The 115,343-nt window shown below is 71.9% G+C and carries 94 protein-coding genes, 2 tRNA genes and 1 riboswitch (1 of these 97 running past the window's edge); of the genes, 58 read left to right on the top strand and 38 right to left on the bottom strand.

Translation table 11 applies throughout. From position 1 onward, the window contains the following. Window positions 1-2,119: the 3' portion of an ATP-dependent Clp protease ATP-binding subunit gene (locus H576_RS0100490; protein ID WP_029149288.1), read on the top strand. It extends 398 nt beyond the left edge of the window; only the last 2,119 of its 2,517 coding nucleotides appear in the window; its start codon lies beyond the left edge, outside the window; it ends in the stop codon at window positions 2,117-2,119. A gap of 13 nt (window positions 2,120-2,132) precedes the next feature. Here H576_RS0100490 and H576_RS0100485 read toward each other — a convergent pair whose 3' ends face one another. The 3 genes from H576_RS0100485 to xylA are packed head-to-tail and all read right to left on the bottom strand — an operon-like array spanning window position 2,133 to window position 6,095. Further along, window positions 2,133-3,452, bottom strand: a complete 1,320-nt coding sequence (locus tag H576_RS0100485; protein ID WP_029149287.1) for an O-acetylhomoserine aminocarboxypropyltransferase/cysteine synthase family protein — start codon at window positions 3,450-3,452, stop codon at window positions 2,133-2,135. Window positions 3,453-3,511: 59 nt separating this feature from the next. Next, window positions 3,512-4,897, bottom strand: a complete 1,386-nt coding sequence (gene xylB / locus H576_RS0100480) for a xylulokinase (protein WP_029149286.1) — start codon at window positions 4,895-4,897, stop codon at window positions 3,512-3,514. Between the two features lie 4 nt (window positions 4,898-4,901). Further along, window positions 4,902-6,095: a xylose isomerase gene (gene xylA, locus H576_RS0100475; RefSeq protein ID WP_029149285.1), complete on the bottom strand. Its 1,194-nt coding sequence runs from the start codon at window positions 6,093-6,095 to the stop codon at window positions 4,902-4,904. Window positions 6,096-6,241: 146 nt separating this feature from the next. On the opposite strand from xylA, the gene H576_RS0100470 reads away from it, so the two are divergent. The 5 genes from H576_RS0100470 (at window position 6,242) to yicI (ending at window position 12,775) form a co-directional block, all read left to right on the top strand. After that, window positions 6,242-7,249 (top strand): LacI family DNA-binding transcriptional regulator, encoded by a 1,008-nt coding sequence (locus H576_RS0100470; RefSeq protein ID WP_029149284.1) that lies wholly within the window; start codon window positions 6,242-6,244, stop codon window positions 7,247-7,249. Window positions 7,250-7,343: 94 nt separating this feature from the next. Further along, the gene (locus tag H576_RS0100465; RefSeq protein WP_029149283.1) at window positions 7,344-8,627 is read left to right on the top strand and encodes an ABC transporter substrate-binding protein; all 1,284 of its coding nucleotides are present in this window, start codon (window positions 7,344-7,346) and stop codon (window positions 8,625-8,627) included. Between the two features lie 4 nt (window positions 8,628-8,631). Beyond that, complete coding sequence (locus H576_RS13725) at window positions 8,632-9,537, top strand: carbohydrate ABC transporter permease (RefSeq protein ID WP_036318547.1); 906 nt, start codon at window positions 8,632-8,634, stop codon at window positions 9,535-9,537. Then, on the top strand, window positions 9,537-10,412 hold the full coding sequence (locus tag H576_RS0100455) for a carbohydrate ABC transporter permease (RefSeq protein WP_029149282.1): 876 nt from the start codon (window positions 9,537-9,539) through the stop codon (window positions 10,410-10,412). The genes H576_RS13725 and H576_RS0100455 overlap by 1 nt, the downstream gene beginning before the upstream one ends. Then, window positions 10,412-12,775, top strand: coding sequence for an alpha-xylosidase (gene yicI / locus H576_RS0100450; protein WP_029149281.1), 2,364 nt, complete (start codon window positions 10,412-10,414; stop codon window positions 12,773-12,775). The genes H576_RS0100455 and yicI overlap by 1 nt, the downstream gene beginning before the upstream one ends. On the opposite strand, the gene H576_RS0100445 is transcribed toward yicI, so the two are convergent. Next, a complete protein-coding gene (locus H576_RS0100445; RefSeq protein WP_029149280.1) occupies window positions 12,747-13,487 on the bottom strand; it encodes a sulfite exporter TauE/SafE family protein in 741 nt (246 codons plus the stop codon). The two genes, yicI and H576_RS0100445, sit on opposite strands and share 29 nt — an antisense overlap. Window positions 13,488-13,530: 43 nt before the next feature. Here H576_RS0100445 and H576_RS0100440 point away from each other — a divergent pair, with 43 nt between their 5' ends. Together H576_RS0100440 and H576_RS0100435 are read left to right on the top strand one after the other, a co-directional pair. Next, a complete protein-coding gene (locus H576_RS0100440) occupies window positions 13,531-14,256 on the top strand; it encodes a YggS family pyridoxal phosphate-dependent enzyme (protein ID WP_029149279.1) in 726 nt (241 codons plus the stop codon). A 65-nt stretch (window positions 14,257-14,321) separates the two neighbouring features. After that, window positions 14,322-15,413 (top strand): ROK family transcriptional regulator, encoded by a 1,092-nt coding sequence (locus H576_RS0100435; RefSeq protein WP_029149278.1) that lies wholly within the window; start codon window positions 14,322-14,324, stop codon window positions 15,411-15,413. On the opposite strand, the gene H576_RS0100430 is transcribed toward H576_RS0100435, so the two are convergent. Continuing rightward, window positions 15,410-16,417, bottom strand: coding sequence for a LacI family DNA-binding transcriptional regulator (locus H576_RS0100430; RefSeq protein ID WP_029149277.1), 1,008 nt, complete (start codon window positions 16,415-16,417; stop codon window positions 15,410-15,412). The genes H576_RS0100435 and H576_RS0100430 overlap by 4 nt on opposite strands. Window positions 16,418-16,569: 152 nt before the next feature. Here H576_RS0100430 and H576_RS16530 point away from each other — a divergent pair, with 152 nt between their 5' ends. The 4 genes from H576_RS16530 to H576_RS13715 are packed head-to-tail and all read left to right on the top strand — an operon-like array spanning window position 16,570 to window position 22,039. Beyond that, the gene (locus H576_RS16530; protein WP_051171942.1) at window positions 16,570-17,853 is read left to right on the top strand and encodes an extracellular solute-binding protein; all 1,284 of its coding nucleotides are present in this window, start codon (window positions 16,570-16,572) and stop codon (window positions 17,851-17,853) included. Window positions 17,854-17,856: 3 nt separating this feature from the next. Further along, window positions 17,857-18,864: a carbohydrate ABC transporter permease gene (locus H576_RS16525; RefSeq protein ID WP_051171940.1), complete on the top strand. Its 1,008-nt coding sequence runs from the start codon at window positions 17,857-17,859 to the stop codon at window positions 18,862-18,864. Continuing rightward, complete coding sequence (locus tag H576_RS0100415; protein WP_051171938.1) at window positions 18,861-19,739, top strand: carbohydrate ABC transporter permease; 879 nt, start codon at window positions 18,861-18,863, stop codon at window positions 19,737-19,739. The genes H576_RS16525 and H576_RS0100415 overlap by 4 nt, the downstream gene beginning before the upstream one ends. Beyond that, window positions 19,736-22,039 carry a beta-xylosidase/alpha-l-arabinosidase gene (locus tag H576_RS13715; protein ID WP_036318544.1) on the top strand — a complete coding sequence of 768 codons (2,304 nt, stop codon included), beginning with the start codon at window positions 19,736-19,738 and terminating at the stop codon, window positions 22,037-22,039. Before H576_RS0100415 ends, H576_RS13715 begins: the two co-directional genes overlap by 4 nt. Before the next feature lie 16 nt (window positions 22,040-22,055). Here the strand turns inward: H576_RS13715 and H576_RS0100405 are convergent, their stop codons facing one another. Genes H576_RS0100405 through H576_RS0100390 form a run of 4 tightly spaced genes read right to left on the bottom strand, consistent with a single transcriptional unit; the run spans window position 22,056 to window position 25,204 of the window. Beyond that, window positions 22,056-22,997, bottom strand: coding sequence for a quinone oxidoreductase family protein (locus H576_RS0100405; RefSeq protein ID WP_029149274.1), 942 nt, complete (start codon window positions 22,995-22,997; stop codon window positions 22,056-22,058). 19 nt (window positions 22,998-23,016) lie between these two features. Continuing rightward, complete coding sequence (locus H576_RS16520; RefSeq protein ID WP_156888045.1) at window positions 23,017-23,217, bottom strand: hypothetical protein; 201 nt, start codon at window positions 23,215-23,217, stop codon at window positions 23,017-23,019. Window positions 23,218-23,235: 18 nt separating this feature from the next. Continuing rightward, a complete protein-coding gene (locus H576_RS0100395; protein ID WP_029149273.1) occupies window positions 23,236-24,210 on the bottom strand; it encodes an NYN domain-containing protein in 975 nt (324 codons plus the stop codon). Between the two features lie 10 nt (window positions 24,211-24,220). Further along, a complete protein-coding gene (locus tag H576_RS0100390) occupies window positions 24,221-25,204 on the bottom strand; it encodes a Gfo/Idh/MocA family protein (protein ID WP_036318541.1) in 984 nt (327 codons plus the stop codon). Window positions 25,205-25,276: 72 nt separating this feature from the next. Between H576_RS0100390 and H576_RS0100385 the strand changes: the two genes are divergently transcribed. Next, the gene (locus H576_RS0100385) at window positions 25,277-26,170 is read left to right on the top strand and encodes a cation diffusion facilitator family transporter (RefSeq protein WP_029149271.1); all 894 of its coding nucleotides are present in this window, start codon (window positions 25,277-25,279) and stop codon (window positions 26,168-26,170) included. On the opposite strand, the gene H576_RS13705 is transcribed toward H576_RS0100385, so the two are convergent. From H576_RS13705 to hrpA, 4 genes are all read right to left on the bottom strand, one after another. Beyond that, entirely contained in the window at window positions 26,161-26,454 is a 294-nt protein-coding gene (locus H576_RS13705; RefSeq protein ID WP_084502285.1) for an ArsR/SmtB family transcription factor, read from the bottom strand. The genes H576_RS0100385 and H576_RS13705 overlap by 10 nt on opposite strands. Before the next feature lie 49 nt (window positions 26,455-26,503). Then, a complete protein-coding gene (locus tag H576_RS0100375; RefSeq protein WP_029149270.1) occupies window positions 26,504-28,714 on the bottom strand; it encodes an NADP-dependent isocitrate dehydrogenase in 2,211 nt (736 codons plus the stop codon). A 71-nt stretch (window positions 28,715-28,785) separates the two neighbouring features. Further along, window positions 28,786-30,810 (bottom strand): acyltransferase family protein, encoded by a 2,025-nt coding sequence (locus tag H576_RS13700; protein WP_036318539.1) that lies wholly within the window; start codon window positions 30,808-30,810, stop codon window positions 28,786-28,788. A gap of 83 nt (window positions 30,811-30,893) precedes the next feature. Next, window positions 30,894-34,739: an ATP-dependent RNA helicase HrpA gene (hrpA, locus tag H576_RS0100365; protein WP_036318536.1), complete on the bottom strand. Its 3,846-nt coding sequence runs from the start codon at window positions 34,737-34,739 to the stop codon at window positions 30,894-30,896. A gap of 83 nt (window positions 34,740-34,822) precedes the next feature. Between hrpA and H576_RS0100360 the strand changes: the two genes are divergently transcribed. Continuing rightward, on the top strand, window positions 34,823-37,054 hold the full coding sequence (locus H576_RS0100360; RefSeq protein WP_036318534.1) for a glycoside hydrolase domain-containing protein: 2,232 nt from the start codon (window positions 34,823-34,825) through the stop codon (window positions 37,052-37,054). A 124-nt stretch (window positions 37,055-37,178) separates the two neighbouring features. After that, window positions 37,179-38,441 carry a glycosyltransferase gene (locus tag H576_RS0100355; RefSeq protein WP_029149267.1) on the top strand — a complete coding sequence of 421 codons (1,263 nt, stop codon included), beginning with the start codon at window positions 37,179-37,181 and terminating at the stop codon, window positions 38,439-38,441. A gap of 6 nt (window positions 38,442-38,447) precedes the next feature. On the opposite strand, the gene H576_RS13695 is transcribed toward H576_RS0100355, so the two are convergent. Next, the gene (locus tag H576_RS13695; RefSeq protein ID WP_051171937.1) at window positions 38,448-39,632 is read right to left on the bottom strand and encodes a hypothetical protein; all 1,185 of its coding nucleotides are present in this window, start codon (window positions 39,630-39,632) and stop codon (window positions 38,448-38,450) included. A 71-nt stretch (window positions 39,633-39,703) separates the two neighbouring features. Between H576_RS13695 and H576_RS0100345 the strand changes: the two genes are divergently transcribed. Next, window positions 39,704-40,540 (top strand): aldo/keto reductase, encoded by an 837-nt coding sequence (locus H576_RS0100345; RefSeq protein WP_029149266.1) that lies wholly within the window; start codon window positions 39,704-39,706, stop codon window positions 40,538-40,540. A 12-nt stretch (window positions 40,541-40,552) separates the two neighbouring features. Here the strand turns inward: H576_RS0100345 and H576_RS13690 are convergent, their stop codons facing one another. Then, on the bottom strand, window positions 40,553-42,073 hold the full coding sequence (locus H576_RS13690) for a dolichyl-phosphate-mannose--protein mannosyltransferase (RefSeq protein ID WP_051171935.1): 1,521 nt from the start codon (window positions 42,071-42,073) through the stop codon (window positions 40,553-40,555). 23 nt (window positions 42,074-42,096) lie between these two features. Between H576_RS13690 and rsmI the strand changes: the two genes are divergently transcribed. After that, complete coding sequence (gene rsmI / locus H576_RS0100335) at window positions 42,097-42,912, top strand: 16S rRNA (cytidine(1402)-2'-O)-methyltransferase (protein ID WP_029149265.1); 816 nt, start codon at window positions 42,097-42,099, stop codon at window positions 42,910-42,912. Between the two features lies 1 nt (window position 42,913). On the opposite strand, the gene H576_RS0100330 is transcribed toward rsmI, so the two are convergent. Beyond that, the gene (locus tag H576_RS0100330) at window positions 42,914-43,615 is read right to left on the bottom strand and encodes a FadR/GntR family transcriptional regulator (RefSeq protein WP_029149264.1); all 702 of its coding nucleotides are present in this window, start codon (window positions 43,613-43,615) and stop codon (window positions 42,914-42,916) included. A 106-nt stretch (window positions 43,616-43,721) separates the two neighbouring features. Between H576_RS0100330 and H576_RS0100325 the strand changes: the two genes are divergently transcribed. Genes H576_RS0100325 through H576_RS0100305 form a run of 5 tightly spaced genes read left to right on the top strand, consistent with a single transcriptional unit; the run spans window position 43,722 to window position 50,350 of the window. Then, window positions 43,722-45,107, top strand: coding sequence for a GntP family permease (locus H576_RS0100325; RefSeq protein ID WP_029149263.1), 1,386 nt, complete (start codon window positions 43,722-43,724; stop codon window positions 45,105-45,107). An 11-nt stretch (window positions 45,108-45,118) separates the two neighbouring features. Beyond that, window positions 45,119-45,889, top strand: coding sequence for an SDR family oxidoreductase (locus tag H576_RS0100320; protein WP_029149262.1), 771 nt, complete (start codon window positions 45,119-45,121; stop codon window positions 45,887-45,889). Between the two features lie 45 nt (window positions 45,890-45,934). Beyond that, complete coding sequence (locus H576_RS0100315) at window positions 45,935-46,948, top strand: L-idonate 5-dehydrogenase (RefSeq protein WP_029149261.1); 1,014 nt, start codon at window positions 45,935-45,937, stop codon at window positions 46,946-46,948. Between the two features lie 5 nt (window positions 46,949-46,953). Further along, complete coding sequence (locus H576_RS0100310) at window positions 46,954-48,480, top strand: gluconokinase (RefSeq protein ID WP_029149260.1); 1,527 nt, start codon at window positions 46,954-46,956, stop codon at window positions 48,478-48,480. Window positions 48,481-48,508: 28 nt separating this feature from the next. Continuing rightward, window positions 48,509-50,350 carry a penicillin-binding transpeptidase domain-containing protein gene (locus tag H576_RS0100305; protein ID WP_036318531.1) on the top strand — a complete coding sequence of 614 codons (1,842 nt, stop codon included), beginning with the start codon at window positions 48,509-48,511 and terminating at the stop codon, window positions 50,348-50,350. Window positions 50,351-50,380: 30 nt separating this feature from the next. On the opposite strand, the gene H576_RS13685 is transcribed toward H576_RS0100305, so the two are convergent. Continuing rightward, a complete protein-coding gene (locus H576_RS13685) occupies window positions 50,381-51,736 on the bottom strand; it encodes an HNH endonuclease signature motif containing protein (protein WP_051171933.1) in 1,356 nt (451 codons plus the stop codon). 130 nt (window positions 51,737-51,866) lie between these two features. Here H576_RS13685 and metG point away from each other — a divergent pair, with 130 nt between their 5' ends. The 3 genes from metG to rsmA are packed head-to-tail and all read left to right on the top strand — an operon-like array spanning window position 51,867 to window position 55,167. Further along, window positions 51,867-53,441: a methionine--tRNA ligase gene (gene metG / locus H576_RS0100295; RefSeq protein WP_029149258.1), complete on the top strand. Its 1,575-nt coding sequence runs from the start codon at window positions 51,867-51,869 to the stop codon at window positions 53,439-53,441. After that, window positions 53,441-54,328 carry a TatD family hydrolase gene (locus H576_RS0100290; RefSeq protein WP_029149257.1) on the top strand — a complete coding sequence of 296 codons (888 nt, stop codon included), beginning with the start codon at window positions 53,441-53,443 and terminating at the stop codon, window positions 54,326-54,328. The genes metG and H576_RS0100290 overlap by 1 nt, the downstream gene beginning before the upstream one ends. Then, on the top strand, window positions 54,325-55,167 hold the full coding sequence (gene rsmA / locus H576_RS0100285) for a 16S rRNA (adenine(1518)-N(6)/adenine(1519)-N(6))-dimethyltransferase RsmA (protein WP_029149256.1): 843 nt from the start codon (window positions 54,325-54,327) through the stop codon (window positions 55,165-55,167). Before H576_RS0100290 ends, rsmA begins: the two co-directional genes overlap by 4 nt. Here the strand turns inward: rsmA and H576_RS0100280 are convergent, their stop codons facing one another. The 3 genes from H576_RS0100280 to H576_RS13680 are packed head-to-tail and all read right to left on the bottom strand — an operon-like array spanning window position 55,168 to window position 57,611. Then, window positions 55,168-55,710: a hypothetical protein gene (locus tag H576_RS0100280; protein WP_029149255.1), complete on the bottom strand. Its 543-nt coding sequence runs from the start codon at window positions 55,708-55,710 to the stop codon at window positions 55,168-55,170. A gap of 57 nt (window positions 55,711-55,767) precedes the next feature. After that, window positions 55,768-56,904 carry a glutamate--cysteine ligase gene (locus H576_RS0100275; protein WP_029149254.1) on the bottom strand — a complete coding sequence of 379 codons (1,137 nt, stop codon included), beginning with the start codon at window positions 56,902-56,904 and terminating at the stop codon, window positions 55,768-55,770. Then, a complete protein-coding gene (locus H576_RS13680; protein WP_051171932.1) occupies window positions 56,901-57,611 on the bottom strand; it encodes a gamma-glutamyl-gamma-aminobutyrate hydrolase family protein in 711 nt (236 codons plus the stop codon). The genes H576_RS0100275 and H576_RS13680 overlap by 4 nt, the downstream gene beginning before the upstream one ends. A 93-nt stretch (window positions 57,612-57,704) precedes the next feature. Here H576_RS13680 and H576_RS0100265 point away from each other — a divergent pair, with 93 nt between their 5' ends. Both H576_RS0100265 and H576_RS0100260 read left to right on the top strand, forming a co-directional pair. Next, complete coding sequence (locus H576_RS0100265; RefSeq protein ID WP_036318527.1) at window positions 57,705-58,763, top strand: aldo/keto reductase; 1,059 nt, start codon at window positions 57,705-57,707, stop codon at window positions 58,761-58,763. A 19-nt stretch (window positions 58,764-58,782) separates the two neighbouring features. Further along, a complete protein-coding gene (locus H576_RS0100260) occupies window positions 58,783-59,712 on the top strand; it encodes a 4-(cytidine 5'-diphospho)-2-C-methyl-D-erythritol kinase (RefSeq protein WP_029149252.1) in 930 nt (309 codons plus the stop codon). Here the strand turns inward: H576_RS0100260 and H576_RS0100255 are convergent. After that, window positions 59,709-61,487 carry an ABC-F family ATP-binding cassette domain-containing protein gene (locus H576_RS0100255; protein ID WP_029149251.1) on the bottom strand — a complete coding sequence of 593 codons (1,779 nt, stop codon included), beginning with the start codon at window positions 61,485-61,487 and terminating at the stop codon, window positions 59,709-59,711. The genes H576_RS0100260 and H576_RS0100255 overlap by 4 nt on opposite strands. Before the next feature lie 56 nt (window positions 61,488-61,543). After that, window positions 61,544-62,047: a MarR family winged helix-turn-helix transcriptional regulator gene (locus H576_RS0100250; RefSeq protein WP_029149250.1), complete on the bottom strand. Its 504-nt coding sequence runs from the start codon at window positions 62,045-62,047 to the stop codon at window positions 61,544-61,546. A gap of 59 nt (window positions 62,048-62,106) precedes the next feature. Here H576_RS0100250 and H576_RS0100245 point away from each other — a divergent pair. The 4 genes from H576_RS0100245 to H576_RS0100230 all read left to right on the top strand — a co-directional run bounded on the left by H576_RS0100245 (window position 62,107) and on the right by H576_RS0100230 (window position 66,113). Continuing rightward, window positions 62,107-62,178, top strand: a tRNA-Gln gene (locus H576_RS0100245). Between the two features lies 1 nt (window position 62,179). Then, window positions 62,180-63,631, top strand: coding sequence for a bifunctional UDP-N-acetylglucosamine diphosphorylase/glucosamine-1-phosphate N-acetyltransferase GlmU (gene glmU, locus H576_RS0100240; protein ID WP_029149249.1), 1,452 nt, complete (start codon window positions 62,180-62,182; stop codon window positions 63,629-63,631). Then, complete coding sequence (locus H576_RS0100235) at window positions 63,615-64,652, top strand: ribose-phosphate diphosphokinase (protein WP_029149248.1); 1,038 nt, start codon at window positions 63,615-63,617, stop codon at window positions 64,650-64,652. The genes glmU and H576_RS0100235 overlap by 17 nt, the downstream gene beginning before the upstream one ends. Before the next feature lie 630 nt (window positions 64,653-65,282). Beyond that, window positions 65,283-66,113 (top strand): type IV toxin-antitoxin system AbiEi family antitoxin domain-containing protein, encoded by an 831-nt coding sequence (locus tag H576_RS0100230; protein ID WP_029149247.1) that lies wholly within the window; start codon window positions 65,283-65,285, stop codon window positions 66,111-66,113. Window positions 66,114-66,315: 202 nt separating this feature from the next. Here the strand turns inward: H576_RS0100230 and H576_RS0100225 are convergent, their stop codons facing one another. Both H576_RS0100225 and H576_RS0100220 read right to left on the bottom strand, forming a co-directional pair. Then, a complete protein-coding gene (locus H576_RS0100225) occupies window positions 66,316-67,002 on the bottom strand; it encodes an ABC transporter ATP-binding protein (protein ID WP_211215751.1) in 687 nt (228 codons plus the stop codon). Window positions 67,003-67,019: 17 nt separating this feature from the next. Continuing rightward, window positions 67,020-68,519: an ABC transporter permease gene (locus H576_RS0100220; RefSeq protein WP_029149245.1), complete on the bottom strand. Its 1,500-nt coding sequence runs from the start codon at window positions 68,517-68,519 to the stop codon at window positions 67,020-67,022. Window positions 68,520-68,702: 183 nt separating this feature from the next. On the opposite strand from H576_RS0100220, the gene H576_RS0100215 reads away from it, so the two are divergent. The 3 genes from H576_RS0100215 to H576_RS0100205 are packed head-to-tail and all read left to right on the top strand — an operon-like array spanning window position 68,703 to window position 73,598. After that, window positions 68,703-69,440, top strand: a complete 738-nt coding sequence (locus H576_RS0100215) for a response regulator transcription factor (protein WP_029149244.1) — start codon at window positions 68,703-68,705, stop codon at window positions 69,438-69,440. Window positions 69,441-69,451: 11 nt separating this feature from the next. After that, window positions 69,452-70,927, top strand: coding sequence for a sensor histidine kinase (locus tag H576_RS0100210; protein ID WP_245559087.1), 1,476 nt, complete (start codon window positions 69,452-69,454; stop codon window positions 70,925-70,927). Between the two features lie 4 nt (window positions 70,928-70,931). Next, window positions 70,932-73,598 carry a phosphoenolpyruvate carboxylase gene (locus tag H576_RS0100205; protein WP_029149242.1) on the top strand — a complete coding sequence of 889 codons (2,667 nt, stop codon included), beginning with the start codon at window positions 70,932-70,934 and terminating at the stop codon, window positions 73,596-73,598. Window positions 73,599-73,699: 101 nt separating this feature from the next. On the opposite strand, the gene gndA is transcribed toward H576_RS0100205, so the two are convergent. Continuing rightward, complete coding sequence (gene gndA / locus H576_RS0100200) at window positions 73,700-75,142, bottom strand: NADP-dependent phosphogluconate dehydrogenase (RefSeq protein WP_029149241.1); 1,443 nt, start codon at window positions 75,140-75,142, stop codon at window positions 73,700-73,702. Window positions 75,143-75,508: 366 nt separating this feature from the next. Here gndA and H576_RS0100190 point away from each other — a divergent pair, with 366 nt between their 5' ends. Next, window positions 75,509-76,105 (top strand): 50S ribosomal protein L25/general stress protein Ctc, encoded by a 597-nt coding sequence (locus H576_RS0100190; RefSeq protein ID WP_029149240.1) that lies wholly within the window; start codon window positions 75,509-75,511, stop codon window positions 76,103-76,105. 68 nt (window positions 76,106-76,173) lie between these two features. After that, the gene (gene pth, locus H576_RS0100185) at window positions 76,174-76,755 is read left to right on the top strand and encodes an aminoacyl-tRNA hydrolase (RefSeq protein WP_029149239.1); all 582 of its coding nucleotides are present in this window, start codon (window positions 76,174-76,176) and stop codon (window positions 76,753-76,755) included. Between the two features lie 6 nt (window positions 76,756-76,761). Here the strand turns inward: pth and H576_RS13675 are convergent, their stop codons facing one another. Then, window positions 76,762-77,181, bottom strand: coding sequence for a hypothetical protein (locus H576_RS13675; RefSeq protein ID WP_051171930.1), 420 nt, complete (start codon window positions 77,179-77,181; stop codon window positions 76,762-76,764). A 49-nt stretch (window positions 77,182-77,230) separates the two neighbouring features. On the opposite strand from H576_RS13675, the gene mfd reads away from it, so the two are divergent. The 3 genes from mfd (at window position 77,231) to H576_RS0100165 (ending at window position 82,758) form a co-directional block, all read left to right on the top strand. Next, the gene (mfd, locus tag H576_RS0100175) at window positions 77,231-80,857 is read left to right on the top strand and encodes a transcription-repair coupling factor (protein WP_029149238.1); all 3,627 of its coding nucleotides are present in this window, start codon (window positions 77,231-77,233) and stop codon (window positions 80,855-80,857) included. 66 nt (window positions 80,858-80,923) lie between these two features. Then, entirely contained in the window at window positions 80,924-82,099 is a 1,176-nt protein-coding gene (locus H576_RS0100170; RefSeq protein WP_029149237.1) for a Na+/H+ antiporter NhaA, read from the top strand. Window positions 82,100-82,134: 35 nt separating this feature from the next. Then, complete coding sequence (locus H576_RS0100165; RefSeq protein WP_051172064.1) at window positions 82,135-82,758, top strand: nucleoside triphosphate pyrophosphohydrolase; 624 nt, start codon at window positions 82,135-82,137, stop codon at window positions 82,756-82,758. Window positions 82,759-82,821: 63 nt separating this feature from the next. Here the strand turns inward: H576_RS0100165 and thiD are convergent, their stop codons facing one another. From thiD to thiM, 3 genes are all read right to left on the bottom strand, one after another. Beyond that, a complete protein-coding gene (gene thiD / locus H576_RS16845; protein ID WP_036318524.1) occupies window positions 82,822-84,255 on the bottom strand; it encodes a bifunctional hydroxymethylpyrimidine kinase/phosphomethylpyrimidine kinase in 1,434 nt (477 codons plus the stop codon). Next, window positions 84,252-84,917, bottom strand: a complete 666-nt coding sequence (gene thiE / locus H576_RS17050; RefSeq protein WP_029149235.1) for a thiamine phosphate synthase — start codon at window positions 84,915-84,917, stop codon at window positions 84,252-84,254. Before thiE ends, thiD begins: the two co-directional genes overlap by 4 nt. Then, window positions 84,914-85,738: a hydroxyethylthiazole kinase gene (thiM, locus tag H576_RS16835; RefSeq protein ID WP_051171929.1), complete on the bottom strand. Its 825-nt coding sequence runs from the start codon at window positions 85,736-85,738 to the stop codon at window positions 84,914-84,916. The genes thiE and thiM overlap by 4 nt, the downstream gene beginning before the upstream one ends. Further along, window positions 85,728-85,820, bottom strand: a riboswitch (TPP riboswitch). (Overlaps the previous gene by 11 nt.) A 47-nt stretch (window positions 85,821-85,867) precedes the next feature. Here thiM and hisS point away from each other — a divergent pair. Beyond that, window positions 85,868-87,136 (top strand): histidine--tRNA ligase, encoded by a 1,269-nt coding sequence (gene hisS, locus H576_RS0100145; RefSeq protein ID WP_029149233.1) that lies wholly within the window; start codon window positions 85,868-85,870, stop codon window positions 87,134-87,136. On the opposite strand, the gene H576_RS0100140 is transcribed toward hisS, so the two are convergent. Continuing rightward, entirely contained in the window at window positions 87,137-88,393 is a 1,257-nt protein-coding gene (locus H576_RS0100140) for an APC family permease (RefSeq protein WP_029149232.1), read from the bottom strand. Between the two features lie 169 nt (window positions 88,394-88,562). On the opposite strand from H576_RS0100140, the gene eno reads away from it, so the two are divergent. The 6 genes from eno to H576_RS0100110 all read left to right on the top strand — a co-directional run bounded on the left by eno (window position 88,563) and on the right by H576_RS0100110 (window position 93,847). After that, the gene (gene eno / locus H576_RS0100135; RefSeq protein WP_029149231.1) at window positions 88,563-89,843 is read left to right on the top strand and encodes a phosphopyruvate hydratase; all 1,281 of its coding nucleotides are present in this window, start codon (window positions 88,563-88,565) and stop codon (window positions 89,841-89,843) included. Between the two features lie 33 nt (window positions 89,844-89,876). After that, a complete protein-coding gene (locus H576_RS0100130; RefSeq protein WP_051171927.1) occupies window positions 89,877-90,407 on the top strand; it encodes an FtsB family cell division protein in 531 nt (176 codons plus the stop codon). Between the two features lie 79 nt (window positions 90,408-90,486). Further along, the gene (locus H576_RS0100125) at window positions 90,487-91,029 is read left to right on the top strand and encodes a DUF501 domain-containing protein (protein ID WP_029149229.1); all 543 of its coding nucleotides are present in this window, start codon (window positions 90,487-90,489) and stop codon (window positions 91,027-91,029) included. Continuing rightward, entirely contained in the window at window positions 91,026-92,363 is a 1,338-nt protein-coding gene (locus tag H576_RS0100120) for a S8 family serine peptidase (RefSeq protein WP_029149228.1), read from the top strand. The genes H576_RS0100125 and H576_RS0100120 overlap by 4 nt, the downstream gene beginning before the upstream one ends. A 15-nt stretch (window positions 92,364-92,378) precedes the next feature. Beyond that, window positions 92,379-93,719: an NAD(P)/FAD-dependent oxidoreductase gene (locus tag H576_RS13665; protein ID WP_051171925.1), complete on the top strand. Its 1,341-nt coding sequence runs from the start codon at window positions 92,379-92,381 to the stop codon at window positions 93,717-93,719. A gap of 54 nt (window positions 93,720-93,773) precedes the next feature. Beyond that, window positions 93,774-93,847: transfer RNA gene (locus H576_RS0100110), tRNA-Leu, on the top strand. Window positions 93,848-93,853: 6 nt separating this feature from the next. On the opposite strand, the gene H576_RS13660 is transcribed toward H576_RS0100110, so the two are convergent. Then, entirely contained in the window at window positions 93,854-94,753 is a 900-nt protein-coding gene (locus tag H576_RS13660; RefSeq protein ID WP_051171923.1) for an EamA family transporter, read from the bottom strand. Window positions 94,754-94,822: 69 nt separating this feature from the next. On the opposite strand from H576_RS13660, the gene H576_RS0100100 reads away from it, so the two are divergent. After that, on the top strand, window positions 94,823-95,698 hold the full coding sequence (locus H576_RS0100100) for a LysR family transcriptional regulator (RefSeq protein ID WP_029149227.1): 876 nt from the start codon (window positions 94,823-94,825) through the stop codon (window positions 95,696-95,698). A gap of 24 nt (window positions 95,699-95,722) precedes the next feature. Here the strand turns inward: H576_RS0100100 and H576_RS0100095 are convergent, their stop codons facing one another. Further along, a complete protein-coding gene (locus tag H576_RS0100095; RefSeq protein WP_029149226.1) occupies window positions 95,723-96,778 on the bottom strand; it encodes a DUF2207 family protein in 1,056 nt (351 codons plus the stop codon). Between the two features lie 78 nt (window positions 96,779-96,856). On the opposite strand from H576_RS0100095, the gene H576_RS0100090 reads away from it, so the two are divergent. Further along, window positions 96,857-97,876, top strand: coding sequence for a pseudouridine synthase (locus H576_RS0100090; RefSeq protein WP_029149225.1), 1,020 nt, complete (start codon window positions 96,857-96,859; stop codon window positions 97,874-97,876). A 45-nt stretch (window positions 97,877-97,921) separates the two neighbouring features. Here H576_RS0100090 and H576_RS0100085 read toward each other — a convergent pair whose 3' ends face one another. Further along, on the bottom strand, window positions 97,922-99,331 hold the full coding sequence (locus H576_RS0100085) for an MDR family MFS transporter (RefSeq protein WP_084502354.1): 1,410 nt from the start codon (window positions 99,329-99,331) through the stop codon (window positions 97,922-97,924). A gap of 250 nt (window positions 99,332-99,581) precedes the next feature. Here H576_RS0100085 and H576_RS0100080 point away from each other — a divergent pair, with 250 nt between their 5' ends. Beyond that, window positions 99,582-101,489: an ABC transporter ATP-binding protein gene (locus tag H576_RS0100080; protein WP_036318703.1), complete on the top strand. Its 1,908-nt coding sequence runs from the start codon at window positions 99,582-99,584 to the stop codon at window positions 101,487-101,489. Here the strand turns inward: H576_RS0100080 and H576_RS0100075 are convergent. The 5 genes from H576_RS0100075 to H576_RS0100055 all read right to left on the bottom strand — a co-directional run bounded on the left by H576_RS0100075 (window position 101,441) and on the right by H576_RS0100055 (window position 104,949). Beyond that, window positions 101,441-102,106 carry an NUDIX hydrolase gene (locus H576_RS0100075; protein WP_029149222.1) on the bottom strand — a complete coding sequence of 222 codons (666 nt, stop codon included), beginning with the start codon at window positions 102,104-102,106 and terminating at the stop codon, window positions 101,441-101,443. The two genes, H576_RS0100080 and H576_RS0100075, sit on opposite strands and share 49 nt — an antisense overlap. Beyond that, window positions 102,103-102,522: an NUDIX hydrolase gene (locus tag H576_RS0100070; protein WP_029149221.1), complete on the bottom strand. Its 420-nt coding sequence runs from the start codon at window positions 102,520-102,522 to the stop codon at window positions 102,103-102,105. Before H576_RS0100070 ends, H576_RS0100075 begins: the two co-directional genes overlap by 4 nt. Further along, window positions 102,519-102,986, bottom strand: coding sequence for an NUDIX hydrolase (locus tag H576_RS0100065; RefSeq protein WP_029149220.1), 468 nt, complete (start codon window positions 102,984-102,986; stop codon window positions 102,519-102,521). The genes H576_RS0100070 and H576_RS0100065 overlap by 4 nt, the downstream gene beginning before the upstream one ends. Before the next feature lie 93 nt (window positions 102,987-103,079). Then, window positions 103,080-104,027 (bottom strand): hypothetical protein, encoded by a 948-nt coding sequence (locus tag H576_RS13655; protein ID WP_051171921.1) that lies wholly within the window; start codon window positions 104,025-104,027, stop codon window positions 103,080-103,082. Window positions 104,028-104,181: 154 nt separating this feature from the next. After that, window positions 104,182-104,949, bottom strand: coding sequence for a CPBP family intramembrane glutamic endopeptidase (locus tag H576_RS0100055; protein WP_029149219.1), 768 nt, complete (start codon window positions 104,947-104,949; stop codon window positions 104,182-104,184). A gap of 258 nt (window positions 104,950-105,207) precedes the next feature. Here H576_RS0100055 and H576_RS0100050 point away from each other — a divergent pair, with 258 nt between their 5' ends. From H576_RS0100050 to dapC, 9 genes are all read left to right on the top strand, one after another. Next, on the top strand, window positions 105,208-106,857 hold the full coding sequence (locus tag H576_RS0100050) for a peptide ABC transporter substrate-binding protein (protein ID WP_029149218.1): 1,650 nt from the start codon (window positions 105,208-105,210) through the stop codon (window positions 106,855-106,857). 193 nt (window positions 106,858-107,050) lie between these two features. Next, complete coding sequence (locus tag H576_RS0100045) at window positions 107,051-107,980, top strand: ABC transporter permease (protein ID WP_029149217.1); 930 nt, start codon at window positions 107,051-107,053, stop codon at window positions 107,978-107,980. Further along, a complete protein-coding gene (locus tag H576_RS0100040) occupies window positions 107,970-108,914 on the top strand; it encodes an ABC transporter permease (protein WP_029149216.1) in 945 nt (314 codons plus the stop codon). Before H576_RS0100045 ends, H576_RS0100040 begins: the two co-directional genes overlap by 11 nt. Further along, window positions 108,911-110,581, top strand: a complete 1,671-nt coding sequence (locus H576_RS0100035; RefSeq protein WP_029149215.1) for an ABC transporter ATP-binding protein — start codon at window positions 108,911-108,913, stop codon at window positions 110,579-110,581. The genes H576_RS0100040 and H576_RS0100035 overlap by 4 nt, the downstream gene beginning before the upstream one ends. A gap of 73 nt (window positions 110,582-110,654) precedes the next feature. After that, window positions 110,655-111,197 carry a PH domain-containing protein gene (locus H576_RS0100030; RefSeq protein ID WP_029149214.1) on the top strand — a complete coding sequence of 181 codons (543 nt, stop codon included), beginning with the start codon at window positions 110,655-110,657 and terminating at the stop codon, window positions 111,195-111,197. 83 nt (window positions 111,198-111,280) lie between these two features. After that, complete coding sequence (gene typA / locus H576_RS0100025) at window positions 111,281-113,185, top strand: translational GTPase TypA (RefSeq protein ID WP_029149213.1); 1,905 nt, start codon at window positions 111,281-111,283, stop codon at window positions 113,183-113,185. Between the two features lie 10 nt (window positions 113,186-113,195). After that, on the top strand, window positions 113,196-113,603 hold the full coding sequence (locus tag H576_RS0100020) for a hypothetical protein (protein ID WP_029149212.1): 408 nt from the start codon (window positions 113,196-113,198) through the stop codon (window positions 113,601-113,603). A 48-nt stretch (window positions 113,604-113,651) separates the two neighbouring features. Next, window positions 113,652-113,972 (top strand): ferredoxin, encoded by a 321-nt coding sequence (gene fdxA, locus H576_RS0100015; RefSeq protein ID WP_029149211.1) that lies wholly within the window; start codon window positions 113,652-113,654, stop codon window positions 113,970-113,972. 39 nt (window positions 113,973-114,011) lie between these two features. Then, window positions 114,012-115,121, top strand: a complete 1,110-nt coding sequence (gene dapC, locus H576_RS0100010; RefSeq protein ID WP_029149210.1) for a succinyldiaminopimelate transaminase — start codon at window positions 114,012-114,014, stop codon at window positions 115,119-115,121. The last annotated feature ends 222 nt before the right edge of the window (window positions 115,122-115,343 follow it).

Below are 115,343 nucleotides of genomic sequence, written 5' to 3'. Positions count from 1 at the left end.
CTACGTCGACCCCGAGCACGTCCTCTTCACCTTCGCGCTCGGCCCCGACACTCCGGCCGGCCGCATCCTCGCGGCCCGCGGCGTGACCCCCGAGACGCTCATGCAGGGCGTGCGCGAGCAGGTGCAGACGCCTGAGGGCGCCGCCGCGCAGAAGCAGGACGAGTCGATGCTCGAGAAGTACGGCGTGGACCTCACCGCGCGCGCGACGGCGGGAGAACTCGACCCCGTGATCGGCCGCGCCGACGAGATCGAGCAGACGATCGAGATCCTCTCGCGCCGCACCAAGAACAACCCCGTCCTCGTGGGTGAGGCGGGCGTCGGGAAGACCGCGATCGTCGAGGGGCTCGCGCAGGCGATCGTCGATGGAAGCGTTCCCCAGCAGCTCGCGGGCAAGCGCGTCGTCAGCATCGACATGGCCGGCATGCTCGCCGGCGCGCGCTTCCGGGGCGACTTCGAGGAGCGCCTGACGAAGACGATGGACGAGGTCGCCGCCGAGAAGGGCGGGGTGATCCTCTTCATCGACGAGATCCACACGATCGTCGGCGCCGGGGGCGGCGGCGAGGGCGGCGCGATGGACGCGGGCAACATCCTGAAGCCCCGCCTCGCGCGCGGCGAGCTGCGCCTCGTGGGTGCGACGACGCTCGACGAGTACCGGAAGATCGAGAAGGACGCGGCGCTCGAGCGGCGCTTCCAACCGGTCCGGGTCGGCGAGCCGAGCGTCGACGACGCCGTGCGGATCCTCGAGGGCCTGCGCCCGGCGTACGAGAAGCACCACCAGGTCCGCTACACCGACGCGGCCCTCGCCGCGGCGGTGCACCTGAGCGACCGGTACCTGAACGACCGCGTCCTCCCCGACAAGGCGATCGACCTCGTCGACCAGGCCGGCGCGCGTCTGCGCCTGCGCGTGGGCGTCGCGGTCGACGTGACCGAGCTCATGGAGCGGATCGCGACGCTCGAGGCCGACAAGAACCAGGCCGTCGAGTCCGAGCACTACGAGGAGGCGTCGCGGATCCGCGACGAGATCGGGCGGGTGCAGGAGCGCATCGACGCGGCGACGCGCGGAGGATCGCCGTCGGGCGAGCTCCCCGTCGTGGACGAGGAGCAGATCGCCGCCGTCGTGAGCCGCGCCACCGGGATCCCCGCGAGCCGCCTGACCGAGACCGAGCGGGCGCGCCTCGCCGACCTCGAGGGCGACCTCCACGCCCGCGTGATCGGGCAGGACGACGCCGTGACCGCCGTGGCGAAGGCCGTGCGCCGCAGCCGCACGGGCATGGGCGACCCGCACCGTCCCGTCGGCTCGTTCCTGTTCCTCGGCCCGACGGGCGTGGGCAAGACCGAGCTCGCGAAGTCGCTCGCGCAGAGCCTGTTCGACGACGACGGCGCGGTGATCCGGTTCGACATGTCGGAGTACGGCGAGCGCCACACCGTGAGCCGTCTCGTCGGCGCCCCTCCCGGGTACGTCGGCTACGACGAGGCCGGTCAGCTGACCGAGCGCGTGCGCCGCAACCCGTACTCGATCGTGCTCTTCGACGAGATCGAGAAGGCGCACCCCGACGTCTTCAACATCCTGCTGCAGGTGCTCGACGACGGCCGCCTGACCGACGGCCAGGGGCGCACGGTCGACTTCCGCAACACCGTGATCATCATGACGTCGAACCTCGGCAGCGAGTTCCTCGCGTCGCGTTCGGGCGCCATCGGGTTCACGAACACGGGGCGCGAGTTCGACGAGAAGGACCTGCGCGACCGCGTGATGGGCCGGCTCCGCGAGGCGATGCGGCCCGAGTTCCTCAACCGCATCGACGAGATCGTGCTCTTCCGCAAGCTCGACCGCGCGCAGCTGGGTGAGATCGTCGGCCTGCTCCTCGGGGCGACGCGCACCCGCCTCGCGGGGCGCGACGTGACGCTCGACGTCACGCCGGCCGCCGCCTCGTGGCTCGCCGACAACGGCTACGAGCCCGAGTACGGCGCGCGCCCGCTGCGTCGCGTGATCCAGCGCGAGGTCGACGACCGCATCGCCGACCTGTTCGTCTCGGGGGAGCTGACAGACGGCGGGTCCGTCGTCGTCGACGCGCGGGACGGCGCGCTCGAGGTGTCGGCGCGCGTTCTCGCGGCGGCCTGATCCCGGCCGGGCGTCAGACGAGCTGGTCGAGCGCCTGGCCGAGGTCGGCGAGGATGTCGCCCGCCGCCTCGAGCCCGACCGAGAGCCGGATCGTCGACCACGACATGCCGGCGGCGCGCAGCTGCTCGGGCGTCATGTGGTTGTGCGTCATCGACGCGGGGTGGCACACGAGCGTGCGCGCGTCGCCGATGTTGGCGACGAGCTTCACGATGCGCAGCGCGTCGGTCAGGCGCGCTGCGCGCGCGAACGACTCCTCGTCGCTCGATCCCTCGGGTTCGACGAGCTCGAAGGAGAACACCGAGGGCAGCGTCTTCCCGTAGAGGGTGCGGCCGATCCCGTACCAGGGATTGTCCTTGAGGCCCGGGTGATTGACGACGCGCACGGCGGGGTGCTGCCGCAGGAACTCGGCGACCGCGAGGCCGTTGCGCGAGTGGCGCTCCATGCGCAGGTCGAGCGTCTCGAGGCCCTCGATCAGCTGGAAGGCGTTGAAGGGGCTGAGGGCGGGGCCGAGGTCGGAGACGTACTTGCTCTTGATGAGCGTCGTGAACGCGCCCTCGCGCCCGAACGCGTCCCACAGCGCGACGCCTCCGTAGCGCCAGTGCGCCTCGAAGAGGCCGGGCCACTTCTCGGGCTCGGCCGCGAAGTCGAAGGTCCCGAGGTCGACGACGACGCCGCCGAGCGTCGTGCCGTGGCCCGCGATGAACTTCGTCGCCGAGTGGACGACGATGTCGGCCCCGTGGTCCTTCACGCGGATGAGCGCGGGGGTCGCGACGGTGTTGTCGATGACGAGGGGGACGCCGGCCGCGTGGGCGATCTCGGCGACGGCGTCGACGTCGAGCACCTGTGCGACGGGGTTCGCGACGGTCTCGGCGAAGAACAGTCGCGTCTCGGGGCGCACGGCGTCGCGCCACGCGTCGACGTCGTCCTGGTCGACGAAGGTCACGGTGATGCCGAAGTCGGCGAAGGTGTCGTCGAAGAGGTCGATCGTGCCGCCGTAGAGCGAGCTCGAGGCGACGATGTGCCCGCCGCGGCCGGCGAGCGCGAGCGTCGCGACGGTCGTCGCCGCCTGGCCGGATCCCGTCGCGGCCGCCGCGACGCCGCCCTCGAGAGCGGCGATGCGCTTCTCGAAGACCGACTGCGTCGGCGTCGAGTTGCGGCTGTAGATGCTGCCCTTGCGGCGCAGCGCGAAGAGCTCGCGCGCCTCCTCGAGCGACGTGAACTGGTACGCCGAGGTCTGGTAGATCGGGGGAGCGACGGTGTTGTGCGGTGTCCCCGGCGTGTGCCCCTCGTGCAGCTGGATCGTCGCGGGAGAGAGCTCGTCGGGTGTCGCCATCTCACCATTGTGGGGGGAGAGGGCGGCACCCGACGAATGCTGTTTCCCTGCGTGACGGATCAGACCCGCGCGGTGTACTGCGCGAGGACCTCCGGGCGGGGATCCGCGGGGATCTCGGCGAGGAGATCGAGCGTCCAGTCCGGCCGCTCGCCGGCGAGGGCCCACGCGGCCTGGATGGCGGCTCCGCGGGCGACGTATTCGCCCGGATCCGGGACCGCGACGGGCACGCCGAACAGCTGCCCGGCCACCTGCTGCACGGCCTCGCTGCGCGCGGCGCCGCCCGTGAGCAGCACCCGCTTCGCCTCGACGCCGTGCTCGCGGATCGCGTCGAGCCCGCCCGCGAGCCCCGCGATGACGCCCTCGATCGCGGTGCGCGCGAGGTTCGCCCGCGTCGTCGACGCGAGGGTCATCCCGAAGAGCGTGGCGGTCGCGTCGGGGCGGTTGGGGGTCCGCTCGCCCTCGAACCAGGGCTGCAGCACGAGGCCGCCGGAACCCGGCTCGGTCTCGAGCGCGAGGCGCGACAGCTCGGCGTGGTCGACGCCGAGAAGGGCCGCCGTCGTGTCGAGGACGCGCGCCGCGTTGAGCGTCGTGACGATCGGCAGGAAGCCGCCCGCCGCGTCGGCGAAGCCCGCGACGGTCCCGGATTCGTCCCGCACGGGCGTCGCCGACACCGCGAAGACCGTGCCCGAGGTGCCGATCGACACCCCGATGTCGCCCGTGCGGGCGCCGATCCCGAGGGCGGCCGCCGCGTTGTCTCCCGCGCCGGGGGCGACCCGGAAGCCCGGGCCCGCGACGCTCTCGTGCGGTGCGAGGACGCGCGGCAGCACGATGCCCGAGGCGTCGTCGCGCCGCAGCGCGCGGGCCAGCAGATCGCGGTCGTACGCGTTCCGGTCGGGGTCGAAGTACCCCGTCCCGCTCGCGTCGGACCGGTCGGTCACGAGCTCCTCGAGCACGGGGTTCTCGGGCCCGAAGCCGCGCAGCCGCCACGTCAGCCAGTCGTGCGGGAGCGCGACCGCCGCGACGCGTGCGGCGTTCTCGGGCTCGGCGTCGGCGAGCCAGCGCAGCTTCGTGATCGTGAACGACGCGACGGGGACGAGGCCCGTGCGCCGGGCGAAGTCGCCCGCGCCGATCTCGGAGGTGAGGTCGGCCGCCGCCTGCGCGGAGCGGGTGTCGTTCCACAGCAGGGCCGGGCGGATGACCTCGCCGGCGGCGTCGAGCGCGACGAGGCCGTGCTGCTGGCCGCCGATCGACACGGCGTCGACGTCGCCGAGGCCGCCGGCGGCCGCGAGCGCCTCCTCGAGCGCCCGCAGCCACGCGGCCGGATCGACCTCGGTGCCGTCGGGGTGCGACGCGCGGCCCTCGCGCACGACGGCGCCGGTCGCGGCGTCGACGACGACGACCTTGCAGCTCTGCGTCGACGAGTCGACGCCCGCAACCCGCGTCATCGGATCAGCGGCGCTCGCCGAGCAGGTGCTCGGTCGCGAGCTGCTGCAGGCGGACGAAGCCGAAGCCCTTCCCGCCGAGGTACTGCTGCGCGTCGAAGTCCTCGTAGGAGGCGCGGTCGGCGAGCAGGTCGGCGTAGGTCTCGCCCTCGCCGAGCGTCGGGACGGAGAGCTCCGCGACCTTGGCGGCCTCGAGGGCCTCCTGCACCTCGGGGTCGGCGCGGAACGCGTCGGCGCGTTCCTTGAGCATGAGGTAGTTCGCCATGTTCGCCTTGACCGAGTCCCAGATGCCGTCCTCCGACTCGGTGCGGCTGGGCTTGTAGTCGAAGTGGCGGGGGCCGTCGTACGCGGGGCCGCCCTGCGGGCCGCCGTGCTCGAGGAGGTCGACGAGGGAGAACGCGTTGTGCAGGTCGCCGTGCGCGAACACGAGGTCCTGGTCGTACTTGATGCCGCGCTGGCCGTTGAGGTCGATGTGGAAGAGCTTGCCGTGGTACAGCGCCTGCGCGATGCCCGCCGTGTAGTTGAGGCCCGCCATCTGCTCGTGGCCCGTCTCGGGGTTGATGCCGACCATCTCGGGGTGCTCGAGCGAGTCGATGAACGCGATCGCGTGGCCGAGCGTCGGGAGGAGGATGTCGCCGCGGGGCTCGTTGGGCTTGGGCTCGATCGCGAAGCGCAGGTCGTAGCCCTTGTCGAGCACGTACTGGCTCAGGAGGTCGACAGCCTCCTTGTAGCGCGTGAGCGCGGCCTGGACGTCCTTGGCCGAGTCGTACTCGGCGCCCTCGCGCCCGCCCCACATGACGAAGGTCTTCGCACCGAGCTCGGCGGCGAGGTCGATGTTGCGGAGCACCTTGCGGAGCGCGAAGCGGCGCACGTCGCGGTCGTTCGATGTGAAGCCGCCGTCCTTGAAGACGGGCGCGCTGAAGAGGTTGGTGGTCACCATCGGGACGATGATGCCGGTGTCGGCCATCGCGCCCTTGAGGCGGTCGATCTGCTTCTGGCGCTCGGCGTCGGTCGAGCCGAAGGCGAAGAGGTCGTCGTCGTGGAAGGTCAGGCCGTACGCGCCGAGCTCGGCGAGCTTCTCGACGCCGTGGACGACGTCGAGCGGCGGACGGGTGGGGCCGCCGAACGGGTCGGTGCCGTTGTATCCGATGGTCCAGAGTCCGAACGAGAAGCGATCGGCCTTGGTGGGGGTCACAGACATGGGGTCTCCAGCGTCGTCGATGAATTGTTGCGATTCAGAACATATCACCGGAACCGGGCGTTGACAACGGGCTCGACGTACCCATATGGTCGTCGAAGCGCATCGACGTCGAAGCGCTTCGAGTCCGGGACCGCGAGGAGGCGAGAGTGGCGACGATCAGCGATGTGGCGCGGGCCGCGGGCGTGTCGATCAGCACGGTGTCGTACGCGCTCTCCGGCAAGAGGGCGATCTCGTCCGACACGAAGGCGCGGATCGAGGACGCCATCCGCTCGCTCGGCTACCGGCCCCATGCGGCTGCGCGCATGCTCGCCGGATCGCGCACGAACATCCTCGCTCTCAGCGCGCCGCTGCACGAGGACGGCCACATGCCGACGCACATGCGCTTCGTGCAGGCCGTCGTGCAGGCGGCGCGGGATCACGACTACGACGTCCTGCTGCTCGCGACCGACGACGAGGTGAGCGGCATCCAGCGCGTCGCGTCGACGGCTCTCGTCGACGGCGTCGTCGCGATGGGCATCGCCGAGGTCGACGAGCGCGTCGACCTCGTCCGCGAGATCGGCGTGCCGACCTCGCTCATCGGGTATCCGCAGGGCGCCGACGGCCTTCCGCGGGCCGACCTCGACTTCGAGGCCACGGGGCGCATCGCGCTCGAGCGGCTCGCCGACGCGGGCCACGACACCGTCGGGGTCGTCGGGCACCCGCACGGATACGTCGATCGCCGGCAGGGCTTCATCGCGCGCTTCGAGGCGGGGCTCACGGCCGCGGCCGAGGAGCGCGGCGTGCGGATCGTGCGCCGGTGGGCCGAGCTCGCTCGGGGATCCGGGGCGCGCGCGATCGACGCGCTCCTCGACGATCCCGCCGGCGTCACGGGCGTCATCTTCCACTCGAACGAGCCCGTCGTCGAGGAGGCCGAGCGCCGCCTCGTCGAGCGCGGCGTGTCGATCCCGGGCGACCTCTCGCTCGTCGCCGCGGGCGCGAGCTACGACCCCGGCGCGCTCGAGACGCCGCTGAGCGGGATCGTCCACCCCATCGAGCGCCTGTGCCGCGTCGCCGTCGAATCGGTCGTCGCCGCGATCGAGGGCGCGCCGGCGGGGGACCCGCTGCTCATCGAGCCCGAGTACGTCGATCGCGGGTCGGTGATGCCGAGGGACTGATCCGCAGAGCGGCTATCGCGCCGCACAATCGAAGCGCTTCGACAATGACGACGAATCGACCGGGCGAGGCCCGGCTACAAGGAGGTAGCAGGACATGAGGATGCGACGGATCACGGCTGCGGTGGGCGCGAGTGCGCTCGCGATCGCGGCGCTCGCGGGCTGCGGCTCGCAGGCACAGGAATCGGACGGCGTGCTGACGCTCTGGCACTACGAGGGCGACAACTCAGCGATGGGCATCGCCTGGAACAGGGCGATCGAGATCTTCGAGGAGGAGACGGGCGCGACCGTCGAGTTCGAGGAGCGGAGCTTCGAGCAGATCCGCCAGACGGCGAGCCAGGTGCTCAACTCGGACGAGGCCCCCGACCTGCTCGAGTACAACAAGGGCAACGCGACGGCGGGCCTCCTCGCGAGCCAGGGCCTCCTCGCCCCGCTCGACGACTACGTCGACGAGTACGGGTGGGACGACACCCTCGCGCCGTCGATCCAGACGACGGCGCGCTACGACGAGGACGGGGTCATGGGATCCGGATCCTGGTACGGGGTCCCGACCTACGGCGAGTACGTGCAGGTGTACTACAACACCGACATGTTCGACGAGTACGGGCTCGAGGTCCCGACGACCGTCGACGAGCTCGAGGACGTCATGCAGGCGTTCGCCGACCAGGGCGTCACGCCGCTCGCGGAGGCGGCGTCGGAGTACCCCCTCGGCCAGCTCTGGTACCAGCTCGCGCTGAGCCAGGCCGACCGCCAGTGGGTCGACGACTACCAGCTCTACGAGAACCCCGTCGACTTCCAGGGCCCCGAGATCAGCTACGCGACCGAGACCCTCGCCGACTGGGTCGACGCGGGTTACGTCTCGCCCGACGCGACGGGCCTGCTCGCGGAGGACGCGGGAACCGGCTTCATCAACGGGACGTACCCGATGTTCGTCTCGGGCAGCTGGTGGTACGGCCGCTTCCTCGACGAGACCGACCACGGGTGGGGCACGTTCCTCTTCCCGGGCTCCGACATGGCGCCGGGCTCGTCGGGCAACATCTGGGTCATCCCCGAGCGCTCGGGCGACAAGGACCTCGCCGCCCAGTTCATCGACATCACGCTGCGCCCCGAGATCCAGGCGATCCTCGCGGACAACGGCGGCGTCCCCGTGAACGCCGACGAGGCCGATCTCACGAACGAGGACGTCGCGTCGCTGACCGAGAACTTCAACACGCTGCTCGACCGTGACGGCCTGGGCTTCTACCCCGACTGGCCGACGCCGACGTTCTACGACGAGCTCAACGCGGGGCTCCAGGGGCTGCTCAACGGCACCCTGACGCCCGAGCAGATGCAGGAGCAGGTCGGATCCGACTACGCCGCGGGCATCCCCGCCCAGGGCTGACCGCATGAAGCCCGTCCTCGCCGGCCGCAGCTACTGGTGGTACCTGCTGCCCGGACTGTTCCTCCTGACGGTGATCATCATCGTGCCGCTCGTGTGGAACGTGTACCTGAGCTTCACCGACTACCGGGGCGTCGTGGCGCCCCGGTGGTCGGGGCTCGACAACTGGATCGCCCTCTTCCAGGACCAGCGCTTCTGGCTGTCGTTCCGCAACTCGATCGCGATGATCCTCGCGATGGTGATCGCGCCGACGATCCTCGGGCTCGTGCTCGCGGCCGCGATGTTCGACGTCGTCGGCCGGAAGTTCGGCGGCCGCCTCGCGAGCTTCTTCCGCGCGACGTACTACCTTCCGCAGATCCTGCCCTCGGTCATCGCGGCGATCGTGATCGGGTGGATCCTCCGCCCCGAGAACGGCGCGCTCAACACGATCCTCGAGGCGATCGGGCTCGGCTCGCTCGCGGGCAACTGGCTCGGCGACCCGTCGACCGCCCTCGGGAGCATCATGGTCGTGCTCGTGTGGGTGCAGATCGGCTACCCCATCGTGATCTTCATGGCGGCGCTCGAGCGCGTGGACCCCGAGCTGTACGAGGCCGCCGAGATCGACGGCGCGGGCTGGTTCCGCCGCTTCGGCGCGATCACGCTGCCCATGATCCGGCCCGAGGTGTTCGTCGTCGCGCTGACCTGCACGATCGCGGCGTTGAAGGTCTTCGGGCCGGTGTACGCGCTGACGGGCGGCGGGCCGAACTTCGCGACGACCGTGCCGAGCTACTACGCCTACAGCCAGTTCTTCCAGAGCCAGCAGGTGGGCTACGGCGCCGCGATCGCGACGGCGCTGACCATCGTGATCGTCGCCGTGTCGATCGTGTTCGTCTGGGCGCAGAACCGCGCCGAGCGGAAGGAGAGTGAGCGCTGATGAGCGCGACAGCAACCCTCGTCTCGCCGGGGCGCGCGCCCCGCAACCGCAGGAGGCGCACGCCGGGCGACTGGATAGTCCTCGCCCTCGTCGCGGTCGGCGCGCTCGTCGTCGTCTTCCCGTTCCTCGTGATCCTCATCAACTCGTTCAAGTCGCCGGCCGACTACGCGTCGGGCGGCCCGCTCGACCTGCCGAGCGGCCTGTACTTCGACGGGATCGTGAGCTTCTGGAACCGGGTCGCGTTCGGGCAGAAGCTCTGGAACAGCTTCTTCATCGCGGGCGTCGTCGCGGTCATCGCGGTGATCGTCTCGGTGCTCAACGCGTTCGCGATCGGGATCGGGCGCGTCAAGGGGCGGGTCCCGCTGATCCTCGTGTTCCTGCTCGCGAACATGCTCCCGCAGGAGGTCCTGCTCTACCCCCTCTACTCGATCTTCCGGGCGGTCGGCCTGTACGACAACGTGTGGTCGGTGATCGTCACCTTCGTCGTGATCCAGAGCGCCTTCGGCACCTACCTGCTCGCGAGCGTGTTCGGCACCTTCCCGAAGGAGATCCTCGAGGCGGCGTCGCTCGACGGCGCGGGGCGGTGGCGCGCGCTGTGGCAGGTCGTGTTCCCGATCAGCCGCCCGACGCTCGGCGTCCTCATGGTGTTCTTCTTCATCTGGACGTGGAACGAGTTCCTCATCCCGCTGACGTTCCTCATCTCGAACGACAACCAGACGGTCCCCGTCGCGGTCAGCGTGCTCCAGGGCGACAGGCTCATGGACGTCACGACGACGAGCGCCTCGGCGCTCCTCGGCCTCATCCCGACGCTCGTCTTCTTCCTCATCTTCCAGCGCACGCTCTCACGCGGCATCACAGCAGGGGCAGTCAAGTAATGAAGTTCACCGACGGATTCTGGAAGCTGCGGCCGGGCGTCGACGCGCTCTACGGGCGCGAGGCGTACGACGCGTGGAGCGAGGGCGGCGTGCTGTACGCCACCGTCCCGACGTCCGTGATCTCGCGGCGCGGCGACACCCTCAACCGCCCCGTCCTGACGGTCGCGCTCTCGTCGCCTCTCCCGGGCGTGATCGGCGTCCGGATCGTGCACCACGACGGAGCCAGGCGGCGCACGAGCTTCGAGCTGCCCGGCGCGGAGGAGGGCCACGGGCGCATCGCGATCGGCGACGAGGAGGCGACGCTCACGAGCGGCGGCGTCACGGCGACCATCCGGCGCGGCGCGCCGTGGAGCCTCGTGTTCCGCGACGCCGAGACGGGCCGCATCCTGACGTCGAGCGGCGAGAAGTCGATCGGCTACGTCCGCACGGATCCGTCCGCCGTCCTCGACGGCGGCGTCACGGCACAGGCGGGGGCCGAGACCTCGCGCCCCGCCTCAGGCACCTTCGTGCACGAGCAGCTCGACCTCGGCGTCGGCGAGGTCGTCTACGGGCTCGGCGAACGCTTCGGCCCGCTCGTGAAGAACGGGCAGACGGTCGACATCTGGAACGCCGACGGCGGGACGTCGAGCGAGCAGGCCTACAAGAGCGTGCCGTTCTACCTCACGAACCGCGGATACGGCGTGCTCGTCGACGACCCGGGCCACGTGTCGTTCGAGATCGGATCCGAGGTCGTCGAGCGCGTGCAGTTCTCGGTCTCGGGGGAGCAGCTCTCGTACTTCGTGATCGGAGGCGGGACGCCGGCCGGCGTGCTCGAGCGGTACACGGCGCTGACGGGCCGCCCCGCCGCCGTCCCCGCGTGGTCGTACGGGCTGTGGCTCTCCACGAGCTTCACGACCGACTACGACGAGGCGACCGTGAACGCCTTCATCGACGGCATGCGCGACCGCGACATCCCCCTCGACGTCTTCCACTTCGACTGCTTCTGGATGCGCGAGTTCAACTGGAGCGACTTCACCTGGGATCCGCGGGTCTTCCCGGACCCGGACGGGATGCTCGCCCGGCTGCACGACAAGGGGCAGCGCGTGTGCGTGTGGATCAACCCGTACATCGGACAGCGCTCGCCGCTGTTCGCCGAGGGCCGCGAGCGGGGCTACTTCCTCACGCGGCCCGACGGATCGGTGTGGCAGTGGGACATGTGGCAGGCGGGCATGGCGATCGTCGACTTCACGAACCCCGACGCGACCCGCTGGTACCAGGATCACCTGCGCCGCCTCGTGCGGCAGGGGGTCGACGCGTTCAAGACCGACTTTGGCGAGCGGATCCCCGTCGACGTCGTCTACGCCGACGGCTCCGACCCCGAGCGCATGCACAACCTCTACGCGCAGCGCTACAACGAGGCGGTCTTCGAGGTGCTGCGGGAGGAGCGCGGCGAGGGCGACGCCGTCGTGTTCGCGCGCTCGGCCACGGCGGGCGGCCAGCGCATGCCGGTGCACTGGGGCGGGGACAACACCTCGTCGTTCGCGTCGATGGCCGAGACGCTGCGCGGCGGGCTCTCGCTCGCGATGAGCGGGTTCGGGTTCTGGAGCCACGACATCGGCGGCTTCGAGGGCATGCCCGATCCGGCCGTGTTCAAGCGCTGGGTCGCGTTCGGGCTGCTGTCGAGCCACAGCCGGCTGCACGGATCCGAGAACTACCGCGTGCCGTGGCCCTTCGACGAGCGCGAGGGGCGAGACGAGTCCGACCCGCAGAGCGCCGTGTCGACGCTGCGCGCGTTCACGCGGCTCAAGCTCTCGCTCATGCCCTACCTCTTCCAGGCGGGCCGCGAGGCGCACGAGACGGGGGCGCCCGTCATGCGGCCGATGGCGCTCGCGTTCCCCGACGACCCCGCAGCGGCCTATGTCGACCGGCAGTTCCTGCTCGGCCCCGACCTGCTCGTCGCGCCGGTGTTCTCGGAGGACGGCGAGGTCGAGTTCTGGCTCCCGTCGGGGGAGTGGACGGCGCTCGCCACGGGCGAGCGGGTGGCGGGAGGGCGCTGGATCCGCGAGACCCACGGCTTCGACAGCCTGCCGCTGTACGTGCGTCCAGGCGGCGTCGTCGTCACGGGCGACGCGGCCGACTCCGCCGAGTACGACTACCTCGCGGACCCGCTCGTCCTCGTGTCGCCGGCGGGCGAGGGGACCCGCACCGTCGAGGTCACGGCGCCCGACGGGCGGACGGGGCGCTTCGAGGTCGCGTGGGGCGACGAGGTCACGGTGACGTCGGCCGACGTCGCAGGCTTCCGGGCCGCGTTCGTCGGCGGAGAGGCGACGGCGTCAGAGGGCGGATCCGCGACGCTCACACGAGCAGGTACACCGCGCCGATGACGGTCAGTACCGTGACGACGATCTCGAACACGCGCTGATCCATGCGCTTGAGCAGGACCCAGCCCGCCCAGGCGCCGAGCAGCACCGCCGGGACGAGCACGGCGTCCATGAGGAGGGTCTGCGGGCGGATGATCCCGAGCCCGATCGAGAAGGGGAGCTTCGCGATGTTGACGGCCGCGAAGAACCACGCGGCGGTTCCGAGGAACTCGCGCATGGGGAAGCGCATCGCGAGGAAGTACATCGTCATGACGGGGCCGCCGGCGTTCGCGACCATCGTCGTGAACCCGCCGAGCGATCCGTAGGCCGCCCCCATCGCGCGGCCGCCCGGCCGAGACTCCGTCTTCGCCGGGCGGCGGCGCCGCCACAGCGTGATCCCGATCACGACGAGGAGGATGGCCCCGATCAGCCGTTTCGTCCACGCGTCGCTCGCGACGGCGAGGAACACGGATCCCGCGACGACCCCGACGAGGACGGCGGGGATGAGGGGGATCAGGGCGCGCCACCGCGCGTGGCGGCGGTGGATCAGGAGCGCCAGCACGTCTCCGCAGATGAGCAGCAGCAGGAGCGCGCCCGTCGAGGCCTTCGCCGGCAGAACCGTCGCGAAGATGGCGATCGCGAGGGTGTTGGCCCCGGGGAGCGCGGCCTTGGACAGGCCCACGAAGAGGGCACCGACGGCGAGGGCGGCCCAGGCGACGATGGAGAGATCCGGCACCGGACAACGCTATCGCCCGGAGTCGCCCCGGTAGATTCGAGGGATGCCGTTCACGCCCCACGCGCGCCCCGAGACCGCAGCCGAGTTCCGCGAGAACCTCGCCGCCGTGCGCGCGCGGGTCGACGAGGCGGCGCTCGCCGCGGGGCGCGAGGCGGGATCCGTGCGCCTCCTGCCCGTCAGCAAGACCGTCGAGCCCGACCGGCTGCGGCTCGCGGCCGAGGCCGGCGCGACCGAGCTCGCCGAGAACAGGGTGCAGGAGGCCGTGCGCAAGCACGACGCGCTCGCGGACCTCGGCGTCGCCTGGGCCGTCATCGGCCACCTCCAGACGAACAAGGCGCGTGACGTCGCGGCCGTCGCGAGCGAGTTCCAGGGACTCGATAGCCTGCGCGTCGCCGAGGCGCTCGACCGGCGCCTCCAGGCGGCGGGCCGCGGGCTCGACGTCTTCGTGCAGGTCAACACCTCGGGCGAGGATTCGAAGTTCGGCCTGGCGCCGGACGAGGTCCCGGACGTCCTGCGCCGCCTCCCCGACTTCGCCTCGCTGCGCCTCCGCGGCTTCATGACGATCGCGGCGAACAGCCCCGACGAGGACGTCGTGCGCGGCTGCTTCCGCGAGCTGCGCGGGATCCGCGACCGCGCCCGGGAAGCGGGCCTCGCGGGCGCGGGCGAGCTGTCGATGGGGATGTCGGGCGACTTCGCGCTCGCGGTCGCCGAGGGATCCGACTGCGTGCGCGTCGGGCAGGCGATCTTCGGGGCCCGCCCCGCCGTGTGACCGCGCGTCGCCCGGCGCCCGCATTCGATATCGTGGAGACGACAACAAATCGGATGGAGGGCGCCATGGCGACGCGCATGGCCGGGCTCGACGCGGTGCGGCGGGGGAACCTGGGCGAGATCCTGCGTCTCGTGCACCACTCCGGCCCGCGGTCGCGCGCGGTCCTCACGGCCGAGACGGGGCTCAACCGGTCGACGGTCGCCGACCTCGTGTCGACGCTCGCCGACGCGGGCCTCGTCGTCGAGCGGGACCCGGATCCCTCGCATCGCGTCGGCCGCCCGTCTCCCGTCGTCGTACCCGCGGAGGGCGTCGTCGCGATCGGGGTCAACCCCGAGGTCGACGCCGTCGAGATCGCGGCCGTCGGGTTCGGCGGTGCGGTCCGGCGCGAGACCCGCGAGGCCGCGGCGGCGGATCCCGCGGCACTCGCGGCGACGGTCGCCCGCGTCCTCGCCGAGTGGGCGCTCACGGAGCGCGTCGTCGGCGTGGGCGTCGCGGTGCCCGGGCTCGTGCGCGCGGAGGACGGCGTCGTGCGCCTCGCCCCGCACCTCGGGTGGCGCGACGCCGACGTCGCGGGCCCGATCGCGCGCGCGACGGGCCTCCCCGTCGCCGTCGGCAACGACGCCTCGCTGGGCGCGCGGGCCGAGCACCTCTACGGGGCCGCGCGCGGCGTCGACGACATGGTCTACCTCAACGGCGGCGCGAGCGGCATCGGCGGCGGGCTCGTGCTCGGCGGCCGGATCATCGGCGGCGCCGACGGGTACGCGGGCGAATGGGGGCAGAACCGCGCCTCAGTCGACGCCGCCGACCGCCGCACCGAGACGGCGGCGCTCGAGGACGAGGTCAACCGCCAGCGTCTCCTCGACGCGCGGGCCGACGGGGCGGCCGATGACGAGGTCGCGCGGCAGCGCCGGATCCTCGCCTCGACGCTCGCGAACGCCGTCAACGTCATCGCGCCGCGCGTGATCGTGCTCGGCGGCTTCCTCGCCGATCTCCGCGCGGCCGACGCCGCGGCCTTCGACGGCGCCGTGCGGCTGCAGGCGCTCGACGTCCCCGCCGAGCGCGTCGAGCTGCACGCCGCGCGCCTCGCGGGCCACCGCCTGCTGATCGGCGCGGCCGAGATCGCCTTCGACCGCCTCCTGGCGGATCCGCTCGGCTAGAGCCGGGCGGTCGACGAGCGCACGACGAGCTCGGCGGGCAGCCGCACGTTCTCGGCGGCCGCGTCGTCGGCCAGGAGCCGCACCATCATGTCGACCGCGGCGCGCCCCATGTCCCCGAGCGGCTGGCGCACCGTCGTCAGGCCGTGCGCCGTCGCGGCGGGGATGTCGTCGAAGCCGACGACCGAGAGGTCGCCCGGGACCGAGAGGCCGCGCTCGGCCGCGACCCGCATCATCTCGAGCGCCGAGACGTCGTTCGCCGCGAACACGGCCGTGGGCGGTTCGGGCAGCGCGAGGAGGTCGTGCGCCGCGCGCGTCGACTCCTCGGCGCGGTACCCGCCCGCCACGACGAGGTCGGGCAGGGCCGGGATGCCCGCGTCGTCGAGAGCCTCGCGGTAACCGCGCTCGCGGAGCGCCGCCGACTCCAGGTCGTCGCGGCCGCGGAGGTGCGCGATGCGGGTGTGGCCCGACTCGATGAGGTGCCGCGTCGCGGCGCGCGCCCCGTCGAGGTTGTCGGTGTCGACGGTCGCGGCCCCGCGCGCGCCCGAGTGCGGGTCGATCGCGACGATCGGGATCGACGCCTTCGGCAGCGTGACGGTGGGGGTGACGAGGATCGCGCCGTCGATCAGGGTTCCGCCGAGCCGCGAGAGCGAGCGGTTCTCCCACCCCTGGTGCGAGCCGGCCGACACCGCGCCGGCGTAGGCGAGGACGTCGTATCGCGTCGCGGAGAGCGCGTCGTTCATGCCGGCGAGGAGCTGGAGTGCGAAGGGCTCGAACTCGGCGACGAGCACGCCGATGACGTTCGTGCGGTTCCCGCGGAGCGACGCGGCGACGAGGGATCGCTCGTAGCCCAGGTCGGCGACGACCTTGAGGACGCGGTCGGTCGTGGCCGCCGCGATCCCATCGCGCCCGTTGATGACCTTCGACACCGTGGCGACCGAGACGCCGGCCGCGCGGGCGACGTCGGTGATCGTGGTGCGCGCGGGGCGCGGCAGGTCGAGCGTCATGGTCCCTCTACCGTAGCCGACGCGGACGCCGGATCGAAAACGTTATCGATAACGTTTGACACGGCGTCGTTCCGCTGTCACGATCGGTGCTGATGCCGGCGTCACCCGTCGCCGGCACGGGCGATGACCACTCGATGAGGAGACACAACGCCATGGGAATTCGACGCAGGATCTTCACCGCCGTCGCGGCCGCAGCAGCGACGACGGTCGTACTCGCCGGCTGCGCGGGCGGATCCGGAGGCGGGGGAGACGACGACACCCTCACGCTCTGGCACAACTCGACGACGGGCCCCGGCCAGCAGTACTGGGAGGACGCCGCCGCCGCGTTCGAGGCCGAGTCGGGCGTGACCGTCGAGGTCACGGCCGTCCAGAACGAGGACCTCGACGGCAAGCTCCAGACCGCCGTCAACTCGGGCGACATGCCAGACGTCTTCCTGTCGCGCGGCGGCGGGAAGCTCGCCGACATGGTCGACGCGGGCGTCGTGGCCGACCTGTCGGACTCGCTCGACGCCGACACGACGGCGGCGATCGGCGAGGGCGCGCTCAGCGCGTTCACGATCGACGGGAGCACCTACGCGCTCCCGCTCGCGGTGCTCCCCGGGGGCATCTTCTACAGCAAGGATCTCTTCGAGCAGGCCGGGATCACCGAGACCCCCACGACGATGGACGAGCTGAGCGACGCCGTCGACGCCCTCAAGGCGGCCGGCATCCAGCCGATCGCCCTCGGCGCGAAGGACGCGTGGCCGGCTGCGCACTGGTTCTACTTCTTCGCGCTGCGCGAGTGCGGCCAGGAGACGATCGAGAGCATCGCGACCGACGTCGACTTCAGCGCCCCGTGCTGGACCGCGGCGGCCCAGGACCTCGCCGACTTCGCCGACACCGAGCCGTTCAACACGGGCTTCCTCACGACCCCCGCGCAGGAGGGCGCCGGATCCTCGGCGGGCCTCGTCGCCAACCACCAGGCGGCCATGGAGCTCATGGGCGGCTGGGACGTGGGCGTCATCGCGGGCCTGACCCCCGACGAGCAGCCGCTCGCCGACCTCGGATGGTTCCCGTTCCCGTCGGTCGACGGCGGCGAGGGCGACCCCGCCGCGCTCATGGGCGGCGTCGACGGCTTCGCCTGCGCCGCGTCGGCCCCGCCGGCCTGCGCCGACTTCCTGAACTTCCTCGCGACGCAGGACCAGCAGGAGGCGTACGCCGAGGCCTACCAGACGATCCCGGCGTCGACCGAGGCGCAGGGCGCCGTGAGCGACCCCGCGCTGCAGCCGATCCTCGAGGCGTACAACGACTCGTCGTACGTCGTCACCTGGCTCGACACGCTGCTCGGGCAGAACGTCGGCAACGCGCTCAACACCGCGATCGTCGACATGCTCGCGGGATCGGGGTCGCCGCAGCAGATCATCGACACGGCGACGCAGGCCGCGGCCCGCGGCTGATCGATGTCCGTCGCAGCACCCACCGCCCCCGCCGGGGCCGGCCCGGACGCACGCGCGTCCCGGCCGGCCCCGGCGCGGCCGCGGCGCCCAGCCGACTGGCGCAAGCGCGGCGAGATCGCCCTCCTCGCGGGCCCCGCCCTCGTCGTCTTCGTCGGGTTCGTGATCTTCCCCGTCGTGATGGCGGTGTTCTACGGGTTCTTCAAGTGGAAGGGCTTCGGCTTCCCCGACGACTTCGTCGGCTTCGACAACTACGCCCAGATCTTCGCGGATCCGACGTTCCGCTCTGCGGTCGTCCACAACTTCGTGATCGTCGTCGCGTCGCTGATCCTGCAGGGACCCATCGCGATCCTCTTCGCGCTGCTGCTCAACCAGCGGATGCGCGGACGCTCGCTCATCCGCGTCCTGATCTTCGTCCCGTACGTGATCTCGGAGGTCGTCGTGGGGACGGGCTGGTCGCTCATGCTCCAGGACGCGGGCGCGATCAACTCGATGCTCGGCAAGCTCGGGCTCGACGCGCTGCAGAACTCGTGGCTCGCCGACCCGAAGATCGCGATGGGGACGCTGCTCCTCATCATCACGTGGAAGTACATCGGCTTCGCCGTCATCCTCATGCTCGCGGGGCTGCAGTCGATCCCCGAGGAGGTCTACGAGGCCGCCGCGATCGACGGAGCGGGCTTCTGGAAGACGCAGTGGTCGATCACGCTGCCGCTCCTCGGACCGACGATCCGGATCTGGGCCTTCCTGTCGATGATCGGATCGCTCCAGCTGTTCGACCTCGTCAACATCATCTGGGGCCAGTACATCGCCTCGACGGCCGGCACCTCGACGATGGCGACCTACATGTATCAGAACGGCCACCTGGCGGGGAACTACGGCTTCGGAAACGCCGTCGCCGTCGTGCTGTTCCTCATCTCGCTCGCGGTCGCCCTCGTCTACCAGCGCTACGTCCTGCGCCGCGACACCGAGGGTGCCGTCACGGGTGAGAGCGGGCGGAAGGGGAAGAAGGCGTGAGCGCCACACAGGTCGCCATCGGCGTCATCCGGCCGGGGGAGAAGCCGCGCAGGAGGAAGGGGTCCTCGGGCAGCCCGTGGGCCTACCTCATCGCGGTGATCCTCGTCGGCATCTGCATCGGGCCCGTCCTCTACATCGTCATCGGCGGCTTCCGATCGACGTCGCAGATCACGGCCGACCCCTCGGGGTTCCCTGCGCCGTGGGTCGTCTCGAACTACGTCGACGTCCTCGCGAGCGGCGCGTTCTGGACCGCGCTCGGCAACTCGACGATCTCAGCGGTCGCCACGACGGCGGGCGTCGTCGTGCTCGGGGTCATGGCGAGCTACGTGCTCGCGCGCTACGACTTCGCGGGGCGCGGGGCCATGTACTCGCTCTTCGCGGCCGGACTCATGTTCCCCGTCACGGTCGCGATCACGCCGCTGTACCTGCTGATCCGCAACCTCGGCCTCGTCAACAGCCTCGGCGGCATCATCCTGCCGCAGATCGCGTTCGCGCTCCCGACGACGATCATCATCCTCGTGCCGTTCCTCCGGGCGATCCCGAAGGAGCTCGAGGAGGCGGCGTCGATCGACGGCGCGAGTCGGCTCGGCTTCTTCTGGCGCATGGTGATCCCGCTGTCGATGCCCGGCGTCGTCACGGTCGGGATCCTCGCCTTCGTCACCACCTGGAACGGCTACATGCTCCCGCTCTTCATCCTCAACGACTCGAGCCTCTTCACGCTGCCGCTCGGCGTGCAGAGCTTCTCGTCGCAGTATTCGGTCGACACGGCGCGCGTCCTCGCGTACACGTCGCTGTCGATGATCCCCGCGCTGATCTTCTTCAGCCTCTTCGAGCGCCGCATCGTCGGCGGCCTCACGGGGGCGATCAAGGGATGACGACCGGGCACTCGGAGCGCGTCCGCGCGCTCCTCACGCAGATGACCCTCGAAGAGAAGGTCGCGCAGCTCGTCGGCTACTGGCTCGACCAGGGTGGCACGATCGCGGCCCCGATGCAGGACGAGATGGACACGACCTCGGGCACGCCGCTCGCCGAGATCACGCGGCACGGCATCGGGCACTTCACGCGGGTGTACGGCACGCGGCCCGTCGACGCCGCCGAGCGCGCCGCGTGGCTCGTCGCCGAGCAGCGCCGCCTCGTCGCCGAGACCCGGCTTGGAATCCCCGCGATCGTCCACGAGGAGATCCTCACGGGCCTCGCCGCCTGGCGCGCCGCGACCTTCCCGACGCCCCTCGCGTGGGGCGCGGCGTTCGATCCCGACCTCGTCGAGGAGATGGCGTCGCTCATCGGGGCGTCGATGCGCGAGCTCGGCGTGCACCAGGGCCTCGCGCCCGTGCTCGACGTCGCGCGCGACCCGCGCTGGGGGAGGATCGACGAGACGATCGGCGAGGACCCCTACCTCGTCGGCACCGTCGGCACCGCGTTCGTGCGCGGCCTCCAGTTGCAGGGCGTCCACGCGACGCTCAAGCACTTCCTCGGCTACTCGGGGTCGATCGGCGGGCGCAACCACGCGCCCGTGCACGCGGGACCGCGCGAGATCGCCGACGTCTTCGTGCCGCCGTTCGAGATGGCGATCCGCGACGGCGGCGCGCGGAGCGTCATGAACAACTACGCCGACATCGACGGCGTCCCCGTCGCGTCCGACCCCGCGATCTTCACGGATCTGCTGCGCGGCAGGCTGGGCTTCGACGGCGTCGTCGTGTCGGACTACTTCGCCGTCGCCTTCCTCGAGGTCATGCACCAGGTCGCGGCCGACCGCGGCGAGGCCGCCGAACTCGCCCTCACAGCCGGCATCGACGTCGAGCTCCCCACGGGCGACGCGTTCCTCGAGCCCCTCGTCGAGCGCGTGCGCTCGGGGCGGATGGACGAGGAGATCGTCGACAGGTCGGTTCTCCGGGTCCTGACGCAGAAGGAGGAGCTCGGGCTCCTGGATCCCGACGCGTTCGCGGCCGAGGCGCCGGCGGCGGTCGATCTCGACACGCCCGCCCATCGCGACGTCGCTCGCCGCCTCGCCGAGGAGTCGATCGTCCTGCTCTCCCATGACGGCGCCCTGCCGCTCGTCGACCCGCGGCGCATCGCCGTCGTCGGCCCGAACGGCGACTCGGCCGAGGCGCTCCAGGGCTGCTACTCGTTCGCGAACCACGTGCTCGCGGGGTACCCGGATCACGAGCTCGGCTTCGCGTTCCCGACCGTCGCCGACGCGCTGGCGGCCGAGTTCCCGGAGGCCGAGGTCACGACGGCGCGCGGCTGCGATGTCGAGGGCGACGACCGATCGGGCTTCGAGGAGGCCGCGGCCGTCGCGGCTGCGGCCGACGTCGCCGTCGTCGTGGTCGGCGACCTCGCGGGGCTCTTCGGGCGCGGATCCGTCGGCGAGGGCAACGACACCGAATCGCTCGAGCTGCCCGGCGTCCAGCGCGAGCTCGTCGAGCGCATCGTCGCGACGGGGACCCCCGTCGTCATGGTCGCGGTCACGGGCAGGCCCTACGCGATCGGCTGGGCGCTCGACGGCGCGGGGCCTCGGCCCGGCGCCGTGCTGCAGGCGTTCTTCCCGGGCGAGGAGGGCGCGACAGCGATCGCGCGGCTCCTCTCCGGATCCGCGGCGTTCTCGGGCCGGCTGCCCGTGTCCCTCCCGCGGTCGGCGGGGGCGCAGCCCTACCGCTACCTGCACCCCACGCTCGGCGGCCCGTCGAGCGTCACGTCGACCGACCCGACGCCCGCGCGGCCCTTCGGGTTCGGCCTCTCGCTCGCCGAGTTCGCCTACGCCGACCTCGAGCTCACGGCCGAGGCCCCGACCGGGGGATCCTTCGCGGCCGCCGTGACGGTGACGAACACCTCGGGCGTCGCGGGCACGGAGGTCGTGCAGCTCTACGCGCGCGACACCGTCGCGTCGGTCGCGCGCCCCGTCGCGCAGCTCCTCGGCTATGCGCGCGTGCCGCTCGCGGCGGGGGAGTCGAAGCGCGTCGCGTTCGACGTCCCGACGGCGCGGCTCGCGTTCTCCGACCGGCGCCTCGTGCGCGTCGTCGAGCCCGGCGCGATCGAGGTGTGGGCCGCTTCGCACGCCGAGGCGGGCTCGCGCCTCCCGGGCGCGGCGACGCCGCGCGCCCTCGTCGACCTCACGGGCGAGGTCCACGAGGTGGGGCCCGACGACCGCAGGATCGTCGACGTGCGGATCGGCTGAGCGCCCGCGCGGCGGGTCAGGGAGCGAGGACGACCTTGCCGCGCGCGCCGGCCTCCACCGCACGGTGGGCGTCGGCCGCGCGGTCGAGGGGGAACGCCTCGCCGAGCTCGACGTCGAAGAAGCCCGACGCGAGGAGGGCGAGCGCGACGGGGACGGCCTCCGACCGCCAGGCCTCCTGCTGCGGCGTGAGGGGATGGGGCGATCCGCCGCTGAAGGCGCGCAGCCCGCGCTCCACGGCCTCGGCACCCAGCACGATAGTGGCGAAGCGCTGCGCGTCGTGCACGAGCTCGAGCGACGCCTCGAAGACGCCGTCGGCGCCTGCGCAGTCGAGCACGGCGTCGACGCCGTCGGGCGCGACCTCGAGCACGCGGCCCACCAGGCCGTCGCCGTAGCGGACGGGCTCCGCGCCGAGGTCGCGCACGCGCCCTGCGCGCCCGTCGCTCGTCGTCGCGATGACGCGCGCGCCCGCGAGCACGGCGAACTGGATCGCGGCCTGGCCGACCGACCCGGATCCGCCGTGGATCAGGAGCGTCTCGTCTTCGCGCACTCCGAGCGAGCGGAGCACCTGGTAGGCGGTGCCGGCGGGGATGCCGAGGGCGGCCGCCTGGGCGGCCGAGACCCCGGCTGGGCGGACGAAGGCGTTCGAGGCCGCGACGACGACCTCGGTCGCGTAGGAGCCGAGCATGCCGCGGAACGCGACGGGGTCGCCGACGCGGAAGCCGTCGACGCCGTCGCCGACGGCCGAGACGATCCCCGCGCCGTCGTGGCCGATGCCGCGCGGCGCGGTGATCGGCTCGGTCGCGCGGGCTCCGGATCGCTCCTTGACGTCGCGCGGGTTGACCCCGGCCGCCTCGACGCGGATCGCGATCTGCCCCGCGCCCGGGGCGGGGGCCGGGATCTCGAAGAGGCTCAGGACTTCGGGGCCGCCGGTCTGGGTGTACTGAACTGCGTGCGCCATGCGCCCAACGCTACCGGCGTCAGCTCTTCCGGCGGCCGATCAGCCGCTTGAACCATCCGGCCGTCGCGACCGACCGGCGCACGTTCCCGCCGCTCGCGAGCATGCCGGCGGCGAGCCCCTGGTAGGTGGCGAAGCAGTCGTCGCACAGCGTGCGCGTGGCCGTGCGGTGGCCGGCGCCCCGGATCACGCGGCTGCACTGGGAGCATCGTGTGGTCGACATGGCGCCCACGGTACCGCGCTACTGCTTGAGCCGCACGAGGCGCTCGTGACCCGACGCCTCGATCTCGGCGACGGTCTCGCGCGAGGCGAGGAAGTCGTTGAACGAGCGGTAGCCGAGCGCCTTCTCGCTGAACGACGGATCCATGCGGCGCATGTGCTGCTTGACGGCCGAGGCGTACAGCCAGCCCTGGTCGTCGCCCTTCCCGACCCGCAGCGCGCGCTCGAGCAGCTGGGTCGCGACGGCGTGCAGATCCTCGGGGGCCGTGTCGCCGAAGCGCGGCACGTCGATCTCGTCGGCCTCGTCCGCGGGCTCCGGCGCGGGCGCGGGCTCGGCGGCCGGCTCCGGCTCGGGAGCGGGAGCCGGCTTCTCGGCCTGGCGCTTCGGGGCGCGCCGGCGGGGCTCCGCGGCGGGGCGCTTCTCGCGCTCGATCTCGGGTACGCCCGGGAGCGTGTCGTATGCCTCGAACTCGTCGCAGGCCGCGGCGAGAGACTTCGCCGTCGACCCCGCGACGCCGACGCCGACGACGAGGCGGCCGAGGCGGCGGCACCGCTGCGCGAGCGGGACGTAGTCGCTGTCGCCCGCCGCGACGACGACGTGCGTCAGGTCGGGCAGGCGGAACATGTCCTCGACGGCGTCGACCGCGAGGCGGATGTCGGCGCCGTTCTTCGCGTACGCGGCGGCCGGGAAGAGCTGCACGAGGTCGACCGCGCGAGCCACGAGCTGGCGGCGGTAGATCGCGTTGACGGGCGACGACCAGTCGGCGTACGCGCGCGTGAGGACGAGGGTCCCGTAGCTCGCGGCGAAGTCGAGGATCGCGCCGACGTCGACGGTCGCGGCGGCGAGGCGCTCCGCGATCTCGGGCTCGGTCGGGTCGTCGTGGATCCGCTGGCGGTCGCGGTGGAACGAGTTGCGCCCGTGGACGCGGTCGTACCAGCTCATGACGATGTTGTCGAAGTCGAGATACACCGCCACGCGGCCGTCGGAGTCAGTCATCTCCTCGACCCTATTCGCCCGCGCCTGGGTAGACGACGCCGATCTGCCGGCGGATCTCGTCGAGCGTCGCCATGATGTCGACGACCTCGTCGATCGGGTGGGCGGGCGACGACGTCAGCCCGTCGGCGACGAGGCGCTCGGCTTCGATCGCCTGGAACTGCATCCCGCGGCCCTCGTGGTGCGGGACGAAGCGCTCGAGGACGGATCCGTCCGGGGCGACGATCTCGAAGGGGGAGGACGCGTACCAGGTGCGCTCGATGCGGATGCGGGCGTCGGTCCCGACGATCTGCGCCGTGTTGGGGCCGGCGCCGCGCGACGAGGAAATGGTCGACGACACGCCTCCCGCCGCGTGCGTCATGGCCGTCGCGACCTCGGAGTCGGCGCCCGTGTCGAGGAGGCGGCCCGACGCCGCGATCGTCTCGGGCGCGCCCAGGATGTCCCACGCGAACGAGACGGGGTAGATCCCGAGATCGAGGAGGGCGCCGCCGCCGAGCGAGAGGTCGTTGAGGCGGTGGGCGGGGTCGGTCGGCAGCGACTGCGTGTGGTCGGCCGAGAGCGAGCGGATCTCGCCGAGGCGGCCCTCGGCGATCACCTCGTGGATCCGGCGCATGTGCGGCAGGTAGCGGGTCCACATGGCCTCCATCGCGAGGAGCCCGTGCCGCGCGGCGGCGTCGCGGATCCGGGCGGCCTCGGCCGCGTCCAGGGCGATGGGCTTCTCGATGAGCACGTGCTTCCCGGCCTCGAGCGCGAGGAGGGCGGTCTCGACGTGCTGGGGGTGGGGCGTCGCGATGTAGACGATGTCGACGCCGGCGTCGGAGGCGAGGGCGTCGTAGGAGCCGTGTGCGCGGGGGATCTCGAACTCGCTCGCGAAGCGCTCGGCGCCCTCTGCGGAGCGCGAGCCGACCGCCTGGACGTCGAGCCCCGCCGTGCGGAGGTCGCGCGTCATCGTGTGGGCGATGCCGCCCGTTGCCAGGATTCCCCATCGAAGGCTCATGGGGTCAACACTAGGGGGTTCCATTCCGCGCCTGGCGACGATAACATCGCTGAGAAGCGATAGGAGATCGACATGGCTCACGCGCACCACGAGGGGCGGCTCGGCGTCGCCGTCGCGCTCGTGTCGGGGATCGTCGTGGCACAGGTGGTCGGATCACTCGTCACGGGGAGCCTCGCGATCCTCGTCGACGCCGTGCACTCGCTGACCGACGTCGTCGGCCTCGCGGTCGCGCTCGCGGCGGCGCACCTCGCGTCGCGCCCCGCGCGCGGCGCGCGGACCTGGGGCTTCCGCCGCGTCGAGGTCCTCGCGGCCCTCGCTCAGGCCGTCCTCCTCATCGGCGCCGCCGTGTTCGCGATCGTCGAGGGCGTCGAGCGCTGGCGGCAGCCCGCAGACGTGCGCGCGGGGGAGCTGCTCGTCTTCGCGGCGATCGGGCTCGCGCTCAACCTCGCCGCCGCGCTGGCTCTCTCCTCGGGCCGCGGGGCGAACCTCAACATGCGCGCCGCGTTCCTCGAGGTGCTCATGGACGCGCTCGGCACGGTGGCGGTCGCGATCTCGGCGATCCTCATGATGACGACGGGCTTCGCGCGCGCCGACGTCATCGCGGCCTTCGCGATCGCGGCGATGATCCTGCCGCGCGCGGGCCTGCTCGTGCGCGACGCCGTGCGGATCCTCATGGAGTTCGCGCCGCGCGGCCTCGACCTGGACGCGGTGCGCGCTCACCTGCTCGCGATGGAGCACATCGAGGACGTGCACGACCTGCACGCGTCGACGGTCTCGACGGGGCTCGACACCCTCTCGGCGCACGTCGTGCTCGACGACGCGTGCTTCCGCGACGGCCACGCGCCCGAGCTCCTCGACGCGATGAGCGCGTGCGTCGCCGAGCACTTCGACGTTCCCGTGACGCACACGACGTTCCAGCTCGAGACCGCCGGCCACCACGGGTCAGAGCCCGAGCTTCACCCCTGACGCACGCGCTCGGCGGCCGAGAACAGCGCGGCGAGCGGCTCGGCGTCGGTCAGCGAGAACACCGACGAGCGGCCCTCGGCGCGCGACGCGACGAGGCCCTGCTCGCGGAGGCTCGCGAGGTGCTTCGAGACCGTCGACTGCGCGAGGCCGAGGTGCTCGGTCAGCTCGGCGACGTTGTGCTCCCCGAGGCCGAGATGCTGCAGGATCGCGAGGCGGGACGGATCCCCGAGGCTCCGGAAGAACGCCGCGGCGCCCACCGTGTCCTGGTCCTCGCGCATCGCCATGTGACGATGATAGTCATTCTCCTGCGGATCCCGGCCCCGAGGGGCGGGGTCAGAACGCGTCGATCGCGGCGTTGAACGTCGCCGACGGGCGCATGACGGCCGACGCCTTCGCGCCGTCGGGACGGTAGTAGCCGCCGAGGTCGGCCGGCTTCCCCTGCACCGCGACGAGCTCGTCGACGATCGTCGTCTCGTCGGCCGCGAGCCGCTCCGCGAGGGGAGCGAAGGCGGCGGCGAGCTCGGCGTCGCGCGTCTGCGCCGCGAGCTCCTGCGCCCAGTAGAACGCGAGGTAGAAGTGCGACCCGCGGTTGTCGATCGTGCCGAGCTTGCGGCCCGGCGAGCGGTCCTCCTCGAGGAAGGTCGAGGTCGCGGCGTCGAGGGTGTCGGCGAGGACCTGGGCCTTCGCGTTGCCCGTCGTGTTCGCGAGGTGCTCGAGCGACGCGGCGAGGGCGAAGAACTCGCCGAGCGAGTCCCAGCGCAGGTAGTCCTCGGCGATGAGCTGCTGCACGTGCTTCGGCGCCGATCCGCCCGCGCCGGTCTCGAACAGGCCGCCGCCCGCCATGAGCGGGACGATCGACAGCATCTTCGCCGAGGTGCCGACCTCGAGGATCGGGAAGAGGTCGGTGTTGTAGTCGCGCAGCACGTTGCCCGTGACCGAGATGGTGTCGAGGCCCTGGCGGATCCGCTCGAGCGAGAACGTCGTGGCCGCGGCCGGCGCGAGGATCCGCAGGTCGAGCCCGTCGGTGTCGTGCTCGGGCAGGTAGGCGTTCACCTTCGCGATGAGGTTCGCGTCGTGCGCGCGGTTCTCGTCGAGCCAGAACACGGCCGGGGTCCCCGAGAGGCGGGCGCGCGTGACGGCGAGCTTGACCCAGTCGCGGATCGGGGCGTCCTTCGTCTGGCAGGCGCGCCAGATGTCGCCCTTCTCGACGGCGTGCTCGAGGACCGTCTCGCCCGCCGCCGTGACGACGCGCACGGTGCCGTCCGCGGGGATCTCGAAGGTCTTGTCGTGCGAGCCGTACTCCTCGGCCTTCTGCGCCATGAGGCCGACGTTCGGGACGGTGCCCATCGTCGAGGGGTCGAGGGCGCCGTTCGCGCGGCAGTCGTCGATCGTCGCCTGATAGATCCCGGCGTACGACGAGTCGGGGATCACCGCGAGGGTGTCGTGCTCGGCGCCGTCGGCGCCCCACATGTGCCCGCCGATGCGGATCATCGCGGGCATCGAGGCGTCGACGATGACGTCGCTCGGCACGTGCAGGTTCGTGATGCCCTTGTCGCTGTCGACCATCGCGAGGGCGGGGCCCTCGGCGAGGCGCGCGTCGAAGGCGGCGCGGATCTCGGCGCCGTTCTCGACCTGGGCGAGGCCCTGGAAGATCGCGCCGAGGCCGTCGTTCGCCGACAGGCCGGCGGCGGCGAGGGCGTCGCCGTGCTGTGCGAAGACCGGCGCGAAGTAAGCCCGCACGACGTGGCCGAAGATGATCGGGTCGCTGACCTTCATCATCGTGGCCTTGAGGTGCGTCGAGAACAGCACGCCCTCCTCCTGGGCCCGCGCGACGGCGCCGGCGAGGAAGGCGTCGAGCGCCTTCGCGCTCAGGAAGGTCGCGTCGACGACCTCGCCCGCGAGCACGGGGAGCGACGGCTTGAGGATCGTCGTGGCGCCGTCGGCGGCGACGAGCTCGATCCGCAGCGTGTCGTCGGCGGGAGAGACCCACGACTTCTCGTTCGAGAAGAAGTCGCCGCCGCTCATCGTCGCGACGTTCGTCTTCGAATCGGCCGACCAGGCGCCCATGCGGTGCGGGTGCGCCTTCGCGTAGGCCTTCACGGCGCCGGGGGCGCGGCGGTCGCTGTTGCCCTGGCGGAGGACGGGGTTAACGGCGGATCCCTTGACGCGGTCGTAGCGCGACGCGACGTCCTTTTCCTCGTCGTTCTGCGGATCCTCGGGCAGGTTCGGGAGGTCGTAGCCGAGGGCCTGGAGCTCGGCGATCGCCGCCTTGAGCTGGGGGACCGACGCCGAGACGTTCGGGAGCTTGATGATGTTCGCCGAGGGGTCGTTCGCGAGGGCGCCGAGCTCGGCGAGGGCGTCGCCCACGCGCTGCTCGTCGGTGAGGCGCTCGGGGAACTGGGCGAGGATGCGGCCCGCGAGGGAGATGTCGCGGGTCTCGACGTCGACGCCGGCCTTGCCCGCGTACGCCTCGATGACGGGGAGCAGCGAGTACGTCGCGAGAAGCGGAGCCTCGTCGGTGTGCGTGTAGATGATCGTGGACATGCGATGGCGCTCCAGTGGGTCGACGCGTGTGAGGTATCTCGACCCCAAGATACCCGCCGATCCGGCGCCCGCTACGCCGCCGGGGCGGCCTCGAGGAGGGCCCGCGCGAGATACGGGCTGAGGGTTCGCGCCCACGTCGCGGTGATGTGGCCCGCGGCGTCGCGGTAGACGATGTCGCCGCCGATGATCGAGGGGCAGGTCGCGCCGCACGCGTACAGGTCGGTGAGGTCGACCACGGGCGCGCCGGCGGCCTCGGCGGCGTCGACGAGCGTGTGATCCGTGAGCGCGGTCGCGGCATCGGTCGCGCAGTCGCTCCCGGGGGTCGCGCCGACGCGTGTCGTGCACGCGACCGACTCCTCGTCGGCGAGCGGGTTGTCGGCGACCGCGACGATGGTCGACCCCGCCGCCTGCACCTTCTCGATCATCGCCTGCTGGGGCGCGGCGTCGAGCGCGACGCCGCGGGACGACGCCGCGATGACGAGGTCGTAGTCGCCGGACGTGACGCGCTCCTCGATCGCCGCGCGGGCGTTCCCGCAGTCGCCCGTCGCGGCGACGTCGGCGAGCTGGCAGCCGCGCCCGACGTAGGTGTCGAGCGACCAGCCGAGGGCGGCGAGCTGCGGCTCGAGCGCGGGGAGGAGGGCCGCGGCGTGGCTGTCGCCCACGAGGGCGACCTTCCGGGCGCCGGGATCGTCGGATCCGTAGTGGCACGTCTGCATCTCCTGGCCCTGGACCGAGTAGCAGACGTACGCCCCTCCCGTGTCGGCGGCGATGTCGGCGGGCGCGAGGGCGTCGAAGGTCGCGTCCGCGCACGCCTCGGGGTTCGCGGTGGATCCGGCGCCCGCGCAGTCGACGGCGAGGGCCGACGGATCGGCCGGGTCGATCGTCTGCACGGGGGCGGCCGCGGCCGCGGGCTCCTGGTTCGGGATGACGGCGTTCGCCCCGATCGCGGCGACGAGGACGACGGCGAGGCCCGCGAGCGTCGGGAGGGCGGCGCGCGTCGGACGCCAGCCGCGGAACCAGGTCGCCCGCCGCGCGGGGTTCTCGACGAGGTGGTAGCTCAGGACCGAGAGGACGAGCGTCAGGGCGATCGCCGCGGCGCCGTAGCGCACGGATCCCTCGGGCAGGACCGAGAGCAGCAGGATCGCGACGGGGAAGTGCCAGAGGTAGAGGCTGTACGAGACATCGCCGAGGTACGTCGCGACCTGGTTGCGCAGGATCCACGGGGCCGGCTGATCGGTGGTCGCGTCGGCGCCCGCGAGGACGACGAGCGCCGAGGAGACGACGGGCAGCAGCGCGAGGGGCGCGGGCCAGAGGGGCGAGTCGCCCGAGACGACGAAGAGCGAGAGCAGGATCCCGGCGAGGCCCAGGTAGGCGAGGATCCGCCGGCTCGAGCGGCGCATGACGACCTCGGGGAGGAACGCGAGGAGTGCGCCGATGCCGAGCTCCCAGGCGCGCGAGAAGGTCGAGAAGTACGCGAAGGCGGGGTTCGTCGCCGTCTCGTACAGCGCCCAGGCGAACGACGCGGCGGTGAGGACGCCGATCGCGATCGCCGCGAAGCGCTTCGTGCGGCTGAAGCGCCACCCGGCGCGCAGGGCGAGGACGACGATGACGAGCATGACCCACGGCCACACGAGGTAGAACTGCTCCTCGACGCCGAGCGACCAGAAGTGCTGCAGCGGCGACGGGGGAGTGCCCTGCTGGAAGTAGTCGGTCCCCTGGACGCCGAAGCGCCAGTTGCCGACGAAGAGGGCGCTGAAGACGCCGTCCCAGACGACCTCGCGCGAGTCGGTGGGGCTCAGGAGCACGCGCGCGAAGAGGACCGTGGCGAGGACGACGATCGCGGCGGCAGGGAGGATCCGCTTGGCGCGGCGCGCGTAGAAGCGCGTGAACGAGATGGATCCGGTCTTCTCGGCCTCGCGCAGCAGCAGGCCCGTGATGAGGTAGCCGGAGAGGACGAAGAACACGTCGACGCCGACGAAGCCCCCGCTCGGCCAGGCGAACACGTGGTCCAGGATGACGACGACGACCGCGATCGCGCGGAGCCCCTGGATGTCGAGGCGCTGCCGCCGCTGCGGGGCTGCCGAGGAAGAACTCATCCCGGCGACCCTAGCGCCGCAAGTCGCCATTTCTCCGTGTTTTCCCCACCCCTGGGGTGGGGAAAACACGGAGAAATGGCGACTCAGGGGCGGAGGGCCTTCGCGATGCGCTGGACCGAGACGGTCTCGGCCGTGCCGAGGCGCTGGGCGAAGAGGCCGACGCGGAGCTCCTCGAGGAGCCAGCGCGCGCGGACGAGCGGCTCCGGGGCGCCGTCCGGCAGCGGGATCGCGCCGCCCGCCTCGACGAACGCCGCGTGTGCGCGCTCGAACTCCGTCATCCAGGTGCGGTCGCGGCCCGGCGCGTCCGGCAGCTGCGCGAGGCGCACCTTCATCCCCTCGAGGTAGCGCGGCAGGTGGCGCAGGCGCTCGGATCCCGTCTCCCTGACGAAGCCCGGGTGGAGCAGCCCGTCGAGCTGGCCGCGCACGTCGTTCAGCGCCCCGAGGAGCGCCATCGAGTTCGCCCCCTTCATCGCCCGCTCGACCTCGCGGGCGAGCGTGAGGATCCGGGCAGCGAGCGACACGAGGTCGAACACCGCGTCGACCGACGACGCGCTGACCTCGGCGCGCAGCGCGTCGAACTGCGCGCGCGTGCGCACCGTGCCGTGCCGCGCGATGACCGCGTCGGCGACGGCCGCGCGGCAGTCCTCGATCACGGCCTTCGGCGAGGGATACGGCGACGCCGCGAGCGCGAGCTTCTCGTTCGCCTTCAGGTGCTCCTGGATGTACGAGACGGGCGAGGGCACCGTGAGGAGCAGGAGACGGCGGATCCCCGCCCGCGTGGCGCGCTCGGCGTCCTCGGCCGTCGCCTCGACCCGCACCGCGACGGAGTCCTTCTCGTCGACGATCGCGGGGTAGCCGCGCACGACGCCGCCCGCGACCTTCGTGTCGACGACGGCGGGCAGGTCGCCGAACGACCACTCCGTGAGCCCGGATCGCTCGAGCGAGGGCGGCGCCGTCTGCGCGACGCGCTGGGGCCCGGGCCCGCGCCGGCCCGCCGGCCTCTCGAGCTGCCGCGCGACGGCGTCGCGGGCCCTCCCCGCCAGCCGTGCCTGGAGCTCGGCGAGGTCGCGGCCGGATCCCGCCGTGCGGCCGCGGGCGTCGACGGCGCGGAACGACATGCGCAGGTGGTCCGGCACGCGGTCCCACTCGAAGTCGGCCTCCGTGACGGGCTGGTTGGCCTGCCTCTGCACGAGCCGGGCGAGCGCGCCCGCGAGCGTCGTCGACGGCCGGCCCGCGTGGTTCTCGGGCCCCTCCTCGGCCAGGTCGGCCGCGAAGCGCTCGGCCCAGTCGGCGGCGGGCACGACGTTGCGGCGGATCGCCTTGGGAAGCGCCCGGAGGAGCGCCGTCACGAGCTCGTCGCGCATGCCGGGCACCTGCCAGTCGAAGCCCGACGCGTCGAGGGAGGCGAGGAGCGGAAGCGGCACGACGACCGTCACGCCGTCGTCGTCGGCGCCGGGCTCGAAGCGGTAGGCGAGGTCGAGGGTCTGATCGCCCTGCGTCCAGCGCGGCGGGAAGTCGCGGGCATCGGACGACGCGTCGCCGTCGAGGAGGTCGGCCTCGCGCATCGTCAGGAGGTCGGGGGCGTCGCGCAGCGCGCCCGCCCACCACTTCTCGAACGAGCGCACGTCGAAGACGTCGGCCGGGACCCGCGCCTCGTAGAACGCGAACACGGCCTCGTCGCCCGCGAGGATGTCGCGGCGCCTCTCGCGCTCCTCGAGCTTCTCGAGGCGGCGGCGCAGATCCTCGTTCTGCCGCAGGAACCGCGTCAGGGGCTTCGGCAGCCGCGAGGGATCCCATTCGCCCTCGACGAGCGCGTGCCGCACGAACATCTCGCGCGCGGCCGCCCGATCGATCCGGGCGAACTGCACGGTGCGCCGCGGCACGATCTCGACGCCGTACAGCGTCACCTTCTCGTTCGCGACGGCCGCGCCCTGGTCCTTCGACCAGTGCGGCTCGGACACCTGCTGGCGCACGAGGTCGCCGGCGAGCTCCTCGGCCCAGGCGGGGTCGATCTGCGCGACGGTGCGGGCGAAGAGGCGCGAGGTCTCGACGAGCTCGGCGGCCATGACGGCCTTGGGCTTCGCCCTCCTGAGCCCGGATCCCGGGAAGATCTGGAACGACACGTTCCGCGCGCCGCGGTAGGTCGCCGACGCGCGGCCGCCGCGCGCGCCCTCGCCCTTGCGCGTCTCGCGCTCGTCGAGCACGCCGATCTGCGAGAGGAGGCCCGCGAGCAGCGCGCGGTGGATCGCGTCGCCCTGCGCGTGTCCCTCGGGCGTCGGCGAGGATCCGCCCCGCGTCAGCGAGCGCAGCTGGCGGTGCACGTCGAACCACTCGCGCACCCGCACGTAGTTGAGGAAGTCGCCGCGCACCTCGCGGCGGAACGCGCCCGACCCGAGCTCGCGCTGCCGCTCCCGCAGGTGGTTCCACAGGTTGAGGAGGCTGAGGAAGTCGCTCGTGGGATCCGTGAAGCGCGCGTGCGCCTGCTGCGCCTTCTCGCGCTGGTCCTCCGGCCGCTCGCGGACGTCCTGCACGCTGAGCCCCGACACGATCGCGAGCACCTCGTCCTCGACGCCCGTGCGCCGCGCCTCGACGAGCATGCGCGCGAAGCGCGGGTCGATCGGCAGGCGGGCGAGCTCGCGGCCGATCTTCGTGAGCCGCGGATCGGCCCCGCCCCGCCCGAGCGACACCGCCCCGAGCTCCACGAGCAGGTCGAACGCCGCCTTCACGCCTCGCGAGTCCGGCGGTGTCAGGAACGGGAAATCCGTGACGTCGCCGAAGCCGAGCGAGAGCATCTGCAGGATCACCGATGCCAGCGAGGTGCGCAGGATCTCGGGGTCGGTGAACGCGGGGCGCTTCTCGAAGTCGTCCTCGGCATAGAGCCGGATCGCGATGCCCTCGCTCGTGCGGCCGGCGCGGCCGGAGCGCTGCTGCGCCGAGGCCTGCGAGATCGGCTCGATCGGCAGCCGCTGCACCTTGGCGCGGTTCGAGTAGCGCGAGATGCGGGCCGTGCCGGCGTCGATCACGTACTTGATCCCCGGGACCGTCAGCGACGTCTCGGCGACGTTCGTCGCGAGGATCACGCGCCTCCGGAGGCCCGCGACCTTCGAGCGCTCGAAGACCCGGTGCTGCTCGGCGGAGCTGAGGCGGCCGTACAGGGGGAGGACCTCGGTCTTCACGGTCCCGCCGCGGAAGGCGCCCGACACGGCGTCCATCGCGTCGCGGATCTCGGCCTCGCCGGGCAGGAACACGAGGACGTCGCCGGCGGGCTCCCGGTCGAGCTCGCGGAGCGCCGCGACGACCTGGTCGGGCTCGTCCTCGGAGTCCTGCGGCTCGCGGTAGCGGATCGTCACGGGGTACGTGCGGCCCGACACCTCGATGATCGGGGCGGGCGTGCCGTCGGGCTCGGCGAAGTGCCGGGCGAAGGACTCGGGGTCGATCGTCGCCGACGTGATGACGACCTTGAGATCGGGCCTCGTCGGCAGCAGCCGCTTGAGGTAGCCGAGGAGGAAGTCGACGTTGAGCGAGCGCTCGTGCGCCTCGTCGACGATGATCGTGTCGTACTTCGACAGCGAGCGGTCTCGGCTCAGCTCGTTGAGCAGGATCCCGTCGGTCATGAGCGCGATCCGGGTGTCGTCCGACACCTGATCTGTGAAGCGCACCTTGTAGCCGACGGCGCCGCCGAGCTCGACCTGCATCTCCTCGGCGACGCGCTCGGCGATCGTGCGCGCGGCGATGCGGCGGGGCTGCGTGTGGGCGATCGAGGTTCGGCCGAGCTCGAGGGCGATCTTCGGCAGCTGCGTCGTCTTGCCGGATCCCGTCGCGCCCGCGACGATCACGACCTGGTGGTCGCGGATCGCGTCGGCGATCTCGCCGCGCGCCGCGCTGACCGGCAGCTCGGGCGGGTAGGAGATCACGGGTTCGGAAGACACAGCTCTCCAGTCTATTCCGCGGTTTCGGGCCGCGATCGGGGCGCCGACACATGGCCGTCACTCCGTGCCGCTAGCTTCGGATCATGAAGCTCGCCGACGTCGATCCGTTCATCGGAACGCAGCCCACCGACCTGCCTCCCGCGACGGGTCTCGCGGCGGCGTGGTGGTGGCCCAAGCCGCAGATCGGGAACACGCACCCCGGCGCGACGTTCCCGCTCGGCATGGTGTCGGCGTGCAGCTACTCGGGCGCCTACCCGACGGGCTACGGCGAGTACGCCCTGTCGACGGAGGGCGTGCCGCCGCGCATGCGCGAGCGGCCCGTGGCGAGCGGCGTGACGCACTTCCAGCAGTCGGGCACGGGCGCGATCCGCAAGTACTACAACTACGTGCGCGTGACGCCCATGGTCGACAAGCTCGACGACCTGGGCCGGCAGTGGGACATCGCGGACGAGGAGGCGAGCCCCGGCTACTACGCCTTCACCTACGAGAACGGGATCCGCGCCGAGATCACGGTCGGTCCCAAGAGCGCCGTGCACCGCTACACCTTCCCCGAGGACCGCACCGACGCGCGCCTCGTCGTCGACCTCTCGGTCGGCGGCCTCGACATCCCGTACGGCGCGACGGTGCCGCTGCGGGCGCACCTCGAGTCGACCGACGCGGGCGAGGCGCAGGGCGAGATCGTCGTCGAGGGCACGCCGCTCGCGATGCACCTGCGCGCCGACACCCCGCGCTGGCGGCAGCTGCTCTGGTACGACAGGCGGCTCATGCCCGGAGGCAAGCGCCTCGACTTCGACGCGATCCGCCCGACGACGATGCGCCCCTTCGGGCTCATGTGGCAGGGATCCGTGAAGGCCGGCCAGTGGGTCGAGCTGCAGATCGGGTTCTCGCTGCGCGGGGTCGACCAGGCGCGGCGCAACCTCCAGCGCGACTGCGCCGAGGGCACGGGCTTCGACGTGCGCCGCACCGCGACGCGGGCGAGCTGGAAGCAGCTCCTCGGCGGCGTCACGGTGCGCGAGTCCGGGGGAGACCGCGACCGCCGCACGGTCCTCGGGACGGCGCTGTACCACTCGTTCGTCAAGCCGGCCCTCGCGCCGAACGAGAGCCCCCTCTGGCCCACGAACGGGCCCTTCGCGTTCGATATCTCGACGATGTGGGACATCTACCGCACGCAGCTGCCGCTCGTCGAGCTCCTGAGCCCCGACCAGGCCGTCGACCTCGCGAACGCGCTCGTCACGATCTGCGAGGAGGAGGGCAACTTCCCGATCGGGTATCGCATGGCGAAGGGGTCCGACCGCTTCTCGCGGCAGGCGTCCGGCCTCGCGCACACGCTGCTGGCCGACCTCTGCGAGGCGCGCGTCGAGGGGATCGACTGGGACTGGGCCCTCGTGCACATGCTCGCCGACCTGCGCCGCCAGTACGGCGAGGACTTCCTCGTGACGGGGCGCACGGATCCGATCAGCCACACGCTCGACATCGCGTTCGCGTACTGGTGCACGGCGCGGGTCGCCGACCGGGTGGGCGACACCCGCGTGGCCGCCGACTGCCGCCGCCTCGCGGGGCGCTGGCGCAACGCGTTCGACGCCGAGACGGGGCTGCTGCGCGACTCGACGTTCTACGAGGGCACGAAGCACAACTACTCGTTCCGGATCACGCACGACATGGCGGGCCGCATCGAGCTCGCCGGGGGAGAGGACCGCTTCGTCGGGCTGCTCGACCGCTTCTTCGGATACGGAGCGGATCCCGTGACGCAGCCGGGCGTCGACCCGGGCGACGCCGAGATGGAGGCGGGGTACGCGCTCGGCCGCTTCGAGGGCATGAACAACGAGCCCGACATGGAGTCGCCCTGGGCCTACATGTACGCGGGGCGGCCCGACCGCACCGCCGAGGTCGTGCACCACGCGCTGCACCAGATGTTCGACGTGGGCGCGGGCGGCATGCCGGGCAACGACGACTCGGGTGGGCTGTCGTCGTGGGTCGTGTGGGCGTCACTCGGGATCTTCCCCGTCGCGGGGCAGGACCTGTTCCTGCTCAACGCGCCCGCGTGGTCCGACGCGCGGATCTCGCTCGCCGACGACGCCGAGATCGTCATCGAGACGGAGGGGTTCCGGCCCGTCGGCCGAGGCACGGATCCTCAGTACGTGCAGTCGGTCTCGTGGAACGGCGAGCCGCTCGAGCGGACCTGGCTCACGGGGCGCGAGCTGCGCCGCGGCGGCACCCTCCGGATCGCCCTCGCCGACGCCCCGGGCGACTGGGGCCGGGCGGTCCGGCCTCCCTCGTATCCGTCCGACGCCTCGGCGCCGAACCGACGACTGTGACGCCCGACGAAACACCCCCGAAATACGCGTGATTCCGCGGGTATCTGGGCGTCATGCGCGTCACGTATGATCCGAGCGCCCGCCCTCACCGGGGCGGGTCCCAGCTCCACGGGAGGATCCACACATGACACGTCGACTCGTCATCGTCGTCCGAGCAGATCCGGTGATCTGCGGCCACTCGGGCGAGGCCCGAAACCTCGCGGAAGCGGCCCTCAAACGGGGCTTCGACGACGTCCGCATCGTCACCTGGCCGATCGAGCGTCTGCAGGCGGCGGGGCTCCCGCTCAAACCCCTCGAGACGGTCATGCCGTACAGCGCCGGTATCGAGGTCGAGCGCCCCGAGCCCGTGGGCGACTACAAGGTCGTCGACGGCCGGTACATCGGCGGCCTCGTCGGGCGGCTCGTCGAGCTGTTCACCGACGGCGTGCCCACGGTCGCGATGTCGCTGTACCTCTCGCCCCACACGACGGCCGTCACCGACGCCGTCGACGTCGCCCGCAAGACGGGGCTCCCCGTCGACGTGACGACGATCGCCGAGGCGGTCGGGTCCGACGTGACGAACGTCGTGCGCCAGTGCGTCGAGAACGGCCAGTTCGGCGCCGCGGCGCACGTGCTCGAGGGGTACCTCGCGAGCGACGTGTGCGTCGCGGTGAGCCAGTACACGAAGGACCTGATCGTCGAGGAGTCGCGCAAGCTCGACGCGAAGCACGGCACGCGGTACGCCGAGCGGTGCGAGGAGAAGATCGCGATCTCGTACCCCGCGATCGACTCGTCCCTCTTCCTCGGCCTCGACCCCGCCGAGGTCGACCGTCACCTGGCCGCCCGCGGCCTCGAGCGCGACGGCTACGTGTTCTACCTCTCGCGCCTCGCCCGCGCGAAGGGGGTCGACGACCTCATCGACGGCTTCGCGCAGAGCGCGGCCGCGGCGGGGAAGAAGCTCGTGATCGCGGGGCGCGGCCCCGAGGAGCAGGAGCTGCGGGAGCACGCGGCCGCATCGGCCGTCGCCGACCGGATCGAATTCCTCACCGACGTCGACGACGCCGAGAAGCCCTTCCTGTTCGCCGGTTCGGCGGCCTACGTCCTTCCGACGAAGCCGCGCCCCGAGTTCGTCGAGACCTTCGGGATCGCCCTCGCCGAGAAGGCGCTCTCGGGCGGCGGGCCCGCGATCACGACGACGACGGGAGGCGTCGGCGAGGCCGTCGGCGACACCGCGATCATCGTCGACGTCGACGCGCCCGACCAGGTGCGCGACGCGATCGACCGGGCCCTGTCGCTCAGCCCCGCCGAGCGCGCCGAGTGGGAGGAGCGGGCGCGCGAGTTCGCCCTCCAGTTCGACCGGATGAACGTGTTCGACGCGCTGTTCGCGCGCGTCGACGCTCTCGTCTGACCGGGCTCAGCCCGACGCCGGGCCCCCGGAGGCGGAAGCGCCTCTGGGGGGCTCGAGCGTCGAGATGACGGTCGTCTCGGGCGGCAGCTCGTCCTTGAGGCTCTGCGCCGTCTCGAGCATGCCTCCGAGCGGAAGGCCCAGCCGCCGGCGGCGGCTGCGGCGCCAGTGCCGGTAGGCGGGTCCGGGGATCGTGATCACGAGGGCGAACGCGATGTAGGCGGCGATCCGGGTGAGGCCGACCCACTCCCCGGGACCCACGTCGTACGAGGCGGCGTGGATGAAGGGGACGTCGCCGCCCGCGATGACGACGTGGTTGAGCCACCGGAACGGCTGAGGCAGGAGGTCGACCGCGACGGCCCCTCCCGACGCCGGCACGTTGAGGAACACGAACGAGATGAGGCCGGCCGCGACGACCCACCGGCCGAAGTAGTAGCCGAGCGCCTGGGTCGTGAGCCCGACGGCCGTCATGGTGCCGACGAGCAGCAGCCAGAGCGCCGGGAAGCGACCCGGCAGGGCGCCCACGACCGGGTCGATGAGGGTCGCGGCGAGCGTCCCGAGCACGGCGGTCGTCCCGACGACGATCCCGATGCGGGCGCGGCGCCGGAGATCCCCGCCCATCAGCGCGGTGAACATCCCGGTCAGGTGCCCTCCGATCGCCGCGACGAGCGACACGTAGAGCGAGACGGTTCCGGCGCCGTCCGTCACGGGGAGCGGGGCGACGTCGTCGACCGTGAGCACGACGCCCTCGGACTCGATCGCGGACCGGAAGGTCGCCTCGACGATCTGGGCGAGGCTGCTGCTGTTCGCGGTGGCGACCGACAGCTCGGGGTGCGAGGCGTCGCTCGTGTCGAGCACCGCGGCGTACGCGCCCGATCGCAGGGCGGCCGCGTCGACCGCGTCGACCTCCTCCACGACGTACCCGCCGGGCGCCGCCTTCTCGAGCGCCTGGTCGACCTGCTGCGCGGCGGCGGATCCGACGACCCCGATGCGCAGGTCGTGCGGGGCCGGGGAACGGAACGGCAGCACGTAGCAGAGGGCGAAGAGGACGACGAACATCGTCGGCATCCACAGCTGCAGGCCGATCTGCTGGACCGAGGGGTGAAGCCGCTCGTACCGGCGCTTGAACCGCTGGACGGCTCCGAACCAGGGGACCGTTCGGATCGTGGTCGCGGGGCGATGCGGGTGCGTCACGGATCTCCTGTCTCTCGTATGCATCGTACGACCGCGGCCCGGCCGGCTCGGGGGCGTCATAGGGTGAGGGCATGACCGTTCCCACTGTGAAACTCGCATCCGGATACGACATCCCTCAGCTCGGCTTCGGCGTCTTCCTCGTGCCGGCGGACGAGGCGGAGCGCGCCGTCTCCGAGGCCCTCGAGGTCGGCTACCGCCACATCGACACCGCCGCGATCTACCGCAACGAGGAGGGCGTCGGCGCGGCCATCGCGAAGAGCGGCATCCCGCGCGAGGAGCTCTTCGTCACGACGAAGCTCTGGAACGACCGCCAGTCGGGCGAACAGCCGCACGACGCGATCCGCGAGAGCCTCGACAAGCTCGGCCTCGAGTACGTCGACCTCTACCTGACGCACTGGCCGACGCCCCAGAAGGACACCTACGTCAACGCGTGGGAGAAGCTCATCGAGATCCGCGACGCGGGGCTGTCCCGCTCGATCGGCGTCTCGAACCACCTGCCCGAGCACCTCGATCGCCTCGTCGCCGAGACGGGCGTCGTGCCGTCGGTCGACCAGATCGAGCTGCACCCCGCGCTGCACCAGGCCGACGTCCTCGCGTGGGCCGAGGCGAACGGCATGAAGATCGAGGCGTGGGGCCCGCTCGGCCAGGGCAAGTACCCGCTCTTCGAGAACCCGGCCGTCGCGGCGGCCGCCGAGGCGCACGGCAAGTCGCCCGCCCAGATCGTCATCCGGTGGCACCTGCAGCGCGGCTTCATCGTCTTCCCGAAGTCGGTGCGCCGCGAGCGCATGGAGCAGAACCTCGACGTCTTCGACTTCGAGCTCACGGCCGACGAGATCGCCGGCATCGACGCGATCGACCCGGGTGACGGATCCGGCCGCGTCGGGTCGCACCCGCTCGAGGTCAACTGACCCCGCGGCGGATCAGAGGAACCAGCTCGGCAGCCAGAGGTGCGCTCGGTAGAGCGCCTCTGGCTCCATGAGCCCGGTTCCGTAGGGCAGGAAGAACAGCCCGACGACGACGAAGACCACGACGGCGATCGAAGCGACGGTACGGCGCGCATCGGTCGCCGTCGTCGCGCGCGCGGTCGCGACGGCGATCTCCGCCTCGGTGGGATCGTCGAGCAGCACGGGGCGCACGGGCCGGCGCATGTTCTGCAGCGCGATGACGACGCCGACGATCACGAACGGCAGCAGCGTGATCGCGTAGAACGAGAACATCGTGCGCTTGGGCAGCGCGAGCCAGGGGATGTAGGTCGCCGCGACGCCCACGAGGACGAACGCCTCACGCCCGATGATCTCGGTGCGGCGCACGACGCTCACGACGAGGCGGACGGCGAACCACACGACGACGAGCACGCCGACCCACCAGAGGATGGGGTTCGGCAGCGCGGCCATGAGACCGACCTGGCCGTCCGACGCCTCGCGGTACATGAGGGTCGGGTTGAGCATCGGGATCCACTCCCACGCGGGGCTCGCGTAGGTGTGGGGGCTCTGGACGCTCTCGTGGAACTGCAGGATCTGGCGGTGGTACTCGAGGAGCGCCGCGAAGGCGTTCGACTTCGAGTCGCGCGCGTAGCCGCCCGACGTGACGAGCCACCCCGTCCACGTCACGACGTAGGCGACGATCGCCGGCGGCACGAGGAGCACGAACGACGCGGGCCCCTGGCGGCCGATCGCCGCCTCGACCCAGCGGTCGACGCCCGCGCGGCGCCGGTCGACGGCGTCGGCGACGACGACCGCGATCCCCAGAACGGCGAGCGCGTAGAGGCCCGACCACTTGACGCCGGAGGCGAGGCCCATCGAGACGCCGGCCGCGATGAGCCACGGGCGCCGCCACACGACGGGGCCGGCGATCCGGTCGGCGACGGCGCCGCGGCGGATCCGCTCGATGGTCTCGTGTCTGTCGATGAGCGCGAACCAGAAGCCGAGCAGGATGAAGAACGCGAGGTGGGTGTCGAGGAGCGCGACGCGGCTCATCGAGATCGCGAGGGGGTCGATCGCGAGGAGAAGCGCCGCGATGCCCGCCATCGGCACCGAGCGCGTCAGCCGCTTCGCGACGACGTAGAGGAGCGGGACGAGCGCCGTGCCGACGAGCGCCGTCATAATGCGCCAGCCGAACGTCGAGTCGCCGCCGAAGATCATCATGCCGATCGCGATGATCCACTTGCCGAGCGGCGGGTGCGCGACGAAGGACCCCTCCGCCGTGTACCCGCCCGTGGCGCCCGACTCGAAGGCGGGGTTCGGGTCGTCGCCCCACTGCGCCTCGTAGCCGAGGTGCAGGAGCGTCCAGGCGTCCTTGACGTAGTAGGTCTCGTCGAAGATCAGCTCGTGGGGGCCGCCGACGCCGATGATGCGGGTCGCGGCGGCGACCGCCGTGACGGCGACGGGCACAGCCCACGAGGCGATGCGCGCGGCGCGTTCCGACGTGAGGCGTTCGATCACCCCACCACCCTATGGTGGGACCCGTGATCATCCTGGCGGGCACCCCGATCGGCAACCTCGGCGACGCGTCGGCCCGGCTCGTGGAGATCCTCGGGCGGGCGACGACGATCGCGGCCGAGGACACCCGCACGACGCAGAAGCTCCTCGCGGCCCTCGGGATCGAGAACCGCCCGCGGCTCATCCCGCTGCACGACCACAACGAGAAGCAGAAGTCCGCCGAGATCGTCGAGATCGCTCGCGACGAGGACGTCGTCGTGATGAGCGAGGCGGGCATGCCGACCGTCAGCGACCCGGGCTTCGGACTCGTGCACGCGGCGGCCGAGGCGGGCGTCGCCGTGACGGCGATCCCCGGACCGAGCGCCGTCCTCACGGCCCTCGCGGTCTCGGGGCTGCCGACCGACCGCTTCTCGTTCGAGGGCTTCGTGCCCCGGAAGCCCGGGGAGCGGCGCGCGTTCCTCGGGCGCGTCGCGCAGGATCCGCGCACGCTCGTGTTCTTCGAGGCCCCGACCCGCGTCGCACAGACGCTCGCCGACATGGGTGCGGAGTTCGGCCCCGAGCGTCGCGCCGTCGTCGCGCGGGAGCTCACGAAGCTCCACGAGGAGGTCGCCCGCGGGACGCTCGAGGAGCTGGCCGCGTGGGCCGCGGACGGCGTGCGCGGCGAGCTCGTGATCGTCGTCGCGGGGGCCGAGCGCGCCGAGGTGTCGCTCGCAGACGCGCTCGCGCAGGTCACTGCGCTCACGGCCGCGGGCTCGCGCCTCAAGGACGCGGCGCGCGAGGTCGCCGACCAGACGGGGATCTCGTCCCGCGACCTCTATCAGGCGGCGCTCGCCGCGAGGTAGCTCAGGCGAGCGAGTGGTCCTGCTGGATCTCGCTCCACACGCCGCGCATGTGGGCGCGCGAGTGCTCCTCGGCGGTGTCGCCGTCGCCCGAGGTGATCGCCGCCGCGACGGCCTCGTGCTCCTCGAGCGTGCCCGCGCGGGGGATCTGCGGGGTGAGGCCGAGGCGCGAGCGGCCCCGCAGGACCTGGCGCACGGGGGCGCGGAGCGCGATGAGCTGGGCGTTGCCCGACGACGCGAGCAGCAGGTCGTGGAAGGCAACGTCGGCCTCGAGAAACGCGTCCCCCGCCCCCTCGCCGGCCCTGCCGAGCCCCTTGAGCTCGGAGGCGAGGCGGCGCAGCTCCGCCCGCTGGGCGGGCGTCGCGCGGTCGGCGGCGAGCTGCGCGGCCATGGGTTCGACGGCGACGCGTAGCTCCATGAGCGCCTCGAGCTGCTGCTGCCGGAACGGGCCGCGCAGGTTCCACTCGATGAGCTGGGGGGCGAAGGCGTCCCACTCCTCGCGCGGCTGCACCGTGATCCCGACGCGTCGGCGCGACGCCACGAGCCCGAGGCTCTCGAGGACCCGCACCGCCTCGCGCGCGACGGTGCGCGACGCCGAGTGCTCCGACTCGATCGACGCCAGCGTCAGGACGGAGCCGGGGGGAAGTTCGCCCGACGCGATGCGCGCGCCGAGCCTCTCCACCACACTGGTGTGGATCGCGCTCATCGTCGAGCCTCCTCAGAAGATCATTTGGTGATACCTTACCGATGGAATAAGTACTACCTTTGCGCGCCATCGCCGGACCGCGCTACCGAATTCAACGGAGAATCCTATGGACACTGCTGAGTGGACTCAGACACTCGGTGCAGGGCCGCTGCTGCTCATCGCCGCAGCCGCGGTCGCCGTCATCCTCGTGCTCGTCATCAAGGTCAAGCTGCACGCGTTCCTGACGCTCGTCGTCGTCTCGCTGCTCACGGCCCTCGCGACGGGCATCCCGGCGAACATGATCGTCAACACGCTCGTCTCCGGCTTCGGATCCACGCTCGGATCCGTCGCCCTCCTCATCGGGCTCGGCGCCATCCTCGGGCGGCTCATCGAGTCGTCGGGCGGCGCGAAGGTCATCGCGGACGCGATGGTCAGGATCTTCGGCGAGAAGCGGGCGGCGTTCGCGCTCGGCCTCACCTCGCTGATCCTCGGCTTCCCGATCTTCTTCGACGCGGGCCTCGTCGTCATGCTGCCGATCATCTTCGCCGTCGCGCGCCGCATCGGCGGCAAGAACCTGCTGCTCTACGGCTTCGCCGGCGCCGCGGGCTTCTCGGTCATGCACGTCTTCGTGCCCCCGCACCCCGGCCCCGTGTCGGCCTCCGAGCTCTTCGGCGCGAACCTCGGCATCGTCATGATCATCGGCCTCGTCCTGGCCTTCCCGACCTGGTACCTCTCGGGCTACCTGTGGGCCAAGTTCGTCAACAAGCGCCACCCCATGATCGTCCCGGCGCTCTTCGGCGCGCAGGACGACGATCAGCCCGTCAACCCGCCCAAAGCGTCGACGGTCATCCTGATCCTGCTGCTGCCCCTCGTCCTCATCTTCATGAACACGGGCCTCGACGCGCTCGGCTCGGTCGGCGCCGTCGACGAGTCGCAGGTGTGGGTGCAGGTCTTCATGATGCTCGGCAACTCGCCCGTCGCGCTCCTCATCACGGTGCTCGTCGCCCTGCTGGTGCTCGGCAAGGCCCGCGGCGTCAACGGCACGGCGCTCGAGAAGCTCGCCGACGGCACGCTCGGAACCGTCGCCTCGGTGATCCTCATCACGGGCGCGGGCGGCATGTTCGGCGGCGTCCTGCGCACCTCGGGAATCGGCGACGCGCTCGCCGAGGTCCTCGTGGGCTGGGGCATGCCGATCATCTTCGCCGCGTACCTCATCGCCGTGATCCTGCGCGTGGCGCAGGGATCCGCGACCGTCGCCCTCGTGACGACCGCCGGCCTCCTCGCCCCCGCCGTCACGAGCGGCGGGTTCAACCAGGTCGAGATCGCCGCGATCACGGTCGCCGCGGCGGCCGGTTCGGTGTTCGCGAGCCACGTGAACGACTCGGGCTTCTGGCTCGTGGGGCGCCTCATGAATATGGACGTCAAGACCACCCTGAAGACGTGGACGGTGCAGCAGGCGATCGAGTCGGTCGTCGGCTTCGCGTTCGCCCTCATCGTCTTCTTCGTCTTCTGATCGGAGAGAACATGACGAAAGAGCTTTTCGACATCACGGGGCGCCTCGCGTTCGTGACGGGATCCTCGCGCGGCCTCGGCCGTGCGCTCGCGACGGCGCTGGCCGAGGCGGGCGCCCGCGTGATCCTGCACGGCCGCGACGCCGCCGCCCTCGACGAGACGGCGAAGGGGATCGCCGACGCGACGGGCGTCCTGCCCGCCCACGTCACCTTCGACGTGACCGACGCCGCGGCGGTCGAGGCGACGGTCCGCACGATGATCGCCGAGCACGGAGTGCCCGACATCCTCGTCAACAACGCGGGCGTCCAGCGCCGCGCCCCCTTCACCGAGTTCGCGGTGAGCGACTGGGACGCCGTCGTGCAGAGCAACCTGTCGAGCGCGTTCTACGTGTCGCGCTTCATCACGCCCGGGATGACCGAGCGTGGGTCCGGCAAGGTCATCAACATCGCCTCGGTGCAGTCGAAGCTCGCGCGCCAGACGATCGCGCCGTACTCGGCGACGAAGGGCGGCATCGCCCTCCTCACGCAGGGCATGGCGGCCGACCTGGCGCGCTTCGACGTGCAGGTCAACGCGATCTCGCCCGGCTACTTCGCGACCGAGATGAACAAGGCGCTCGTCGAGGACGAGGAGTTCAACTCCTGGCTCGTGAACCGCACCCCCGCGCACCGCTGGGGCGACTTCAGCGAGCTGCGCGGCGCGCTCCTGTTCCTCGCGAGCGACGCGTCGAGCTTCGTGTCGGGTCAGAACATCTTCGTCGACGGCGGCATGACCGCGGTCGTCTGATCGCGCTCGTCGGCAACGGATACGGAAAGAAGAGAAGAAGGCATCATGCGAGCGGTATGGATCGACGGCAAGGAGCAGATCGAGCTGCGCGAGGCGGCTGACCCCGTCGCGGGCGACGGCGAGGTCCGGGTGCGCGTCGAGCGCGTCGGGATCTGCGGATCCGATCTGCACTACTACTTCGAGGGCGCGAACGGCGAGTACGTCGTGCGCGAGCCCCTCGTGCCCGGCCACGAGCTCTCGGGCGTCGTCGACCAGGATCCGTCGGGCCGCCTGGCTCCCGGGACCCCCGTGACGGTGCACCCCGCGCGCTTCGGCACCGAGGTGCGCGGCACGGAGGGCCAGCCCCACCTGTGGCCGGGCGGCTCGTACCTCGGCAGCGCCTCGACGTGGCCCCACACGCAGGGCGCGATGAGCGAGTACCTCGTCGTGCGCGACGACATGATCCGGGTCCTTCCCGAGTCGCTGCCCGTCTCGCGCGCCGTCCTCGCCGAGCCCCTCGGGGTGGCGCTCCACGCGGCGACGCGCGCGGGCGACCTCGCGGGCGCGCGCGTCCTCGTGTCGGGGGCGGGCCCCATCGGCCTGCTCGCCGTCGTCGCGGCGCAGGCGCGCGGCGCCGAGCACATCACGGTCAGCGACGTGCTGCCCGAGCCGCTCGCCCGTGCGACGGCCCTCGGCGCCGACCGCGTCATCCAGGTGACCGAGGAGCAGCTGCCCGCCGAGGAGTTCGACGTCGTCTTCGAGTGCTCGGGATCGGCGATCGCGATCAGCGCGGCCGGGGGAGCGGTCCGCCGCCACGGCACCGTCGTGCAGGTGGGCATGGTCCCGAACGAGCCGCGCCCTGTGAATCTCGCTCCCTTCATCTCGAAGGAGGTGTCGTTCCTCGGCACCTTCCGCTTCAACGACGAGATCGACGACGCCGTGCGCGTGCTCGCCGAACGCCCCGAGGTCGAGCAGGTCGTCACGCACGTCCTGCCGGCGTCCGAGGTGCGCGAGGCGTTCGAGCTGGCGCGCGACTCGCGCCGTTCGGGCAAGGTCGTCATCGACCTCGCGGCAGAATGACGTCCATGGCTCCGCAGCAGGACATCGTCGTCGGAATCGACATGGGCACGACGGCCACGAAGGTCGTCGCCTACCGGGCCGACGGATCCCTCGTCGCCACGGCGTCGAACGGCTACCCGCTCGACGAGCCGGTCCCGGGCCACGCCGAGCAGGACCCGGCGAAGATCCTCGAGGCCGTCTACGCGGGCGTGCGCGAGGTCGTCGGCGAGATCGGGGTCGAGCGCGTCGCCGGCATCTCGTTCTCGTCGGCGATGCACTCGCTCGTCGGCCTCGACGCCGCGGGCGAGCCGCTGACCCCCGTCGTGACGTGGGCCGACACCCGCGCCGCCGAGGAGGCCGAGCGCCTGCGCGACTCGGGATCCGGCCTCGCCCTGCACCGTCGGACGGGAACGCCCGTCCACCCGATGTCGCCGTTCGTGAAGCTCGTCTGGTTCCGTGAGAACGAGCCCGAGCTGTTCGCGTCGGTCGCGACGTGGGCCGACCTCAAGGGGTGGGTGCTCCGGCACATGACGGGCGCGCTCGTCGTCGACCACTCGATCGCCTCGGCGTCGGGCCTCATGAACATCCACACCCTCGCGTGGGACGCGGAGGCGCTCGACATCGCCGGGATCATGCCCGAGCAGCTCCCCGAGCTCGTGCGCACGCGGCACGTCCTGCCGCAGCTCACGGACGAGGCGGTCGCCGCGACGGGGCTCCCCGCCGAGACGCCGGTCGTCGCGGGCGCGGGCGACGGACCGCTTGCGAACCTCGGCGTGGGCGCCGTGCGCCCCGGCGTCGCGGCCTGCTCGGTCGGGACGTCGGGAGCCCTGCGCGTCGCGGTCGAGAAGCCGGCCGTCGATCCGCTCGGCGGCGTGTTCTGCTACGCGCTGACGGAGGACCGCTGGGTCATCGGCGGCGCCATCAACAACGGCGGCGTCGTGCTCGACTGGGTGCGCGGCGAGGTCACGGCGGGCGAGGCAGGGCTGTCGACGGCCCAGCTGCTCGACGAGGCCTACACCGTCCCCGCCGGCGCGGGCGGCCTGCTGATGCTTCCCTACCTGCTGGGCGAGCGCGCCCCGCGCTGGGGCGGCGTCGCGCGCGGCGCGTACGTCGGCCTCACGCGCTCGCACCGCCGCCAGCACCTCGTGCGCGCGGCGGTGGAGGGCGTCGCCCTGCAGCTGACGCTCGTGAAGCAGTCGATGGAGGCCGCGGGGATCGACCTCGCCGAGATCCGCGCGACGGGCGGCGTCATGAAGCACGTGCTCTGGCGCCAGACGCTCGCGAACGCGTTCGACAGCGAGATCGGCATGCCCCAGGGACAGGAGGGCTCGGGCTTCGGCGCCGCGCTGCTCGGGATGGAGGCCCTCGGCCTCATCGACTCGATCGACGTCGCGGCCGAGCTCGTCCCCGTCGAGAGCGTCGTGACGCCGCGCGAGGAGGACGCCGAGGTCTACGCCGAGCTGCGCCCGATCTTCGACCGCCTCTACACGGCGCTCCTCCCCGCGAACGTCACGCTCCAGCGCATCGGCCAGAACCTGCCCCTGCGCAACTGAGCGCCGACCCCGTGTCAGGATGGCGGGGATGAGAAAGCACCGGTATGTCGCGCTGCTGACCATTCCCGCCCTCCTGGGCCTCGCGGCCTGCACGGGCGACGACGGCCTCTCCGGAGCCGTCGACGACCTCGTCGCGGGGCTCGAGGACCACGCGCTCGACGTCTCGGGCGGAGACTTCGCCGCGGCGGTCGAGCCGCTCGCGGCGTACGCGCTCGAGGTCACGGCGGGCGAGCCCGAGAGGGACGGCCGATCCGCGATCGTGCCGCTCTCGTTCGCCTGGGACATCGCGGGCGACGCGTGGACCTACGACGCGACCGCGACCCTCGACGAGGGAGATGACGGCTGGACCGTGCGGTGGGATCCGTCGCTCGTCGCCGACGGCTACGCGGACGGCGACGCCATCGCCGTCTCGCTCGAGTACCCCGAGAGGGCCGAGATCACGGGGCCCGACGGCGAGGCGATCGTCACCGAGCGCCCCGTCACGCGGTACGGGCTCGACAAGAGCTGGATCGAGCCCGACGAGGTCGACGACAGCGCGCGTCGCGTCGCCGAGGCGGTCGGGGTCGACGCCGACGCGTTCGTCGCCCAGGCCGAGGCGATGGGGGATCAGGCCTTCGTCGAGGCGATCGTGCTGCGCCCCGAGGACGCCGCCGAGCGTGTGCCGGCCGACTACGCCGACATCCCCGGCGCGAGCGCGATCGACACGACGATGCAGCTCGCCCCGACGTCGCAGTTCGCGCGGCCGCTGCTCGGCACGGTGGGCGAGGCGACGGCCGAGATCATCGAGCAGTCGGACGGCGAAGTCCTGGCCGGCGAGCAGACGGGCCTCTCGGGGCTGCAGATGGCCTACGACGCGCGCCTGCGCGGCACCCCCGCCGTCACGATCACGTCCGGACCCGAGGGGTCCGAGGACCCGGCGGAGCTCGCGTCGTTCCCCGCCGAGGACGGCGAGCCCCTCGCCATCACCCTCGACGAGGACCTCGAGACGAAGGCCGAGCAGGTGCTCGCGGGCGTCGACGGCGCGAGCGCGCTCGTCGCGATCCGGCCCTCGACGGGCGGGATCCTCGCGGCGGCGAACGGCCAGGGCAACGACGGGTTCGATGCCGCGACGTCGGGCCAGTACGCACCGGGATCCACGTTCAAGGTCGTCACCACGCTCGCGCTGCTGCGCTCCGGCATGGCGCCGGACGACGCCGTCAGCTGCGCCGAGAGCGTCACGGTCGACGGGTTCGAGTTCCACAACTACCCCGACTATCCGGCGGGGGCGACGGGAGACATCCCGCTGCGCGAGGCCGTCGCGAACTCCTGCAACACGGCGTTCGTCGGGTCGCGCGGTGCGATCGACGACGACGCTCTCGAGGGCGCGGCCGCGGCGCTCGGCCTGACGGGGGATCCCTCGCTCGGGTATCCCGCCTACCTCGGCCAGGTCCCCGAGAGCGAGTCGGAGACCGAGTTCGCGGCCGATCTCATCGGGCAGGGCCGGATCCTCGCGAGCCCCCTCGCGATGGCGACCGTCGCGGCGTCCGTCGCGGCCGGGCACGCCGTCACGCCCGTGCTCGTCGACGGCGTCGAGCCCGACGGGGTCGTCGAGCCCGACGAGCCGCTCACGGACGACGAGGCGGCGACGCTCCACGAGCTCATGCGCGGCGTCGTGACCGACGGATCCGCGAGCTTCCTCGCGGGGCTCTCGCCCGAGGTCGCGGCGAAGACCGGGACCGCCGAATACGGCGAGGCGGACGAGAGCGGCGAGCTCGCGACGCATGCGTGGATGATCGCGATCCAGGGCGACCTCGCCGTCGCGGCGTTCGTCGAGACCGGCAGCGGGGGAGCATCGACGGCGGGCCCGCTCGTGCAGGCCTTCCTGTCCTGACGGCGGCGCCCGCCCGATGGCCTCAACGGGTCAGAACGGCGCGGGCTCCTCCGCGAGGTCGCGGAACCGCACGGCGCCTCCCGGCCTCGTCACGCGCTTCGACCCGAGCGGCGAGGTCCATTCGTAGACGCCGTCGCCGACCTGCTTCACCTTCCACGGGGTGTTGTGCTTGACCATGTGGTGCGCCTCGCACAGGCACCCGAGGTTGTCGAGCGTCGTCTCGCCGCCGAGGGCGTGGTCGTGCGTGTGGTCGATGTCGCACGAGCGGGCCGCCGCGGTGCATCCGGGGAACCGGCACGTGCCGTCGCGCGCGAGCAGGAACCTCCTCTGGTCGCGCGTCGGCCGGTATCCGTCGGTCGCGACCACCTGCCCGTCGGGCCTCACGAAGATCCGATCCCACGTCGGTGCCCGCGCCGCCAGGCGCCTCGCGGTCGCCGTCGCGATCGGCTGATCTGACGCGGACAGCGGCTGCCCGGCCCCGGGCCCCGTGCCGGCGCCGGTGCCGACGAGCCGATCGACGGGGATCACCACCTGGACCGTCGCGCGGATCTCGTCGAGCGCCGTGTCGCCCGGCGTGTGGAGCTGGTGCGCGTTCGGCTGCCCCGTGAGCATGATGTCGGCGAGGAGATCGGCGCGGATCTGGTCGAGGGATCGCCGGTTCGGGTCCTTCGGGAACCCCGTCGCCGCGGCCCGCTCGCGCTGGTGCTCGATCCGATGCGCCGATGCGACCTTGCGCCCCATCGTCGTGAGGCGATCGAGGATCCCGTGGATCACCGCGGCGTCGCCGACGACCGTGAGCTCGCTCATGCCGTCGTCGAGGTCGCGCACCGTGACGCGGCGCCGCGCCCTCGCGACCGCGTGCGCCTCATCGAAGTCGCGGGGAGACAGCCGGTCGGCGATGACCTTGGCCGCCCGGCGCGTCTGCTGCGGCGTGGAGTCGGCCGCGAACTCGAGGATCCGCTCCTCGTACGCCGCCCGGGCGGTGTCGTCATGCGCGAGGCGGGCGCCCTCGGAGATGATCGCGCGCACGTGCTCGTCGGCGATCAGCCCCGCGCGGAGCGCCTGCTGCGTCGCCGGGTACTGCCGCGTGAGCGTCGACGCCTCGCGCAGCCGGTTCGACGCGACGGTGCGGGAGACGTGCGTCGCCGATGCGACCTCGTCCGCCATGGACCGGTACGGGAGGTCCTGGTGATCTCCGCGCCCCGGCATGCGGCCCGCCTGCGCCGCGGAGATCGCGTCGAGCACCGCCTGGGCCGACGCCGCGAGCGAGTCGGCGCCCGCGCGCATCTCCTGTGCGACGCGCAGCGCCGCGAGAGCCTCGTCGGCGCGCCGACGCTCGTCGGGCGTCATGTCCCACGAGGTCGCGTCGGGCGCCGTGTCGGTCATGACCCCAATGTATCGAACAAATATTCGAAAATCAAGCGATCGGAGAGCATCTGCGCGGTCTCGTCCGCCGCCGCGGACCGCTCCGTCGATCCCGGCGAAACACGCAGATCGGCGCCCGTAGGATTGTGTGGTGACCTCCGGCCAGTCGTTCTACATCACCACCCCGATCTACTACCCCTCCGATGTGCCCCACATCGGCCACGGGTACACGACGGTCGCGGTCGACACCCTCGCGCGGTGGCACCGCCAGTCGGGCGACGACACCTGGATGCTCACGGGAACCGACGAGCATGGGCAGAAGATGCTCCGGGCCGCGGCGGCCAACGGCGTGACGCCGCAGGAGTACGTCGACAAGCTCGTCAGCGAGGCGTGGTTCCCGCTGCTCGAGAAGCTCGACGCCGCGAACGACGACTTCATCCGCACGACGCAGCCGCGCCACGAGGAGGGCGTCAAGGCGTTCATCCAGGCGATCTACGACCGCGGCTACATCTACGCGGGCGAGTACGAGGCGCTCTACTGCGTCGGCTGCGAGGAGTTCAAGCCCGAGAGCGAGATCGTCGACGGCACGGGCGAGTTCGAGGGCCTCAAGGTCTGCGCGATCCATTCGAAGCCGCTCGAGCTGCTGCACGAGAAGAACTACTTCTTCAAGCTCAGCGAGTTCGGCGACAAGCTGCTCGAGCTCTACCGCGAGCGCCCCGACTTCGTGCAGCCCGAGTCGGCGCGCAACGAGGTCGTCGCCTTCGTGCAGCAGGGCCTCAAGGACCTGTCGATCTCGCGCAGCGCCTTCGACTGGGGCATCCCCGTTCCGTGGGACGAGTCGCACGTCATCTACGTGTGGGTCGACGCGCTCCTCAACTACGCGACGGCGCTCGGCTACGGCACCGAGGGCGGCGACTTCGAGCGCCGCTGGCCGGGCTACCACGTCGTCGGCAAGGACATCCTCCGCTTCCACGCCGTGATCTGGCCCGCGATGCTCATGGCCGCGGGGCTCGAGGTGCCGAAGGGCGTCTTCGCGCACGGCTGGCTGCTCGTCGGGGGCGAGAAGATGTCGAAGTCCAAGGCCACGGGCATCGCCCCGGCGACGCTCGTCGACACCTTCGGATCCGACGCCTACCGCTTCTACTTCCTCTCGGCGATCGCGTTCGGCCAGGACGGCTCGTTCTCCTGGGAGGACATGTCGGCCCGGTACCAGGCCGAGCTCGCGAACGGCTTCGGCAACCTCGCGTCGCGCACGATCGCGATGACCGAGAAGTACTTCGACGGATCCGTCCCCGCGCCCGCCGCGTACACGGAGGCCGACCTCGCGATCCAGAAGCTCGTCGCCGACGCGGCCGCGAACGCCGACGCCGCGATCGAGCGCTTCCGTACCGACCAGGCGATCGCCGAGATCTGGACGATCGTCGACGCGCTCAACGGGTACATCACCGACAACGCCCCGTGGGCGCTGGCGAAGGACGAGACGCAGCGCGACCGCCTCGCGACCGTGCTGTACACGTGCCTCGACGGGCTGCGCGCTCTCGCGGTCCTGCTCTCGCCCGTGATGCCGAAGTCGACCGCGACGCTGTGGCAGGCGCTCGGCGCCGAGGCCGCGCTCGGCGCGCTCGAGGATCAGAACGTGCGCGACGCCGGGGCCTGGGGCGTGCTGCCCGTCGGCGCGACGGTGTCGAAGCTCGCGCCTCTCTTCCCGCGCATCGAAGAGGCCTGATGGCTGAGCCGGCCCGCGACACCTACGTCGAGCGGCGCTCGACGCAGGGCCGCAAGGACCTGACGTACCCCGAGCCGCCCGAGCCGCTCGCGGTGCCGGTGTACGACAACCACTGCCACCTCGAGATCGCCGACGGCGACGATCCGTTGGGCCTCGACGAGCAGCTGCGCCGCGCGGCGGCCGTCGGGGTCGCGGGCGTCGTGCAGGCGTCGGGCGACCTCGTCTCGTCGCGGTGGGCCGTCGCCGCGGCCGAGCGGCACGCGAACGTGCTCGCGGCCGTCGCGATCCACCCCAACGACGCGCCGACCTTCGCGGAGCGAGGCGCCCTCGACGACGCCCTCGCCGAGATCGACGCGCTCGCCGCCCACCCGCGCGTGCGCGCCGTCGGCGAGACGGGGCTCGACTTCTTCCGCACGGGAGAGGAGGGCCGCCCCGCGCAGTTCGCATCTTTCGAGGCGCACATCGAGATCGCGAAGCGGCACGGCATCGCGATGCAGATCCACGACCGCGACGCGCACCGCGAGGTGCTGGGCACGCTGCACCGCGTCGGCGCCCCCGAGAAGACGGTCTTCCACTGCTTCTCGGGCGACGCCGACATGGCGCGCGAGGCGACCGAGATGGGCTGCTTCCTCTCGTTCGCGGGCAACGTGACGTTCAAGAACGCGCAGAACCTCCGCGACGCGCTGCACGCGACGCCGCTCGAGCGGATCCTCGTCGAGACCGACGCGCCGTTCCTCACGCCCGCGCCCTTCCGCGGTCGCCCCAACGCGCCCTACCTCGTCCCGCTGACGCTGCGGGCGATCGCGAGCGAGCTCGGCGTCGACGCCGACGAGCTCGGCGCGCGGGTCGCGGCCAACACCGTCGCCGTCTACGGGGAGTTCCGATGACCGTCCAGCTGCTCGGCGCCGCCGACATCCGCCGCCTCGCCGCCGAGCTCGACGTCACGCCCACGAAGAAGCTCGGCCAGAACTTCGTCGTCGACGCGAACACGGTGCGGAAGATCGTGCACGCGGCCCGCGTCGAGGCGGGCGAGCGCGTCGTCGAGATCGGCCCGGGGCTCGGATCCCTGACCCTCGCGATCCTCGAGACGGGCGCGAGCGTCACGGCCGTCGAGATCGACGGGCGCCTCGCCTCGCGCCTCGCCCAGACGGCGGCCGAGCGGGGCGTTCCCGCGCGCGCGCTGACAGTCGTCGAGCACGACGCCCTGACGGTCACGGAGCTTCCTGGCGATCCCGAGGTCCTCGTCGCGAACCTGCCCTACAACGTGTCGGTTCCCGTGCTGCTGCACTTCATGGAGACGTTCCCGGGGCTGAACCGCGGCGTGGTCATGGTGCAGGCCGAGGTGGGCGAGCGCCTCGCCGCGGCCCCGGGGTCGAAGATCTACGGCGCCCCGAGCGCGAAGGCCGCCTGGTACGGATCGTGGCGCCTCGCCGGCACGGTGTCGCGGCAGGTGTTCTGGCCGGTCCCCGGCGTCGACAGCGTTCTCGTGGGCTTCGAGCGCGCGGCCGAGGCGATGGGATCCGAGGAGGAGCGCGCGGCGACGTTCCGCCTGGTCGACTTCGCGTTCCAGCAGCGCCGGAAGATGCTGCGCCAGGCGCTCTCGGGCGCCCTGGGCGGGTCGGCCGCCGCATCGAGCGAGGTCCTCGAGCGCGCGGGCGTCGACCCGACGGCCCGCGGCGAGCAGCTCACGATCGCCGACTTCCTCCGCATCGCCCGCGCGGCGTAGTCAGCCGTCGATCAGCCCGAGGCTCGACATCGTCCCGGTGGCGATCGTTAGGCTGCGCGTTCCGTCGGGCATCGCGGTCACGGAGAACTCGATGAGCGTCTCATCCTCGGGATCGGCGTCGTCTCCTCTGCTCCGTTCGATGAGGACCGCGGCGTCGTCGCTGCCGGGAGCCGAGCAAGCCACAACGGACGTGGACCCGTCGGCCTCGCGGAAGAGGCAGATCGAGTCGCCGTCCCGCTTCGTCGCGCTCCACACGGTCGACTGCTCGAATCCGGCCTCTCGGACGAAGGATCCTTCGTCGAATTCGGAGGCGAAGGCGTCCGGGATGTTCGGGACCGGCGGCGAGGGATCATCGCCCGAGGGCCACGCCCCGACCGCATAGCCGCCCGCCGCCGCGGCGACGACGCAGAGAACGCCGACGGCGATGGCGAGCGGGCGCCTGCTCGGGTGCGTGAGCGCGTCCTGCGCTCCTCCGGAATTGTGCGCGGCCGCCGAACCGACGGTCCGGCGACGTGCTGGGGGTCGCGGGTGCTCACTGCGCATGCGGGTCATCGTACGGGCGTCTGCACTGCAGCCTGCCTGATCACCCTGGCGCCATGATCACCCGCGGGCGGCGACGCCCGCGTCGAACTCGTCGAACAGGTGCCTGACGACGGCGTCGAGGTCGGGATCTCCCGTCGCCGCGGCGTGCGCGGCGCGGCGCTGCCTGTCGGCGCTCGATCCCGCCTCGAGGATCGCGTGCACCGCGCTCAGCTCGCGCGTGCAGCCGAGGTCGGCCGCGATGGGGGCGAGCGCGTCGGCCAGCTCCGCGAGGTGCGCGCGCACGGGGCGCTGCTCGCCGTCCCTGCCGACGATGACGTCGGCATCGAGTCCGTACCGTGCCGCGCGCCACTTGTTCTCGCGATGGAACCACGGCTGCAGGGATCCCGGATCCTCGCCCGCGTCGAGCCGCCGCGAGAACCACTCGACGAGCGACTGGGTGAGGGCCGCGATCGCGGCGAACTCGGCGGGGTTCGTGACGGCGTCGCAGGCGCGCACCTCGACGGTTCCCCAGCGCGGCGCGGGGCGCACGTCCCACCGCACCTCCGTCACGTCGTCGACGACGCCCGTGGCCTCGAGGTCGGCGACGTAGCGCTCGAACCCGCCCCAGTCGCGCACCTCCCACGGCAGGCCGGCCGTCGGCAGCTGCTGGAAGACGAGCGCCCTGTTCGAGGCGTAGCCCGTCTCCTCGCCGGCCCAGAACGGGCTCGACGAGGCGAGGGCCTGCAGGTGCGGGAGGTAGCCCGTCAGCGCGGCGACGATCGGGATCGCCTTCGTGGGGTCGTCGATCCCGACGTGCACGTGCATGCCCCAGATCATCATGTTGCGCCCCCACCACTGGGTGCGCTCGATGAGCTTGTCGTACCGCGACTTCGGCGTGATCTGCTGGTCGAACCAGCGCGCCGTGGGATGGCTGCCGGCCGAGAGCAGGCGGATCCCGCGCGGCGAGGCCGCGTCTCGCACCTCGTCGACGATGCGGCGCAGGTCGTCGATCGCGTCGGCGACGCGCGCGTGCGGCGCGCTGACGGCCTCGACGGTGTTGGTGAGGAGCTCGCCCGTGATGCCGTCGACGTGCCCGAGGGCGCCGAGCAGCTCGGGCGCGCGCGGCACGAGGTCGCCCGTCGCGCCGTCGGCGAGCATGATCTCCCACTCGAGCCCGATCGTCGAGCGCGGCGACGCCGCGAAGCGGATGCTCACGCGGCCCGCGCCTCGACGAGCCGCAGGAGGCGCGCGAGCTGTCCGGGGCGGGCGGCCTCGTGCTCGGGATGCCACTGCACGCCGACGATCGGCGCCGCGTCGTGGACGACGGCCTCGACGACGCCGTCCTCGCCGCGCGCGCCCGCGCGAAGGCCCGCCCCGAGACGGCCCACGGCCTGGTGATGCGACGACTGCACGGGCTCGCCGGCGAGCACCGCGCCCGCGAGCGCCGGATCGATCGCGTGCAGGTCGTGCTCGAGGAAGCGCTTCTCGCCGACGCCGCGATGCGCGTGCGTGGTGGGCAGGTGCTGCACGAGGTCGCCGCCGAGGGCGACGTTCAGGATCTGGTGCCCGCGGCAGATCCCGAGCAGGGGCGCGCCGCGGAGGGCCGCGTCGGCGACGACCGCGATCTGCGCCTCGTCGCCCGCCACGTCGTGCGCGCCCGACCCCGGGTATTCGGCGGCGCCGCGGTAGAACGACGGGTGCACGTCCTCGCCGCCCATGATGAGGACGAGGTCGGCCGCGCGCGCGGCCTTCACGGAGGCGTCGGGCCCGATCTCGCCTGCCGGGACGAGCTCGGAGCGCCACCCGAGCGATGCGATCGTGGCGAGCGCGCTGCGATTGAACCGGTCGACGAGCTGCTGGTACCACGGAGCCGCGGGGCGTGCGTCGCGCACGTGCACGACGGCGACCAGGGGTTCGCTCACGGTGGCTCCTCTCGCGGATCGCCCCATCGTACGATCGCGCCGCCCGGCCCCCGGAAACGCGTGTCGCCGTGTGACGGCTGTAGCGTTCACAGGGTGAGCAACGACGTTACCTTCCGCACCCCGCACGAGATCGAAGACGTGCACCGCCCCTATGTCGCCGCGACGGAGCGCTACGACGGCGCCGCGTACCGCCGCGTCGGCACGAGCGGCCTCATGCTGCCGCCCATCTCGCTCGGCCTGTGGTGGAACTTCGGCGACAACGTGCCGATGGATCGCCAGCGCGAGCTGATCCGCCACGCCTTCGACATCGGGATCACCCACTTCGACCTCGCGAACAACTACGGCCCGCCGCGCGGATCCGCCGAGAAGAACTTCGGCCGGATCCTCCGGGAGGACCTGAAGCGCTACCGCGACGAGATCGTCATCTCGTCGAAGGCCGGGTACGACATGTGGCCGGGCCCGTACGGCGACCGCGGGTCGCGCGGGTACGTCCTCAAGAGCGCCGAGCAGTCGCTCGAGCGCATGGGGATCGACGAGGTCGACATCTTCTACTCGCACCGCGAGGACCCCGCGACGCCGCTCGAGGAGACGATCGGCGCTCTCGACACGCTCGTCCGTCAGGGCAAGGCGCGCTACGTCGGCATCTCGTCGTACTCGGCGACCCGCACGGCCGAGGCGAAGGCCATCGCCCGCTCGCTCGGAACGCCGCTCGTGATCCACCAGCCGAGCTACTCGATCATCAACCGCTGGATCGAGGACGGGCTGACCGAGACGCTCAGCGAGGAGGGCATGGGCGCGATCGCGTTCGTGCCGCTCGCGCAGGGCCTCCTGACGTCGAAGTACCTGGGCGACGGGCCGGCGGAGCGCTCGATGAAGCGCTCCTCCCTTCCCGGCGAGCAGGTCACGCCCGACGCCGCCGGCGTCCTGCGGGAGCTCGATCTCGTCGCGCGCGAGCGCGGCCAGAGCCTCGCGCAGATGGCTGTGCAGTGGATCCTCCGGGATCCCGTGGTGACGTCGGCGCTCATCGGCGCGTCGCGCACGGAGCAGCTCGACGAGAATGTCGCCGCCGCGTCGGGCCCCGCCTTCTCGACCGAGGAGCTCGAGGCGATCGACGGCCTCGCCGCTCGGTTCCCTGCGAATCCCTGGGCGTGAGGTCGCCTAGCCTGGGCGTATGACGCTGGCACAGGAGTTCCCGGGCACGCGGGTGCGCGTGCCCGGGAAGATCAACGTCTTCCTCGAGGTCGGCGCGGCGCAGGACGACGGGTACCACGAGCTCGCGACGGCGTTCCAGGCGGTCTCGCTCATCGAGGACGTCGTCGCGATGCCGTCGGACGACTTCACGATCGAGGTCGTGGGATCCGTCGACGTCTCGGGGGTCCCGCAGGACGACCGCAACCTCGCGATCCGCGCCGCGCGCATGCTCGCCGCCGAGGCCGGATACGACGGGGGAGTGCACCTCTCGATCCGCAAGGAGGTGCCCGTCGCGGGCGGCATGGGCGGGGGATCGGCCGACGCCGCGGGCGCGCTCGTCGCGTGCGACGCGCTGTGGGGGATCGGATCCACGCAGCAGCAGCTGCACGCGCTCGCGGCCCGCCTCGGGGCCGACGTCCCGTTCGCGCTCGCGGGCGGGACGGCGATCGGCATGGGCCGCGGCGACGAGCTGAGCCCCGCCCTCGCCCGGGGCCGCTTCGACTGGGTCCTCGTTCCCAACGACGAGGGGCTCTCGACGCCCGAGGTCTACCGCGAGCTCGACAGGCGGCGCGAGGCGCACCGGGCCGACATCGGGCCGGCGCCCGAGCGCCCGTCGGTCGACCCCGCCGTCCTCCAGGCGCTGCGCGCGGGGGATCCGCGCATGCTCGCCGGGGCGATCCGCAACGACCTGCAGGCCGCGACGCTGAGCCTCAGGCCCGACCTCGCGGCCGTCCTCGAGTTCGGCGAGTCGGCGGGCGCCCTCGCGGGCCTCGTCTCGGGATCCGGCCCCACCCTCGCGTTCCTCGCCGAGGATCCGTCGCACGCCGAGCAGCTCGCGCGCGAGCTGCGGCGCGCGGGGCACGACGCCATCACGGCGTATGCGCCCGTCCCCGGCGCGCGGCTCGTCTAGCCGACGAGCTCGCCCAGCTCGAGCCAGCGCTCCTCGAGGCCGTCGACCTCGCCCTGCAGCTCGCGCAGCTCGTCGTTCAGCGCGCTGAGGCCCGCGTAGTCGTCGGCGTCGTGCGTCGCCATGCGGTCGTGCACGCCCGCGATCTTCCGGTTCAGCGTCTCGAGCCTGCGCTCGATCGAGCTGAGCTCCTTCTCGGCGGCGCGGCGCTCGGCGCCCGAGAGCTCGGGCCCGGCGGCGGCGGGTGCCGCGGCCTTCTGCGCGGGCTGCGCCTGCTCGGCCGCCCGCAGCTCGAGGTACTGGTCGATGCCGCCGGGCAGGTGGCGGAAGCGGCCGCCGAGCACGGCGTACTGCTGGTCCGTCACACGCTCGATCAGGTACCGGTCGTGGCTCACGACGAGGAGGGTGCCCGGCCACGAGTCGAGGAGATCCTCCATCGCCGCGAGCATGTCGGTGTCGAGGTCGTTCGACGGCTCGTCGAGGATCAGGACGTTCGGCTCGTCGAGCAGTACGAGCAGCAGCTGGAGGCGCCGCTTCTGGCCGCCCGAGAGATCCTTCACGGGCGTCGACAGCTCGCTGGACCGGAAGCCGAGGCGCTCGAGGAGCTGCGACGGGGTGAGCTCTTTGCCGCCCGACACATACGACGACTTCTGAGCCGCGAGGACCTCGCGCACGCGCAGGTGCGACACGGCGTCGAGCTCGCGCAGCCGCTGGTCGAGGTACGCGATCTTCACGGTCTTGCCGGTCTTGACCCGGCCCGTCGTGGGCTTGACGGATCCCGCGATGAGGCCCAGCAGCGTCGACTTCCCGGCGCCGTTCGCGCCGAGGATCCCCGTGCGCTCGCCCGGCGCGATCCGCCACTCGAGGGGCTTCAGGATCTCGCGGTCGCCGTACGTCACGCCGGCGTCGAGGAGGTCGACGACGTCCTTGCCGAGGCGCGAGGTCGCCATCTGCGCGAGCTGCACCGAGTCGCGCACGGGCGGCTCGTCCTCGATCAGCTCGTTGGCGGCCTCGATGCGGAACTTCGGCTTGGAGGTGCGGGCAGGGGCGCCGCGGCGGAGCCACGCGAGCTCCTTCCGCATGAGGTTCTGGCGCTTCTCCTCGGCGACCTCGCGCTGGCGTTGGCGCTCGACGCGCTGCAGCACGTAGGCCGCGTATCCGCCCTCGAAGGGGTCGACGATCCCGTCGTGCACCTCCCACATCCGGGTGCACACGGCGTCGAGGAACCACCGGTCGTGCGTCACGAGGAGGAGGGCGCCCTGGCCCTGCGCCCAGCGGCGGCCGAGGTGGCCGGCGAGCCACGTGATGCCCTCGACGTCGAGGTGGTTGGTCGGCTCGTCGAGCGCGACGACGTCCCACTCGCCGACGAGGAGCTTCGCGAGCGCGACGCGGCGGCGCTGGCCGCCCGAGAGCGACGCGACGTCGGCGTCGAGCGAGAGGTCGCCCGTGAGGCCCGCGAGGACGTCGCGGATCCGCGCGTCGCCGAGCCACTCGTGCTCGGGGGCGTCTCCCACGATCGCGCTGCGGACGGATCCCTCCATCGGGAGGTCGTCGTCCTGGCTCAGCATGCCGACCCGCAGGTCGGAGCGGCGCGTGACGCGGCCGTTGTCGGCGGTCGTGCGGCCCATCAGGACCTTCATGAGGGTCGACTTGCCGTCGCCGTTGCGGCCGACGATGCCGACGCGATCGCCGTCGGAGATCCCGACGGTCACGTCGTCGAGCACCACTTTCGCGGGGAATTCGACGTGGAGGTTCTCGGCTCCGAGCAGATGTGCCATATCCGTCCCAGCCTACGGGCCCCGCGTGGGCCCGGCCTGTGGGCCCGCCCGCGGGCTCAGGCCCCGTCGTCGAGCGACACGAGGAGGCTGCGGAGCAGGCCCGCGAGCCGCTTCTGGTCGGGCCGAGACATGTCGGTGAGGATGTCGGCCTCGGCGTCTATAAGCCGCGTGATGGCGGCGTCGACGCGCGTGTGGCCCTCGGGCGTGAGCGTCACGAGAACGCCGCGCCGGTCGGCGGGATCCGACTGCCGCTCGACGAGCCCGCGCTCGCGCAGGCGGTCGATGCGGTTAGTCATGGTGCCGCTCGAGACGAGGGTCTGCTGGAGGAGCTGCTTGGGGCTCAGGCGGTACGGGGATCCCGCGCGCCGCAGCGCCGAGAGCACGTCCCACTCCCACGGCTCGATGTCGGTGCGGCGGAAGGCCTCGCGGCGCGCCCTGTCGAGGTGGTGGGAGAGGCGGTCGACCCGCGAGAGGACCTCCATGGGGGCGACGTCGAGGTCGGGGCGCTCGCCGCGCCACGCGCCGACGATCCGGTCGACCTCGTCCTGTCCGCTGACCATCCCTCCATCATCCCACCCGGCTTCCGTGCGAGGATGAGGGAGGGGCCCACGTGGGCCTTTCCGCCATGGTGTAACGGCAGCACGACGGCCTTTGGAGCCGTGAGGACCAGGTTCGAATCCTGGTGGCGGAGCGTGGCAGAGAACGAACTCGCGATCGTCATCCTCGCGGCGGGTCAGGGCACCCGCATGCGGTCCTCGACGCCCAAGGTGCTGCACCGGATCGGCGGGCGCACGCTCCTCGGTCACGTCGTGCGGCAGGCCGAGTCCCTCGGATCCGAGCACGTGCGCGTCGTCGTCAGGCACGAGCGCGACCGCGTCGTCGAGTCGCTCGCCGACTTCCCCGGCGTCGTCGCGGTCGACCAGGACGAGATCCCCGGCACGGGGCGCGCGACGCAGGTCGCCGTCGAGGCGCTCCCCGCGGGCTTCGCGGGCGACGTCCTCGTGCTCTCGGGCGACGTACCGCTCATCGAGGCCGACACCTTCCGGGCGCTCCTCGACGAGCACCGCCGGCGCGACGCCGACGCGACGATCCTCAGCGCCGAGCTCGCGGATCCGTCCGGCTACGGCCGCGTGATCCGCGACGACGCCGGCATGGTCGCCCGCATCGTCGAGCAGAAGGACGCCACGGCAGAGGAGGCCTCCGTCACCGAGATCAACTCGGGCGTCTACGTCTTCCGCGGGCCCGCCCTGCGCGACGCGCTCGCGCGGGTCGGCACCGACAACGCGCAGGGCGAGATGTACCTGACCGACGTCATGCGGATCCTGCGAGACGCGGGCCGGGGCGTCGCGGCGATCTCGGCGCCCGACGCCCGCACGGCGCTCGGCGTCAACGACCGCGTGCAGCTCGCCGACGCGGCGCGGATCCTCAACCAGCGCGTCGTGCGCCGGTGGCAGCTCGAGGGCGTGACGATCCTCGACCCGCAGACCACGTGGATCGACGACACCGCGACCCTCGAGGCCGACGTCACGGTCCTCCCGAACACGCACATCCTCGGCGCATCGAGCGTCGCGACGGGCGCCGTGATCGGGCCCGACACCTCGCTCGTCGACACCGAGGTCGGCGCGGGCGCGACGGTCAGGCGCAGCGACGCGACCCTCGCCGTCATCGGCGCGCACGCGACCGTCGGCCCGTGGGCGTACCTGCGGGCGGGCGCCGAGCTCGCCGACTCGGCCAAGGCCGGCACCTTCGTCGAGATCAAGAACTCGACGGTCGGCGAAGGCAGCAAGGTGCCGCACCTCTCGTACGTGGGCGACACGACGATCGGGGTCGGCGTGAACCTCGGCGCAGGGGCGATCACGGCGAACTACGACGACGTCGCGAAGCACCGCACCGAGATCGGCGACCACGTGCACTCGGGCTCGCACACGGTCTTCATCGCCCCCGTTAGAATCGGTGACGGCGCGAAGACGGGGGCGGGCGCGGTGATCCGAAAGGATGTGCCGGCCGGATCCCTCGCCCTGAGCGTGGCACCCCAGCGCAACATCGAGGGGTGGGTCGAGAAGAATCGGGCGGGAACCGCGGCTGCCGAGGCCTCGGAGCACGCGCACGACGCAGAGAAAGCGACCGATGTCGGGCAAGAGTAAGACCGTAGACCTCGATCTCGAACGGGGCATCGCCCCCGGGCGGGAGCAGAAGACCAAGAAGCGTCTGGTGGTGGTCTCGGGCCGCTCGCACCCGGCGCTCGCCGAAGCCGTCGCGACCGAGCTGGGCATCGGCCTCGCCCCGACCGAGCTGCGCACCTTTGCCTCCGGCGAGATCTACTCGCGCTACTCCGTCTCGATGCGCGGAACCGACGTGTTCCTCATCCAGTCGTTCGGCGAGAAGATCAACGAGGATCTCATGGAGACCCTCATCATGCTCGACGCGCTCAAGCGGGCGTCGGCGAAGCGCGTGACGGTCGTCCTGCCGTACTACCCGTACTCGCGCCAGGACAAGAAGGGCCGCGGCCGCGAGCCGATCTCGGCCCGCCTCATCACCGACCTCATCGCGACGGCCGGCGCCGACCGGATCATGAGCGTCGACCTGCACGCTTCGCAGATCCAGGGCTTCTTCGACGGGCCCGTCGACCACCTCTTCGCGAAGCCCGTCCTCGAGGGCCACTTCGTCGAGACGCTCACCGACGAGGACCGCGAGACCCTCACGGTCGTCTCGCCCGACATGGGCCGCGTGCGCGTCGCCGACACGTGGAGCGACTCGCTCGGCGCGCCCCTCGCGATCATCCACAAGCGCCGCGACCCGAAGGTCGCGAACCAGGTCTCGGTGCACGAGATCGTCGGAACCGTCGAGGGGCGCACGTGCCTTCTCGTCGACGACATGATCGACACCGCAGGCACGATCGTGAAGGCGGCCGAGGCGCTCAAAGCGAACGGCGCCCGCAAGGTCATCGTCGGCGCGACGCACGCGATCTTCAGCGACCCGGCCGTCGAGCGGCTGCAGGGATCCGAGGCCGTCGACAGCGTCGTGGTCACCGACACGGTCCCGATCCCCGAGCACCACCGCTTCGCGAAGCTCACCGTCCTGTCGGCGGCGCCGCTCCTGGCACGCGCGATCCAGGAGGTCTTCGACGACGGATCCGTCACGAGCATGTTCGACGGCGCCGCGTAGGCGCATCCGTTCGCCAGATCCCCGCGCCGAGGCCTCCCTTCGGGCGGGGATTCGCGCATCTGCGGCCCTTTCGCCGGGTTCCGGCCGCGTGGAGGTCGATCGGCCGCGCGTGCTGCCGCCTTCCGGCGGGGATCCGCGCGCCGGGCCGCGTGAGGGTCCTGTTCGCGCGGGGATCCGCATCTCTCCGCGCCCGAGGATCCTTCCGGCGGGGATTCGCGTATCTGCGGCCCTTTCGCCGGGTTCCGGCCGCGTGGAGGTCGATCGGCCGCGCGTGGTGCCGCCTTCCGGCGGGGATCCGCGTGCCGGGCCGCGCGGGGGTCCTCGTCGCGCGGGGATCCTCGCACGGGACACATCCTCGATGACCCCGCGCGAGGTGGCTCCTTTCGGCGGTGAGCTGCCGATCAGCGGCCATACGAAGCCGGATCGGCCGCGCGAGCGTCGATCGGCCGCGTAAAGGGATCCGTCCCGACCCCACCCTCCCGCGCGGCGCATCAGCGAAGACTGCGCCGGGCGTGTCGAGCCCCGCACCAGCGCGTCCCCAACCACGGATCCGTCGGATCTGTCCCCAGAACGCCGGTTTCGAGCGGTCGGCCGTGAGCGCGGCGACGCCGGATCCGCCACGATCCCGGCATGGACATCGTCGAAGAGGTGCGCGGGCGTGGCGGGGTCGTCCGGTCGGAGGATCTCCGCCGGAGCGGCGCGAGCAAAGAGCAGATCGCGGCCGCCGTCCGCCTCGGGATGCTGATCCGCCCGCGCCGTGGGTGGATCGCCGCCGCCGATGCGGATCCGCTCCTCGTGTCGGCGGCGCGCGCCGGCGTGATCCTGACCTGCGTCACGCGCACGGCGCGGCTCGGGCTCTGGGATCCGGGTGCGGACGGTCATCACGTGGCCGCGAAGCCGAACCAGACGGCCGTCGACGTCGCACGGGAGCGCACACACGTGCACTGGGCGGAGCCGCTCGTCGCGCGGATCCCGGGCGAGCTCGAGGATCCCGTCGAGAACGCCCTCGGCTACGTCGCCGAGTGCCTCGCGCCGGAGGACGCGCTCGCGGTGTGGGAGTCGGCGGCGCGCGAAGGGCTCATCGAGATCTCCGTGATGCGGCGCTTCCGGCTCCGTCCCCGCGCGCGCGAGATCGCGGCGCGCGCGACCGGATACTCCGACGCAGGCACGGAGTCGATCGTGATGTACCGCCTGAAGTGGATGCCCGTGCGGATCATGCAGCAGGTCCACATCGCGGGGCGCCGAGTCGACTTCCTCATCGGCGAGAGGCTCGTCCTCCAGATCGACGGCGGCCATCACGTCGGGCCGCAGCGCGACGCCGACAACGCTCACGACGTGCAGCTGCGGCTGCAGGGATACCACGTGATCCGGGTCAGCTACCGGCAGATCATGGAGCAGTGGCCCTGGGTGCAGGATCAGGTCTCCCGCGCCGTCGCGCAGGGGCTCCACCTGGCCGCGTGAGCGGTGGGCCCGGCGCGGGGATCGGCTTTTCTGCGGGTGTTTGGGCTGGGGATGGCCGCGCGTAGGGCGAACGGCCGCGCGAGGGCGATGCTCGGTGCGGGGATCTGCCTACCTGCGGCCGTTTCAGGCTGAGAGGCCCGCGGGAACGCCGAAAGGCCGCGCGAAGGAGAACCCTCGCGCGGCCTTCCTGCCGGGTGGCGCCTCAGCGCCCGTTCGTGATGTCGGTGACGCGGCCGTCCGCGAGGCGAAGCCGGCGGCGGGCGCGCCGGGCGACCGCCGAGTCGTGCGTCACGAGGAACAGCGTCAGTCCGTCGGCGTTCAGACTCTCGAGGAGAGTCATGATCTCGTCGCGCGTCGCTTCGTCGAGGTTGCCTGTCGGCTCGTCGGCGAGGAGCACGCGCGGCCGCTTGGCGATCGCGCGGGCGACCGCGACGCGCTGCTGCTGCCCGCCCGAGAGCTCGCTCGGCAGGTGGTCGGCGCGCTCCGCGAGGCCGACCTGTGCGAGCGCCTCGGTCACCCGGGCGTCCCGCTCCGCGGGCGCGAGGCCCGCCGGCACGAGGCCCATCGCCACGTTCTCGCGCGCCGTGAGCGTCGGGATCAGGTTGAAGTTCTGGAAGACGAACCCGATCTCCTCGCCGCGCACGCGCACGAGCTCCTTTTTCGACGCCTTCGCGAGGTTCTCCTCGCCGAGGGCGACGGATCCCTTCGTCGGCACGTCGAGTGCGCCGAGCAGCTGCAGGAAGGTCGACTTCCCGCCTCCCGTCGGCCCCTGCAGGGTGACGAAGTCGCCCTCGTCGATCCGCAGGTCGATTCCCGCAAGGGCCCGGACCTCGCGGCCCTTCGCCGTGTACGTCTTCTGGACGCCCTCGAGCGCATAGATGGCAGCCATGTTCTTCTCCTTGGTTCTCACGCGACCGAGCGCAGGGCTTCGGCGGGGCTGAGGCGGGCGGCGCGCCATCCGCCGATCGCGCCGGCGACGAGGCCCGCGAGGACCGAGAGGCCGACGGCGACCGCGATGATCGTGACGCTGATGGGGGCGCTGAGCACGACGTCGGCGGCCTGGGTCGCGCTCGCCATGTCGGGCATCCCTCCGCCGCCCGGCCCGCCGGCGGCGTCGGCCGACGGCGCCGAGGATCCGGCCGAGATCGTCGGCTGCGCGATGTTGATGATGAGCGTCGCGGCGAGGCCGAGGACGACACCCGCGACGCCGCCGATGAGGCCCTGGACGACCGACTCGCCCGCGACCTGGCGCACGATGCGCCCGTTCGACCAGCCGATCGCCTTGAGGGTGCCGAACTCGCGGGTGCGGCGCGAGACGCCCGAGATCGTGAACAGCACCGCGAGCAGGACCGCGACCGCGAGGACGACGATCGACAGCCACGTGCCGAGGTTCGAGATCATGCTCGAGGCGCTCGACAGGGATCCCGAGACGGTCGAGGCGAGGTCGGACTGCGAGCTCACGGTCGCGTCGGGGAGCGACTCCTCGAGCGACGACTGCACGGAGTCGATCGACGACGCCGACGCGGCCTGCACATACACCGTCGAGACGACGTCGCCCGCGCCCGAGACGTCCTGCGCGACGTCGAGGGGGATGAAGACATCGGCGGCCGTGTCGGCCGAGTCCGAGGCCGAGGCGACGATTCCGACGACCTCGAAGTCGGATCCGCCGAGGTCGATCGTGTCGCCGACCGCGACGTCGTTCGACGTGGCGTAGGTCGCGTCGACGACGGCGACGTACGCGCCCGCGTCGTCGGCGGCGAGCGTGCGCCCGTCGCTGACCGTCACGGACGACAGGGGGCCGACCGTCGTGGCCTGGTCGTCGACGCCGAGCACGCTCGTCGCGTTGATGTCGAACGATCCGCCGCCGAAGCCGCCGCCGGGCTGGCCGCCCTCGGATCCGCTGCCCATGTCGGGCATGGATCCGTCGGTCGAGCCCGAGTCGGAGGAGGACGAGTCGGACGACGATGAGTCGGAGGGCGCGCTCGGGAGCTCGCCGTCGAAGGTCGTGTTCGAGAGCGACAGGGCGCCCGACACGGCGGAGACGCCGTCGGTCGACGCCGCCGTGTCGACGGCGCTCGACTCGAGCGTCGTGCGGCCCATCTCGGTCGAGAGACGCGACTGGCTGACGGAGGTGGATCCGTCGTCGCCCGTGGTCCCGTCGTCCTCGCCGAAGTCGAACTGCTGCCCGCCCCCGTCGGCACCGGGCTCGGCCGCGGCTCCCGTCACGGTCAGGTCGGTCCCGACGCCGTAGACGGATTCGAGGGCCTCGGTCTGCGCGTCGCGCACGCCTGCGGCGAGCGCGTTGACGACGATCACGAGCGCGATCGCGACGGCGAGGCCGGCCGCGACGATCGCGGTCTGCTTTCGGCGGCCAGCGAGCTCGCGTCTGAGGTAGGTCATGAACATGGGGATCTCGGGTCTCCTTCGTGCTGCGCGCACTCTGCGCGACGTCGACCGACGCTAGGGGTCCGCCTCATGACGCCGATATGGCGCGCTTAAGCGGGGCCTATGGAAGCGGATCCGCGATTCTCAGGCGGCGCATAACGCACGCCATAGACGACGCATAGGTTTGCGCGCACAATGAGTTCCATGACGAACATCGCCCCCCACGGAACTGCGCTCACCCGACCCGACGGCACGCCGGTGCGCGTGCTCGTCGTCGACGACGAGCAGATGCTCACCGACCTCCTGTCGATGGCGCTGCGCATGGAGGGGTGGGAGGTCCGCACGGCGGCCAGCGGCTACGAGGCGCTGAACGAGGTCAAGGACTTCGCGCCCGACGCGCTCGTGCTCGACATCATGATGCCCGACCTCGACGGCATGTCCGTCCTGCAGCGCCTGCGCCAGCAGAACAACATGGTGCCCGTGCTGTTCCTCACGGCGAAGGACGCCGTGGCCGACCGCGTCGCGGGCCTCACGGCCGGCGGCGACGATTACGTCACGAAGCCGTTCAGCCTCGAGGAGGTCGTCGCCCGTCTCCGCGCCCTCATGCGCCGCGCCGGCACGGCCCTCGCGTCCGAGCCCGAGCCGATCCTCCGCGTCGGCGACCTGAGCCTCAACGAGGACAGCCACGAGGTGCTCCGCGGCGACACCGAGATCGAGCTGACGGCGACCGAGTTCGAGCTGCTCCGCTTCCTCATGCGCAACCAGCGCCGCGTCGTGTCGAAGGCGCAGATCCTCGACCGCGTGTGGAACTACGACTTCGGCGGCAAGTCGTCGGTCGTCGAGCTCTACATCTCCTACCTGCGAAAGAAGATCGACGCGGGCAACGAGCCCCTGATCCACACCGTCCGCGGCGTGGGCTACATGATCAAGGCGCCGCAGTAATGTCGAGTCGCGTGAGCTGGCGCCACAAGCTCACGCTGCAGTCGCAGCTGATGCTCACGGTCTACGCGATCGTGGCGGCGATCCTCGTGGTCGTCGCACTCGTGACGAGCTTCGTCCTCCAGAACGTGCTGAACCAACAGCTCGACGAGCGGCTCCGCCAGGTCGCGAGCGCCCCGCTGTCGCTGAGCCAGGACGCGAACTCCGGCGTGCCCGCGCTGACCGATGACATGCTCGTCGTCGGCACGACCGACGGCAGCACGTGGAAGGGCGTGTACACCGACGACTACGCGGTGTCGGGGATGACGACGGCGCAGGTCGCGCAGGTCTACGCGGCCGTCAGCGGGCTCGACCACGGCCAGCACGTGACGGTCTCGGTCTCGGGCCTCGGCACCTTCCGCGTCGAGGCGGTGTCGGTGTCCGACAGCTCCGACGTCGTGACGGCGATCGGGATCTCGAACGCGAGCGAGGTCGAGACGCTCACGCGCATGCTCTGGGCGATCGCCCTCATCACGATGGGCGGCATGCTCGTGCTCGGCGTCGCGACCTCCGGCACGATCAGCCGGGGTCTGAGACCGCTCCGCACCATCGCGGCGACCGCGACCCGCGTCTCGCGGCAGCAGCTCGACCAGGGCGACGTCGAGATCGCCGAGCGCGTGCCGGCATCGCAGGTCAACCCGTACACCGAGATCGGCCAGGTCGGCGCCGCCCTCAACACGCTCCTCGACCACGTCGAGGAGTCGCTCTCGGCGCGTCAGCGGAACGAGGAGACGATGCGCAAGTTCGTCGCCGATGCGAGCCACGAGCTGCGCACCCCGCTCGCGTCGATCCGCGGGTACAGCGAGCTGTCGCAGCGCGACCCCGCCCTGTCCGACGGCAGCCGCCAGTCGCTCGAGCGGATCGAGGCGCAGGCGCAGCGCATGACGGGGCTCGTGGAGGATCTGCTGCTGCTCGCGCGCCTTGACGAGGGCCATGAGCTCATGTACGACGTGATCGACATGCGCCAGCTCGTCGTCGACGCCGTCGCCGACCAGGCGATGGCCGGCATGGAGCACGACTGGGGAGCCGACGTGGGGGAGGAGCCCGTCCAGGTCGCGGGCGACCGCGCCCGCCTGACCCAGGTCATCACGAACCTCCTCGCGAACGCGCGCACGCACACGCCCGAGGGCACCGAGGTGACCGTCGGCCTGCGCACGGAGGGGGAGGGATCCGCGACCCGCGCCGTCCTGACGGTGCACGACTCGGGGCCCGGCATCGACCCCGAGCTGCAGAAGTCGCTCTTCACGCGCTTCACCCGCGGCGACCAGAGCCGCGCACGCAAGACGGGCGGATCCGGCCTCGGGCTGTCGATCGCGCAGGCGATCGTGACGGGCCACCACGGCACGATCTCGGTCGAGAGCGAACCGGGATCCACGACCTTCACGGTCACGCTGCCTGCCAAGCCCCAGGACGGCGTGGTCGGGAGCACCTCACCGCAGCCGATACCGTAGGGGAATGCCCACTGCCTCCCCCGATCCTCAGGACGTCGTCGGTCGCCACGAGGCGGAGCAGGAGATGCCCGAGCGCATGCGTGCCGACGTGCGCCTGCTCGGCACGCTGCTCGGCCAGGTGCTCCGCGAGAGCGGATCCGCGGGGCTGTTCGACGATGTCGAGCGCCTCCGCACCGCCACGATCCAGGCGTACACCGACGAGACCCCCGCGGCGTTCGCGAGCGCGGCGGCGATCGCCGAGTCGTTCTCGCTGGAGCGGGCCGACGAGGTCGTCCGCGCCTTCACCTGCTACTTCCACCTCGTGAACCTCGCCGAGGAGCGCCAGCGCGTGCGGGTGCTCCGCGAGCGCGACGGGGCCCCCTCGCGCGACCCGCGCGGCAGCCTCGCGGGGGCCTACCGGGCGCTCGCGGGCGAGATCGGCGACGCGCAGGCGAAGGACCGCCTGGACGGTCTCCTCTTCCACCCCGTGTTCACGGCGCACCCGACCGAGGCGCGCCGCCGCGCCGTCTCGACGAGCATCCGCCGCCTCTCGCAGCTCGTCGACGCGCTCGACGACGGCCCGCGCGGCGGCGACGCCGAGCGCCGCACGACGCGCCACCTGCTCGAGGAGATCGACACGCTCTGGCGCACCTCGCCGATCCGCGACGAGAAGCCGCAGCCGCTCGACGAGGTGCGCACGGTCATGGCCGTGTTCGACGACACGCTCTTCACGACGATCCCCGAGGTGTATCGCCGCGTCGACGAGGCGCTCCAGGGCGATGCGTCGGGCAGCGCCGCTCCCGCCGTGAAGCCCTTCGTCCGCATCGGCAGCTGGGTCGGAGGCGACCGCGACGGCAACCCGTTCGTCACCGCGAAGATCTCCCGCAAGGCCGCGGGGATCGCGAGCGAGCACGTCCTGTTCGGCCTCGAGCGCGCCGCGGCGCGCGTCGGCCGAGGGCTCACGCTCGGCGCCGCCTCGACCCCTCCGAGCGCCGACGTCGAGGCTCTCTGGGCGCGCCTGTCGACGGCCGACGAGGAGGCGGCGGCCGAGGTCGCGAAGCGCTCGCCCGGCGAGCTGCACCGCGCCGCCGTCCTCATGCTCGTCCGCAAGATCGAGGCGACGCGCACCCGCAACGCCGATCTCGCCTACCGCGAGCCCGACGAGCTGCTCGCCGATCTCCGCACCGTCCAGCGGTCGCTGGTCGACGCCGGCGCCCCGCGCCAGGCATACGGCGAGCTGCAGGAGCTCATCTGGCAGGTCGAGACCTTCGGGTTCCACCTCGCCGAGCTCGAGGTGCGCCAGCACTCGGCCGTGCACCGCAAGGTGCTCGCCGAGCTCGAGGAGGGCGGCGAGCTGAGCGAGCAGGCCGAGGAGGTGCTCGAGGTGTTCCGCGCGATCGCCTACGTGCAGAAGCGCTTCGGATCCCGCGCCGCGGGCCGCTACATCGTGTCGTTCACGCAGTCGGCCGAGGATCTCGCGAACGTGCGCCGGCTCGCCCGATACGCGGTGGGCGAGGGCGGTACGCTCCCCGTCCTCGACGTCATCCCGCTCTTCGAGACCTTCGATGACCTGCAGGCGGCCCCCGGGATCCTCGCCGAGATCACCGAGCACCCCGAGTTCGCGGCGCGCCTCGCCGAGACCGGGAACAAGCTCGAGGTCATGCTGGGCTACTCCGACTCGTCGAAGGACGTCGGCCCCGTCGCCGCGACCCTGGCCTTGTACGAGGCGCAGTCGCTGATCGCCGACTGGGCGCGCGAGCGCCGCATCGAGCTCACGCTCTTCCACGGCCGCGGCGGCGCGCTCGGCCGCGGCGGCGGGCCGGCCAACAGCGCGATCATCGCGCAGCCGCCGCACTCTGTCGACGGCCGCTTCAAGCTCACGGAGCAGGGCGAGGTCATCTTCGCGCGCTACGGCGACCGCGACATCGCGATGCGCCACGTCGACCAGGTCGGCGCCGCGATCCTCACGGCGTCCGCCCCGTCGAACGAGGAGCGCAACAGCTCGGCCGCCGCGCGCTTCGCCGACGTCGCCTCGTCGATGGAGGAGACCTCCCGCGCCCGCTTCTTCGAGCTCGTGAAGGCCGACGGCTTCGCGCCGTGGTTCGCGCGGGTCACGCCCATGGAGGAGGTCGGCCTCCTGGCGCTCGGATCGCGCCCCGCCCGCCGCGGGCTCTCGGTCGAGTCGCTCGAGGACCTCCGGGCGATCCCGTGGGTCTTCGCCTGGACGCAGGCGCGCATCAACCTCGCCGGCTGGTACGGCCTCGGCACGGCCCTCGCGGCCGTGGGCGACGAGGGTCTCCTGTGCGAGGCGTACACCGAGTGGCCGCTCTTCCGCACCATGATCGACAACGTCGGCATGAGCCTCGCGAAGACCGACGACCGGATCGCCCGCGAGTACCTCGCGCTCGGCGACCGCGACGACCTCGCGGCGCTCGTGCTCGACGAGATGGCGCTGACCCGCGAGTGGGTCGTGCGCATCGTCGGGGGAGATGGCCTGCTCTCGAACAAGCCCGTCCTCCAGCGCGCCGTCAAGCTGCGCAGCCCCTACGTCGACGCCCTCTCGCTCCTGCAGCTGCGCGCCCTCCGCGCGCTCCGCGAGGCTCCCGTCGACACCGAGACGGATCCCGACGTGCAGCGCCTGCTGCTCCTCGCTGTGTCGGGCGTCGCGGCCGGCCTGCAGAACACGGGCTGATCCGGGCCCGATCCCCGAGTGCGAAGCCGCCTCCCGAGTGCACTCGGGAGCTGATGAGGGCCCCCGCCATTCGGCGGGGGCCCTCATCAGCGAGCGGCGCGTCAGTGCGTGTCGACGGCCTCGATCTCGGAGCGGTCGCCCGACCACAGCGTGTGGAAGGTGCCCTCCTTGTCGATGCGCTTGTAGGTGTGCGCACCGAAGAAGTCGCGCTGACCCTGCACGAGGGCGGCGGGCAGGCGCTCGGCGCGCAGACCGTCGTAGTACGCGAGCGACGAGCTGAACGCCGGCGAGGGGATGCCCGCCTGCGTCGCGGCGACGACGACGCGGCGCCACGCGGCCTGGCCGCGGGTCAGCGCCTCGGCGAAGTACGTCGAGGTCGCGAGGACGGGCAGGTCGGCCTGCTCGTCGTACGCGTCGGCGATGCGGTTGAGGAACTGCGCGCGGATGATGCAGCCCGCGCGCCAGATCTTCGACACGGCGCCGAGGTCGATCGTCCAGTCGTACTCGGCGGCGCCGGCGCGGATCTCGTCGAAGCCCTGCGAGTACGCGATGATCTTCGACGCGAAGAGCGCCTGGCGGACGTCCTCGATGAAGGCGTCGGCGTCGGCGACCGAGAACTCCTCGTCGGGGCCGGGGAGCGTCGCGGCGACGGCGCGCTGCTCGGGGTGCGACGAGAGCGAACGGGCGAAGGTCGCCTCGGCGATGCCCGAGACGGGGGTGCCGAGCGAGAGGGCCGTCTGCACGGTCCACGCGCCGGTGCCCTTGGCGCCCGCCTGGTCGAGGATCACGTCGACGAGCGGCTTGCCCGTCTCGGCGTCGTTCTGGCGGAGGACCTCGGCCGTGATCTCGATGAGGTACGACTCGAGCTCGCCCTTGTTCCACTCCTCGAACACGTCGGCGATCTCGGAGGGGGTCTTGCCCGTGCCGCGGCGGATGAGGTCGTAGGCCTCGGCGATGAGCTGCATGTCGGCGTACTCGATGCCGTTGTGCACCATCTTGACGAAGTGGCCGGCGCCGTTGTGGCCGATGTGGGTCACGCAGGGCTCGCCCTCGGCGACCGCCGCGATCGACTTGAGGATCGGGCCGAGGGTCACCCACGACTCGTCCGAGCCGCCGGGCATGATCGAGGGGCCGTTGAGCGCGCCCTCTTCGCCGCCCGAGATGCCGGCGCCGACGAAGTTGATGCCCGTCTCGCGGACGGCCTTCTCGCGGCGGATCGTGTCGGGGAAGTAGGCGTTGCCGCCGTCGACGATGATGTCGCCGGGCTCGAAGACCTTGACGAGCTCGTCGATGACCGCGTCGGTGCCGCGGCCGGCCTTGACCATGATGATCGCGGTGCGGGGCTTCGACAGGCTCGCGGCGAACTCCTCGTACGAGAACGCGGGGATGAACCCGGCCTCGGGGTGCTCGGCGACCAGCAGGTCGGTCTTCTCGCGGCTGCGGTTGTACACGGCCACCGTGTTGCCCTCGCGGCTCGCGAGGTTGCGGGCCAGGTTCGAGCCCATCACGGCGAGGCCGACGACCCCGATGTTTGCAGCGTTCACGCACGTCTCCTTAGAGAGGAATGGGGATTGGTATCCGCCCTCCAGGCTAATCGCTCGGCGCTGTGGCCGAGTTCGGGAGGGCGGGAGGGAATGCGGGTTATTCGCCCTTGGCGCCGCGGCCCATGCTGAACAGGGCGCCCGCGAAGCCGATCGTCGTGACGAGGGTGATGGCGGCGATCACGAGGCCGACGATGTGGGAGGAATCCATGCCTCCCACCCTATCCAATCCATCGGGTACGATGGATCTCGACCTCGGCGAGGGAGCGCGCCTGCGCATCCGTGATCGACGCGGTGATGACGACCTCTGGGTCACGTCACGGTGTGCGCCCGGTCGAGAACCCGCAACCGCTTCCCATTGGAGTCATCATGAGCGACAACGCCACGCTTTCCGTCGATGTGCGCACCGAGTTCGGCAAGGGCTTCGCCCGCCGCCTGCGCGCCGCAGGCAAGATCCCCGCCGTCCTGTACGGCCACGGCACCGAGCCGCGCCACCTCGCCCTCCCCGGCCACGAGGCGGGCCTCATCGTCCGCTCGGCGAACGCTCTCATCGAGCTCGACATCGAGGGCCAGACCGAGCTCGCGCTCGTCAAGGACGTGCAGCGCGACCCGGTGCGCCAGATCATCGAGCACATCGACCTCGTCATCGTCAAGCGCGGCGAGCGCGTGCAGGTGGCCGTCCCCGTCGTCCTCGAGGGCGAGACCTTCTCGGGCACGATTCACACGCAGGCCGCCACGACCATCACGGTCGACGCCTCCGCGACGGCTCTCCCCGAGCACATCGTCGTCTCGATCGCCGGCCTCGAGGACGGCGCGCTCGTCCACGCCGGCGACGTGACGCTGCCCGAGGGCGTCGTCCTCGCCGAGGCCAAGGACATGCTGCTCGTCTCGGTCTCGACGCCTGCCGTCGAGGCGGAGGAGGAGGCCCCGGCCGCCGCCGAGGCCACCGCCGAGTCCGCCGAGTAAGACTCGCGATCCGATGCGAAGGGGTGCGGCCGCGGCCGCACCCCTTCATCGTGCATGAGAGAGAGACCATGGCCGACACCTGGCTGATCCTGGGCCTCGGGAACCCCGGGGCGCAGTACGAGAAGACCCGCCACAACGTGGGGCAGATGGTCGTGGACGAGCTCGCGTCGCGGCGCTCGGCGTCGTGGAAGCAGCACAAGGCGGGCGCGCGCGTCGCCGAGACGTGGCTGCGGCCCGGGGCGGCGAAGCTCGTGATCGCGAAGTCGACAGGCTACATGAACACCTCGGGCGGGCCCGCTGCGGGCCTCGCGAAGTTCTACGGGATCGAGCCCGATCGCGTGATCGTCGTGCACGACGACATCGACCTGCCCTTCGACACCGTGCGCCTCAAGCAGGGCGGCGGGCACGGGGGCCAGAACGGCGTGCGCGACATCATCAAGGCGCTCGGATCCCCCGACTTCCTGCGCGTGCGGGTGGGCGTCGGGCGGCCGCCCGGACGCCAGGACCCCGCCGACTGGGTGCTCAGCACCTTCGGATCCGCCGAGCGAGCGAACCTGCCGATCCTCGTGTCCGACGCGGCCGACGCGGCCGAGCTCATCGTCGAGTCGGGCCTCACGGCGGCGCAGCAGACGGTGCACGCGCCGAGGTAGCGGCGGCTATCCCAGGAACGGGATGATGCCGAGCGCCCCGGCGATGAGCGACTCCTGCGTCCACCAGCCGAGCGGGACCCAGCCGAGGCAGGCGATGGCGATCGCGGCGATCCCGAGCCCGCGGCCCCGACCGAGCGCCGTGGCGACGATGCCCTGCACGAGCGCCCACAGCGCGAGGAGCGCGTGCAGGAGCCAGCCGGCGACGAGGATCGCGAGCGCCCAGCCCGCGCGGCCGAGCGATTCCCACATCTGCGCTTCGGCGTCGTCGACGATGTCGAGGTAGTCGGTCACGCGGAGGATCCGCCCGAGCGAGAAGCCCGCGAACCAGACGACGGCGCCGGCGAGGACCACCGCGGCGACGGCGGCGACGAACGCGACGACGCCGAGTCCGCGGCGGCGCGGGGGAGCCGGGGAGATCGTCGTCACGGTCTCAGGGTAGGGGCCCGGCCGCCCGGCGGAAAACTAGACTGGTCGGGTGACTGTCTCCGGGATCCTGCGCGCCCTCGAAACGTCCGAGTCGTTCGCCGACGCCCTGCCGTCGTCTGCGGTCGACGCCGACTTCTCGCTCGTCGACGGCCTCGACGCCCCGGCGCTCGCGGCGATGCTCGAGCGGCGCCGCGCCGCCGGCCACCCGCCCGTGCTCGTCGCCGTGGCCCCGACGGGCCGCAGGGCGGAGGCGCTCGCGACGTCGCTGCGCTCGATCCTGCCCGCCGCCGACGTGCGCGACTTCCCCGCGTGGGAGACGCTGCCGCACGAGCGGCTGAGCCCGAGCGCCGAGACGATCGGCCGGCGCCTCTCGGCCCTCCGCGCGCTCACGATGTGGGAGGGGCCGGATCCCCTCATCATCACGGCCTCGATCCGCGCCGCGATCCAGCAGATCGCCCCGGGCCTCGGCGACGCCGACCCCGTCGTGCTCGCCGTCGGCGGCCGGGACCTCTGGCTCGAGGAGGTCACGGAGCGGCTCGTCGAGCTCGCCTACCACCGCGTCGACATGGTGTCGCGCCGCGGCGAGTTCGCCGTGCGCGGCGGGATCCTCGACGTCTTCCCCCCGATCGCCGACCACCCGTATCGCGTCGAGTTCTTCGGCGACGAGATCGATCAGATCCGCGCCTTCTCCGTCGCGGACCAGCGCTCCCTCCCGGGCGACGTCGCGAGCGTCGAGCTCATGCCGAGCCGCGAGCTGCTGCTGACGCCGGCTGTGCGCCAGCGCGCCCGCGAGATGCAGGCCGAGTTCCCCGGCATCGGGCAGATGCTCGAGAAGATGGCCGAGGGGATCCCCGCCGAGGGCATGGAGTCGCTCTCGGGCCTCGTCGCGGGGCCGCTCGTGACGCTCGCCGACTATCTGCCCGAGGCGTCCGCGATCGCCGTCGTCGACCCGGAGCGCGCCGTGTCGCGTGCCATCAACCTGGCCGAGACCAACAGCGAGTTCCTCCAGGCGGCGTGGAGCGCCGCGACGGCGGGGGCCGCGGCGCCCGTGACGCTCGAGGACGCGACGGGCTTCCTGACGCTCTCGCGCCTGCACGAGGTCCTGCGCGACCGCGGCGGCGTGTGGTGGACGCTGAGCCCCTTCGACTCGGGCATCGCCGACGCCGAGGCCGAGCTCGCGGAGGCCGCCGACGACTTCGCGCCCGACACGGGCGCCGCGACCCGCATCGCGGGCGACGCGATCCCGTCCTTCTCGGGCAGCGTCGACGGCGCGATCGAGTTCATCGCGGGCCGCGTCGCCGACGGCTGGGCCGTCGTGGTCGCGGCATCGGGCGCGGGCCTCGTCGACCGCGCGCGCGACGTCCTGAGCGACCGCGGCGTCGGCGCGCGCACCCCCGCGTCGCTCGACGAGGCCCCGGGACCGGGCGTCGCGACCATCGTCGCGGCGCAGCTCGAGCGCGGCTTCCAGGCCGAGGAGGCGAAGCTCGCCGTCCTGACCGAGGCCGAGTTCTACGGGCGCACGATCGGCGGCGACACCCGCGTCGTCAAGAAGCTCGCATCGCGGCGCCGCAACGTCGTCGACCCCGTGCAGCTCAAGCCGGGCGATCCCGTCGTCCACGCGACGCACGGCATCGGCCGCTTCGTCGAGATGGCGCAGCGGGAGGTGTCGACGGGCGGCCGCAACGCGCAGAAGTCGACGCGCGACTACGTCGTCCTCGAGTACGCGCCCTCGAAGCGCGGTCAGCCGGGCGACAAGCTCTTCGTCCCCACCGACCAGCTCGATCTGCTGTCCAAGTACGTCGGCGGCGAGAACCCCCAGCTCTCGAAGATGGGCGGATCCGACTGGGCCGCCGCGAAGAGCAAGGCGCGCAAGGCGGTGCGCGACATCGCGGTCGACCTCGTCAAGCTCTACTCGGCGCGCATGGCGTCGAAGGGGCGCGCGTTCGGCCCCGACACGCCCTGGCAGCGCGAGCTCGAGGAGGCGTTCCCGTTCGCCGAGACGCCCGACCAGCTGCAGACGATCGACGAGGTCAAGCGCGACATGGAGCGCGGGATCCCCATGGACCGCCTCCTCTCGGGCGACGTCGGCTTCGGCAAGACCGAGGTCGCCGTCCGCGCGGCGTTCAAGGCGATCCAGGACGGCACGCAGGTCGCGATGCTCGTGCCGACGACCCTCCTCGTGAAGCAGCACATGGAGACCTTCGGCGAGCGCTTCGCCGGCTTCCCCGTGAAGGTGCGGGCGCTCAGCAGGTTCCAGACCGACCGGCAGGCGCGGGAGACGATCGCGGGCCTCGCCGACGGATCCGTCGACATGGTGATCGGGACGCACCGGATCCTGTCGGACGGCGTCGTCTTCAAGAACCTCGGCCTCATGATCATCGACGAGGAGCAGCGCTTCGGCGTCGAGCACAAGGACCAGCTGAAGAAGCTGAAGACGGGCGTCGACATCCTCGCGATGAGCGCGACGCCGATCCCGCGCACGCTCGAGATGGCGGTCACGGGGATCCGCGAGATGTCGACCCTCGCGACGCCGCCCGAAGACCGCCACCCGATCCTGTCGTACGTCGGACCCGCGAACGACAAGCAGATCGGCGCCGCGATCCGCCGCGAGCTCCTGCGCGAGGGGCAGGTGTTCTACGTGCACAACCGCGTCACGAGCATCAACCGCGTCGCGGCCCACATCGCGGAGCTCGTGCCGGACGCGCGCATCGCCGTCGCGCACGGCAAGATGAGCGAGAAGCAGCTCGAGGAGGTCGTCGACGACTTCTGGGAGCGCAAGTTCGACGTCCTCGTGTGCACGACGATCATCGAGACGGGCATCGACATCGCGAACGCGAACACGATCATCATCGACCGCGCCGACAAGTACGGCCTCGCCCAGCTTCACCAGCTCCGCGGGCGTGTCGGCCGCGGGCGCGAGCGCGCCTACGCCTACTTCGTATACGACGAGGGCAAACCGCTCAGCGAGACGGCCGCCGACCGCCTCGAGACGATCGCGGTGCACAACGACCTCGGGTCGGGCATCCAGGTCGCCATGAAGGACCTCGAGCTGCGCGGCGCGGGGAACCTCCTGGGCGCCGAGCAGGCCGGCCACATCGAGGGCGTCGGCTTCGACCTGTACCTGCGCATGATCGGCGAGGCCGTGAGCGAGTTCCGCGGCGAGGCGTCCGACGGGCCCGTCGAGCTGCGGCTCGAGCTGCCCGTCGAGGCGCGGATCCCCGACGACTACATCGACGCCGAGCGGCTGCGCCTCGAGGCGTACCAGAAGCTGTCGGCGGCGGCCACGGCGTCGGCGGCCGACGACGCGATCGACCTCGTCGTCGAGGAGCTCGCCGATCGCTACGGCGAGCTTCCGCCGGCCGCGCGCGGGCTCGTCGACGTCGCGCGGCTACGCCGCCGGGCCGCGCAGTCGGACCTCGCCGACGTCGTCGCGATGGGCAGGAACCTGCGCGTCGCCCCCGCCTCGCTCCCTGATTCGATGAAGGTCCGCCTGCAGCGGCTCTACCCGGGCGCGAAGGTCATCGGCGGCGCCGACGCGCTCGTCGTGCCGATGCCGCAGGCCGGGGGAGAGCCCCTCGGCGACGCCGAGCTGCTCGCCTGGGTGCGCCAGCTGCTCGACGCGATCTTCCCGCTGCCGAAGAAGGCCGAGGCGGAGAGTGGGGCGGCGACCGCGTAGGGTGGGGTCCTGGTGTGCCGGGAAGTCTGGTCGGCGAAGTCATGAACCGTACCCCGAAGGATCCGCATGAACCTCCTGCGCTCTGAACGCTTCCCCGCCTTCCTCCTGCTCGGCGCCGCCCTCGTCGGCCTCGTCGTCGCGAACATCCCCGCTGTCGGCGCGGCCGTCATCGCGTGGAGCGAGACGAAGATCGGCCCCGCGGCCATCGGCCTCGACCTCGACATCGCCCACTGGGTGCAGGACCTGCTGCTCGCGGTGTTCTTCTTCGGGGTCGCTGTCGAGCTGCAGTTCGAGATGACGCGCGGCCAGCTCAACAGCGTGTCGAAGGCGATCCGCCCCGCCATCGCGGCCGCGGGCGGCGTCATCACCCCGATCATCGTGTACCTCCTCATCGCGGGGCACGGCGACACGGCGCAGGGGTGGCCGATCCCGACCGCGACCGACATCGCCTTCGCCCTCGGCGTGCTCGCGATGTTCGGCAAGGGGCTGCCGACGAAGACGCGCGTCTTCCTGCTCGCGCTCGCGATCATCGACGACATCGTCGGGATCGTGTTCATCGCGGTGCTCTTCACGACCGACATCGACTTCCTGAGCCTCTTGGTCGGCCTCGTCCTCATCGCCGCGTTCGCGGTGCTGAGCCGCATGCGCACCCGCTCGACGCAGGCGTTCGTCGTGCCGCTCATGGTCCTCGTCGCGCTCGCCGCGTGGGTGTTCGTCTTCCGCTCGGGGATCCACGCGACGCTCGCGGGCGTCGCGCTGGGCCTCGTCGTCCGCCAGCACGAGGGCATGCGGGCGCGCCACGCGCTCGAGCCGTGGATCAACGGGGCGATCCTTCCGATCTTCGCGTTCTTCTCGGCCCTCGTGGCGATCCCCGCCGTCTCGCTGGGCGAGCTGTCGCCGGCGCTCTTCGGCATCGTCGTCGCGCTGCCCGTCGGCAAGATGATCGGCATCACGCTGTTCGGCTGGCTGTCGATGTTCATCGGGAGGAAGAAGGGCGAGAAGCCCGAGCTGCCGATCGGCGACATCCTCCCGGCGGCGGCGCTGGGCGGGATCGGGTTCACGGTCTCGCTGCTGCTATCGCGCCTCGCGTTCGCGGATCACGCTGTGTCGGACGAGGCCGTCCTCGGCGTGCTCATCGGATCGCTCATCTCGCTCGTCGCGTCGAGCGTCCTCCTGTCGCTGCGCGCGCGCCACCATCGCCGCCACCCGCAGCAGGGCGTCGAGAGGATCGGCGTGTCGTGACGGGCCACGAGGAGCTCGGCCGCGCCGCCGACGTCATGCGCCGGGTGCACGACACCTGCGTCTGGTCGCGCGCCATGACCCACGAGGCGCTCGTCCCCTATCTCGTCGAGGAGTCGGCCGAGGTCGTCGACGCCGTCGAGCAGAGCGATCGGGCGGGGCTCCGCGAGGAGCTCGGCGACCTGCTGTGGCAGGTGCTCTTCCACGCCGAGATCGCGGCGTCGGATCCCGAGGATCCGTTCACGCTCGAGGACGTCGCGCACGACCTCGCCGAGAAGATGACCAGGCGGCACCCGCACGTCTTCGCCGGAGAGACGGCCGAGACGCCCGAGCGCGTGCTCGAGCTGTGGAACGCCGCGAAGGCCGAGGAGAAGCGGGAGCGCACGTCGGTCCTCGACGGCATTGCCGGATCCATGGCGTCGCTCGCCCTCGCGCAGAAGATGCTCGGGAAGGGCGAAGCGGTCGGCGCGGGCGAGGACGTCGCGGTCGCGGCGCACGACGCGGCCCTCGTCGGGGCGGCGCCCGAGAGCGAGGAGGAGCTCGGCGATCTGCTGCTCACGCTCGTCGCGTCGGCGCGGCAGAACGGCTGGGACGCCGAGCGCGCCCTCCGCGGGCGGCTCCGCGGCCTCGCGGGCGAGATCCGGGCGTCCGAGCAGCGCTGAGACTCTGACGATCGCGCGAGACTCCGGCGGATCCGCGGAAACAGCCGGAGTCTCGGCGCATGGTCAGGGCGTCGGAACGCGCAGCGGCGCGGCGAAGAACGCGCGCTCGTGCTCGGCCGAGAGCGCGAAGGCCCCCGCCATCGCGGCGCGCTCGGCGGGCGCGGCTCGAGCCGCGAGCCGCTCGACGACCGCCGTCGCGCGGCGGGTCGACGCCGCGAAGGCTTCGTCGCCGTACGACGAGAGCCAGCCGGCGTACGGGTGCCCCTCGTGGTTCGCGCCCGCGAGCCCCGCGCCGACGTCCTGGTAGATCCAGAAACACGGCAGAAGCGCCGCCGCGAGGACCGCGTACCCCGCGGATCCCGCGAGGTGGTCGAGGTAGGCGGCGGTCACGGGCGACGGGGTCTCGGCCCTCTCCGTCCAACGCAGGTGCAGCCCCTCCGCCTCCGCTTCGGCCCCCGCGGCGCTCTGCCGCCAGAACTCGGCCTCGCTCGGCTCGTCGGCGAGCTCGGAGGCTCGCAGTAGCAGCTCGCCATAGCCCTCGAGATAGACGGCGTCCTGCGCGAGGTACCAGCGGAAGGCCTCGCGGTCGAGCGTTCCGTCGCCCAGCGCGCGCACGAACGGCAGGCGCTCGATCTCCGCCCGGACGGGCCCGATCGCGCGCCACCACTCCGAGGTGATGGGCCCCGCGCCGCGCATCGCCTCGGCGACCTCGACCGCGTGGTGCACGGGGCCGTGCCCCCGCCCGACGCGCAGGGCCTCGCCCGCCGCGATCGCGCTGTGCAGCCAGTCGTGGGCGCGGCCCGCGGCGAGGACCCAGTCGCCGTCGCGGGCGGCGAGCGCCGCGAGCGCCGACGACAGCGAGCAGCCCGTCCCGTGCGTCGACGAGGTCGCGATGCGCGGGCTCGAGAAGCGGCGGCGCGCGCCGGACGGATCCACGATCGCGTCGGTCGCGTCCTGCCCGCCGAGATGGCCGCCCTTCGCGAGCACCCGCGTCCCCGTCGCCGCAGCGAGGGCGCGCGCCTGGCGCTCGAGGCCGTCGACCGAGGTCGCGACGGGCTCGCCTGCGAGGACGGCGAGCTCGGGCGCGTTGGGCGTGACGACGTCGGCGAGGGGGACGAGGTCGCGGAGCGCCTGCTCGGCGTCCCGCGCGAGGAGACGGTCGCCCGACGTCGCGATCATCACGGGGTCGAGGACGACGCGGGGCGGCCGGACCCGCTCGAGCCAGGCGCGCACCGTCGCGATCGTCGCGGCGTCGCCGAGCATGCCGATCTTGACCGCGTCGATCGCGACGTCGTCGCTCACGGCGTCGAGCTGCTCGGCGAGGAAGGCCTGCGGCGGCGTATGAACCGACAGGACCCCGCGCGTGTTCTGCGCCACGAGCGCCGTGACGACCGCCATCCCGTAGCCGCCGTGTGCCGCGATCGACTTGAGGTCGGCCTGGATCCCGGCTCCGCCCGTCGGGTCGGTCCCGGCGATGCTCAGCACCCGGGGGATCACGCGTCGACCCCCGAGAACGCGGCGCGGAGCGCGGCGGCGGCCGCCCGCGGATCCGGGGCGGCGCAGATCGCCGAGACGACCGCGATCCCCGCCGCCCCCGCCTCGCGGAGCGGCCGGGCGTCGGCCTCCCCGATCCCGCCGATCGCGACGGCGGGCAGGGCCGACGCCGCGGCCAGGGCCCGGAACCCGTCGACGCCGATCGAGGCGGGGGCGTCGCGCTTGGTCGCCGTGGGGCGCACGGCCCCGATGCCCGCGTAGTCGGCGCCGTCGCGGGCCGCGCGGGCGAGCTGCCCCGGCGTCGACGCGCTCACCCCGACGACGGGATCCGCGATGCCCGCCGAGGCGAGCATCGCCCGCGCGGCCGGCGCAGGCAGGTCCGACTGGCCGACGTGCGCCCCGGCGACCCGCGCCCCCGCGAGGTGCGCCGCGACCGCGACGTCGACGCGGTCGTCGACGATCAGGGCCACGCGGGGGAACGGCTCGAGGGCCGCCGCGGCGGCGAGGACGGCGGCGAGGGCGTCCCGCGCGGGAGCGTCCTTCTCCCGCACCTGGACGGCGGTCGCCCCTCCCGCAGCCGCCGCGGCGACGACGTCGGCGACGGAGCGGCCCGCCGATGCGGCGTGCCCGGCGTCGGTCACGAGGTAGAGCGAGAGGTCGATCACGCGGCCACCCCCTCGCGGGCGATGGCCACGGCGAGGCGCGAGCCGTCGACGGCCGCGAGCTCGTCGAGGAATCTCGGCTGGAAGCTCCCGGGCCCGGCGGGTCCCTCCGCCGCCCGCTCGGCGGCGATCGTGTAGGCGGCGACGGCCGACGACGCTGCGAGGAGCGGATCCTCGGGCGCGGCGCCCGCGAAGGCGGCGACGACGGCGCCGAGCGCGCACCCGCCGCCCGTGATGCGGGTGAGCAGGGGAGTGCCGTGCGGGATCCGCGCGACGCGCTCCCCGTCGGTGATCGCGTCCACGGGTCCCGAGACGGCGACGACCGCGCCCGTGCGGCGCGCGAGCTCGGCGGCGGCGGGGAGCACCTCGTCGACGCCCCGGTCGGCGTCGGTCCCGCGCCCGCCGGATCCCGCCCCGGCCAGCACGGCGATCTCGGACGCGTTCCCGCGGATCACGGCGGGGCCGCGCGTCGCGAGGTCGAGGGCGAGGGCCGTTCGGACGGGCAGCAGCGCCCCCGCGGCGACGGGGTCGAGGACCCACGGGGTTCCCGCGTCCCGAGCGGCGTCGACGGCCTCGCGGGCGGCGGCGCGCTGCTCGGGGGTCGCGGTCCCGAGGTTGACGAGGAGCGACGACGCGGCGCGGGCGAAGCCGCCCGACTCCTCGGCGACGTCGACCATCGCGGGCGAGGCGCCGATCGCGAGGAGCGCGTTGGTGGTGACGTTCTGCACGACCGTGTTCGTGACGCACTGGACGAGAGGCGCCGTGCGGCGCACCCTCTCGAGCAGGCGATCGACGTCGTCGGCGTGCACGGACAGCTGTCTCATGGGACATCCCTTCGCTCGTACTAGCGAGATCAGGTTCGACGGGTGTGATCTCAGCCCCGGCGGGGCACCCCGTGTCGAGGAGCGAATCTAGCGCATCCGCGTCGGCGGGGATGGGAGGATGGGGGTGCTATGGCTACCGTGAACCCGCCGCGCGGCATGCGCGACTTCCTCCCCGCTGACAAGGCCCGACGCGAGCGCGTGCTCGCCGTGATCCGCGAGCGCTACCGCGCCCATGGCTTCGACGAGATCGAGACGCCCGTCATGGAGGAGCACGCCCGGCTGCACGCGGGCGTCGGCGGCGACAACGAGAAGCTCGCGTTCAACATCCTGAAGCGCGGCCTCGATGCCGACGCGATCCGCGCGGCGGCCGACGACCAGGCTGAGCTGAGCGACCTCGGGCTGCGGTACGACCTCACGGTCCCGCTCTCGCGCTTCTACGCGTCGCACCGCGGCGAGCTCCCGACGGTCTTCCGGTCGATCCAGATCGCCCCCGTGTGGCGCGCCGAGCGCCCGCAGAAGGGCCGGTACCGCCAGTTCGTCCAGGCCGACATCGACATCATGGGCGACGCGACGAGCCGTGCCGAGGCCGAGCTCATCACCGCGACGCTCGACGTCATGGACGCCCTGGGCCTCGCGGGCGCGAGCGTGCGGATCAACGACCGCCGCGCGCTCGACGCGATGCTCGACGTCTTCGGCTTCCCCGAGTCCGAGCGCCCGGGCGTCCTCATCACGATCGACAAGCTCGACAAGATCGGCCCCTCGGGCGTCGCCGCCGAGCTGCGCGAGCGCGGATCCGACGAGGCGGCCGTCGCCGCGTTCGAGCGCTTCCTCGGATCCCTCCCCGCGGGCGGAGGCGACTTCGGCGACGAGCGGATCCGCGCGATGCTACCCGCGGGCGTCCCCGACGAGATCGTCGCGCACCTCGTCGGCATCGGCGAGGCCGTGTCGGCCGCACGCGGCACGGCGCCCCTCGAGTTCGACCCCTTCCTCGTGCGGGGCATGGGGTACTACACCGGCACGATCTTCGAGATCGCGCACCCCGACGTCTCGTACTCCCTCGGGGGTGGCGGGCGCTACGACGGCATGATCGGCCGTTTCCTCGGCCAGGACGTCCCGGCCGTCGGGTTCTCGATCGGATTCGAGCGCATCGTCGACCTCGTCGCCATCGGCGAGGGGGACGCGGGGGAGGCCGTCGTCCTCGTCCACGACAGGGACGTCCCGCTGACCGAGCTCCTCGGCCACAAGGCGCGTCTCGTCGCCGCGGGCGCGCGCGTCCGCCTCGAGCAGCGCACGAAGAACCTCAAGGGGCTGCTCGCGCGTGCCGAGGCCGACGGCTACACGGGCTTCGCGACTGTCGCGGCCGGCCAGCAGGACGCCGAGGTCAAGCCGCTCGGCTGATCACTCCTCGACGGCCGCGCGGCGCTCGGCGACGAGCCGGGCGCCGCGATACGCGGCCCCGAGGGCCACGACGGCGAGGCCGCCCGCGACGCTCTGCCACGGCAGGGCGAACGCGAGGACGGCGCACAGCGCGGCGCCCGAGACCTGCAGCCAGCGCGGGTAGCGGCGCACGGCGGATCCCTGCCGGAACGCCGCGACGTTCGCGACGAAGTAGTAGAGCAGGACCCCGAAGGACGAGAAGCCGATGGCTCCGCGCACGTCGGCGACCGCGACGATCGCGATGACGACGATCGCGACGGCGATCTCGGCGCGGTACGGCACGCGCGTGCGCGCCGACAGGGCGCCGAGGAATCGCGGCAGGTCGTCCTCGCGCGCCATCGCGACGGTCGTGCGTCCGATGCCGGTCAGGAGGGCGAGCATCGCGCCGAGCGATGCGAGCGCGGCGCCCGCGCGAACGATCGGCTGACCCCACGACCAGCCGGCGGCCCCCACGACGTCGGCCAGGGGAGCGGCCGACGCGACGGCGCCCGCGGGCCCGAGCACCCAGAGCACGACGACCGCGAGGAGCGCGTAGACCGCGACCGCGGCGGCGAGCGCGATCCCGACCGCGCGGGGGATCGTGCGCGCGGGATCCCGGACCTCCTCGCCCATCGTCGCGATGCGCGCGTATCCGGCGAAGGCGAAGAAGAGGATCCCGGCCCCCTGGAGCACCCCGTAGGGGCCCGCCGCGACGAACGGCGGGGGAGCGGCGGCCGCGCCGGCGACGGCGCCCGCCGCGACGACGAACACCAGGACGGCGCCGACGAGGGCGACGATGACGGCGGTCGCGAGCGCCGTGCGCGTGACGCCCAGGAGGTTCACCGCCGTCACGACGACGACCGCGGCGATCGCGGCGGGCCGCTCGGCTCCCGGGGCCGCGTACGCCGCGAAGGTCATGGCCATCGCCGCCGCGTTCGCCGTCTTCCCGATCACGAAGCACCAGCCCGCGAGGTATCCCCACCATGCGCCGAGCTCGGCGCGGCCGTACGCATAGGTGCCGCCCGCGACGGGGTGCACGGCCGCCAGCTGCGCCGACGACGCGGCGTTGCAGAACGCCGTGAACGCCGCGAGCGCCAGCGCCGCGATCAACAGCGAACCCGCGGATCCCGCCGCTGGGGCGAAGGCCGAGAACACCCCCGCGCCGACCATCGAGCCCAGGCCGATCGCGACCGCGCCGCCGAGGCCGAGTCGCCTCGCGAAGCGCGGGGTGCTGTGCATGTGGCGAGTCTATGGATCCGCGCCACGGGGCACCCGCGCGCCGAGCGGCCCGCCGCAAGTGTTCACCAGACGTTCCGCCGCGCGGGTCCGGGCCGCGGCGCGGCGCCCCGCGGGGCTCCCGCCTAGACTGGATCCGCAAACCTCTTCCGCCATCAGCAAGGAGTCATCCGTGGCACAGATCGAGGCAGTAGGCGCTCGCGAGATCCTGGACTCGCGCGGCAACCCGACCGTCGAAGTCGAGGTCCTCCTCGACGACGGCATCGTGCAGCGCGCGGCCGTCCCATCCGGCGCATCGACTGGAGCGTTCGAGGCGTACGAGCTGCGCGACGGCGACAAGGCCCGCTACGGCGGCAAGGGCGTCCTCAAGGCCGTCGACGGCGTCATCGACGAGCTCGGCCCGGCCATCGAGGGTCTCGAGGCCACCGACCAGCGCGCGGTCGACGCGACGCTGATCGACGTCGACGGCACCGAGAACAAGTCGCGCATCGGCGCGAACGCGATCCTCGGCGTGAGCCTCGCGGTCGCGAGGGCCGCCGCCGACAGCGCCGACCTCCCGCTCTACCGCTACGTCGGCGGCGCGAACGCCCACGTGCTCCCCGTCCCCGCGCTCAACGTCATCAACGGCGGCGAGCACGCCGACAACGGCATCGACATGCAGGAGTTCTTCCTCGTGCCGCACGGTGCCGAGACGTTCGCCGAGTCGCTCCGCTGGGGCGCCGAGACCTACCACGTGCTCAAGAAGGAGCTGCTCTCGGGCGGCTTCGCGACGGGCCTCGGCGACGAGGGCGGCTTCGCCCCCGACCTGCCCAGCAACCGCGAGGCGCTCGACTTCCTCCTCCAGGCGATCGAGAAGGCCGGCTTCACCCCGGGCAAGGACATCGCGGTGGGCCTCGACGTCGCCTCGACCGAGTTCTTCCAGGACGGCGTCTACCGCTTCGAGGGCAAGGACTGGACGAGCGCCGAGCTCACGGGCTACTACGAGGAGCTCCTCGCGAACTACCCGCTCGTCACGATCGAGGACGCGCTCGCCGAGGACGACTGGGAGGGCTGGGCGGCCCTGACCGAGCGCATCGGCGACAAGGTGCAGCTCGTCGGCGACGACCTGTTCGTCACGAACCCCGAGCGCCTGAAGAAGGGCATCGAGCTCGGCGTCGCCAACTCGCTGCTCGTCAAGGTCAACCAGATCGGCACGCTCACCGAGACCCTCGACGCGGTCTCGATGGCGCACAACGCCCGCTACACCGCGATGATGTCGCACCGCTCGGGCGAGACCGAGGACACGACGATCGCCGACCTCGCGGTCGCGCTCAACGTGGGCCAGATCAAGTCGGGCGCGCCTGCTCGCTCCGACCGCGTGGCGAAATACAATCAGCTTCTGCGCATCGAGGAGGAGCTGGGCGACGCGGCGACGTTCGCGGGCCGCAGCGCCTACCCCCGCTTCCAGGGCTGAGCGCACACGACGCTGAACGAGAGGGAGTCGCCCATGACGAACAAGGCGGCTCCCTCTCGGCGTACCCGGGCGGGTGCGCGCGTCGACGTGCGCGGCTGGCTCGGGGGGATCCGGCTCTCGGGCTTCGCCGTCATCATGCTGGGGCTCGTCGTCCTGGGCGCGTTCATCCTCGTGCCGTCGGTGTCGGGGTACATCGACATGCGCCAGCAGATCGCGGCGGCCCAGGCCGGCGTCGAGGTCACGAAGGACGACATCGCCGAGCTGCAGCGCGAGCAGGATCGCTGGCACGACCCGGCGTACATCATGAGCGAGGCGCGCTCGCGGCTGTACTTCACGAAGCCGGGGGAGACCGTCTACCTCGTCGAGGACGATCTCCCGGACGACGAGGCGGCCGAGACGCCCGCCCCCGTGAGCGACGAGGCGACCGAGGAGAAGAGCGACTGGATGGGCACGATGCTGCGCTCCGTCGTCGAGTCGGGCCTCGCCGAGCAGGCGACGGGCGACACGGGCGACGACAGCGTGTTCCAGCCGACGCCCGAGGCGACCGAGACGCCCGCGGGCTGAGGTCACGGATCCCTCTCGATCCCCCGCGACGTGGGGCGAAACCCCAGGCGTTCTCGGGGGCCGCGGGTAGCCTCGTCGGGTGACGACTCCCCCCTTCGATCCCGTGACGCCCGCCGACATCCGCGTGGTCTCGGCGCAGCTCGGCCGCGAGGCCCGCGGCGTCGTCGGGATCGCGGCGCGGTGCGCGTGCGGCAACCCGACCGTCGTGTCGACGCGTCCACGCCTCCCGCAGGGCACGCCGTTCCCGACCTTCTACTACCTGACGCACCCCGCCGCGACGGCCGAGATGTCGCGCCTCGAGGCCGATCACGTCATGGTCGAGCTGACCGAGCTCCTCGCGTCGGACGACGACGTGCGCGCGCAGTACCTCCGGGCGCACGAGGCGTATCTCGCCGACCGGGCGCAGTTCGGCGACGTCGAGGAGATCGCGGGGATCTCGGCCGGCGGCATGCCGACGCGCGTCAAGTGCCTGCACGCCCTCGCGGGACACGCGCTCGCGGCGGGCCCCGGGGTCAACCCGATCGGCGACCTCGCGCTCGAGCGCTCCGCGTGGTCGCCCGAGCGCTGCGCGTGCGACGACCCCGGCGCCGCGCTGCGCGACGAGGATCCCGACGCGGAATGACGCGGATCGGTCACACCCGCAGGGCGCTCGTCGCAGCGCTCGTGCTGGCGTGCGCGATCCTCGCGGCCCCACCGGCCGCCGCCGAGACGACGGAGTCGCCGACCCCCACCCCGACTCCGACCGAGGATCCCATCCGGGCGGGGGAGTACTGGCTCGATCAGTACGGCATCAGCGACGCGTGGGAGCACACGCGCGGCGCGGGGACGACGGTCGCGGTCATCGACAGCGGCGTCGCCTCGGGGATCCCCGAGCTCGACGGCGCCGTCACCGGAGGGCACGACGCCTCGGGCGTCGGCTCGGCCGACGGCCGCACCTCGCTCGGCGCCGACGTCGAGACGCGCAGCCACGGCACGTGGGTCGCGTCGCTCCTCGCCTCGCGCGGGGACGGCGAGGAAGCGGGCCTCATCGGGGTCGCCCCCGAGGCCGACATCCTCTCGGTGTCGCTCGGCTTCGGCTCGGTCAGCGACGTGCCGTTCTCCGATCAGCTCGCCGAGGCCATGAAGTGGGCCGTCGACAACGGGGCCGACGTCATCAACCTCTCGTTCACGACCAACCAGACCTCGTGGGACGAGTCGTGGGACGACGCGTTCACCTACGCGTACGACCACGACGTCGTCGTCGTCGCGTCGGCGGGCAACCGCGGCAGCGGGACGACGATGGTCGGCGCCCCTGCGACGATCCCGGGCGTGCTCGTCGTCGGCGGCGTGGATCCGTCGGGCCACGCGAGCGACATCGCCTCGACGCAGGGCATCACGATCGGGGTCTCGGCGCCGAGCGAGGACCTCCTCGGCATCGGGCCCTCGGGCGACGTCGAGGAGTGGAGCGGCACGAGCGCCGCGGCTCCGATCGTCTCGGGGATCGCGGCCCTCATCCGCTCGGAGTATCCGAACCTCGACGCGAACAACGTCATCGAGCGCATCATCAAGACGGCCGAGCCCGCCCCCGACCAGGACGGCGGCCGCGACCCGCTCTACGGCTTCGGCATCGTCGACGCCGACGCGGCGCTGACCGACGACGTCGCGCGCGTCGACTCGAACCCCATGGGCGACCTCGCGACCTGGATCCGGCTCAACCGCGGATCCGACTCCGCGGGCGAGATCGACGGGGCCGAGCCCACGCCGGATCCCGTCACGCTCCCGGCGCTGCCCCCGGCCGACGAGCCCGCGACGGCGTCGAGTCCCTGGATCCCCTCCGCCGAGAGCATGCGGGAGGTCACGTTGCCATTGGCGGCCGCGAGCCTCGGTAGTATAGGAATCGTTCTCGGCGTCGTCGCATCTTTCCGGCGCATTCGCGTGCTCCGCGCAGGTCGCGCCTCGCGTCCATCAGACAAATAAAGGAGACAAGTTTTCGTGCCTAAGATCCTCATCGTCGGCGGCGGATACGCAGGTTTCTACACCGCGTGGAAGCTTGAGAAGCACCTGCGATCGGGTGAGGCCGAGGTCGTCGTCGTCGACCCGCTTCCCTACATGTCGTACCTTCCCTTCCTTCCCGAGGTCGCCGCGGGAGCGATCGAGCCGCGTCACGCCGTGGTCTCGCACCGTCGCCACCTGAAGAAGACGCGCGTCATCAACGCGAAGGTCACGAACATCGACCACGCGTCGAAGACCGCGACGATCTCGCCCGAGGGCGGGGAGAGCTGGGAGTACCAGTACGACCAGATCGTCGTGACCGCCGGCTCGGTCTCGCGCACGTTCCCGATCCCGGGCATCGCCGAGAACGCGATCGGCATGAAGTCGATCGAGGAGGCCATCGCGGTCCGCGACACGCTCGTGCGCAACTACGAGCGCGCCGCCGCCCTCCCCAAGGACAGCGCGACGCGCAAGCGCCTGCTCACGACGGTCGTCGTCGGCGGCGGCTTCGCGGGCATCGAGACGATCGCCGAGCTCCGGTCGGCCGCCACGGCGCTCCTCCAGAAGATCCCCGAGATCTCGTTCGAGGAGACGCAGTTCCACCTCATCGAGGCCGCCCCGCGCATCATGCCCGAGGTCTCGCTCGACACCGCCAACTGGGTCATCAAGGAGATGGGCCGCCTCGGCGCGCACATCCACCTCGAGACGCAGTGCGCCGACGCGACCGACGGCATCGTCAAGACGAGCGACGGCGCCGAGTACCCGAGCGACCTGATCATCTGGACGGCCGGCGTCATGGCCAACCCGAAGGTCGTGAACGGATCCGACCTGCCCCGCGAGGGCCGCGGCCGCATCTCGACGCAGGCCGACCTCCGCGTCATCGACGAGAACGGCACCGTCATCGACGGCGCCTGGGCCGCCGGCGACGTCGCGGCCGTCCCCGACCTCACGGGCGGCGGCGTCGGCGGCATGTGCGTCCCGAACGCGCAGCACGCCGTGCGCCAGGCCAAGCGCCTCGCGAAGAACCTCGTCGCGGTCATCCGCGGCGAGCAGACGGTCGACTACATCCACAAGAACATGGGTGCCGTCGCCGGCCTGGGCCTCTACAAGGGCGCGTTCCAGTCGAACAACCTCGCGATCAAGGGCTTCTTCGCCTGGATCGCGCACCGCGGATACCACGGCCTCGCGATGCCGACGTGGGAGCGCAAGTGGCGCGTCATCTGGGGATGGGTGCACAACTTCTTCCTCGGACGCGACCAGGTGCAGCTCGCCGCCTCGGCCGAGCCGAAGGCGTTCTTCCAGGAGTTCGCCTCGCGTCCGAAGCCGAAGACCGAGGACTGACACTCGGCAGAAGGCGCCCCTCCCGCTCGCGCGGAGGGGCGCCTTCGCGCATCCGCCCCCGTAGCCCAACCGGCAGAGGCAGCCGACTTAAACTCGGTCCAGTCTGGGTTCGAACCCCAGCGGGGGCACGCGGATCACCGAACGGCGACTCCCTCGGGCGCCGCGACGGCCCGAGCGCGCCTCCCGCGCGCCGAGACGACCGCGTTGCTCGCGACGATGAGCCCCATCCCGGTCCACTCGGCGGTCGCGAGCGCCTGGCCGAGCACGATCCATCCCGCGAGGGCCGCCCAGACGGGGTTGATGCTCGTCAGCGTGCTGAAGACCGGCGCGGGGATCCGCCGGAGCGCCAGCAGGTCGGCGACGTAGGGGAGCACCGACGACAGGAGCCCGCACGCGACCGCGAGCGCGATGCCGCACGCGGTCGGGGTGTGGAGCGCGAACCACACGGCGGCGATCGGCGTCCACGCGGCCCCCGTGACGAGGCTCGCCGCGGCCGTGCCGTGCAGGCCAGGCAGCCGGCGCCCCAGGGCGCGGTTGAGCAGGATGTACGCGCCCCAGGCGGTCGCGGCGACGAGGCCGAGGGCGATCCCGACGACGTCGCTCGACGGCCCCGGGCCCGTGAGGACGACGACGCCGACGCCCGCGAGCAGCGCGCAGCCGAGGTCGACGAGCCGACGGGATCCCGCGACGGCGACCGTCAGCGGCCCGAGGAACTCGAGCGTGACCGCGAGCGCGAGGCCGAGGCGGTCGACGGCCGCGTAGAGGCTGAGGTTCATGACGCTGAAGACGAGGGCGAGGCCGATGATCGGAACCCACTGGTCCCGCCGGAGCCCGCGCAGCCGCGGCCGCACGACCGGTGTCAGGATCAGCGCGGCGACGAGCTGCCTGACGGCGACGACGCCGACGGCGCCGATGGCGGGGAACGCCGTCGCGCCGAGCGCCGCGCCGGCCTGGTTCGACGCCGAGCTCGCGAGCATCAGGGCGACGCCCGCCGCGCGTCTGCGGCCCTCGGTCGCCGCGGGATCCTGGTCCATGCGATGACGGTAGGTACGGCGGTGGTCATGCGCGAAATGCACGGCAGGGCATCGCGATACGCTTGGCGTATGGATTGGAGCCTCCGCGAGCTGCGGGTCTTCGTCGCGGCCGTCGACGCGGGCACGTTCACCGACGCCGCCATCGCCCTCGGCGTCTCACAGGCCCAGGTCTCGCGGACGATCGCCTCCCTCGAACGCCGCATCGGGGATCCGCTGCTCCGCCGGGTCCCCCGCGGGTGCGAGCCGACGGCCTTCGGGACGCAGGTGCTGCCGCACGCGCGCCGCCTGCTCGCCGAGGCCGAGCGCTTCTCCGAGGCCGTGAGCGCGCGGCACGGGATCCTCCGGCTCGGCTACGCGTGGGCGGCGCTGGGGGAGCGGACGCCGCGACTGCAGCGCGCCTGGGCCGCGCGGCACCCGGATCGCGAACTGCACCTCGTGCGCCGGAACTCGCCGACGGCGGGGCTCAGCGAGGGCGTGTGCGACGTCGCCGTCGTGCGGAACCCCGTCGACGAGCGGCGCTTCGGGTCGGCTGTCGTGGGCCTCGAGCGCCGGCTCGTCGCGTTCGCGTCGGACGACCCCGAATGGGCGCGGCGCCGCCGGCTCACGATGGCCGAGGTCGCGAAGCGGACCGTCGTCGTCGACGCCCGCACCGGCACGACGCGCGTCGACCTCTGGGCCGGGACCGGAGCTCCGCCGCGCATCGTCGAGTCGCACGACGTCGACGAGTGGCTCGACACGATCGCTGCGGGAACGGCCGTCGGCACGACCGCCGAGGCGACCGCCCACCACCACGCGCGATCGGGCGTGACGTTCCGCCCCATCACCGACGGGCCGCGCGTGCCCGTGCGGCTCGCGTGGTGGCGCGATGACCCGCCGGGCGGGCTCGCCGAGCTCATCGCCGCCGTGACGGACCTCTACGCCGAGGGCGGGAACAGCGGAAGCTGACCCGCCGCCTCGCGGACGGCGAACTCACTCGCCTCCGCCGACCCCTCCGTCGCCGCCGCCGCTGTCTCCTCCTCCGCCCCCTCCGTCGCCGCCGCCTCCTCCGTCGCCGTCCCCGCCGAAGCCGTCGGACCCCGTCCCGCCGCCGTCGATCGCCGCGTCGGAGGAGACGCCGTCGAAGACGGACGCGAGGTCGGAGGATCCGTCGACCCAGGAGAGGCCGTCGCCCGCGTCGGACAGGCACGCGTCGAGGTCGGCGGCCCACAGCAGCTGCACGCCGAACACGGCGGCAAAGCCGGCGAGCGGCTCGTAGGACCTGCGGCGCCCGGATGTCGAGGTGTCGTCGAGGAGCCAGCGGCGGTCGTCCTCCGGCATCTCCATGAACTCGCGGAGCCCCGCCAGCTGGTCGTGCAGCGCCGCACCGTCTGGCGTCCATCGCGGCCGGTTCGACAGACTCCTCGCGGCGAACATGAGCGCCCCGCCGACCACGGCGATCCCGATCGCGCCGCCGACGGGGAACCCTTCCATCACGACCGCCCAGAGGAGCGTCGCGAACAGGGCGATGCCGGCGAGCCCGGCGAGCACCGCGCGCCACGCAGCGATGGGACCGCCGCGGAGGTTCGCCGCCTCGGCCTCGACGTCGGCGACCGCCTCGGTCACCGCGTCGCGCCACACCGGGTCGTGCCGCCAGGGCCGGAACGACGTGCTCGCGCGCGTCGGGAACATGCCGTCGAGCAGGATCCGTTCGTACGAGGGGAGCGGCACGTCGCGATCGCGCAGCCGGATCTCCACGAGGCGATCGGCGCGCCGCACCCCGAACGCGTCGAGACGGTCGTCGCGCAGCTCGACCGCGCCGCGCTGCGCGAGGTCGACAATCCCCGCGGCGACGATCCGCCGCGGCTCGCCCAGGAGCGCCGCGGCGAGCATCGGATCGATCCCCGCGGGTGCCGCCGTGACGGCGACGCCGCGCCCCGTTCCGGGCGACCGCGGGCGGCGGCGCAGCGCGTCGAGCACGGACCACACGGCGAGGATGGCCTCGATCGCGACGAGCGCGGCGACCAGCGGGGTCGTGAGTTCGTCCATGTCCGCACTCTAGGGGCGCGGATCCCCCTCCCGGTCACGGGGCCGCCTCCCATCCGGGCGCCTGTAGCCTCGGGACTCGTGGCACGGGCGGCGAAGCGGGTCCTGGCGCCGCGCGAGGGGATCTCGGCGGCGCGGCTGCGCGCGCCCGGCGGCCGGCAGACCCACGCGGGCATGCACGATCCCGTTCCCCCGACGATCCGGGCGTGGCTCGAGGGCGTCGTGATCCCGACGACGCTCGGCCGCGAGCAGGCCTTCGGAGACGCCCCGCTGGGCGCCGAGTACTTCACGGGCGCGGGCGAGCTCACGGCCGAGGACGGACGCCGCGTCTCGCTCGACGACCCCGTGACGCCCGGCGGCTTCTACGCCTTCCACAAGCCCGTGCTGCCGGAGCCCCGGATCCCGTTCGAGATCGCGCTCGTGCACGAGGACCGCGACCTCGTCGTCCTCGACAAGCCGCACTTCCTCGCCTCGACGCCCAACGGGGTCTTCGTGCGCGAGAGCGTCGTGACGCGCCTGCGCGTCGAGCGCGACGAGCCCGATCTCGTCGCGATCCACCGTCTCGACCGCGTCACGGGAGGTCTCCTCGCGCTCTCGCGGCGGCCCGAGACCCGCGGCGCCTACCAGATGCTCTTCCAGGAGCGCGCCGTCAGCAAGCGGTACCGCGCGCTCGCCTGGCTGCCCGCGGGGTGGACGCCGGGGGATCCGCTCCCGCTCGGCCTCGAGACGGGGGAGCCGCGCGAGAGGCGGAGCCGGCTGCGGAAGATCGACGGCGAACGTCCTGTGCGCGAGGTCGCGGGCGAGCCCAACGCGCTCACGACGATCCGGCTGGAGCGGACCTTCCCGCACGCGGGGCGCTGGGCGGGCGCGTTCGCGCTCGAGCCGCACACGGGGAAGACGCATCAGCTGCGCGTGCACATGGACGCACTCGGGATGCCGCTCCTCGGCGACCCCGTGTACCCGCGCGACGTCGACCCGGATCCCTACGACTTCTCGCACACCCTGCAGCTCCTCGCCGAACGGCTCGCGTTCGCGGATCCGCTCACGGGCGAGCGGCGCGACTTCCGCACGCGGATGGCGCTCGACCCCGAGACGGCGTGAGGCCGCCGCCCGGATCGGGCGACGGCCTCACGATGGGCGGGGCGATCAGTGCGCCGACGGCGCGGGCGCGTCCTCCTCGGGCTTCACGATGAAGAACGCGAGCACGACGGGGACGATCGCGACGATCGCCGCGATGAGGAACGCGAGGTGCGTGCCGCTCTGGCCGGCCTCGGGGACCGAGAGGCCGTCGGCGACGCCGCTCGAGAGGATCGACGAGTAGATCGCGATCAGGAGCGCCGTCGCGGCGGCGCCCGCGACCTGTTGCACGGTGTTGAGCATCGCCGATCCGTGCGAGTAGTAGCGGCGCCCGAGCGATCCGAGCGACGCCGACATCAGCGGCGTCATGGCGCTCGCGAGACCCACCGACATGACGATCTGGATGACCACGATGAGCCACGGGGGCGTTCCGGCGCCGACCGTCGAGTAGAGGAACAGCGATGCCGAGATGAGGATCGTGCCGGGCACGAGCAGCGTGCGGGGGCCGCGGGCGTCGTAGACCCGGCCCATGAACGGGCCGAGCACGCCCATGATCACGGCGCCGGGCAGGAGCACGAGGCCCGACATGAGCGAGTCGAGGCCCGCGATGTTCTGCAGGTACTGCGGGAGCAGGCCGAAGGTGCCGAACATCGAGAATGCCACGACGGCCATCGTGATGACGCCCATCACGAAGTTGCGCGCGCGGAAGACGCGCAGGTCGAGGAGGGGGCGGTCCTGCTTCTGGAGCGCGATCTGGCGCCACACGAACACCGTGAGGAACACGACGCCGACGACGAGCGAGACGATCGCGACGGGGCTCATGCCGCCGCCCGCGCCGCCGTGACTGCCGATCTGGCTGAGGCCGTACACGAGGCCGCCGAAGCCGAGCGCCGAGAAGACGACCGACGCGACGTCGATCGGGGAGTGCGAGTTCACGCCGAGGTTGGTCATCCACTTCGCCCCGAGGAGCAGTGCGATGAGCGCGATCGGCAGGATGATCCCGAAGAGCCAGCGCCACGACGCGATGTCGAGGATGAAGCCCGAGAGCGTCGGTCCGATCGCGGGGCCGAAGGAGATCACGAGGCCGACGCGGCCCATGAAGCGGCCGCGCGAGCGCGACGGCACGACGTTCATGATCGTCGTCATGAGGAGCGGCATCATGATGCCCGTTCCAGCGGCCTGCACGATGCGGCCGACGAGGAGGAGGGTGAAGCCGGGCGCGACGAGCGCGATCGCCGTGCCGAGCGAGAACGCGATCATCGCGGCCAGGAACACCTGGCGCGTCGTGAAGCGCTCGATGATGAAGCCCGTCGTCGGGATGACGACGGCCATCGTGAGCATGAAGCCGCTCGTGAACCACTGGCCCTGCTCGGGCGGGATCCCAAGGTCGGCCTGGAGGTGGGGGATCGCGATCGACATCGTCGTCTCGTTGAGGATCGCGACGAAGGCGGCGACGAGGAGCAGCCAGATCACCCGCATGCTGCGGGGATCGACCGTCTCGGTGGACTGCGTGCGCGGAGACCGCTCGCTTCCGGTGTCGGTGGTCGTCAAAAGTGACACTCCATCTGGGGTGAAGAAGATGACCGCCCCGGGCCAGGGGCGCGCGGAGATTGCCCCTCGCGAGCGGACAGTCAAGCCTAACGGGCTGTCAGCCCGCGCTATTCCCCCTCCGGGCGTCTGTTCATCCGATCGTCCCGCGGGCCGGGCGTCCTAAGCTCGACGGGTGAGCATGGGACGGGGGATGGGGCGCGGGATGCGCCCCATCGACGAGAGGGCGCAGCGCGCCGAGAACGCCGAGGCCCCCGAGATCCCGGACCTCGTCCGGCGCATCGTCGCGCTCTTCCGCCCGTACCGCGCGCGGATCGCGGCGACGGCTGCACTCGTCGTCGTCGCCGCGGCGCTCGGCGTCGTCCCGCCCCTCGTCATCCAGCGGATCTTCGACGACGCGCTCTTCCCCGCGTCCGGCGGGGTCAGGATGCACCTGCTCGTCTGGCTCGTCGTGGCGATGATCGCGCTGTACATCGTGAGCGCTCTCGTCGGCATCGTGCAGACCTATTTCACGGCGAGCGTCGGCAACCGCGTGACGGGCGACCTGCGCGTGCGCATGTTCGACCACCTGCAGTCGATGGAGCTCGGCTTCTTCACCCGCACGAAGACGGGCATCATCCAGTCGCGGCTGCAGAACGACGTCGGAGGAGTGTCGGGGGTCCTCACCTCGACCTTCACGAGCATCCTCGGCAACACCGTCACCGTCATCGCGTCGATCGTCGCGATGGTGCTGATCGACTGGCGCCTCACGATCCTCGCGCTCGTGATCATGCCGCCCCTGATCTTCGTGCAGCGGCGCGTGGGGCAGGTGCGCGCGCGGATCGCGTCGAAGACGCAGCAGTCGCTGTCGGAGCTGACCGCGATCACGCAGGAGACGCTGAGCGTGTCGGGGATCCTTCTCTCGAAGTCGTTCAACCGGCAGCGCGCCGAGTCGGGGCGGTACCGAGACGAGAACGCCACGCAGATCCGCCTGCAGATCCAGCAGACGATGAGCGGCCAGGGGTTCTTCGGCCTCGTCCAGGTGCTGATGTCGGCGGTTCCCGCCGTGATCTACCTCGCGGCGGGCTTCCTCATCTCGGGCGACGTCGGATCCGTGACGGCCGGCGCGATCGTCGCGTTCACGACGGTGCAGGCGCGACTCCTGCAGCCGCTCACGAGCCTCATGCGCATCACGCTCGAGGTGCAGACCTCGCAGGCGCTCTTCGCGCGCATCTTCGAGTACCTCGATCTCGCGCCGGCGATCGTCGACCGGCCGGACGCCGTCCCCGTGACCCGGGCGCCGGGGCCGATCGGGCGGATCGAGTTCCGCGACGTCGTGTTCCGCTACCCCGACGCGTCGCCCGACTCGCGGCCGACGCTCGACCGGATCTCGTTCACCGCCGAGATCGGGCAGCACGTCGCGTTCGTCGGGCCGTCGGGCGCGGGCAAGACGACGGTGCTCTACCTGACGCCGCGGATGTACGAGGCCGAGTCGGGCGAGGTGCTCTTCGCGGGCGCCGACGTGCGCACGCTCGAGACCGCGTCGATCGTCGACCACGTCGGCATCGTCAGCCAGGAGACGTACCTCTTCCACGCGACGATCCGCGAGAACCTCCGCTACGCGAAGCCCGACGCGACCGACGCCGAGATCGAGACGGCCTGCCGTCAGGCGAACATCCACCACATCATCGCCGGGTTCGACGAGGGCTACGACACGGTGGTCGGCGAGCGCGGGTACCGGCTCTCGGGAGGCGAGAAGCAGCGGATCGCGATCGCTCGGGTCCTGCTCAAGGATCCGCCCGTCCTCCTCCTCGACGAGGCGACGAGCGCTCTCGACACCGTGAGCGAGCGGGTCGTGCAGGAGGCGATCGACTCGGCGGCGCACGGGCGCACGACCCTGACGATCGCGCACCGGCTGTCGACCGTGATCGACGCCGACGTGATCCACGTGATCGACGGCGGGCGCATCGTCGAGTCGGGCACGCACCGCGAGCTCATCGCGGCCGGGGGCCTCTACGCCGACCTCGCGGCCGAGCAGCTCGCGGCGACCCGCGTGCTCGATCAGGACGAGAGCGGCCCCGGATCGATCGAGTCGAGCTCCGCGTCGTAGCGGTACAGCCGCGCGGGGCGGTGACTCCCCGTGCGCATTCCCTCGGTCGGGACGAGCGCGGGGGATCCCTCGATGAGGCGCCGGAAGTTCGACGGATCCATGCGCCGCCCGAGCACGGCCTCGTAGACCGAGCGCAGCTCCGTGAGGGTGAACTCGTCGGGCAGGAGGCCGGCCGCGATGCGGCTGTAGCCGACCTTGTTCCGCAGGCGCCACGCGCCGTAGGCGACGATGTCGGCGTGGTCGAAGGCGAGAGGCGGCAGCGCGTCGACGTCGAACCACTCGACGTTCTCGGGGGCGCCGGCGGCCGAACGCTGCGCCTCGACGAGGTCGCTGCGCAGGAGGGCCCAGTACACGATCGAGACGACGCGGTCGGGGGACCGGTCGACGTCGCCGAACGCGTAGAGCTGCTCGAGCCAGCTCGCCGAGAGCCCGGTCGTGTCGGCGAGGGTGCGCGCGGCAGCGTCGTCGAGGCCCTCCTCGGCGCCGAGCCAGCCGCCCGGCAGCGCCCACCGGCCCGCGAACGGGTCGCGCGTGCGGCGGACGAGCGGGATCATGAGCCGCTCGCCGCGGAGCGAGAAGATCACGGTCGAGACGGCGACGCGGAGGGCGCCCGTCACGCGCCGGCCGCCTTCAGAGCGGGGAGGATCCGCGTGACCATGAGCGGCGCGTACTCGTCGCCGAGCTCGTCTGCGTCGTCGACCCAGCGGATCTCCTCGATCTCGGCGGCCGGAGCGACGCCCGCGACGGGCGGGTGCGTGAAGGCCGTGCTCTCGACGGTGTAGCCGGGCTCGTTCGCCGCCGGGGCGCTGAAGACGCCGAGGAGGCGCAGGCGCGCGGGATCGAGGTCGACGCCGAGTTCCTCGCGGATCTCGCGGATCGCGGCGTCGACGGCGCTCTCGCCCGGCTCGGGCTTGCCGCCCGGCTGCATGAACTTCGCGGTCCCGCGCTTGCGAACCGTGAGGATCCGGCCGTCGTCCGGGTGGCGCAGGACGACGGCGCTCACGCGGATGATCCTGTTCTCGTGGTCGATCACGCGGAGAACCTCGCGGATCCCTCGTGCGCGACGGCCGTGCGGATCCGCTCGCGCATCTCGCCGTCGAGGTCGTCGAGCTGGTCGAGGGGGCGCCAGAAGGCGCGGGTGTTCTCGCCGTCGGCGGGGAAGGGATCGCCCGACACATGGCGGCAGCGGATCACGATGTCGAGGTACTGGGCGACGTCTCCGTTGACGTGGGTCTGCGGCGGGCGGTTGTGCACCCAGACGAGCGCCTCGGCCTCGGCGACGACGTCGGCCTCCTCGAGGACCTCGCGCACGGCGGCGACGGCGGGCTGCTCTCCCGGATCCACGATCCCGGTCACGGGGGTCACGCGCCCGTTGTCGGCGCGCTCGACGAGCAGGACCTCGTCGCCCTTCAGGACGACGGCGGTCACCCCCGTGAGGCACAGCAGCTCGTGCCCGATCCTCTCGCGCAGCCTGAGAACGAAGTCGGGTGTCGCCATGCGCTCCACCCTACGAGAGCCCCCCTCGAATCTCCTTTTCTCCGCGTTTTCCCCACGCCTCGGGTGGGGAAAACGCGGAGAAAAGGAGATTCGTCAGGGGAGGAGGTCGCGGAGCATGCGGAGGCGCGTCGCGTCCGGCTGGCGGATCCGCGGCACGCCTGCGTCGGAGAGGATCGAGCCGAGGGTGTTCGGCTCGCGGATCTCGTCCCAGCCCCAGCGCGCGAAGCCGGAGACATGGCGTCGCAGCGCGTCCTCGCGGCGCTTCTCCGCGAGCATCGACCGGTCGTCGCCGCGGTACTTGGCGGCTCCGTCCGCCTCGCCGATCACGCGCCAGCGCCGCCAGAACGCGTCGACGCGCGCGATCGCCCCGCCGCCGAGATCGAACTCGACCTGCAGCTCGGGCGCGGGGAAGCCGAGCCATTCGATCGCCGCGAGGCTGATGGACTCGAGCACCGACTCGGGAACGCCCGTCGCGCGTGACAGCGGCCAGTCGGCGGGCCGCCGGCCGCGGGCGCTCACGCGCGACTCGTTGATCGTCGTGAGATCGCTGCCGGTGATCCCGGACTCCCGCATCGCGGCGTCGGCGACCGCGAGCGCGTACGCGGGATGGCCCGAGCGCGCGATGTCGACGACGGTGTCGCGCGCCGACACCGAGGCGAGCCCGTCGGCGCGCAGGAGCTCGAGCTCGTCCGTCGCGAAGTGCCCTTGCACATCGCCCGTGATGCGCGCGGCTCCGGGCCGCCGCACGAGCACGTGGATCTCGGTCGGCTCGCCGAGGACGGGGAGACCCAGGAGCGCGCAGGCCGATTCGCGCGCGAAGACCGCGCGCGGCATGCGCAGCGCGGCGGCGTGCACCCGCGCGAGGTAGCGATCCCATGGCGGGAGCGCCCACCAGGTGTCGCGGTCGGCGTAGACGGCGGGGCGAACGCGGAACACGTCGTGCTCGCGCCGCCACCGGTGGAAGTCGTCGTCGCCGAGGTTCGCGCGTGTCACGAGCTCGATGGGGGCGGTCCGGAACGTCTGCAGGGGAGTGGTCGTCATGCGCCGACGGTGTCAGACTCCGGATCCCCTGGCGCCGTTCTGTGGACAACCCGCCCCGATCCGGCCTGTGGACGTGTTGCCCGCCGGTACCGACTCCCCTTTTCTCCGTGTTTTCCCCACGCGCGGCGTGGGGAAAACACGGAGAAAAGGGGAACTACGGGAGGTAGGGGGCCGCCAGGGGGTAGCCGACGAAGGCGATGGTGTCGATGAGGGTGTGCGCGAGGACGAGGGGCATGACGCGGCCCCAGCGCAGGTAGACGGCCCCGAAGACGAGGCCCATCACGGCGTTGCCGACCGCCATCGCCGGGCCCTGGTACAGGTGGTAGCTGCCGCGCAGGAGCGAGACGAAGACGAGCATCTGCCACGGCCGCCACCCGAGCTCGCGGAAGCGCGTCAGCAGATAGCCGTTGAGGATGACCTCCTCGAGCAGCCCCGCCCGCGCCGCCGACAGCACGAGGAGCGGGATCGTCCACCACGCGGCGTCGAGCGACGACGCCTGCACCTGCAGCGTCAGCCCCGCGAGCCGGCTCACGGCGTAGAGCGCGAGGCCCGGGATCCCGATCCCGGCGATGAGGCACAGCCCCACCCCGAGGTCGCGCCAGAAGCGCGAGAACGTCAGCCCGATCCGTTCGAAGGCCGACCGCGCCGGCTCCCACAGCAGGTAGATGACGAGCGCGACGAGGCACAGGTCGAAGAACACGTCGAGGACCCGGCTGATCGCATCCCACAGCGCCTGGTCGCTCCGCGTCGGGTTCAGCGCCGTGGCCTGCTGCGAGAGAGCGACGTCGGCGGTGGCCGACTTGATGAAGGAGAGCATTGAGGTGATGGCCGACTGCCCGAGCGAGAGGCACAGCACGATGCCGATCTCCCACCCGAGGCGGGTGCGCGAGGGCGCGGGGGAGGGGGAAACGGGATCCGTCACACCGTCAGGCTGGCACGACCCGCTATGTGCAATTCGTTACCGAGCGGTGAATCTGGCGAACTGATCGTTCAGCAAGCGTTCAGCTGCGCAGAGTGGCAACGTTCGGGCGTGTCGCTGTCACATACCGAAAGTTTCCAGCTTGTAACAGCATGAGCAGAGGTTTTGCGAACGCCGAACGGGTACATAAAGTGAGCCTGTCGCGCGCCGTATGCACAGCAGACCCAGGCGCGCGGACCAACCCTTTCCCTGGAGGAATACGTGAAGCGCAACAAGATCGCCCTGTCGGGCGTGGCGGTTCTCGCGGTGGGCGCGTTCGCCCTCGCTGGCTGCTCGAGCGACACCGGCAGCGACAACTCGGGCGACGCCGGCACCGGCAGCAGCACCGCGATCATCAGCACCAACGGCTCTGAGCCCCAGAACCCGCTGATCCCGACCAACACGACGGAGACCGGCGGCGGCAAGATCGTCACGTCGATCTTCGACGGCCTCATCGTCTACAACGCCGACGGTTCGACCGAGAACGCGGTCGCCGAGTCGATCACGACCGACTCGCCGACGCAGCTGACGGTCAAGCTCCGCGAGGGCCTGACGTTCACGGACGGTGAAGAGGTCACGGCCGACAACTTCATCAACGCGTGGAACTACGGCGCCAACCTCGACAACGCGCAGAGCGCCGCGTACTTCTTCGAGGACATCGAGGGCTACAGCGCCGACGAGGCCGTCACGCACATGTCGGGCCTCGAGCAGGTCGACGACTACACCTTCACGATCACGCTGAGCCAGCCGGCCTCCGACTTCGCGCAGCGCCTCGGCTACACGGCCTTCGTGCCTCTGCCCGACGCCGCGTTCAGCGACATCGACAACCTGGTCCTCGACGACAGCTTCGGCGAGAACCCGATCGGCAACGGCCCGTACATGCTCGACGGCGACGGCGCGTGGCAGCATGACACGGGCATCGACCTCGTGACGAACCCCGACTACGACGGCCCCCGCACGCCCCAGAACGGCGGCCTGCACATCACGTTCTACGCCTCGCAGGACTCGGCCTACGCCGACCTCCAGAGCGACCAGCTCGACGTGCTCGACGCGATCCCGGACTCGGCCTTCGAGACCTATGAGACCGACCTCGAAGGCCGCTCGGTGAACCAGCCGGCCGCGATCTTCCAGTCGATCACGATCCCCCAGTACCTGGAGCACTTCCAGGGCGAAGAGGGCCAGCTGCGCCGCCAGGCGATCTCGATGGCCATCAACCGCGAGCAGATCACCGACGTGATCTTCCAGGGCACCCGCACGCCGGCGACCGACTTCACGTCGCCGACGCTCGACGGCTACACCGACCAGCTCACGGGCTCCGAGGTCCTCGACTACAACGAGAGCCAGGCTCAGGACCTCTGGGCTCAGGCCGACGCGATCAGCCCCTACGACGGCACCTTCTACATCGCGTACAACGCCGACGGCGGCCACCAGGCCTGGGTCGACGCGACCGCGAACTCGATCTCGAACGTCCTCGGGATCGACGCCGAGGGTAAGCCCTACGCCGACTTCGCCAGCCTCCTGGCCGACGAGGACGCCCGCTCGATGGACGGCGCGTTCCGTTCGGGCTGGCAGGCCGACTACCCCGGTCTGTACAACTTCCTCGCCCCGCTGTACACCTACGGCGCCGGCTCGAACTACGGCGACTACAACAGCTCGGAGTTCGAGGACCTGCTGAACCAGGGCATCACGGCGACCGACGAGGACACCGCGAACGACTACTACCACCAGGCCGAGGAGGTCCTCCTCAAGGACCTGCCCGTCCTGCCCCTGTGGTACTCGAACGTGACCGCCGGCTGGAGCTCGCTCGTCGACAACGTCGAGTTCGGCTGGGACTCGGTCCCGCTCTACTACGAGATCACCAAGTCGGAGTGACTCTCTGAGCCTCAGGCTCACTCCCCGCGAGGCGGCGACACCCCAGTCGCCGCCTCGCGGCATGTCCGCCCGCATCCGCTCGACTCGCTCTCAGGTCGGCGGTTCAGACTGGTGAGGTTGTGCATCCGCCCCGATCGGGTGCGCGCCCCCGCGACCAGCCGCGGGCTCCCGAAAATCCACAGGAAGGAAGAGGATGGCTAGCTACGTCCTCAGACGGATCCTGCAGGTCATCCCGGTGTTCCTGGGCGCCACCCTGCTGATCTATTTCATGGTCTTCGCCATGCCGGGCGACCCGATCCGGGCGCTCTTCGGAGACAAGCCGCCGTCGGACGCCGTCATCGAGGCGCTCCGCGCGCAGTACAAGCTCGACCAGCCGTTCATCGTGCAGTACCTGAGCTACCTCGGGGGCATCTTCCGCCTCGACTTCGGCACGACGTTCTCGGGCCAGGACGTGCTGACGGTCCTCGGCCGCACGTTCCCCGTGACGCTGCGCCTCGCGGTCATGGCCGTCGTCATCGCCTTCGTGCTGGCGATCATCATCGGCGCGACCTCGGCGATCTTCAAGGGCACCTGGTACGACCAGCTCATGCTCGTCGTCGCGCTGATCTTCATCGCGGTCCCCGTGTTCGTCCTCGCCTTCGTCGGTCAGTTCTTCCTCGGCGTCAAGTGGGGGATCTTCAACCCGACGGTCGGCGCCGACAACGGGTGGGGAGGCCTCTGGCTCCCCGCGATCGTGCTGGGCCTCAGCGTGTACGCGACGAGCATGCGCCTGACCCGCTCCTCGATGATCGAGATGATGGGCCAGGACTGGGTGCGCACGGCGTACGGCAAGGGCCTCTCGCGCGGCCGCGTCATCCCCGTGCACGTGCTGCGCAACTCGCTGATCCCGATGGTCACCGACATGGCGACCACGTTCGGCACGCTCATGGTCGGCGCAACGGTGACCGAGGGCATCTTCAACGTGCCCGGCGTCGGCAACACGCTCTACCAGGCGATCCTCCGCCACGAGAGCCCCACGATCGTCTCGTTCGTGACGGTGTTCGTCGTGGTGTACGTGTTCGTGAACCTGCTCATCGACCTGCTCTACGGTCTGCTCGACCCGAGGATCCGCTATGTCAGCTAATACGCACTTCGTCGCGCCGCTCAGCGACGCGGGCGTCGTCGTCGACGCCGTCAAAATCGAAGAGAAGAAGAGCAACCTCTGGCTCGACGCGTGGCGCGACCTGCGCAAGCGCGTGCTCTTCTGGGTCGCCGCGGCCATCATCGTGCTGATCGTCGTCATGGCGGTCTTCCCGACGCTGTTCACGAGCACACTGCCCGTCGGGCCCGGCGCCTGCTCGCTCGACTTCAGCAACAACGGCCCGTCCTCCGGGCACCCGCTCGGGTTCACGCGCCAGGGATGCGACGTGTGGTCGCGCCTCGTCTACGGCACGCGCGTCTCGCTCATGGTCGGCATCTTCGCGACGATCATCAGCACAGTGCTCGGCATGGTCATGGGCGCCTTCGCGGGCTACTACGGCGGATGGCTCGACGCGCTCCTCTCGCGCGTCGGCGACATCTTCTTCACGATCCCCTACATCATCGCGGCGATCGTCGTCATGACGGTCATCCCGTCTGATCTCCGGAACGTGTTCGTCCTGGCCTTCGCGATCGGCGGATTCTCCTGGGCCTCGACGGCGCGCATCATGCGGGCTGAGGTGCTCCGGGTGAAGCAGTCGGACTTCGTGATGGGATCCATCGCGCTCGGCCTCAGCCGCTTCCGCACGCTGCTGGCCCACGTGCTGCCCAACGCGATCGCGCCCGTGATCGTCGTCGCGACGCTCTCGCTCGCCGGCTCGATCGGCGCCGAGGCGACCCTGTCGTTCCTGGGCGTCGGCCTCGGAGGCAACACCGTCTCGTGGGGTGCCGACATCTCGAACGCCCAGACGTCCATCCGCACGTCGCCCATGGCCCTGTTCTGGCCGGCTCTCGCCCTGACTGTCACGGTCCTCGCGTTCGTGACCCTCGGCGAGATGCTCCGCGACGCGCTCGACCCGAAGGCGAGGGCCCAGCGATGAGCGACCCCACCACGAACGAGACGCTGCTGAGCGTCCGCGGCCTGAAGATCTCCTTCGGCACGGGGAAGAAGCAGCGCGAGGTCGTCCACGGCGTCGACTTCGACATCCACCGCGGCGAGACCGTCGCGATCGTCGGCGAGTCGGGCTCCGGCAAGTCGACGACGGCGACGGCCCTCATCGACCTGCTGCCCGGCACGGGCGCCGTCACGGGCGGATCCATCGAGCTCGAGGGGACCGACCTGACGAAGGTGACCCGTCGCGAGATGGAGTCGGTCCGCGGGCGCCGCATCGGCTACGTGCCGCAGGACCCGATGTCGAACCTCAACCCCGTGTGGTCGATCGGCTTCCAGGTCAAGGAGGCCGTCAGGGCCAACGGCCTGGCGAAGGGCCGTGCCGCCGTGCACGCCCGCGCGGTCGAGGTCCTGAAGCAGGCGGGCCTCGCCGACGCCGAGCGGCGCATGAACCAGTTCCCGCACCAGTTCTCGGGCGGCATGCGCCAGCGCGCGCTCATCGGCATCGGTCTCGCGGCCGATCCGTCGCTGCTCATCGCGGACGAGCCCACGAGCGCCCTCGACGTGACGGTGCAGCGCGTGATCCTCGATCACCTCGCGTCGCTGACCCGCGAGAAGGGCACCTCGGTGCTCTTCATCACGCACGATCTGGGCCTCGCGGCCGACCGCGCCGACACGATCATCGTCATGAACAAGGGCGAGATCGTCGAGTCGGGGCCGGCCAGGGAGATCCTGCAGAACCCGCTGCACCCCTACACCCAGCGCCTCGTCGCGGCGGCCCCCGGCCTCGCGTCGAAGCGGATCCAGGTGCAGGCGGCCGAGGGCGGGCTCACGACCACGACGTCGGTCATGCGCGACGCGGCCCCCGTGGTCGAGGTGCGCGACCTCGTCAAGGAGTACCGGATCCGCGGCGGCGGCTTCCGCTCGACGCCGTTCCGCGCCGTCGACGGGGTCTCGTTCGAGATCCCCCAGGGCAAGACGCTCGCCCTTGTGGGCGAGTCGGGCTCGGGCAAGTCGACCGTCGCGAAGATGGTGCTGCAGCTCGAGAAGGCGACCGAGGGCCAGATCCTCATCGACGGGACCGACGCGACGACGCTGGCCGGGAAGAAGCTCTTCGACCTGCGCCGCCGCATGCAGCCCGTCTTCCAGGACCCCTACGGGTCGCTGGACCCCATGCGCTCGCTCGGGTCGCTGATCGGCGAGCCGCTCAAGGTGCACGGGGTGGGCGACCAGGCGTCGCGCCGCGACCGCGTCTTCGAGCTCCTCGAGCAGGTGGCCCTGCCGCGCGAACTCGCGTGGCGGTACCCGAACGAGCTCTCGGGCGGCCAGCGCCAGCGCATCGCGATCGCGCGCGCCCTCGCGCTCAAGCCCGACATCGTCGTCCTCGACGAGGCGGTCTCGGCGCTCGACGTGCTCGTGCAGGACCAGATCCTCCAGCTCCTCAGCGAGCTGCAGAGCGAGCTGGGCCTGACCTACCTCTTCATCACGCACGACCTCGCGGTCGTCCGCGTGGCGGCCGACCTCGTCGCCGTCATGGAGAAGGGGAAGATCGTCGAGAAGGGCTCGGTCGACACCGTCTTCGCGAACCCGCAGCAGGAGTACACGAAGCGCCTGCTCGACGCGATCCCGGGTGCCGACCTGCAGCTCGGCGCCTGACGCGAGCCGCACCCGTCCGCTGGGCGTCCTCCTTCCGGGAGGGCGCCCAGCGGTCTTTTCGTAGGCTGGGGGGATGGCACCCTCCGACGACCGTCCCCTCGTCCTGCGATCCCGCGGCGCGTGGGTGTGGTTCGGCATCACGACGGCGATCTGCGCGTACCTGCTCATCGACGTGTTCGTGCGAGGAGACGCGCTCCAGGGCGTCCTCATCGCCCCGTGGATGCTCCTCGCGGTGTGGTTCGTGTGGGTGTTCCTCGTCTCGCCGCGCATCGTCGCGGACGCCGCGGGCGCGACGGTGCGGAATCCCTTCGTCGTGAGCGAGATCCCGTGGGGCGCCGTGCGCGCGATCGGGCTGCGCTATCAGACCGAGTTCGAGCTGAGGGCCGGCGGACGCATCACCGCGTGGGGCGGTGCGGCGCGCGGTCCGGCGCGCTCGCGGCGCGGCCGCGCCGCCGCCGACGAGCGGATCGACGACCAGCTGAGCGAGCTCGAGAAGCTCCGCGAGGGGGCCGACCGCGCGCCCGCGGCCGTGCGCCGCCGCGCCGACTGGCCCGCGATCGGGGCTTTCGTCGCGATCGCGATCTGGGCGGCGATCGCCGTCGCCGTCGCTCGCTGAGAGCTCCGCTCGGCACCGCACGATAAGATCGGCATGCCCTGATCTCCGGGGCGCCTCCCTGACTTCCCAGAAGGAACCCTTTCATGGCGCTTGCCCACCGTTCTGATCTCCGCAACGTCGCGATCGTGGCCCACGTGGACCACGGCAAGACGACGCTCGTCGATGCGATGCTGCGGCAGACGAACTCCTTCGGCTCGCACGAGCACGTCGACGATCGCGCGATGGACTCGAACGACCTCGAGCGCGAGAAGGGCATCACGATCCTCGCCAAGAACACGGCGATCTCGTACAACGGCAAGCACACCGAGAGCCCCATCACGATCAACGTGATCGACACCCCGGGCCACGCCGACTTCGGCGGCGAGGTCGAGCGCGGCCTCTCGATGGTCGACGGCGTCGTGCTCCTCGTCGACGCGTCGGAGGGCCCCCTCCCGCAGACGCGCTTCGTGCTGCGCAAGGCGCTCGAGGCGAAGCTCCCCGTGATCCTCCTGGTCAACAAGACCGACCGTCCCGATGCCCGCATCGAGGAGGTCGAGGGCGAGGCCCAGGACCTGCTGCTCGGCCTCGCGTCCGACCTCACCGACACGGTTCCCGACCTCGACGTCGACGCTCTGCTCGACGTCCCCGTCGTCTACGCCTCGGGCCGCGCCGGCGCCGCGAGCCGCAACCGCCCGGCCGACGGCGAGCTGCCCGACAACGACGACCTCGAGCCGCTCTTCGAGGCGATCCTCGAGCACGTCCCGGCGCCGACCTACGACGACGAGGCGCCCCTCCAGGCGTGGGTCACGAACCTGGACTCTTCGTCGTTCCTCGGCCGCCTCGCCCTCCTGCGCGTCTTCAACGGCACACTCAAGAAGGGCCAGACGGTCGCCTGGGTCCGCTCCGACGGATCGGTGCAGAACGCCCGCATCACCGAGCTCCAGATGACGAAGGCGCTCACGCGCTACCCGGCCGAGTCGGCAGGACCCGGCGACATCGCCGTCATCGCGGGCTTCGAGGACATCATGATCGGCGAGACGATCGCCGATCCCGAGGACGTGCGTCCGCTGCCGCGCATCACGGTCGACGACCCGTCGATCTCGATGACGATCGGCACGAACACCTCGCCCCTCGTCGGCAAGGTGCAGGGCCACAAGCTGACCGCCCGCATGGTCAAGGACCGCCTCGACCGCGAGCTCATCGGCAACATGTCGATCCGCGTGAACGACATCGGCCGGCCCGACGCGTGGGAGGTGCAGGGCCGCGGCGAGCTGCAGCTCGCGATCCTCGTCGAGAACATGCGCCGCGAGGGCTTCGAGCTCACGGTGGGCAAGCCGCAGGTCGTCACGAAGAAGGACGAGAACGGCAAGACCCTCGAGCCGTACGACGAGCTCACGATCGACACCCCCGAGGAGTACCTCGGCGCGATCACGCAGCTCCTCGCCGCCCGCAAGGGCCGCATGGAGAACATGATCAACAACGGCACCGGATGGATCCGCATGGAGTTCATCGTGCCGTCGCGCGGCCTCATCGGCTTCCGCACGCAGTTCCTCTCGCTCACCCGCGGCACGGGCATCGCGAACTCGCTCGCGCACGGCTACGACGCGTGGGCCGGCGAGATCACCGCGCGCCAGAACGGCTCGATCGTGGCCGACCGCGCGGGCGTCGCGACGCCGTTCGCGATGATCGCCCTGCAGGAGCGCATGTCGTTCTTTGTCCAGCCCACGCAGGAGGTCTACGAGGGCATGGTCGTCGGCGAGAACTCGCGCGCCGACGACATGGACGTCAACATCACCAAGGAGAAGAAGCTCACGAACATGCGTTCGGCCACGGCCGACACGTTCGAGTCGATGACCCCGCCGCGGCTCCTGTCGCTCGAGGAGTCGCTCGAGTTCGCGGGCGAGGACGAGTGCGTCGAGGTCACCCCCGAGCACGTCCGCATCCGCAAGGTGATCCTCGACGCCTCGGCCCGCGGCCGCGAGGCCTCGCGCCGCAAGCGCCAGGGCTGAGACCCGCCGCATGCAGATGTGGGCCGCCCGTGTCGTCTCGTGGGTGATCGCGCTCGTCGCCGGCGCCGTCTTCGGCGCGGCGGGAACGATCACGCACTCGATCACGGCGTGGGGCTGGCTCCCCGTCGGCATGCTCGTGGGCGGCCTCGCCTGCGCGGCGCTCCTCGTGGCGCTGCGCCTCCTCGTGGACGGCCGCGGCGAATCGCTCGCCGCGGCCGTCGGCATGCTCGGGACCCTCATGCTGTTCTCGGGGGAGGGGCCGGGCGGATCCGTCGTCGTCCCCGCGGCGGCCGACGGCGCGTTCCCCTTCGGCGTCGTCTGGTCCTTCGTCCTCGCCGGCATCGTCCTCGTCGTCGTGGCGTGGCCCGACATGCGCCGGATCCGCGCGCTCCAGAGCGGTCACGCGTCGTCACATTAAGGCGAGCCTTCGAGGCGCCCGCCAGGCGGCGGCGCATAGAATCGGGGGGTGACTTACGTGATCGCCCTTCCCTGCGTGGACGTCAAAGACCGCGCGTGCATCGATGAGTGCCCGGTCGACTGCATCTACGAGGGCGAACGCAGCCTCTACATCCACCCCGACGAGTGCGTCGACTGCGGCGCCTGCGAGCCCGTGTGCCCCGTCGAGGCGATCTACTACGAGGACGACCTGCCCGACGAGTGGCAGGACTACTACAAGGCCAACGTCGAGTTCTTCGACGAGGTCGGCTCGCCGGGCGGCGCGGCGAAGGTCGGCGTGATCCCCAAGGACCACCCCCTGATCTCGGCCCTTCCCCCGCAGGGAGACTGACGCTCCGCGAGCGGCGCACCCGGAAACCGCTGGAGTGAGATGAGCATCCGCGACCTCGACGACTACCCCTGGGACGGCGTCGCCCCGTACCGCGAGCGCGCTGCGCAGCACGAGGGCGGGATCTGCGATCTGTCGATCGGCTCGCCCGTCGATCCGACGCCGCAGGTGATCCGCGACGCTCTCGTCGCGGCGACCGACGCCCACGCGTACCCCGCGACGGCGGGATCCGTCCCGCTCCGCGAGGCGATCGCCTCCTGGTACGCGCGCCGCCGCGGCGTACCGGGGCTCGCGCCCGCGAATGTGCTGCCGACCATCGGGTCGAAGGAGCTCGTGGCCCTGCTGCCGACGCTCCTGGGGCTCGGCGAGGGCGACGTCGTCGTGCACCCCCGCGCGGCGTACCCGACGTACGAGGTCGGCGCGCGCGTCGCGGGCTCGACGCCCGCCGCCGCCGACGAACCTTCGGAGTGGCCCGAGGGCACGAAGCTCGTCTGGATCAACTCGCCCGGCAACCCCGACGGCCGCGTCGCGACGGTCGACGAGCTCCGCGCCGCCGTCGAGCGAGCCCGCGAGATCGGCGCCGTCGTCGCGAGCGACGAGTGCTACGCCGAGCTCGGGTGGGAGGCGCCGTGGGACGCCGAGACGATCCCGTCGATCCTCGATCCGCGCGTCGCCGGCGACAGCCGCGCGAACCTGCTGAGCGTCTACTCGCTGTCGAAGCAGTCGAACCTCGCGGGCTATCGCGCGGCGTTCGTCGCGGGATGCGGGAAGATCGTGGCCGAGCTCCTGAAGAACCGCAAGCACCTGGGGCTCATGCCGCCGGCGCCCGTTCAGCAGGCGATGATCGCCGCCCTCGGCGACGACGCGCACGTCGCCGAGCAGAAGGAGCGCTACCGCGTGCGCCGCGCGCTCCTGAAGCCCGCTCTCGAGGCGGCGGGCTTCCGCGTCGACCGCAGCGAGGCCGGGCTCTACCTCTGGGCGACAGAGGGGCGCGACGCGTGGGAGTCGATGGACCGCCTCGCGGGTCTCGGGATCCTCGCGGGCCCCGGCGTGTTCTACGGGGGCTTCTTCCCGCGGCATGTGCGGCTCTCGCTCACCGCGACCGACGAGCGGATCGCGGCCGCCGCGGGCCGCCTCGCAGCCTCCGCTTAGAGGGATCCACAGGGCCGAGCCGCCCGATATTGCCGAGTTTCACAGTGGCGTGAGAGGCCGATAGGCTGTTGCAGGACATCCCCGCTCACCCCCGCGGGCGCGTCCGAATGCTCGACCGAAAAGCACAACGCAAGGAGGCGCCGTGAGCGACGCGGGACACCTGCCTGAGAAGGCCACGCTGACTGTCGGGGACAGGATCGCCGAGTTCCCGGTGCTCCCGGC

This window comes from Microbacterium indicum DSM 19969, assembly GCF_000422385.1.
GTDB lineage: Bacteria > Actinomycetota > Actinomycetes > Actinomycetales > Microbacteriaceae > Microbacterium > Microbacterium indicum.
Note: the sequence above shows the minus strand (reverse complement) of the source record. Positions and strands in the feature narration are given on the sequence as shown.

Coding starts and splice junctions, on each gene's coding strand:
- H576_RS0100485 (WP_029149287.1), bottom strand. CDS start 3,452: ATGGCGACACCCGACGAGCTCTCTCCCGCGACGATCCAGCTGCACGAG.
- xylB (WP_029149286.1), bottom strand. CDS start 4,897: ATGACGCGGGTTGCGGGCGTCGACTCGTCGACGCAGAGCTGCAAGGTC.
- xylA (WP_029149285.1), bottom strand. CDS start 6,095: ATGTCTGTGACCCCCACCAAGGCCGATCGCTTCTCGTTCGGACTCTGG.
- H576_RS0100465 (WP_029149283.1), top strand. CDS start 7,344: ATGAGGATGCGACGGATCACGGCTGCGGTGGGCGCGAGTGCGCTCGCG.
- H576_RS13725 (WP_036318547.1), top strand. CDS start 8,632: ATGAAGCCCGTCCTCGCCGGCCGCAGCTACTGGTGGTACCTGCTGCCC.
- H576_RS0100455 (WP_029149282.1), top strand. CDS start 9,537: ATGAGCGCGACAGCAACCCTCGTCTCGCCGGGGCGCGCGCCCCGCAAC.
- yicI (WP_029149281.1), top strand. CDS start 10,412: ATGAAGTTCACCGACGGATTCTGGAAGCTGCGGCCGGGCGTCGACGCG.
- H576_RS0100440 (WP_029149279.1), top strand. CDS start 13,531: ATGCCGTTCACGCCCCACGCGCGCCCCGAGACCGCAGCCGAGTTCCGC.
- H576_RS0100435 (WP_029149278.1), top strand. CDS start 14,322: ATGGCGACGCGCATGGCCGGGCTCGACGCGGTGCGGCGGGGGAACCTG.
- H576_RS0100430 (WP_029149277.1), bottom strand. CDS start 16,417: ATGACGCTCGACCTGCCGCGCCCCGCGCGCACCACGATCACCGACGTC.
- H576_RS16530 (WP_051171942.1), top strand. CDS start 16,570: ATGGGAATTCGACGCAGGATCTTCACCGCCGTCGCGGCCGCAGCAGCG.
- H576_RS16525 (WP_051171940.1), top strand. CDS start 17,857: ATGTCCGTCGCAGCACCCACCGCCCCCGCCGGGGCCGGCCCGGACGCA.
- H576_RS13715 (WP_036318544.1), top strand. CDS start 19,736: ATGACGACCGGGCACTCGGAGCGCGTCCGCGCGCTCCTCACGCAGATG.
- H576_RS0100405 (WP_029149274.1), bottom strand. CDS start 22,997: ATGGCGCACGCAGTTCAGTACACCCAGACCGGCGGCCCCGAAGTCCTG.
- H576_RS16520 (WP_156888045.1), bottom strand. CDS start 23,217: ATGTCGACCACACGATGCTCCCAGTGCAGCCGCGTGATCCGGGGCGCC.
- H576_RS0100395 (WP_029149273.1), bottom strand. CDS start 24,210: ATGACTGACTCCGACGGCCGCGTGGCGGTGTATCTCGACTTCGACAAC.
- H576_RS0100390 (WP_036318541.1), bottom strand. CDS start 25,204: ATGAGCCTTCGATGGGGAATCCTGGCAACGGGCGGCATCGCCCACACG.
- H576_RS0100385 (WP_029149271.1), top strand. CDS start 25,277: ATGGCTCACGCGCACCACGAGGGGCGGCTCGGCGTCGCCGTCGCGCTC.
- H576_RS13705 (WP_084502285.1), bottom strand. CDS start 26,454: ATGGCGATGCGCGAGGACCAGGACACGGTGGGCGCCGCGGCGTTCTTC.
- H576_RS0100375 (WP_029149270.1), bottom strand. CDS start 28,714: ATGTCCACGATCATCTACACGCACACCGACGAGGCTCCGCTTCTCGCG.
- H576_RS13700 (WP_036318539.1), bottom strand. CDS start 30,810: ATGAGTTCTTCCTCGGCAGCCCCGCAGCGGCGGCAGCGCCTCGACATC.
- H576_RS0100360 (WP_036318534.1), top strand. CDS start 34,823: ATGAAGCTCGCCGACGTCGATCCGTTCATCGGAACGCAGCCCACCGAC.
- H576_RS0100355 (WP_029149267.1), top strand. CDS start 37,179: ATGACACGTCGACTCGTCATCGTCGTCCGAGCAGATCCGGTGATCTGC.
- H576_RS0100345 (WP_029149266.1), top strand. CDS start 39,704: ATGACCGTTCCCACTGTGAAACTCGCATCCGGATACGACATCCCTCAG.
- H576_RS0100330 (WP_029149264.1), bottom strand. CDS start 43,615: ATGAGCGCGATCCACACCAGTGTGGTGGAGAGGCTCGGCGCGCGCATC.
- H576_RS0100325 (WP_029149263.1), top strand. CDS start 43,722: ATGGACACTGCTGAGTGGACTCAGACACTCGGTGCAGGGCCGCTGCTG.
- H576_RS0100320 (WP_029149262.1), top strand. CDS start 45,119: ATGACGAAAGAGCTTTTCGACATCACGGGGCGCCTCGCGTTCGTGACG.
- H576_RS0100315 (WP_029149261.1), top strand. CDS start 45,935: ATGCGAGCGGTATGGATCGACGGCAAGGAGCAGATCGAGCTGCGCGAG.
- H576_RS0100310 (WP_029149260.1), top strand. CDS start 46,954: ATGGCTCCGCAGCAGGACATCGTCGTCGGAATCGACATGGGCACGACG.
- H576_RS0100305 (WP_036318531.1), top strand. CDS start 48,509: ATGAGAAAGCACCGGTATGTCGCGCTGCTGACCATTCCCGCCCTCCTG.
- H576_RS13685 (WP_051171933.1), bottom strand. CDS start 51,736: ATGACCGACACGGCGCCCGACGCGACCTCGTGGGACATGACGCCCGAC.
- H576_RS0100290 (WP_029149257.1), top strand. CDS start 53,441: ATGGCTGAGCCGGCCCGCGACACCTACGTCGAGCGGCGCTCGACGCAG.
- rsmA (WP_029149256.1), top strand. CDS start 54,325: ATGACCGTCCAGCTGCTCGGCGCCGCCGACATCCGCCGCCTCGCCGCC.
- H576_RS0100280 (WP_029149255.1), bottom strand. CDS start 55,710: ATGCGCAGTGAGCACCCGCGACCCCCAGCACGTCGCCGGACCGTCGGT.
- H576_RS0100260 (WP_029149252.1), top strand. CDS start 58,783: ATGACGCTGGCACAGGAGTTCCCGGGCACGCGGGTGCGCGTGCCCGGG.
- H576_RS0100255 (WP_029149251.1), bottom strand. CDS start 61,487: ATGGCACATCTGCTCGGAGCCGAGAACCTCCACGTCGAATTCCCCGCG.
- H576_RS0100250 (WP_029149250.1), bottom strand. CDS start 62,047: ATGGTCAGCGGACAGGACGAGGTCGACCGGATCGTCGGCGCGTGGCGC.
- H576_RS0100235 (WP_029149248.1), top strand. CDS start 63,615: ATGTCGGGCAAGAGTAAGACCGTAGACCTCGATCTCGAACGGGGCATC.
- H576_RS0100230 (WP_029149247.1), top strand. CDS start 65,283: ATGGACATCGTCGAAGAGGTGCGCGGGCGTGGCGGGGTCGTCCGGTCG.
- H576_RS0100225 (WP_211215751.1), bottom strand. CDS start 67,002: ATGGCTGCCATCTATGCGCTCGAGGGCGTCCAGAAGACGTACACGGCG.
- H576_RS0100220 (WP_029149245.1), bottom strand. CDS start 68,519: ATGTTCATGACCTACCTCAGACGCGAGCTCGCTGGCCGCCGAAAGCAG.
- H576_RS0100215 (WP_029149244.1), top strand. CDS start 68,703: ATGACGAACATCGCCCCCCACGGAACTGCGCTCACCCGACCCGACGGC.
- H576_RS0100205 (WP_029149242.1), top strand. CDS start 70,932: ATGCCCACTGCCTCCCCCGATCCTCAGGACGTCGTCGGTCGCCACGAG.
- H576_RS0100190 (WP_029149240.1), top strand. CDS start 75,509: ATGAGCGACAACGCCACGCTTTCCGTCGATGTGCGCACCGAGTTCGGC.
- pth (WP_029149239.1), top strand. CDS start 76,174: ATGGCCGACACCTGGCTGATCCTGGGCCTCGGGAACCCCGGGGCGCAG.
- H576_RS0100170 (WP_029149237.1), top strand. CDS start 80,924: ATGAACCTCCTGCGCTCTGAACGCTTCCCCGCCTTCCTCCTGCTCGGC.
- H576_RS0100165 (WP_051172064.1), top strand. CDS start 82,135: ATGCGCCGGGTGCACGACACCTGCGTCTGGTCGCGCGCCATGACCCAC.
- thiM (WP_051171929.1), bottom strand. CDS start 85,738: ATGAGACAGCTGTCCGTGCACGCCGACGACGTCGATCGCCTGCTCGAG.
- hisS (WP_029149233.1), top strand. CDS start 85,868: ATGGCTACCGTGAACCCGCCGCGCGGCATGCGCGACTTCCTCCCCGCT.
- H576_RS0100140 (WP_029149232.1), bottom strand. CDS start 88,393: ATGCACAGCACCCCGCGCTTCGCGAGGCGACTCGGCCTCGGCGGCGCG.
- H576_RS0100130 (WP_051171927.1), top strand. CDS start 89,877: ATGACGAACAAGGCGGCTCCCTCTCGGCGTACCCGGGCGGGTGCGCGC.
- H576_RS0100120 (WP_029149228.1), top strand. CDS start 91,026: ATGACGCGGATCGGTCACACCCGCAGGGCGCTCGTCGCAGCGCTCGTG.
- H576_RS13660 (WP_051171923.1), bottom strand. CDS start 94,753: ATGGACCAGGATCCCGCGGCGACCGAGGGCCGCAGACGCGCGGCGGGC.
- H576_RS0100100 (WP_029149227.1), top strand. CDS start 94,823: ATGGATTGGAGCCTCCGCGAGCTGCGGGTCTTCGTCGCGGCCGTCGAC.
- H576_RS0100095 (WP_029149226.1), bottom strand. CDS start 96,778: ATGGACGAACTCACGACCCCGCTGGTCGCCGCGCTCGTCGCGATCGAG.
- H576_RS0100085 (WP_084502354.1), bottom strand. CDS start 99,331: ATGCGGGTGATCTGGCTGCTCCTCGTCGCCGCCTTCGTCGCGATCCTC.
- H576_RS0100080 (WP_036318703.1), top strand. CDS start 99,582: ATGGGACGGGGGATGGGGCGCGGGATGCGCCCCATCGACGAGAGGGCG.
- H576_RS0100065 (WP_029149220.1), bottom strand. CDS start 102,986: ATGGCGACACCCGACTTCGTTCTCAGGCTGCGCGAGAGGATCGGGCAC.
- H576_RS13655 (WP_051171921.1), bottom strand. CDS start 104,027: ATGACGACCACTCCCCTGCAGACGTTCCGGACCGCCCCCATCGAGCTC.
- H576_RS0100045 (WP_029149217.1), top strand. CDS start 107,051: ATGGCTAGCTACGTCCTCAGACGGATCCTGCAGGTCATCCCGGTGTTC.
- H576_RS0100040 (WP_029149216.1), top strand. CDS start 107,970: ATGTCAGCTAATACGCACTTCGTCGCGCCGCTCAGCGACGCGGGCGTC.
- H576_RS0100035 (WP_029149215.1), top strand. CDS start 108,911: ATGAGCGACCCCACCACGAACGAGACGCTGCTGAGCGTCCGCGGCCTG.
- H576_RS0100030 (WP_029149214.1), top strand. CDS start 110,655: ATGGCACCCTCCGACGACCGTCCCCTCGTCCTGCGATCCCGCGGCGCG.
- typA (WP_029149213.1), top strand. CDS start 111,281: ATGGCGCTTGCCCACCGTTCTGATCTCCGCAACGTCGCGATCGTGGCC.
- H576_RS0100020 (WP_029149212.1), top strand. CDS start 113,196: ATGCAGATGTGGGCCGCCCGTGTCGTCTCGTGGGTGATCGCGCTCGTC.
- dapC (WP_029149210.1), top strand. CDS start 114,012: ATGAGCATCCGCGACCTCGACGACTACCCCTGGGACGGCGTCGCCCCG.